At 42.6% G+C, this 115,343-nt stretch carries 71 protein-coding genes (2 of these 71 running past the window's edge); 48 read left to right on the forward strand and 23 right to left on the reverse strand.

The genetic code is table 11. From position 1 onward, the window contains the following. Positions 1–160: the beginning of an ABC transporter permease gene (locus IRJ18_RS04965; protein ID WP_228072557.1), read on the reverse strand. 1,058 nt of this gene lie to the left of the window's left edge; the window shows 160 of its 1,218 coding nt (coding positions 1–160); it begins with the start codon at positions 158–160; the stop codon falls past the left edge of the window. Positions 161–199: 39 nt separating this feature from the next. Continuing rightward, positions 200–1,294 (reverse strand): efflux RND transporter periplasmic adaptor subunit, encoded by a 1,095-nt coding sequence (locus tag IRJ18_RS04970; RefSeq protein ID WP_194105094.1) that lies wholly within the window; start codon positions 1,292–1,294, stop codon positions 200–202. A gap of 157 nt (positions 1,295–1,451) precedes the next feature. On the opposite strand from IRJ18_RS04970, the gene IRJ18_RS04975 reads away from it, so the two are divergent. Next, a complete protein-coding gene (locus tag IRJ18_RS04975) occupies positions 1,452–1,814 on the forward strand; it encodes a response regulator (RefSeq protein ID WP_194105095.1) in 363 nt (120 codons plus the stop codon). Between the two features lie 77 nt (positions 1,815–1,891). Here IRJ18_RS04975 and IRJ18_RS04980 read toward each other — a convergent pair whose 3' ends face one another. Continuing rightward, positions 1,892–3,295 carry an MBL fold metallo-hydrolase RNA specificity domain-containing protein gene (locus IRJ18_RS04980; RefSeq protein WP_194105096.1) on the reverse strand — a complete coding sequence of 468 codons (1,404 nt, stop codon included), beginning with the start codon at positions 3,293–3,295 and terminating at the stop codon, positions 1,892–1,894. 104 nt (positions 3,296–3,399) lie between these two features. After that, complete coding sequence (locus IRJ18_RS04985; RefSeq protein WP_194105097.1) at positions 3,400–3,780, reverse strand: hypothetical protein; 381 nt, start codon at positions 3,778–3,780, stop codon at positions 3,400–3,402. A gap of 117 nt (positions 3,781–3,897) precedes the next feature. Here IRJ18_RS04985 and IRJ18_RS04990 point away from each other — a divergent pair, with 117 nt between their 5' ends. Further along, complete coding sequence (locus tag IRJ18_RS04990; RefSeq protein ID WP_194105098.1) at positions 3,898–5,196, forward strand: L,D-transpeptidase scaffold domain-containing protein; 1,299 nt, start codon at positions 3,898–3,900, stop codon at positions 5,194–5,196. Positions 5,197–5,431: 235 nt separating this feature from the next. Here IRJ18_RS04990 and IRJ18_RS04995 read toward each other — a convergent pair whose 3' ends face one another. The 17 genes from IRJ18_RS04995 to IRJ18_RS05075 form a co-directional block, all read right to left on the reverse strand. Beyond that, complete coding sequence (locus tag IRJ18_RS04995; RefSeq protein WP_194105099.1) at positions 5,432–5,890, reverse strand: pyridoxamine 5'-phosphate oxidase family protein; 459 nt, start codon at positions 5,888–5,890, stop codon at positions 5,432–5,434. A 1,330-nt stretch (positions 5,891–7,220) separates the two neighbouring features. Then, on the reverse strand, positions 7,221–9,524 hold the full coding sequence (gene bglX, locus IRJ18_RS05000; RefSeq protein ID WP_194105100.1) for a beta-glucosidase BglX: 2,304 nt from the start codon (positions 9,522–9,524) through the stop codon (positions 7,221–7,223). A gap of 30 nt (positions 9,525–9,554) precedes the next feature. Further along, the gene (locus IRJ18_RS05005) at positions 9,555–10,916 is read right to left on the reverse strand and encodes a glucoamylase family protein (protein WP_194105101.1); all 1,362 of its coding nucleotides are present in this window, start codon (positions 10,914–10,916) and stop codon (positions 9,555–9,557) included. 5 nt (positions 10,917–10,921) lie between these two features. After that, positions 10,922–12,595 carry a glucoamylase family protein gene (locus IRJ18_RS05010; RefSeq protein ID WP_194105102.1) on the reverse strand — a complete coding sequence of 558 codons (1,674 nt, stop codon included), beginning with the start codon at positions 12,593–12,595 and terminating at the stop codon, positions 10,922–10,924. Positions 12,596–12,663: 68 nt separating this feature from the next. After that, positions 12,664–13,578, reverse strand: coding sequence for a LamG domain-containing protein (locus IRJ18_RS05015; protein WP_194105103.1), 915 nt, complete (start codon positions 13,576–13,578; stop codon positions 12,664–12,666). Between the two features lie 14 nt (positions 13,579–13,592). After that, positions 13,593–15,128, reverse strand: a complete 1,536-nt coding sequence (locus IRJ18_RS05020; RefSeq protein ID WP_194105104.1) for a RagB/SusD family nutrient uptake outer membrane protein — start codon at positions 15,126–15,128, stop codon at positions 13,593–13,595. A gap of 22 nt (positions 15,129–15,150) precedes the next feature. Then, on the reverse strand, positions 15,151–18,189 hold the full coding sequence (locus IRJ18_RS05025) for a SusC/RagA family TonB-linked outer membrane protein (RefSeq protein WP_194105105.1): 3,039 nt from the start codon (positions 18,187–18,189) through the stop codon (positions 15,151–15,153). A 243-nt stretch (positions 18,190–18,432) separates the two neighbouring features. Beyond that, complete coding sequence (locus tag IRJ18_RS05030) at positions 18,433–21,309, reverse strand: ligand-binding sensor domain-containing protein (protein WP_194105106.1); 2,877 nt, start codon at positions 21,307–21,309, stop codon at positions 18,433–18,435. Between the two features lie 416 nt (positions 21,310–21,725). Next, positions 21,726–22,844 carry a hypothetical protein gene (locus IRJ18_RS05035; RefSeq protein ID WP_194105107.1) on the reverse strand — a complete coding sequence of 373 codons (1,119 nt, stop codon included), beginning with the start codon at positions 22,842–22,844 and terminating at the stop codon, positions 21,726–21,728. Positions 22,845–22,848: 4 nt separating this feature from the next. Then, the gene (locus tag IRJ18_RS05040) at positions 22,849–24,009 is read right to left on the reverse strand and encodes a hypothetical protein (RefSeq protein ID WP_194105108.1); all 1,161 of its coding nucleotides are present in this window, start codon (positions 24,007–24,009) and stop codon (positions 22,849–22,851) included. Beyond that, the gene (locus tag IRJ18_RS05045; protein ID WP_194105109.1) at positions 24,009–24,347 is read right to left on the reverse strand and encodes a hypothetical protein; all 339 of its coding nucleotides are present in this window, start codon (positions 24,345–24,347) and stop codon (positions 24,009–24,011) included. Before IRJ18_RS05045 ends, IRJ18_RS05040 begins: the two co-directional genes overlap by 1 nt. A gap of 1,216 nt (positions 24,348–25,563) precedes the next feature. Further along, complete coding sequence (locus IRJ18_RS05050; protein ID WP_194105110.1) at positions 25,564–26,427, reverse strand: glycoside hydrolase family 16 protein; 864 nt, start codon at positions 26,425–26,427, stop codon at positions 25,564–25,566. A gap of 7 nt (positions 26,428–26,434) precedes the next feature. Then, entirely contained in the window at positions 26,435–28,264 is a 1,830-nt protein-coding gene (locus tag IRJ18_RS05055) for a glycoside hydrolase family 35 protein (RefSeq protein ID WP_194105111.1), read from the reverse strand. A gap of 6 nt (positions 28,265–28,270) precedes the next feature. Continuing rightward, positions 28,271–30,118 (reverse strand): glycoside hydrolase family 2 protein, encoded by a 1,848-nt coding sequence (locus IRJ18_RS05060; RefSeq protein WP_194105112.1) that lies wholly within the window; start codon positions 30,116–30,118, stop codon positions 28,271–28,273. Continuing rightward, positions 30,115–31,242: a glycoside hydrolase family 43 protein gene (locus IRJ18_RS05065; protein ID WP_194105113.1), complete on the reverse strand. Its 1,128-nt coding sequence runs from the start codon at positions 31,240–31,242 to the stop codon at positions 30,115–30,117. The genes IRJ18_RS05060 and IRJ18_RS05065 overlap by 4 nt, the downstream gene beginning before the upstream one ends. Positions 31,243–31,252: 10 nt before the next feature. Continuing rightward, complete coding sequence (locus IRJ18_RS05070) at positions 31,253–31,585, reverse strand: DUF2264 domain-containing protein (RefSeq protein ID WP_194105114.1); 333 nt, start codon at positions 31,583–31,585, stop codon at positions 31,253–31,255. 4 nt (positions 31,586–31,589) lie between these two features. After that, the gene (locus IRJ18_RS05075; RefSeq protein WP_194105115.1) at positions 31,590–32,795 is read right to left on the reverse strand and encodes a glycoside hydrolase family 88 protein; all 1,206 of its coding nucleotides are present in this window, start codon (positions 32,793–32,795) and stop codon (positions 31,590–31,592) included. Between the two features lie 555 nt (positions 32,796–33,350). Between IRJ18_RS05075 and IRJ18_RS05080 the strand changes: the two genes are divergently transcribed. The 4 genes from IRJ18_RS05080 (at position 33,351) to IRJ18_RS05095 (ending at position 43,179) form a co-directional block, all read left to right on the forward strand. Next, a complete protein-coding gene (locus tag IRJ18_RS05080; RefSeq protein WP_194105116.1) occupies positions 33,351–36,380 on the forward strand; it encodes a SusC/RagA family TonB-linked outer membrane protein in 3,030 nt (1,009 codons plus the stop codon). Positions 36,381–36,392: 12 nt separating this feature from the next. Further along, the gene (locus IRJ18_RS05085) at positions 36,393–38,132 is read left to right on the forward strand and encodes a RagB/SusD family nutrient uptake outer membrane protein (RefSeq protein ID WP_194105117.1); all 1,740 of its coding nucleotides are present in this window, start codon (positions 36,393–36,395) and stop codon (positions 38,130–38,132) included. A 98-nt stretch (positions 38,133–38,230) separates the two neighbouring features. Next, a complete protein-coding gene (locus IRJ18_RS05090) occupies positions 38,231–41,320 on the forward strand; it encodes a SusC/RagA family TonB-linked outer membrane protein (RefSeq protein WP_194105118.1) in 3,090 nt (1,029 codons plus the stop codon). Between the two features lie 41 nt (positions 41,321–41,361). Continuing rightward, a complete protein-coding gene (locus tag IRJ18_RS05095; protein ID WP_194105119.1) occupies positions 41,362–43,179 on the forward strand; it encodes a RagB/SusD family nutrient uptake outer membrane protein in 1,818 nt (605 codons plus the stop codon). A 69-nt stretch (positions 43,180–43,248) separates the two neighbouring features. On the opposite strand, the gene IRJ18_RS05100 is transcribed toward IRJ18_RS05095, so the two are convergent. Beyond that, the gene (locus IRJ18_RS05100) at positions 43,249–47,247 is read right to left on the reverse strand and encodes a hybrid sensor histidine kinase/response regulator transcription factor (RefSeq protein WP_194105120.1); all 3,999 of its coding nucleotides are present in this window, start codon (positions 47,245–47,247) and stop codon (positions 43,249–43,251) included. Between the two features lie 737 nt (positions 47,248–47,984). Between IRJ18_RS05100 and IRJ18_RS21115 the strand changes: the two genes are divergently transcribed. The 40 genes from IRJ18_RS21115 to IRJ18_RS05290 all read left to right on the forward strand — a co-directional run bounded on the left by IRJ18_RS21115 (position 47,985) and on the right by IRJ18_RS05290 (position 112,436). Then, positions 47,985–48,110: a hypothetical protein gene (locus tag IRJ18_RS21115; protein ID WP_262893258.1), complete on the forward strand. Its 126-nt coding sequence runs from the start codon at positions 47,985–47,987 to the stop codon at positions 48,108–48,110. Between the two features lie 108 nt (positions 48,111–48,218). Next, a complete protein-coding gene (locus IRJ18_RS05105; protein WP_228072559.1) occupies positions 48,219–51,440 on the forward strand; it encodes a SusC/RagA family TonB-linked outer membrane protein in 3,222 nt (1,073 codons plus the stop codon). An 18-nt stretch (positions 51,441–51,458) separates the two neighbouring features. Beyond that, positions 51,459–53,225 (forward strand): RagB/SusD family nutrient uptake outer membrane protein, encoded by a 1,767-nt coding sequence (locus tag IRJ18_RS05110; protein WP_194105122.1) that lies wholly within the window; start codon positions 51,459–51,461, stop codon positions 53,223–53,225. Between the two features lie 85 nt (positions 53,226–53,310). After that, the gene (locus IRJ18_RS05115) at positions 53,311–54,408 is read left to right on the forward strand and encodes an alpha-L-fucosidase (RefSeq protein ID WP_228072561.1); all 1,098 of its coding nucleotides are present in this window, start codon (positions 53,311–53,313) and stop codon (positions 54,406–54,408) included. Positions 54,409–54,411: 3 nt separating this feature from the next. After that, positions 54,412–54,729: a hypothetical protein gene (locus IRJ18_RS20990; RefSeq protein WP_228072563.1), complete on the forward strand. Its 318-nt coding sequence runs from the start codon at positions 54,412–54,414 to the stop codon at positions 54,727–54,729. 238 nt (positions 54,730–54,967) lie between these two features. After that, a complete protein-coding gene (locus tag IRJ18_RS05120) occupies positions 54,968–56,929 on the forward strand; it encodes a glycoside hydrolase family 2 protein (RefSeq protein ID WP_194105123.1) in 1,962 nt (653 codons plus the stop codon). A gap of 28 nt (positions 56,930–56,957) precedes the next feature. After that, positions 56,958–58,424: a right-handed parallel beta-helix repeat-containing protein gene (locus tag IRJ18_RS05125; RefSeq protein WP_194105124.1), complete on the forward strand. Its 1,467-nt coding sequence runs from the start codon at positions 56,958–56,960 to the stop codon at positions 58,422–58,424. A 101-nt stretch (positions 58,425–58,525) separates the two neighbouring features. After that, on the forward strand, positions 58,526–62,608 hold the full coding sequence (locus IRJ18_RS05130; RefSeq protein WP_194105125.1) for a hybrid sensor histidine kinase/response regulator transcription factor: 4,083 nt from the start codon (positions 58,526–58,528) through the stop codon (positions 62,606–62,608). Positions 62,609–62,830: 222 nt separating this feature from the next. Further along, positions 62,831–64,384 (forward strand): right-handed parallel beta-helix repeat-containing protein, encoded by a 1,554-nt coding sequence (locus tag IRJ18_RS05135; RefSeq protein ID WP_194105126.1) that lies wholly within the window; start codon positions 62,831–62,833, stop codon positions 64,382–64,384. A gap of 235 nt (positions 64,385–64,619) precedes the next feature. After that, a complete protein-coding gene (locus tag IRJ18_RS05140; protein ID WP_228072565.1) occupies positions 64,620–66,428 on the forward strand; it encodes a glycoside hydrolase family 35 protein in 1,809 nt (602 codons plus the stop codon). Between the two features lie 167 nt (positions 66,429–66,595). Beyond that, a complete protein-coding gene (locus tag IRJ18_RS05145; RefSeq protein ID WP_194105127.1) occupies positions 66,596–67,945 on the forward strand; it encodes a Gfo/Idh/MocA family protein in 1,350 nt (449 codons plus the stop codon). Between the two features lie 246 nt (positions 67,946–68,191). Then, positions 68,192–69,646 (forward strand): sulfatase family protein, encoded by a 1,455-nt coding sequence (locus tag IRJ18_RS05150; protein WP_194105128.1) that lies wholly within the window; start codon positions 68,192–68,194, stop codon positions 69,644–69,646. Next, entirely contained in the window at positions 69,643–71,229 is a 1,587-nt protein-coding gene (locus IRJ18_RS05155; protein WP_194105129.1) for a beta-N-acetylhexosaminidase, read from the forward strand. The genes IRJ18_RS05150 and IRJ18_RS05155 overlap by 4 nt, the downstream gene beginning before the upstream one ends. 201 nt (positions 71,230–71,430) lie before the next feature. After that, entirely contained in the window at positions 71,431–72,432 is a 1,002-nt protein-coding gene (locus tag IRJ18_RS05160; protein WP_194105130.1) for a LacI family DNA-binding transcriptional regulator, read from the forward strand. A 584-nt stretch (positions 72,433–73,016) separates the two neighbouring features. After that, positions 73,017–76,307, forward strand: a complete 3,291-nt coding sequence (locus IRJ18_RS05165) for a SusC/RagA family TonB-linked outer membrane protein (RefSeq protein ID WP_194105131.1) — start codon at positions 73,017–73,019, stop codon at positions 76,305–76,307. 20 nt (positions 76,308–76,327) lie between these two features. Continuing rightward, positions 76,328–78,157, forward strand: coding sequence for a RagB/SusD family nutrient uptake outer membrane protein (locus tag IRJ18_RS05170; RefSeq protein WP_194105132.1), 1,830 nt, complete (start codon positions 76,328–76,330; stop codon positions 78,155–78,157). A 60-nt stretch (positions 78,158–78,217) separates the two neighbouring features. After that, complete coding sequence (locus IRJ18_RS05175) at positions 78,218–79,426, forward strand: glycoside hydrolase family 172 protein (RefSeq protein WP_228072566.1); 1,209 nt, start codon at positions 78,218–78,220, stop codon at positions 79,424–79,426. Between the two features lie 28 nt (positions 79,427–79,454). Beyond that, positions 79,455–80,678 carry a DUF6786 family protein gene (locus IRJ18_RS05180; RefSeq protein ID WP_194105134.1) on the forward strand — a complete coding sequence of 408 codons (1,224 nt, stop codon included), beginning with the start codon at positions 79,455–79,457 and terminating at the stop codon, positions 80,676–80,678. Between the two features lie 6 nt (positions 80,679–80,684). Then, on the forward strand, positions 80,685–82,460 hold the full coding sequence (locus IRJ18_RS05185; RefSeq protein WP_194105135.1) for an L-fucose isomerase: 1,776 nt from the start codon (positions 80,685–80,687) through the stop codon (positions 82,458–82,460). 6 nt (positions 82,461–82,466) lie between these two features. Next, positions 82,467–83,795, forward strand: a complete 1,329-nt coding sequence (fucP, locus tag IRJ18_RS05190) for an L-fucose:H+ symporter permease (RefSeq protein ID WP_194105136.1) — start codon at positions 82,467–82,469, stop codon at positions 83,793–83,795. Positions 83,796–84,073: 278 nt separating this feature from the next. Next, complete coding sequence (locus IRJ18_RS05195; protein WP_194105137.1) at positions 84,074–85,921, forward strand: sodium:solute symporter family transporter; 1,848 nt, start codon at positions 84,074–84,076, stop codon at positions 85,919–85,921. A gap of 38 nt (positions 85,922–85,959) precedes the next feature. Continuing rightward, complete coding sequence (locus tag IRJ18_RS05200; protein ID WP_194105138.1) at positions 85,960–86,772, forward strand: glutamine amidotransferase; 813 nt, start codon at positions 85,960–85,962, stop codon at positions 86,770–86,772. 4 nt (positions 86,773–86,776) lie between these two features. Further along, complete coding sequence (locus tag IRJ18_RS05205; protein WP_194105139.1) at positions 86,777–88,003, forward strand: hypothetical protein; 1,227 nt, start codon at positions 86,777–86,779, stop codon at positions 88,001–88,003. A gap of 1 nt (position 88,004) precedes the next feature. Continuing rightward, on the forward strand, positions 88,005–90,167 hold the full coding sequence (locus IRJ18_RS05210) for a hypothetical protein (protein WP_228072567.1): 2,163 nt from the start codon (positions 88,005–88,007) through the stop codon (positions 90,165–90,167). 4 nt (positions 90,168–90,171) lie between these two features. Continuing rightward, positions 90,172–91,350, forward strand: a complete 1,179-nt coding sequence (locus tag IRJ18_RS05215; RefSeq protein ID WP_194105140.1) for a glycoside hydrolase family 172 protein — start codon at positions 90,172–90,174, stop codon at positions 91,348–91,350. A 1-nt stretch (position 91,351) separates the two neighbouring features. Then, positions 91,352–92,425, forward strand: a complete 1,074-nt coding sequence (locus tag IRJ18_RS05220) for a glycoside hydrolase family 43 protein (RefSeq protein WP_194105141.1) — start codon at positions 91,352–91,354, stop codon at positions 92,423–92,425. 29 nt (positions 92,426–92,454) lie between these two features. Continuing rightward, the gene (gene hisD / locus IRJ18_RS05225) at positions 92,455–93,732 is read left to right on the forward strand and encodes a histidinol dehydrogenase (RefSeq protein WP_194105142.1); all 1,278 of its coding nucleotides are present in this window, start codon (positions 92,455–92,457) and stop codon (positions 93,730–93,732) included. 191 nt (positions 93,733–93,923) lie between these two features. Then, positions 93,924–96,122, forward strand: coding sequence for a DUF2961 domain-containing protein (locus IRJ18_RS05230; RefSeq protein ID WP_194105143.1), 2,199 nt, complete (start codon positions 93,924–93,926; stop codon positions 96,120–96,122). Between the two features lie 7 nt (positions 96,123–96,129). After that, a complete protein-coding gene (locus tag IRJ18_RS05235; protein WP_228072568.1) occupies positions 96,130–97,590 on the forward strand; it encodes a sialate O-acetylesterase in 1,461 nt (486 codons plus the stop codon). A gap of 55 nt (positions 97,591–97,645) precedes the next feature. Next, a complete protein-coding gene (locus tag IRJ18_RS05240; protein WP_194105144.1) occupies positions 97,646–99,907 on the forward strand; it encodes a glycoside hydrolase family 3 N-terminal domain-containing protein in 2,262 nt (753 codons plus the stop codon). After that, complete coding sequence (locus tag IRJ18_RS05245) at positions 99,907–101,730, forward strand: family 20 glycosylhydrolase (protein WP_194105145.1); 1,824 nt, start codon at positions 99,907–99,909, stop codon at positions 101,728–101,730. Before IRJ18_RS05240 ends, IRJ18_RS05245 begins: the two co-directional genes overlap by 1 nt. Beyond that, a complete protein-coding gene (locus IRJ18_RS05250; protein WP_194105146.1) occupies positions 101,727–102,716 on the forward strand; it encodes a glycoside hydrolase family protein in 990 nt (329 codons plus the stop codon). The genes IRJ18_RS05245 and IRJ18_RS05250 overlap by 4 nt, the downstream gene beginning before the upstream one ends. A gap of 2 nt (positions 102,717–102,718) precedes the next feature. Further along, positions 102,719–102,886 (forward strand): hypothetical protein, encoded by a 168-nt coding sequence (locus tag IRJ18_RS05255; protein WP_194105147.1) that lies wholly within the window; start codon positions 102,719–102,721, stop codon positions 102,884–102,886. An 11-nt stretch (positions 102,887–102,897) separates the two neighbouring features. Continuing rightward, positions 102,898–105,480, forward strand: coding sequence for a GH116 family glycosyl hydrolase (locus IRJ18_RS05260; protein ID WP_194105148.1), 2,583 nt, complete (start codon positions 102,898–102,900; stop codon positions 105,478–105,480). Positions 105,481–105,501: 21 nt separating this feature from the next. Continuing rightward, positions 105,502–106,458, forward strand: coding sequence for a glycoside hydrolase family protein (locus tag IRJ18_RS05265; protein WP_194105149.1), 957 nt, complete (start codon positions 105,502–105,504; stop codon positions 106,456–106,458). Between the two features lie 25 nt (positions 106,459–106,483). Further along, positions 106,484–107,617, forward strand: a complete 1,134-nt coding sequence (locus tag IRJ18_RS05270; RefSeq protein WP_194105150.1) for a cellulase family glycosylhydrolase — start codon at positions 106,484–106,486, stop codon at positions 107,615–107,617. Positions 107,618–107,620: 3 nt separating this feature from the next. After that, the gene (locus tag IRJ18_RS05275) at positions 107,621–108,592 is read left to right on the forward strand and encodes a glycoside hydrolase family 43 protein (RefSeq protein ID WP_194105151.1); all 972 of its coding nucleotides are present in this window, start codon (positions 107,621–107,623) and stop codon (positions 108,590–108,592) included. Then, positions 108,589–110,043, forward strand: coding sequence for a TlpA family protein disulfide reductase (locus IRJ18_RS05280; RefSeq protein WP_194105152.1), 1,455 nt, complete (start codon positions 108,589–108,591; stop codon positions 110,041–110,043). The genes IRJ18_RS05275 and IRJ18_RS05280 overlap by 4 nt, the downstream gene beginning before the upstream one ends. 12 nt (positions 110,044–110,055) lie before the next feature. Next, entirely contained in the window at positions 110,056–111,756 is a 1,701-nt protein-coding gene (locus IRJ18_RS05285; protein WP_194105153.1) for a DUF4091 domain-containing protein, read from the forward strand. 119 nt (positions 111,757–111,875) lie between these two features. Further along, positions 111,876–112,436 (forward strand): dihydrofolate reductase family protein, encoded by a 561-nt coding sequence (locus IRJ18_RS05290; RefSeq protein WP_194105154.1) that lies wholly within the window; start codon positions 111,876–111,878, stop codon positions 112,434–112,436. Positions 112,437–112,491: 55 nt separating this feature from the next. Here the strand turns inward: IRJ18_RS05290 and IRJ18_RS05295 are convergent, their stop codons facing one another. After that, positions 112,492–113,388 carry an AraC family transcriptional regulator gene (locus IRJ18_RS05295; RefSeq protein WP_194105155.1) on the reverse strand — a complete coding sequence of 299 codons (897 nt, stop codon included), beginning with the start codon at positions 113,386–113,388 and terminating at the stop codon, positions 112,492–112,494. Positions 113,389–113,699: 311 nt separating this feature from the next. Between IRJ18_RS05295 and IRJ18_RS05300 the strand changes: the two genes are divergently transcribed. Continuing rightward, on the forward strand, positions 113,700–115,049 hold the full coding sequence (locus tag IRJ18_RS05300) for a sugar porter family MFS transporter (RefSeq protein WP_194105156.1): 1,350 nt from the start codon (positions 113,700–113,702) through the stop codon (positions 115,047–115,049). Between the two features lie 27 nt (positions 115,050–115,076). After that, positions 115,077–115,343, forward strand: the 5' end (the start) of a protein-coding gene (locus tag IRJ18_RS05305; protein ID WP_194105157.1) for a DUF5107 domain-containing protein. 3,051 nt of this gene lie beyond the right edge of the window; 267 of the gene's 3,318 nt are visible here — the first part of the coding sequence; its start codon is at positions 115,077–115,079; its stop codon lies off the right edge, out of view.

Consider the following 115,343-nt stretch of genomic DNA (forward strand, 5'->3'; position numbering starts at 1 on the left):
TTTTAATATCATTGTAAATGTGAATATCCGGTGTAAAAGAGAGCATGGTGCTTTCCATAAACTGATTTACACCTATCATAAAACTGATCATCAGGATAAACATCGCAATACCAAAGGTTACGCCCAGCATGGCCACTAATGTTTGCTTTTTGTTTGCCATCAGATGTCGTTGCGCTATGAGCATATCTACCGACATGGCCTATTTGTTATCGGGATTAACAATTTCGGTATGTTCATCAGCGCCACTCAGTATCTCTACCTCGCTAAGTGTACGTATCCCCGCCTTCACGCGTTTGGTGATCACACGGTTTTGTTGTTTAATCCTGATTGTGTCCCCATTCATCAGCATATTTATGGGGATTGTGAGAGAATGCGATCTACGGTTTACAATAATATTAGCCTCTACCGAACTGTGTATATAAGATTGTGCAGCAGCGTCGATAAAAACAGCATCAACTCTGAAAGTTTGGTCAGCTTCATTCATCACGGGATAAGTGCGTATAACTTGCGCTTTAAAAATGCGCTCGCCGCTGACGTCTGTTTTTAGCAGCACAGTTTGGCCGGGTTTGATCTGATCGATATCCTGCTGGTCAACGGCCAGTTTAATAATCCGCGAGTCGGATCGTCCCATCAGGGCTACAGCTTCACTCATTTTTACAGCCTCTCCATTTTCTTTTAGCGTTTCGTAAACCGTGCCGGGATTTTCTGCCCTGATAAAGTAATTGTCCAGGTCTGACTTTAGACTTTCGGCCTGGCTTTGAGCATTTTTAAGGGCTAGTTGTAGATCATTCCGGGTTGAATAGTATTTTTCCTTCGCTGACCTTTTTTGATTGAACGATATATTATACTGGGTTTCGGCATTGTCAAGGTTTACTCTGGTGCCAATATTTTGTGCCCAAAGGTTTTTATAACGGCTGTATAAAAGTGAGTCATTGCTGAATTTCAGGTCTGCATTTTGCATGGTGATCTTCAGGTCGTTTAATATACTCGAATTTGCAGAGAGGTTTTGCCGAGCGTTAGCATATACGCTGCTGGCAGCTTCCATTTTTGCTGAGGAACCGGTATGACGAAGTACATACAATAATTGTCCTTTTTTTACCTTGTCGCCATCCTTGATAAGTTTTCGTATTACCGTTCCGGTATTTAGTGCATAAACGGTATATTCACTGTCGGCCATAATCTTGCCCGAGGCGTAGACCGTCTGGATGATATCTTTGCGCTGCGGATGGATACTGCCTGGCCTTTTACAAGAAAAGAAAAAAACGACAAAGGTTAGTAATAACAATTTATACATCTCAACAATTTTGTATTTAAAACAAAATTGGGACATACATAGCAAATGGCAGATGACAACGGGTCGTAAAAAAAGTGTGCAATAGCACAATATCATGTAACCAATATCATGGATATTCGTATAAGTTGTATATTGCACTTGTACAATTATTTCAGTAATGGCGTGCCTGATCTTACTAATTGAGGACAACGACGATATTCGTGAAAACACAGTCGAACTTCTGGAATTGGAAGGCTATGATGTACTGGCTGCTGGCGACGGAAGCCGTGCGCTGGAATTGATCGCTGAGCAAATCCCTGATCTGATCGTTTGCGATGTGGTGATGCCCGGACTAAACGGCTATGATGTGTTTGATACCCTTCAAAATAATCCTAATACCCGTTCAATCCCTTTCATTTTTACAACTGCACAATCCGAACGCGCTGATCTAGCAAAAGCTAAGTCCCTCGGCGTGCGACATTACCTGGTCAAACCTTTTGACGATAAGGAATTATTAGCCTGTATCAATAACTGCCTCTAAGATTACAGGCACTAATCACTAATTCGATTTTTTCTTTCTCCCAGTTTATAACGTGTATGGATACATATGATATTTCATTAGACATTAAATAGCAATTCCTTTTGAAACTCTTTCATCAGCACCGCCTTTAAATTCAAGTCGTCATTTATCTTTATCCTTAGCGCGTCCTGTGCGCAGGGCTCACCATGTACAAGATATACCTTGGGGCTTTTGACCTTGAATTGTCCTAACCAATTTAATAATTCTCTTTGGTCAGCATGGGCAGATAAACCTTCAATTTCTTTGATCTGGGCCTTCGCCGGGTAGTATTTCCCATGTATTTTAATTTCATGGGTGCGATTTAATAATGCTCTTCCCCTTGTTCCCTCGGCCTGAAAGCCGATCAATACAATTGTATTCCTGGCGTCTGTCAGGTCATGCTTTAAATACTCCAATACTCTGCCGCCGGTCAGCATACCGCTAGCCGCCAGCACAATCTTGCTTCCCCGTTGTTTAATGATCTGTTTAGTATGCTCGTAATCTTCATTGATGGTTACGCCGCTGAACATACGCGCGCATTCCTTTTCATCTATAATGAACCACTCTGGATAATGCAACAGTACTTTCCCTGCAGAAGCGGCCATTGGACTATCAAGAAATACAGGCACAGGTGCTGGGATAGTTTTTTGTTGTTTTAAACGATAGATCAAATGCATTACCTCCTGTGCACGACCTACGGCAAAGCAGGGTATAAGTATATTTCCTTTATGAAACAATGTGTCGTTGATCACCATGGCCAATTCCTGTGCCGTATCAGCTGAGCTATGTAAGCGATCTCCATAAGTCGATTCCATGATCACAAAATCAGCATCGGCCAAAGGTTCAGGCGCCGGTAACAATTCGGAGTATTCGCGGCCAATATCACCTGAAAAAAGAACAGTTTTACCGTAACAATTAAACTTAGCAGAACAAGCGCCAGCAATATGCCCACATGGGTAAAATTCGAAACTTACATGTTCATTCAGCTTCACTGTAGTTTCGGTATCACAAACTTTAAATAGGGGCAATGCCGCTTCTACATCAGCCACGGTGTAGAGTGGCTGTGCCGGGTGGTGTTTGCTAAAACCATGTCTGTTGGCCCGTACGGCATCCTCTTCCTGTAATTTGGCACAATCTCTCAGAATGATCTCTGCGAGATCCCGTGTCGGCCTGCTCATATAAATTGGTTTATGGTAGCCGTTCTTTACAAATAGCGGGATATAGCCACAGTGGTCCAGATGCGCATGTGTCAGGATCAATGCACCAATTTCTGCAGGATTAACAGGTGGTTTTTCCCAGTTCCTCTCCCTTAGTGCTTTGATGCCCTGGAAAAGTCCGCAATCGACCATTATGGTGATATCAGGTGTAGCCAATAAATGTTTAGAACCTGTAACTGTCCCGGCGGCGCCTAAAGATTGTAGGTAAACTGCATTAGCAGGGTTTGCTTTCTTATCTATGTCCATGTGGCTAAGGTAGTCCTTAACCCGTTTCCCAGCTCTGACTAGGATCATGTTTGAACATGACGGTGGTCATATGCCGAGGGGCATGTAATTTATTAGTTTCGCGATTACATCCATTGGGTGGCAAAACGGTTAAAAAAGCGCCGCATTTCATTAAACATGTTTTCCTCATCCTGGTAATCCGACGCTATCTTATTCGCTTCGGTAACTGTAGTTTCCTGGATAAAATTCTCTGACAATTTAATGTCGGTTGCCAGTTTGTCGAGATTTTCTTTTACCCGATGTTTAAGAATATCGATCTGTTCCTGGTGGATAATTAGTTGATTTTGAAAATGTTCTACCTGTTCAGCTACTTCACGGCTTGTATTACCCGCGGCTATTTCTTCTAATCGTTCCTGCAGAAAACGGATTTCTATTTCGTAAAATTCCAGGCCTCTCAAGCAAGCCTGGTGCGCAAAAGTTAAATGTTTAATACTTGTCTTTTTCATAAATGCAAGGATACGAGGGCCTTGTTCCCGGAAAAATGATCTTCCGCACGTCTATAATTGACTGGGGTCATTCGCGATGCGGTCTAGCAATAGGACTTTTGTATAAAAAGAAATAAGATGAAAGCATTGAGATCAACTGCGCTGACCGTAATTTTATTTATAGCAATCTTTAGCTTTAACCCGGTAAAAGCCGCCATCGCAGACACCAGCCTGGCCGATAACATTAGCACACAACTGCATAACAAAAAACAGTTGCCGCTTTATTTCCCCCTTTCGGTAAAAAGGTTTTATACCGCGCGGGATTTTAAGCCGGTATGGCTGAAAAAGGAAAAAGGGGAGACCGGCCATGCCTGGCAAGCCATGTTATTATTGGATTGTGTTTTACAATATGGACTTGCACATGCAGACTATCATCCTGATGAACTGCGTTACGATCTGTTGCACGATATCTTCGAAAAACCGGGCAGCATTAGTAAAGATAAGCAGGCCCGGTTCGAATTGATGCTCACAGATGCCATGTTTACATTAATGAATCATTTACATTACGGGAAACTAAACCCCGAATACCCAGCGAATCGTATTGACGCAGGCCTGGGCGGCAGCCGGGTGGAAGCTATACTTGGTATTGCCCTGGCACAAGCTGACATTTCGCCAACCCTGTTAGCTGTGCAACCGAAATCAGTAGCCTATCTGGAATTGCAGCAGTGGATGCATAAATGGAAAGGGCAATACGTGGGTGATTGCTACGAAGTCCCTGAAGAAAATGTGCGCAAGGTTGCCATCAATATGGAAAGGTTGCGTTGGGCTGATATCGGCGAGGGGCCCTATATGCAGGTAAATATACCATCCTTTATGTTAAGTGTTTACCTTGCTGATTCTACTTATCAATTTAAAATTGTAACAGGCAGCCCCACAACGCCCACACCGCTGTTAAAAAGCGAAATTTATGCTGTTACGGCGGTGCCACGTCTTGAAATACCCGGGCAATTACGTACAATAGAAGTTACTCCACGGTCGATCGCCAAACAGGCCGGTCTTTCAACGTCGCTCCTGGTTTTCCCGTTTGCCAGCCGCTACAAGATAGATATGATCGAAATGACGGCCCCCGACTGGTTTAAAAGCAGCCACCGGGCATTCAGTCGTGGCAATATTGGCGTGGAAGCGCCTGAAAAGCTGGCCAGCTTATTATTAAAGGCAGATGGGCAAGCCAATCAGTCTGCCATGTTACTTAAAACCAGGCAAGGAGGCAAGGGGCATGTATTTCGTTTGAAGGCACCCATGCCATTAAAGATCACTTATCTGACTTGTTTCATTAAGGATGGGCAACTTGTTAATTATGAGGATGTCTACCAGTTAGACGCTAAATTAGAACAAGCGATCTATCACACGCTTCCTGACCGATTAGCCGGACGTTAAAAATGATGTATAAGCGCGATGATTATTCGTTTAAAAATGATCGAATCAACTTCGCTTTTGAATTCCCTTAGTATATTTATTTACCCCAAATCCGGAATTAACAGCTGGGCTGATTATATCGGCAACAGGCGGCACTTAAAAAAGATGGCATTATAATGAATGTAAAAGTAACTGCCCTGGTATTGCCCCGGGAGCATACCGAAAATATAGGAGTGACTGCTGTTATTATGCCAGGCTAATTTTGGCTTTGCTCAAAACGTCCGGTCATCCGGTCTAACCGAATCTTGTAAATAATAATCTCTACAGTATCACCAATATCGCTGTCGCGTTCGGTGATGCCATGAGAGGGATGGTCGCCGGGGTTGTTAGAAAAAGGCATGATCCGATGAATAAGGCCTTGCATTAACCGTTCCTTTTCTTCCAGATCGGTTACCTCCTCAAATTCTCCCCAAGCCACTACGCTTTTCCAGTGAAAGATATTGTTTATCTCATCTACTTCAAAACAAACCTTAGGGTTCAGGCGCATCATATCGATCTTTTTACCTTTTCCGGCATGACTGTAAATATATGGCGCACTATAAACGTAGTTGATCGGAACAATGTAAGTATCGCCATCAGCATGACATGCGATACGACCGGTAACCTGCTGCTTTAGCAGGTCTTCCATTTGTGCATCTGTGAGTTTGCCTAACATAGTTCATTTACTAAATTATTCAAAGATTGCAAACTTTTAGATCTGTCGGAATGATCAAAGTGGCAGAAAACTGTGATCGGAATCATTTAACATCTTACTGGATCTTTGAACGGGTCCGGGGGATAAAAAATAATAGCCATTTCTTATTCACCACTATCGCAAAAATAGCCCACGCCGAGGTAAAAAGTAAAGGCTGTACAAGCGGGGCGCGAGTTGTCCGCTTTCAGCGGATGCGCCCCGGCCTTGACATTTTACCCGGCTCGCGCTGGTGGTTGCTCAAGTGGTAAATAAGGCATGGTGGGTTCAACATCATAGCGGGTATGTCGTACCTGCAAAACGGCACAGTCCTCGTGCAAACAAAGTGTAGCAATTGTTATTAACTATATTATTTTCTTATATTTGTTAGTGTCATTTGATTTTGAATGCTAACTGTCATTGCTCAAAAATTCGGGAGTATGATAAGGGATAAAACCATCACTTGGGAAATGCTGTCGGTAAACCCAGTAGTCCAAGCCATCACCACGGACCTGTACCGCTTTATCAGTTTGCATAATCAAAAGAGCCTATTGGAATAAGATCGGCGCCCAAGAGATTTGATTTTTGTAAGTATTCCTTTGGTATCCACAATTCCGAAAGTTCGGATTAGTGATTTTGTGGTACAGCTTATTAACTACGTGGACTACTGCGTGAATACCGGGGCTTACCGTTGAACTGTGGCCGAGTAATGACCGGATGTATGCCACGCAAATCTATACTCAAGTCAACCTCGAAAAAGGAAAAAAATCTTCGCGGAAATACCCACGGATGAGTTTTCCATGACTATGCAATAAACCTCGAATGAAGGATAACTGAACGTTATCGACTTTAGGCAGAAAAATGGAATCGATTAGTTATTAAATTCTGATATCTTATTTAATCATTCTTTGAAATTCTTTAAAGGATCTTCGCCAATATTTCCAATTCTTCGTAATTTTTCAACGAAATGTTTCGAAAAAGCGCCAGTGTCGGGAGCTTAAGGAAACGCAAATATCAAGCGTTTCCTTTTTTTATGTCCCTAACTTTTTGACAATAAAGTAGTTGTATCGAAGTCTAAAAAGGTTCGATGTTCCACTGTAAAAATTCTCTTTTAGTTGTTGTTATTTTCGAAAACATCCCCCCCTTGCTGCAAAGGCGCTTTTTTAGGATTCGATGTTTCGTTTAGGATCAATCCACTTTTAACATTGGTAGAATAACTGTAGGCCTTCGCAATTTGATATAAAAAATTTAATATCTAAGCCGCCTCATCGTCATTAACCCTAATGTTGTTTTTGCTAATATATTTACTGGAACATCAACGACCTAATAGCGTGAAGTGACTTTCTTTAACATTGCGTGAATTTGGGCCAACAAATATTTTAAACTCGCCTGGTTCGGCAACATATTTAAGATGAGCATCGTAAAACTTAAGATCATTCCCGGTAATGGTAAAGGTTACCTCTTTATGCTCACCCGGTTTGAGGCTGATCTTTTGGAAGCCTTTTAACTCCTTTACAGGGCGGGTGATACTACCTTCCATGTCGCGCGTGTATAGTTGAACGGTTTCCTTGCCTTCTACGCTGCCGGTGTTAGTAACGGTAACGCTTGCGGTGATACTGCCGCCGGGTCTCAGGTTAGCACTATTTAATTTAATGCCACTATAGGTAAATGTGGTATAGCTTAATCCAAAACCGAATGGATATAATGGCTCGTTACTCACGTCGAGATAATTTGATCGGAATTTGGTAAACCAGTGACCATCAGGCAAAGGTCTGCCGGTATTTTTGTGGCTATAATAAATTGGCACCTGCCCAACGTTTTGCGGGAAGGTAACAGGTAGCTTACCCGATGGGTTTACGTCGCCAAACAAAACATCAGCTATGGCTAAAGCCGCTTGTGTGCCGCCAAACCATACATTAAGTATAGCCGGTACGTTGTCGCTTTCCCATTTAATGGCCAAAGGGCGGCCGGTAAATAAAACCAAGACCACCGGCTTCCCTGTTTTTAGCAACGCGGCCAATAAACGTTGCTGTACAGCAGGGATATCAATACTTGTACGGCTTGAGCTTTCGCCACTCATTTCAGACCCTTCGCCCAGTGCAGCAACCACGACATCAGCTTTTTCGGCAAGCCTTATCGCATCGCCAATCACCTCTTGTTCGGGACGGCTATCTCTATCGATCTCGCGACCAAACATAGTTGCATTTTTTTGCTCCGTCGCATCACTCAACAAATTAGCACCTAAAGCGTAGGTGATATTTGCCTTATCGCCGGCTACGGTTTTTAAACCTTCTAACAACGAGGGCGTAGCCGCTAAGTCGGCATTTACGCTCCAGGTGCCGGGCATGTTTGACCGGGTATTCCCCAGCGGGCCAATCACGGCAATCGTCCCGGCCTTTTTAAGGGGGAGCGTATGGTTTTGATTTTTCAGCAATACAAATGTCTGCGTGGCGGCTTCGCGTGCCAACCTTAAGTGATCGGGTGTTAATATTTCGTTTTTAGCGCGCTCTTCGCTGCAATATTTATAGGGGTCATCAAACAGGCCTAATTTATATTTCGCCTCCAGGATTAACCTGCAGGCCGTATTGATATCAGTTATATTAATTTTACCTTCTGCTAATGATTTTTTAAGCGTTGTCAAAAAACCTTCGCTCACCATATCCATATTCATCCCTGCCTTTAATGCTAGGCCCGATACGTGCTGCAAATTTCCAAGTCCATGCGCGGTCATTTCGCTTACGCCTGTATAATCCGATACTACAAAACCATTAAAGCCCCACTGCTTGCGCAAAACATCGGTAAGCAGCCATTTATTGGCTGTAGCCGGCGTGCCGTTAATGTCGTTAAATGATGCCATGATGCTGCCTGCGCCTGCATCTACAGCTGCCTTGTAAGGTGGTAAATATTCATTATACATTCGGTTCAGGCTCATGTCGGTGGTGTTATAATCACGGCCCGCCTCGGCAGCGCCATATAAGGCAAAGTGTTTAACACAAGCCATAATGGTGTTGTTTTTTTTCAGATCGTCGCCCTGATAGCCTTGTACCATTATTTTAGCTATGGCCGACCCCAGATAAGCGTCTTCACCACTCCCTTCGGCTATACGTCCCCAGCGCGGGTCCCGGGCAATATCAACCATCGGTGAGAAGGTCCAGTTAATTCCATCAGCGCTCGCTTCCGTAGCCGCTACACGGGCCGTACGCTTAATTAACTCCATATCCCAGCTTGCGGCCAGGGCAAGCGGAATAGGGAAAGACGTTTTATAGCCATGTATCACATCCTGGCCAAAAATAAGGGGGATATGCAAGCGGCTGTAATTAACTGCCATCTCCTGTGTTTTGCGCACTTTGGCAGGTGTAGTTAAGCTAAACACACCCCCAACCCGGCCTGCTTTTATTTTGTTCTCCACATCTGTACTAACCGCTGCGCCGGTAGTGGCTTCGCCGCCGGTAACCAGGTTTAGCTGGCCTATTTTTTCATCCACCGTCATTTTCGCCATCAGATGAGCAATAAAAGTATTCATTTTGACCTGTTCGGTCATTACAGGCTTTTTACCTTGCGCATAGGCAGTTGTTGCCAGCAGGGCTGTCAAGTACCAAATCGTTACCGCTCTTTTCATATTCTTTGTCGTACGTTATTTTGCTGGTTTTTATTTTAGATAGGGACTTTTAAAATCCAGTTCTCTTAATCCTGCTTTTATCTCCGGGCTGCTCATAAACAAATGCCATAATAAACCAGTCCGGCCATTTTCTATCATAATTATAATCGGCCCTTCATCAATACCTAGGTAGCGTTTTGGATACCAGTTGTCAGTTTCGCTAAAAGCATCATAAAAACCGTATTCGCCCCAAACCTTATCGCCCAGGTCTTCATATAAATGCCTGATCACTTTCATCGATTCTCCTGGTGTGTAGCAGTAAGAGCCCAAGGCGGCTGTTGGTGATATCACACCCAGATCGTGCCCCGGGCTATGCCCCGCGTAACCCTTTACCGAATAGCTGGCTGTCAGGCCCCAGCAATCTTCGCCGTAGCCTTTGAAATGTTTAGGATTAGCTATACAATAAGCCCGGTTGATGAGCGTGCTATTTTGATTCTCCTGCCAGTAGTCGGCATATCGGTCGGTCAGTCCTTTTGGGCTTAAGCCCAGGTAGGAATACTGCGCCCAAAATAGCGGGCCTACACTGGTTGCAGCGCCATTATGCTTTAATTTAATTGGATAGCCAAAAGGTTTAATGTCTGTGCTGATGCCGCCATTGCGTGCCCAGCCCTCGTGATAAACTGCTGCAGGAATGCCATGGGTTGGTGAGGAGGCCGCCAGGATATACATAATGAGGCATTCGTTGTAACCGGCTACTGCGAAATTCATTTTCCAGCCAACGTTGGGCGACCAGTGCCAGTATAACACATTTTTATCACCGTTGCGGTACCAGTCCCATTCAATACCTTTCCACAAATTATCAATCCGCGTAGCCAGTAATTTTTCGGCTTTATTGCCCTTTTTTAAATATTGGCGCGCACAAAGCATACCTTGTGCCAGGTAAGCAGTCTCTACCAAATCGCCGCCGTCATCAAATTTGCTAAATGGCTTTACCTGGCCTGTATTGAACATCCAATGCGGCCACGCCCCATGGAAACGATCGGCTTTTTCTAAAAAACTAACCTGTTGTTCAAAACGTTTAACACCCGCCTTACGGGTGATAAAATGCCTTTCGATGCCTGTAACTATGGCCATCATACCAAAGCCTGAAGCACCGGTCGCTATCACATCTTTATCGTGCTGAGCATAATCATTATCCGAGTGGTAACGTTCGCGCGCCAGCCCCGAAACAGATTCGGCACCAGCCCAAAAATATTGAAAGGTTTTCTCTTCCACCAGGTTCAATAATTGATTATCGGTCAAACCTTTTTTGATTGTTAGCGCTGCTGCAGGCCTGGCATCCTGCCCCTGTGAACAGGCGCAGCAAAAAACCAATAAAAAGGCCGGCATTATTTTGATGTGTCTGAATTTCATTTGTATTACAAGTTAGGGCTGGTAAAGCCAAAGTTCTTCATGCCGGCTTTAACTTCGGGACAACTCATAAACAGGTTCCATATTAATGAGGTCCGGTAGTTTTCTATCATAACAATGATAGGCCCTTGGTCAATAGCCAGGGTTGATGTGGCAAACCATTGCTGCTGCAACGAAAAAGCGTCGTAAAAGCCATAGGCACCCCAGGTTTTATTCCCTATTTTATAATAGAAGAACTTGAGGGCCTGCATAGCTTCGGTTGGCGTATACGGCATGGATGAAATCGCTGCCGTAGGAGCAATAACACCCACATCATTAGTTGGTGAACTGGCGGTATAACCACCCGATATATCGCTTGCCGTTAAGCCCCAGCAATTTTCGCCATAACCCATATATGCCTTTGGATTGGCTTTGCAATAGTTATAATTAATAAGGGTGTGCGCTTTAGTTTGTGTTTCGTAATTAGCATAAGCATCAGCCAAGCCTTTGGGGTTTATCCCAAGGAACGAATAATGCTCAAGAAACAACGGACCACCATTTGCCGGGCCTAAAGGTAACTGTGCGCCGTAATAAGTATTCCCATTCTTCATAGCGCCATTTTGCGCCCATCCGGCATCATAAACCGATTTTGGAATTGGGTAGGTGGTTGAAGCACCGGCTAACACATAAGTGATCAGACACTCGTTCCAGCCGCGGATAGGCACACTCATGTCCCAGGCATAATTTGGGCTCCAGTGCCAGTAAAGTACATCGCTATTATCCTTACGGTACCAGCTCCATTCAACCGCATTATACAAAGTATTGATATCATTGCGCAGTGTGGTTTCTCCCGCGTCAGCACCTGTGAAATATTGACGGGCGGTTAACAAGCCAGCCATCAGGTACGATGTTTCCACCAAATCGCCGCCATTATCTTTAGTACTAAAAGGGATCACTTTCCCTGTCGCACCGTCCATCCAATGTGGATATGCGCCATGAAAACGATCGGCAGTTTTAAGGAAGGCTATTATTTTCTGCATCCGGGCCAAACCGTCGGCACGAGTGATAAAATTACGGTTAACAGCCGTCACCAGCGCCATGATGCCAAAGCCCGAACCGCCGGTGGTTACGGTATTTCCCGAGGTATTGCGCTCTAAAGCAAGGCCGCTTACCGGGTGCCCCATATCATAAAAATACTTAAAGGTTTGCTTTTGCACCAGCGTGAGCAATTCCTCATCGGTAATGCGGGGGAATTTGTCGGTATCATCCAAAGCAGTGCTTAGCTGGATAGCTACCGGGTTGACCAGGCGACCGCCTGATGCTGTTTTAATGCTATTACTAACGTTAAGCGTATACGTAGTTAAGGACACGAGCGCTTGTTGGGGGGTAACAACCAGCGTTTTATTACCATTTTGCAGTTGCGTGGTCAGGGCTACCGGGCTACCGCTATTGGTAAGTGTAACCCCGGCGGTGATCGTAGCGGCATCAATTGCTTCAGAAAAAGTAATGGTAACAGTTGGATTGGTACCCAGCCCGTTATAAATAAAGGTGCCGTTATACTGGCCATTAACGGTAAATGAAAGTGAGGCATCAAGTGGGCTATTGTCTGCGGGTGCCGAGTTTTTTTTACATCCGGTAAAAAGCAACAGGACAAATGCAACTAAATAAAAAAAAGCCGACCGTTTTATACTGGTAATATACATTTAAAGCTAAGTTTTATTAACCCAACAGGCAAACTGCAACCGCGCAAACGCCTGTTGGGATTTGTGTTTTATTTTCCGGCAAGGCCTAATTTGTATAACGATATGATATAAGCATCAGGCAGCACCGTGTTGTATATCCTCACTTCATCAATACTCCCCGTCATGGCGCCGAAGCTGGTATCGGTGGATACTGTTTTGCCCGGGATAACATTATAATTACCGCCGAAAATTACCTCACTTGGCTCAAACGAATTGAACAGCGTGGTACCTGTGCCGCGGCTTTGGAAAGCGGGGACACCAATTTTTAGCCCATTACCCCATATTTGGAAGATACCGGTGGCAGCATCATAAGTGATAACCATATGCGCCCAAACATTTGCCCCAATTTTGGGCGAAAGAAAGGGAAAAGTTCCGTTGGCGGTGTTTAGGTTATCCTGTGTACCGCCGTTTTGACCAGTAAAGGTTGGGTGTATCGTAATGGCATCGGTAACCGTAGCAGCCCTTGAATTTGTTTCTAACACAAAGTTGATATTACCATTGAAAATACCCGGGCGTGCCAGTTGAAATAACATGGTTTTTTTTGATCCATTATTTAATATCTGTACCCAGGCACTAATCGTGAAGCTTTTTAAAGCCGCCACCTTAAAAGCGTTAAACTGGCTGGCATAATATAAATAACCATTGTTTAAGGCCAAGGCCTGTCCCCTTACGCCGGCGGTAATAAAAGTATTGCCAACCGATGTTGTAGGTGCGGTACTGCTTAACTTTTCGTTAACGGTATTGTCAAAACTCCAGTAGGCCACCAGGTTTGCCGGGTAAATCTCTTCAGAGGTATTAAAGCCATCAACCTTGCCCACATAGGTATCAGTTGATACACCAGGCAATTTGTTGGGATTGCCATCTTTTTTGCATGACGACCAGGTTATTACAGCCAATGCCAGCAATAAAAAAGAGCCGCCTTTATATATTTTTGTGAATTTCATCTTTGTAGTTTTAATTAATAACCAGGATTTTGTGTCAATACGCCTTTACTCAGGTCTATTTGAGTTTGCGGTATAGGTAGTAAATTATCCCTGCTGGCCAGGAAATTTGTTTTGCCGGCACTGCTCATTGCGGATTGTGAAATGCCCCAGCGTACAATATCAAAAAAGCGATCGTGCTCCATAGCCAGCTCAATCCTTCTTTCATGGCGGATAGCTTCTCTCACCACAGCCGGGTCTGTACTGGTAATGTTTGGCAATACAGTCGCGGCAGCGGTGCCCCGCGCCCTTGTCCGGACACTATTTAACGCAGTCACGGCGCCTGCGGTGTTACCACTTTCATTGGCTGCCTCGGCAAACATCAGGACCACATCGGCATAACGTAGAATACGCATGTTCATCCACCAGCCTGAGTTATCACCATATAATGCCCTGAATGATGGGTTAGTATACATTTTGTGGTTATAAGCCGGGTTTATCCACGTGGTGGCTGTATTTTCGCCGTACACTGTTTTATAGGTAGTGGTAGCCGTGCTTCTTAGCAAAAAGGTACGTGCATATCGGGGGTCATTAGGTTCGTAAGCAGCAGCCAGGTTATCGTTTGGCACATTCCAACCAAACCCCAGGTTCCAAACTCCGCCATCCCTAACACCCTGGTATTGCGCATTTTGGATGCCGTTAGCAGTTTTAGTGGCAAAGCTGGCTGTGGCCTGTACTTCAAAAACCGATTCTTTACTATTCTCCCCCGATTCGCCAAATATTTTATCGTAAGGTGTAGATAAATCATATTGCCCGCTGTTCATCACTACGGTTGCGGCAGTAGCGGCCTGTGCCCATTTTTGCTCGGTAAGATAAACTTTGGCTAATAACCCATTAGCAGCACCGGAAGTAATACGGCCAACAAATTTTTTATCCCAGCTTAATGGCAAATTAGCTGCGGCAAAAGTCAGGTCGCTTTCAATAAAGGTGTAGATCTGCGCCGCCGTGCTTTGTGGTAAATTTGAGCCTGAAACGGTTACCGGTTTATCTACCAAAGGCACCCTTCCCCAAAAACGCACCATGTTAAAGTAAGCATAGCCCCGTAAAAACCTTGCTTCGGCTTCGGCTAATATTTTTTGCTGGTCGGTAGCAACAATTGTGGTGGCATTGTGTACCTGGTCTATGGTTATATTGCAATTAGTAATTAATGTAAAATAGCCATTCCACATATCGTTTACAAAACCATTAGTTGGCAGCACCGGAAAGTTATCCATACTGATCGCATCTGCGCCGCCATCACTTGGGGTGCTGCCTTTATCTGCGTCATCACTGCGCACACTGGTAGATAGGAAAAACGCGGCTACGTGTACATTATAGGCACGTAAATTATTATAGGCTGCAAACAGATATTGATCATAGGGGCCTGAACTGCCCGGATAAGGATAATTTTCGGCATAGTACTCGCCTTGCCTTTGCGTATCCAGGAATTTTCTACAGCCGAAGTTTGAAGATATCATCAGCATAGCCAATACCGCCATACCCAGATACTTTTGTTTTTTGTTAAGATTTTTCATTTTCTTTTATCTGATATGATGATTAGAAAGTTACGTTTAAACCAACGGTGTAAATAGCAGGAACCGGATAAGTGCCATTATCGGCCCCACCGCTTAGCAAGCTCCCAATTTGCGGTTCGGGCGAGTAGCCTGTAGCTTTCGTCCAGGTTTTAATATTTTCGCCGCTAACAAATATCCTGATGTTCTGAACACCAATTTTACCGTTTAAAGCTGTTGGCAGATTATAGCCTACCTGTATGTTGCGCAGGCGGAAATAATCGCCCGGCTCTAAGTAATACGAACTGAACAGGTAGTTGTTGCCACGTGAGTTGTCTAATATTGGCTCAACGTTGCTGGTGCCGGGCGCTGTCCAGGCGTTTAACCTGTTGCTTTCGTAGTTTAATACGGCAAAGTTAGCTGTGCGGCGTTGCAGCCATATTTTATTACCTGCTACGCCCTGGCCCGCTAATAATACATCCAAATTTTTGTAGGCAAGTGATACACTTAATCCATAGTTGTACGGCGGGAATGGCGTACCCAGGTAAGTCCTGTCGGCCGTAGTTATTACACCATCACCGTTTATATCCGCGTAAGCAATATCACCGGGAAGGGAATTGGCAAAGTGTGGCTGGTTAGTTAAATCAGCTGTTGATTGGTAAACACCAACTTGTCTGTAACCATAAAAATAGCCTACCGAATTACCCGTTTCGGTAACGTTGATGCCGCCGTTGCCCAAAAGCTGGAAGGCGGTTGTATTCCCCACCGAGTTCACTATATTTTTATTATAGCTAAAGTTGGTATTAACCCTATAGCTAAAATCTTTCCCGATCCTATCGTTCCAACCCAGGTTTACTTCAATACCTTTGTTGGTTAATTTACCCAAATTGGTAAAATATGCCTGCTGTGTGCCTGCTGCACCCGGTAAGGTAAAGGTGGTTAAGAGTCCGTCGGTTGTTTTGTTGTATACGCCAACTTCAAGATTTAAGCGGTTATGCAGCGTGCGTAATTCCACACCGAGGTCTATACCCCTCACAACCTCCCAATGCAGGTTTGAATCGGGCCGGTAAGCGGCAGTAACTGCCGGGTAAACATTATCGCCAAATACCGCTGTAATACCACTGTTGAGCGTTTGCTGATACAAATTTGGCTGTACCGCGTTTTGGTTACCCAATTTACCAAATGCGGCACGGAATTTTAAGAAATCGATACCGGGTGCAAGGTTTCTAAAGAAATCCTCTTCGCTGGCGACCCAACCTAAACCTATACTACCAAAGGTACCCCAACGGTTTTGAGGTGCGAACCTCGAGCTGCCGTCTCTTCTGATGGTGGCATTTACCAGGTATTTACTTTTGTAAGCGTAGCTTGCACGACCAAATATACCGGTTTGACTTTCTAAACTACCACCGCCGCTGTTGCTGATGGGGTTATTGGCGTTAATAATATTTAAATACCAAAGGTTGGAGTTAAAAGGTACATTAAGTGTAGTATCTGTACGTGAACCGCTTAATAAGGTGCTTGATAACTGAACGGTTGTAAAACCCGCTATTATATTTAACCTATGCCCGCCTTTAAGGTCCTTATCATAAGTTAAAATATGGTCCTGCTGGAAGCTACGGTATTCGTTAGCGCTTTGACTAACGCTCGTTTTTACCGTTTTATCAGTAAATGTGGTGGTTGGATTGCTACCTTCACCTAAGTTAACAACAGTAAAAGGCAGTGGATTATAGCTACGGGCGTTATTAAAGCCCAGATCGGTATAAAATGTTGATCTAAAAGTAAAATCTTTTAAGAATTTGATCTCCGCAAAAACATTACCATTTATCCGATAGCCGCCATTAATTGAATTACCGCGCGATCGGTTGATAGCATTTATAGGGTTACCCACCTGTGCCCGCTGAAATGATGGCATGGTATAATAAATATCATCGCCTGGCGCTTGCACAGGCGCGATAGGCGCGGCATAGATACCCGCATTAAGGCCAACCGCCGTTGGGTCTTGCTGCCATTTAAAGCCATTAATGCTGCCCCCTACCTTAATGTTATTATTAATTTTAATCTCCTCGCTTAAACGGACAAGATATTTTTTATAATCGCCATATCTCACAACACCTTGCTGGTCGCTATAACCCAAGTTAAATATAGTAGTGCTTTTATCGTTGTTGTTTGATACGGTTAAGTTATCGGTATTTATAACGGCGTTTCGTAAAATAAGGCTTTGCCAATCGGTATTGGCTATGTAATTTGTAAAGTCAAATGGCGCGGCATTAAGGTTGGCTAACTGCGCACTGTAAAGCTTTTTAAAACCGGCGGCATCTACCACATCAATTTTATTATTAACATGCTGTATACCAAAATTACTTTGGAAATTTACGCTTGTTTTACCCTTAGCTGCACGTTTTGTAGTGATGGCAATAACACCGTTAGCTCCTTTTAAGCCATAAATAGCTGTAGATGACGCATCCTTCAACAAATCGATAGTTTCAATATCATTTGGATTAAGGAAATCGATGTTCGTTTGCAATAAACCATCAACCACATACAACGGGTCAGCATTGTTAGTACTGGCTATACCTCTTATACGTACTATAGGGGCGGCACCAGGCGTGCCCGAATTTACCACCGATAAGCCAGCTACGCTACCTTGCAAGGCGGCAATGGGGTTGGTAACTGTAAATTTAGCAATGTCTTCGCCTTTAACGCTGGTAATGGCACCGGTAAGGTCGCGCTTACGTTGTGTACCATAACCTACCACGACCACCTGGTTTAGTTGTTGTGTTGAGGAAGTTAAGGTGACATTGATCTCGGTTTGGCCATTAACCGACACCTCTTGTTTATCGTAACCAATAGAGGTGAATACCAATATAGCATTGGCCGGCGCGTTAATGGTATACTTTCCATTAACGTCTGTTTGTGTGCCTGTGGTGGTGCCTTTAATAATCACACTTGCGCCGGGTAAACTCATCCTGGCCAATCCATCGGTAACCACACCTTTTATAGTCGTGGTTTGCGCGGAAACTGATGTAATAAATAATAGGCAGCAAAAAGCAATTAAAACAGAAGTTTTAGTAAAAATTCCTTTCATACTTTTTTCAATAAGTGGTTAAAAATTGGTGTGGTGTGCTATGTAATAATGCACCATTGAAGTTGAGCTTGTTTTTTTGCTTGTACAAAAAATAAAACTCTACATTAATACATCCGGTTGTGATGTATATCGCTTGATGTAAGTGAAATAATTATAAATGATTTATTATGAGTTAGTTACAATTAATCATAAATCAATGTGTAGTAGGGCTTATAACAGGCCAGGAGAGGTAATGATGTAGTATTATAGCTCCAACAAGAACTTTGCAAGGTTGGTATCGTGTGGTAGGTCCAGCTTCTTGCGGAGCCTATAACGTCGTATTTCTACGCCCCGCAGTGTTATGTTGAGCAAAGAAGCCAGTTCCTTGCTGCTCATATTCATTCTCAAATAAGCACAAAGTTTTAGATCATTAGGGACAAGGCCAGGATGATGGGCCGATAATTTTTTGAAAAAATTTTCGTGCGCTTCATTAAAACTTTTTTCAAAAAGGTTCCAGTCGCGCTCATTATCCATCCCCTCGTTAATTACTTTCTGAATTTTATTGAGCTGGTGTTCAGGAAGTTTCTGGCCTGTGCGGTCTTTAACTTTTAAGAGTTCTTCACTCAATTTTTGTAATATTTCGTTTTTATAGGTTAATGATAATGCCGTATTGGCCAGTTCCCGGTTTTTCGAATCTAGTTCGGTTTGTAGTTTTTCAGTTTGCAGTTTAGCAATTTGCTTTTCATTGGCCTCAGCTTCTAGTTTTAGTAATTCATCCTGCTTCTTTTTCAGTCTGTCGGCTATTTTCTGATGGTCTTTACGCAGCTTGCGCTCATATATCTTCTTGCCGGCGAGCAACACCGCTATAAACAGTATAAAATAAACCAGGTAAGCCGTTTTAGTGGCATACCATGGGGGCAATACCTCAAAATTGAAAACGGTAATTGTGCTTATTGCATTATTTATGCGTGCCCGTACTTTAAACTCGTAAGTACCCGCTGAAAGATTGGTAAAATCCTTTTGCGTAGCCGTAGTCCAGTCAGACCACTCGCCGGAATAACCGCTTAAATAATATTGAAATTTGATATTGGCTTGTCTGTAATAAGGCAACGCGTAAGCAATGCGGATGTTATTACGCGTGGCTGGGATTTGCAGCGCGCTGTTACTACTTCCGTTTTCACTTAATGTTTTATATTTATCTGTAATATCCTCAATCCGCCTGATCAATACCGTGGGCAAGGTAATGGCGGCCTTAGTGCTTTCATCTTCGCCGGTATTGTATATGACAAAACCATCGTCGACACTTATCAGGTACAAGTTATCACTGATACGACTGATATTCTCATAATATTGTACCATATGCCCATCAAGCACACTAAATACACTGGAGTTGATACTAAGTTTCCCCGGTTGAGAGAAATCGACAAGGGCTACCTTACCATGGTTAATAAACCAATACCGGTGCATGCCGGCGTTAATTATTTTGTTTGATGTAGCAAAAGGGCCAAGTTTTTTATTCAGCACTTCATATTTGCTAAAGCGGTTGCTCAGATCATCATACATATAAAAACCCGAATCGGACGAGAATACAATCTTGCTTTCCAGGTTAAATACATTGATGTTATAATTACCAGGCAGGCCATTTTTCTCATCAAAATATTTGTTAGCAATAACTTTTCTTAGATCGGCACTAAGTGTTAATTTATTTAACCCTTTATAGGCATGACTTACCCATATTTCCCCCTTGCTGTCTTCCTCCACATGGCGCGATGGTTCATTAAAACCGGTTATTTGCCAGGCCAACTCCCAGCCGCCATTAGTGTCTTTTTTATATAAGGCCAGGCCGTTATATGTTCCCTGGATAAGATGAGACGGCGAACTGTTTAAACGTTTAATGGTCCAGCCACCGCTTAACGCCGAAAGCCGCTCTATTTGATCACCTATTACTTTATAGGAACCATTATTATGACCGCATATTAATTGTCCGTCCATTAAGCTCAGGTCCCAAACCTGGCCCTGCGAATTTGGGATTATCTTAAAATCGAAAGTATTGTTTTGCTGTGTCCAGTTACTGGAAAACAGCCCCTGATTGGTTCCCAGGTAAATTTTATGATTAAAAATAATACTGGAATAAACCGTGCCGAACTTGCCTGTTTTATCAAAATAAAAATAAAGCGGCGAATTTAACTCCACCCTGTCTATACCATTATCCAGGCCAGCCCAAAGGTTTTGATCACTATCCGCATACAAGCTTAATACGGTGTTGTTTTGCAGCTCTGTGGTTTTATTGATCTGCTGTATTACATTGCCGTCTTCATCAATAATGATCAGGCCGTTAAGTATGGTGCCGTAGGCGTAGTATTTATTTAATACGCGCGTGCCATTGTTTAATTGAAAGGTTTGCAAAAAAGCATTAGCAGGGCTGTTAAAGGGCGTGAAGGTTTTTCCATCGTAAATAAACAGACCGTCCTTACTGGTGCCAACAATAAAGCGATTGCCTTTGTAAGGTAATATAGAAAGCACGCTTTTTATCTTTTCGCTTCCGGCAACCGGTATTAATTGATTACCGGTTAGTTCAAACAAACCGCGCTTTAAGCCTTCAACAAAGAACCGGGTGCCGGCCTTATGTAAAAAAAGGTAAGGCGCGTTCGTTTTAATTACGGCTATTTTTTGATACTGATAAATGTAAATGGTGGAGAAAGACTGAAAAATTACCCGCTCGCCATCTATATATATCTTCCAAATCTCATCGGCTAACGCATGGGTGCTGGGTATAAGCCCGGCAAGCGAATGGTAAACAAACCTGTTGTTTTTGAAGTTCCAATAGCCAAACTCGCCGTAACTGCCGGTGTAAATACGGCCATTATTATCTGCGGCTACTGATCGAACTATTTGCCTATGGGGCATGGAATACTGTTGCCAATAACGGCCATCGTAAACCAAAAGACCTTCGGCATTGCCAAAATACATGATGCCATTTCTATCCTGCGTAACCGACCAGTTTTGATTGCCGGAAGCATAAGTACTTTTGGAATAATTTTGAATATATGGTACCCCTATGGTTTTAATATCTCCTGCAAACAAGCTAATGCCCGCACATAAAAGGGCGTTGAGAAATAAAACAGAGCATATTTTTTTCATAATTAATTTGCCGTGCAAGCAAAATACTAAAACGTACGCACTTTTCCTCCAAAAATCTGAGTCAGGTCTGCTTACTCAGTGCTTGGTCTGCGGCATTATGTTCGAGAAATAAAGCATTCGTGCATTTGCGTAATATTGCAGGCATTGTCCCCCGCGTCCATATTGTGGCCACGGTCGTATTTAGCGATGCCGGAATGGTAATCCCGTTTTAAATTCGTCAGTTCCATCATCAAGGGATCAGCTTTAAAGAGATATCGCTCACTTCGTCTACCCAGTGCACCTTTATCGGATAAAGCAAGGTTTTATCGAAATTGTGGTATAGCGCTGGTGCACTAAGGTGACCGTGTCCGGTGCCCAGGTGCACAACGGCAGGACGAATAAGAGGTTAATATTTTTTCATGTTGAAAGGTTTGATGTTAGACTTCGGTTGGTTTAGCGGCGACATAACCCAGCGAACTTACGCCCGCCAAAGTGAGCAGTACATCCGGGATCACCGGCATTGTCTTATTATTGATCACAAAAATGATAAAGTAGCCACCCAGTACCAGGTTCCAGGCAAAAATCTGAAAACGCTGCATATTCATACTTTGGCCATCGCCCAGGATATCGTTGAAAAAGCTTTTTGATTTTTTGGCTTTATAAGTAGCACCCAGCTGTTTTTTCTGAAAATAATCGATATATGTCGCCGTGCCATTGGTAGCCAGGCTGATGCCCAGCAGCAGCAGAATAGAAGAATTCAGGGTAGAAGGGATGCCCGTCAGCGCCAGCGAATAAATAAAGCCGCCGATGATCAGCACTGTCCAGTAAGCCAGTTGGGTCTGTGCCATACTATACGCCCCTTTAGGCGCTTCTTTGAGGATGTCGGAATTGACCGCCAATACCAGGATCAGTATAATGAGTCCCAGATAAAGAATGCTCAAAATCACAAAGGTGGACATATGGAAATAAACGATCGTCACCTTCGTATTCGGCAGGTCGTTCCGGTTGACCTTTACCGGGAGCATGCCTTCCCAGGCCATGGTCAGATGGACCTGTAATTTACTTGAGTACCACGAATCCGCCAGTTTGTATAAATTATCCCAGGCCGCTTTGGTGCTCGTATCCTGTTTTAAACGAAAGGTTACCCAGGTCTCCGTATCCGTAGCTTTGAACTCCCCTTTGCGAATATTATTAAAAAGGTCCGAAGTAACCCCTTTCAAGGCAATGCCATCCGCATACAGCACCAGTTTGGCGTTATCGTTCGGGCGGCTATCCAAAAAGTCTTTCGGGTTGGTCAGTTTCAGCAGGATCAGGTCATCCGGGTGGATCACCTTGAACACATTGTCCCGGTTCTCCAGCTTACGCGCCTGCACTTGTAAAATATAAGGTGTTTTGGGGGCTGCCGGGCCTGGCGTGGGCGCAGCCGCAGCGTTCGGCTTGGAAGGCGTGCTCCCCGCAGCGGGTGTGGCGACCGTACAGTTGCAGGGGACAGTCGTTTGGGCGCCCGCCCGATCAACACTAAAAAACAACGCAACTAATAAGGTTAACTTTTTCATATACTTATTTTTTTGACTGGTTACCCAGATCATATTTAAAACCTAAACCGTAAACCGCCTCTTTCTTTTTATCGAACGGCAGCTGTCCATACGAATAACTCACGAAAAAACCATTGCTGGCCGTCAACGCGCAAACAAAATATTCCGAACGGTCAAGATGGGTACTGGTTAATGCCGTAGAAGCATTCAACTGCTGATACCAGCGGTAATCTGCACTGACCCAATAAGACTGCCCGCCCACTGAAGCCGCCAGTGTCTTAAAGGCCGCTTCAAAACGCAACCGGGTAAAAGGGTCCAGTTTCCCAGTCACCGCCTTACGTAAACTATCATTGGTGGGCACCACGTAGTCCAGGCCAAATAAAGCCGATGGAAAAGAAACACCCGATAACTCTATCCCATTCGTCGTATTCGTCAGCGCGCGGATCAGCGCGAAGGGATAGTCCGGAAGATTGAACCAGCGCAGCGGGCTGTATTTACTAAAACCGTTCAGCCCAACATTGATCAGCGCCCCCGGGGCGAATTGCGTTTTCGAAAAATCCTGGTTGCTCTCAAAAGCTGCCGAACCCTTCCAGCTTATGTAATATTGGTCTGTTACCCGCGTCAGCTCATCCGCCCGGGCTTTCAATGAGCGCATTTTTGACGTATCCCGTGCATGGATTGCCGCGCTATAGGCCAGCTTGATCGCGCGCAACGAATCCGCTTGCGCCCGCGTGTTTTTCTTAGAAAAGCCGCCATAAAAATAAGCGCCGCTGTAAACAAACTTCGATTCCAGGAAATTCGCTGGATTATACACTTTCTTAAAAGCCACATTACCATCCAGGTTCAGGTTGACCGAGCGGCTGTAATGATAATGTTTACTCGTGTCTGTATGATTTTTTACCCAGCTATTATGGTATTCATAACCAAAGCCCAGCCCCGGCGGCTGGCCGCCCGCCTGGAAAGTTTTGAATTTTAAATTCAGGTCCCGGATAAAATGAGCTTTGGTGGTGTCCTTTGTTTCCAGCACCGCCATGTACTTCGCCATCGTTTCATTCAGGAAATTCGGACTCGTCAGCGAATCCAGCACGTGTTGCTTGACCTGTTCGAAAGACTTGATCTGCGCCAGCAACATTACCGGGCCGCACATCAGCAGCAGGACCAGGCCGGTTTTTAAACACTTTTTCATCAGAAGATGTAAATAGTGTCCACGACTTCAGCAAGTTGCGCGACCGTTTTCGTGGCAATCTCCAACATGGCGACGATCTTTGTAATCGCCTTGTTCGCATCAACCCCCGTTTTATATTGTCCCGCATAGCTTGCGTTTAGCAGACCTTCGAAAGTCATGGCGATTGCCATTGCGCTCTCCGCATTCAGGTCGCCCGAAGCCAGGCTGATGAAAAATTGAAGTTCCTGCATCGCCATCGGTCCGGATTCTTCAAAAGTTTTTGGCTGTGCGAATTGGTTCATGTCATCCAGCGCACCGTAAACCGATACGCAGGTTTTGGAGGTTGTTACCCAGGCCATGTTAATTGTTTAAAGGTGAATAGGTTAATTCATTAATTGATCTAATTTACAACCTACAGTAGTAATCTGCAACCCGTGTTTTCACGGTATTTGCAAAAGATTATAACCTTGTTGAAGCGTGTGTAATGGAAACCGATTACAGGATGCAGTTTTCCGGCAGTAGTTCTTAGGTAATCCATTACTCTGTCCCGCTTCCCGCAAAACCTCACTACAGGGGCCTATTAACCGTATGAAAGAACTGCATTTTTTTTAATTTATTTGCAGTTCTTTTATAATTTTTTAAAATCTTCACCCCAATTGCCAATTCTTCTTAATTTTTCGACAAAATGTTTCGAAAATAAACCACAGTGGGGAGCCTCAAAATCAATGATTTAACCCAACTCTGGCGAGTTGGGTTTTTTATTTGCAGAAAATTTGCAGAAAATTCACAAAAAGCATTTTTTTCCAGAAAGATAATACGGCTTCATTAAGCGTTTTTAAAGAACATTCGAGTGAATCAGGTATATAAAGAGAACTAAATAGCTGCTAATACAGAATCGTGAAGTTTATTTTAATAAGCCAAATGGCTCGTTTGATTGGGTTCATAACGCTAAGGTCGGCAGTTCGATCCTGCCACCAGCTACTTGAAGATCAACCTATTATGAAATTTCGTAACAGGATTTTTCATTCTTGTTAACGGTTTTCTTAGCTGTTCTTGCTTACTTAAAGATACAAAAAGCGTTTCAGCCATGCAAATAAAGGTGTCATAAATCGTTTGCTATTTCAACCAAAGACGGCCATCAACGTTCAAATTAATCAATGGCGGCGATCGCCGTACATAAGCAATTAAACAATAAGCTAAGATTTATCTGTTCATCAAAGGGGCGCTGGTTCGAGCCCGGCCCTCAGAAGCTTACAAGTCAAAAAGGTTGCTCCACTCCCGCGAGTGGGGCTTTTTATTCGCATAAGATTCGTATAAAACCTAATTCTCTTAAATATCACCTCTCAAATATTGTAATTCACGGTAATTAAGTAATTTTATATTCCACGAGTGGTATCCAAAGGTTAGGAAATATATCGTTTCTTACCATTAGCAACTTAGTTAATAATGCTTAAGCAATGCCAAGCGACTTTTAACAAGATTTGCGCAGTTACCTGTAAGGCCACAAACAGGAAGTAAAAAGCGAACGCTTTTTTCATGTTGATTATAAGTCAGATGATGATGTCAGGATAAACCTTACCTGTCTGCTATTTTTTGGTAAACACGTACATAATCTATCTCATAAAAGCGTGGAAATGCAGTGGGAGATGGGTCGCCGCCGTTATCACCACCGATGGCCAAATTCAGCAAAATATAGTGCGGCTGCATAAAGGGGTTAAAATTGCTGCCATCGCGATTTATCAAGTCGTTTAATTCAACACGGTTTAGTAGTTTATCGTCAACAAATAAGCTGATAGCGGTTTCATCCCAATCCATCCGCCATACATGAAATTTTTTGCTCCATCCCACACCTAACGAATCGAGTGACTTTTTGGTGCTGTACCATTTGGCATTATTGGCTTTTGCCGTACCACAGGCAATATTGGCCAGCAAATTGCCCCGATAGTATTCCATGATATCAATCTCGCCGTTGGATGGCCAGGATTTACTTACGCCTAATGTCCAAAACGCGGGCCAAATACCCGGATCAACGTCAATACGCGCGCGCATTACAAAACGCCCGTATTGCCAACTATGCTGTCCACGCGTATTCATGCTGGACGAGGTATAGTCAATAAACTCACGATTGTTTTTCCAGTTGTTGCTTCCCGCGGTATAAATAGGATTTGGGATATGCTCCTTATTCGCCTTAATGGTCAAGATACCGTTTTTGCAACTTGCATTTTGTGGCTGATACCACTGCGCTTCGTGATTGCGTACAAAGCCCTTTTCAAACTTCCAGTTGGTGGTATCGGGTGCACCGTCTTTGTTAAATTCATCGGCCCAAGCTAATTTATAGCCGCCTGCGGTATCAGTAAATAGCTTTTGCGCCTTTGCTGCCAGCGGGCATACTGTAAATAAAACAAAGCAGACAAAAAGGGTCTTTATCGTAACGTGCATAAGTAGTTTACCGCAATTGATCTAATATAGGTTTATTTAACGAAGATAATTGCGTTTGTTCAGGCTTCAATAATTCCAAAACTTCAATCGAGTTGACGCCTTTTCTCAGCCATTCGGCAGGCAGGTATATGGTTTGTTGCGGACCGATGCTCCAATATCTGCCCAGGTTATGCCCATTTACCCATACTACGCCTTTACCCCAGGTGCGCATATCCAAATAAGTATCAGCAACGGTAGCTAAATTAAAACTCCCTTTTTTTACGGCGGGAGTATTCCCTTTGTTTGATGCCGCGTATTTTATCCCGGTAAGGTTGGCAAATGGCAGGCTATATGTTTTCCAGCCTGTAAGTTCAGTACCGGCAAACAGTACTTTTTCGGTAATGCCTTTTTTATTAGTCAACAAATATTTGCCAAAGTTTACCCGGCCCATGTTTTCAACCAATATATCAAGCGTCACTTTTCCGGCAGGTAGCGTAATAGCTAAACTATCCTGCACACTGCGGCGGTCCATGGTACCTACGGTTTTACCATTAACCATCACAACGGCGTAATCGCGTAGTTCTTTCACTTTTAAAATACCTGCTTTGCCGCCGGTTAAAGTTGTGCGATACAATACATAACCGTATGCCTGATTTAAATCCTCGAAGGTAAGCGGTTTCGCGCTTGACCTGGGGACAGGCAGGTTGCTCAATAACACGCCAGTTTGTGTAAGTTTTATCGCGTTAATGTGCATAGCAGGCTTGGCGGCTGGCACAGGTGGCAGCGTTTTTCCTTTGGGCAGATACTTTTCGATCACGCTTCTAAAAGCCAAAAACTTAGGTGTCGCATTACCTGCTTCATCCAGCGGCGCATCATAATCGTAGCTACTGGTTTGCGGCTCGTAGGGCGACGTGTCCTTATAATTTGCACCATTCATAAAAGCACGGGTAGTGCCGCCATGAAACATGTACATGTTGATGGAGATGCCAGCCGCCAGTACCGTATCTAAATGCACACTGTACCTTGATGCCGGCACGGTATGGTGCTGTGTTCCCCACCAATCAAACCAGGCAGGATACCACTCGGCAACATAATAGGGGCCTTTGCCGCTGTGGTTATCGTTGACGATCTTTCTAACCCTGGCTGGGTTATCAATGCCATTAACCGCGGGCAGCATGCCGGGCAAATGTCCTTTTGCCACATCAGCGGCCGGATCGCAAGTGTAAAGTAAGCCATCAAAGCCTGCTTCTTTAAAAAGCTTCTCGTTAATAGCCAGGTACTCTTTATCGCTGCCGTACGATCCGTATTCGTTCTCTATCTGTACCATCAAAATATTACCACCATGGTTGATTTGCAGCGGCGCCAGTTGCTTGCCAATCTCTTTGATATAGGTTTCATACTCTTTCAGGTATTGCGGGTCTTTACTGCGTACCACCAGGCCTTTCTGGTTTTGCAGCCAGTAAGGGTAACCTCCAAACTCCCACTCGGCACAAACATATGGGCTTGGGCGTAAAATCACCCATAGGCCTTCTTGTTGGGCTATCTTTACAAACTCGGCCACATCGTTATTGCCGCTGAAATCAAACTTGCCTTTTTGCGGCTCATGCAGGTTCCAAAATACATAGGTTCCAATGGTATTTAAGCCCATGGCTTTGGCCATTTTCATGCGGGCGCGCCAGGCCTCGCGTGGTACACGCGGGTAGTGCATTTCGCCGCTGATCATCTGGAAAGGTTTACTATCCAACAAAAAATCGGTATCGCCAAAGGCAAATGTGTGTTTAACCTGCGCTCGGCTTTGCAACTGGACAGTTATTAACGCCGCCAATAACAGCGCTTTAAGGTTTACTTTTAAACTCATATCAAATTAGTGAGAAAATTTATTTTCAATTTCTTTATACCAGGCCTGCATAATGTAAAAGGCTTTCTTTTTAGTCCCCTTATCATCATAAAGACCTTTACGGTTCCAGCCTTCCTGGTAAACAGGGTTGTTGCGTTTGGGCGACCGGAAATCATTCAGTACCCAGGGGGTGATACCGACAAAACTATCAGGCATGCGTTTTAACATAGCCACCTGCTCTTTAAAATACCATTCCTGGTATTCCTCGCTATAACGGGTTAACGAATCGGCATGGAATCCTCCTTTGGCACCGCCGCCAGTTTCGCTGATAAATAGCGGCTTGTTGTATGGTGTACTCCAGTTGGTTTTGCGACACTGATCGGGCAGGCCACCATACCAGCCCAAATACTCGTTAAAAGCAACCAGATCAACAAAGGCACCCAGCGGGTCGTCCACTATATTCATGTCTTTCATCGAGCCATAGTTCACTTCCAGCGCCGCTGATATCATGCGGGTCTGGTCAAGTTCTTTAGCGCGAATGATGAGCTTGTGCATAAAATCGGTACGGGTTGGGCTAATGGGGGTCTCGTTGCCTACCGACCATATAATGATGCTGGCACGGTTATGATCGCGGGTGATCATTTCCTTTAGTTGTGCCTTGGCTTTATCAAGCACGGCCGGACTGGCAAAATTAATGGTCCAGTACACTGGTATTTCCGACCAAACCAATATCCCCAGCGAATCGGCCATACGGGTCATCGCCTCATCATGTGGGTAATGGGCCAGCCGTACCATGTTGCAACCTAATTCATGCGCCTGGTTCAGCAGTTGTTTGGCGTCATCAGGCCCGACAGCCCGGCGTACGTCCAGCGGTATTTCGCCATGAATACAAATGCCCCGCATAAACACCGGCTTACCATTCAGCAAAACCTGTTTTCCAAAAGCTTCAATGGTGCGAAAGCCAATCTTGTCTTCAATCTTATCCACCCCGGCTGATACGCTTACCTGGTAAAGCTTAGGATGTTCAGGCGACCACAATTGCAGTTTAGGCAAATTGAAGCTAACTTTAGTTATTTGGCCGGTAGCGGCAATTTGTTTTTTGAATTTTAACTCAGGTATGCTGATATTAATCAACTCGCCGGCCTTGACATTGTTCAGTTTTACCCAGCCTTCAACTTCCGGACTTGCCGATGGCGCTTTGCCCGGTTCAGGTTTTTTTAGCTGTATCACATAATCCTGTATAAAGGTTGGCGGCACTTCTACCAGTTTAACATCGCGGGTAATGCCACCATAGTTCCACCAGTCGGTATTTAAGGTAGGCACTTCATCGGCACCGCGTTTGTTATCTACCTTCACCACTAAATAGTTGCCTTTCTCTTTCAGTAGCGATGTTGGAATGGCAAAATTGAAAGGCGTAAATCCGCCGATATGCATGCCCAGTTTCTTACCGTTTAAATAAACATCAGCACGATAATTAACCGCACCAAAATAAAGGTAGTATTTGGTGGCACCATCGGCAGGATGGAAATCAAAGGTCTTACGGTACCACACCGTTCCCTCGTAATATAAAAACTCTGGTTTTTGATGGTTCCAGTCGCCGGGAACCTGCAAGCTGTATTTGTCTATATAGCCATGCTCTTTCTTTTCGGTTTTATTTTTAGGGATATCGGTATTCCAATAAGCATCGGGGTTTTTCTCGTCCAGTTCTTTATAACGGTAATCGTAAAAACCAGTTTCATAAGGGTCAACAATATACTGCCACGTGCCATTTAACGATAATGCTTTGCGTGCCCCAATATTAGTGATCAGCCTATCCTGCGCATACATTTTAACGCTTATGAATAGGCAAAGCAACAAGAATATTCTTTTTTTCATCCTATTTTTTTAAATACGTCCAGGCCCCAGGTGTCCAGCCAGTTTATTTCAATATCATCGCCCTTAAAAGTAATTGGCAGCCAAAGATAACGACCGTCAATTGCATCTTTAGGTGTCCATTTATCAGCCATAAATATAAACGCATCTTTTTTACCTGCAACGGGCAGCACATAAGTACTTTGCCCTCCAAAAGTAATTTCAGAACCTTTACCAACACAGGGGTTGCCATGATAGGTCCATGGCCCCATAATTGATTTTGCACTGAACCAGCGCGCTGGGTTAGGCGCCCAGCCGGTTGTGCCCGAACCGATCATATAATAAATACCGTTATGTTTAAATATAGCGGGGGCTTCGGTTTGGTGGCCTACGTATACACGGGCAAATTTGCCCGTGTGCTCGGTAAACTCATCATTCAGCTCGGCTATGTCAAGGGTAAAGTTTTCCTCGGCCGAAAAGATATGATAAGCTTTACCATCATCGTCAACAAACACGTTCATATCGCGGGCCATTTGCCCGCCGGGCAGGTCGCGGCAAAAAAAGCCATCGCTTTTGGTAGCCGGGTGATCGCAATTAACTTTTTCGGTTTCGGACGTACCTTCGGGATAAAAAGGCATAAAACCGGCGTTGGGGCGGTAACTTTTAATAAAGGTATATGGTCCGGTAACGTTATCAGCGGTGGCCAAACCTGCCCGGGCGACTTTATAACCCTGTCCACGCAGTTCAAGGTGAAACCACATTACATATTTTTTACTCTTTTTATTATAAACCACCTTGGGCCTTTCCAGGATACACCCTTTGGCAATGTCGTTGGTCGAATCGGCAGACACTTTTAGCGCGATACCCTCATCCTTCCAGTTATACAGGTCTTTTGATGAGTAACAGTGTACGCCTACCATGGCCCGGTTGCCCGCGCCGCCGGCAATTTTATGTTCACCGAACCAATAGTAGGTGCTTTTTGCATACAATAATCCCCCGCCATGGGCATTAATGTGTATACCGTTGTTATCCGGCCATATCTGCCCGGGCGAAAAGCTTTGCGCTTGCACAGCCTTCTCTGTTTTTTGTGCTGATGCGGTACCTATGGTAAAGCAAATTGCAAGTAAAAGGTATTTGTATGCTTTCATTTAATTGTGTTTAAGATTTATTGGTGTCCATCGCATGGTCGGCTTCGGCTTCGGTATCCGTTCCATTCCATATTTTTACTGATGTCCACGGTAAAGCGGGCGTACCCCAAAACTCATCGGAATAGGGTAAGCCTAAGGGTAGAAAGATATTCATGGGGGTGTATAAACTACCGGTCGTAATATAAAAATCAGCTAAACCGGGCTGTTCCCCATATAAACCGATATTGAGCCAACCCTCATCTAACCAAAATTTCCGGTCTTTACTTAGTGGGGGATTTGGTATTTGTGCGGTAGCGCAATTTGCGATGCCAAGTATAGCGGCCAATAGTATTATCGTTCTCATGCTATCAATTAAATTTTTTGTAGCGGCTTAGTGCTTCTACGTAATAATAATCGGCGTATGTCAACGGCACATCTATTTCTGTTCCCTGTGGTAAGCTCCCTACGCCGTGTTGTAAAATAAAACCTCCATTTGTGCCTTTAGCTGCCAAATAGGGTGGTTTGGATAGATTGCGAATAATGGTTTCGGCAGCATTAAAATAACGCTGCCCGTTAGTTTTATCAGCATACCGGCAAAGTTCAAACAGCGCTGATGCCATAACCGCCGCTGCTGATGCGTCGCGTAAAGCATTCGGGATATTAGGCGCATTATAGTCCCAATACGGTATTTTGTCTTTTGGCAGATTTGGATTGTTCAGAATAAAGGCGGCTATGTGCTCGGCTTGTTGTAAGTATTTTACACCATGGGTTTCACGATACATTACGGTATAGCCATATAAGCCCCAAGCCTGTCCGCGTGCCCAGGCCGATTCATCAGTATAACCTTGCGCTGTCCGTTTTTGTATTACCGCGCCGGTTGCAGGGTTATAGTTAATGACATGGTACGAACTGTAATTCGCCCTGAAATGATTCTTCAGGGTGGTATTGGCATGCGTAACGGCTATCTTATAAAAGCTGGAATCGCTGGTAGCCTTTGTTGCCCAAAACAACAATTCAAGGTTCATCATATTATCAATGATTACCAGGTATTCTGGCTTATTCGAATCCCACGATTTAATGCAGCCCACTTTTGGGTCAAAGCGCGTTGCCAGCGACCTGGCGCTGTTGATGAGAATTTGTTTGTAATCAGGTTTAGGTGCTATTTTTTGCGCGTTGCCAAAGCTGCACTGCATCATAAAGCCAAGGTCGTGTGTGGTTTTATTATACTGTTCTGGGGCAAGTAAATCCAATATCCGGTTTGCCTGGGTTAGCAATGTGGCATCTTTAGTTTGCTGATACAAAAAAAGCAAAGTGCCGGGATAAAAGCCGCTGCACCACCAGCCGGAATTACTCGTTTCTAAACTGTCTTTCGCTGTATAATATGTTTTTGGGAATTTGCTTGAAGGCAGGCGTTTTGCCAAAACTTTATACTGCGCGCCGGCAGTCTTAAATTCCCGGTTAATAATTTGTATAAAATCTTTGTCGGTTTTAAAAGCAGTTTTTTGCTGCGCGTCGACTGTTGTTAACACGCATAGCGATAATAGCGCAGTAATAATATGTTTGATAGATGGCATATTGTATTTACTTGAATTAGGCTTTGGTTACACTGATTACGCCATGTACCAAACGTTATAATTAATGAGGCTAATTTCAGTGTTTCATAATGTTTGTGTAGGGGACAAAATCACCAAAAAAGGGGGTAATACCATCATTCCCCATCCTTAATTGTTGCATAATTAAGCCGTCGGTTTGGGGGCTAACGTTTTTTGTGGCTATAAATTGTCTCCCTGTTTATTCGCGGAAAATAAGACGTAATCGGCTTTATGAAACCTATTAAACGTTAACGCACTGATGTGATGTATATTTGTATTGCTTATTGCATAAAAATAAAGCGGCTATGTGCTTGCCTACCCATACCGTACGCCGGGCGCATTTGGTCAAAGTAATGATTAGGCCCTCTATATTGGCAGATTTGTCCCCTTCTTTTGCCATAACCGCTAATTAGATTTGTCTTGTCCACAAGCGAATGCTAAATTTTTTGATGTTGTTGTCAATAATAAAGCGGTCTTATTCGCCGCGGGCTACCAAGTAAACCACAAGCTTAACCAAATTCTTAACTTATGAACTTAATGCTTAAATCCGCATTATTAAGCCTATTAGTGTATCAATCACTCGGGGCGTTTGCTGCTCCGCCGGGTAAAAATCCAAACGCTTTAAAACGGCGGTCCCATGTTATTGACGCGGTATATACCGGGACACTTCTGGATGATCAGAACAACCCCCTGGATGGCGCCACCGTCAATTTAATTGGAACCCGCGTCGAAACTAAGTCTGACAGATCGGGAAAGTTTGTGTTGACGGCCAACGAGGGCGACAGTATCACGATTAGCCTGAAAGGTTTTAAAACCTTAAAATATGCAATTGGTACCGACAAGTTATTTACCCTAACCCTCGAACCAGATAATAGCAGTTCGCTGATCCCAAGATCAGCGGTGGTGCAGGAGGCTTACAATACCGTACCACAAAATCTCGCTATAGCATCAACCGACGCTGTATATAATAAAGACATCGTCAAATCGCCGGTAACCAGTTTCAGAAACGCTTTATCTGGCAGGTTAGCGGGCTTATACACACTGCAATCATCGGGCCTTGCCGGTTCCGACGGCGCTTCGCTAACCTTACGCGGCCAGTCGCCTATTATTATTATAGATGGAGTTGTTGCCAATATTACCGCTTTCGATCTGGAAGAGATAGAATCGGTGACGGTGCTTAAGGATGCGTTGGCTACAGCTATGTTGGGGGTGCGCGGCTCGCATGGGGCTATATTGGTCACCACCAAAAAAGGCAGTGCCAAAAAGCAGCAGATTTCGTTCACCGCGCAAACAGCAGTGCAGCAACCAATCAGCTGGCCTAAGCCATTAAATGCTTTTAACTACGCGACGCTGCGTAACGAGGCCATGCGCAACGATGGTATCCCGCAAAGTTCAGGGCTGTATTATCCGCAAGCGGCGTTAGATGCCTATAAAAACGGTTCAGACCCGATCAACTTTCCTAACGTAAATTACAGGGATGCTATCTTAAAAAACAGTTCGCTGTTTAATCGATACACTTTAAGCGCCAGCGGCGGTAACCGGTCGGCCAGGTATTTTGTGTCGATGGAGCAAATTAACCAATCTGGTTTTTTTAAAACGGTTGATAGCAACAGCTATAATACCAACAATAATTTTAAAAGTTATATTGTCCGCTCAAATGTCGACCTGAATATCACCAACAAACTTTCGGGTGGTATTTACCTGTTGGGGCGCATCCAAAACTCAAACGAACCGGGGGTCACCACAGGTACCATCATTTCTAATTTATTAAATACACCTGCCAATGCCTATCCTTTACTAAATGCTAACAATTCTTTTGCCGGTACACAACTGTACCAAAACAACCTGCTTGCCCAAACTATTGGGTCGGGGTATCGCCAACGATATTACAGGGACGTTTTAGTGAACGTATACCTGAAGCAAAGTTTGGACGATTTTGTAAAAGGCTTGTGGATGCAGGCCAAAGTGGCCTATAACTCTACCCTGGCCGAAGATATTGTCAGGAACAAAAGTTTCGCGGTTTTCCAGCAGACGGCACCTGCAACGTACGCCCAGTTTGGCACCAACGGAACGCAGGCGAATGGAAATTCAATAGCTTACCAGGGCAGGATGGACTACGAAGAGTTTTCCATCGGTTACGATAAAACCTTTGGCAAAAACGGCCTGAACATCCTGATGATGGGCAATCGGGACAACTCGACCGATGCTAACGATGCGCAGGCATTGCCTTATACCATTACCGGTATTTCGGGCCGGGCTGCTTATAACTACGATGGTAAGTATATGGCCGAAGCGACATTCGGTTTTAATGGATCGAACAGGTATCCGCCGGATGGTAATACCAAACGGGGCTTTTTCCCGGCAGTTGGTTTGGGATGGAATATCGAAAAGGAAGATTTTATGAAATCGGTATCTGCCATCAACCGCTTAAAGCTATACACATCATATGGCCAAAGTGGATGGGATAATCCGGGCTACTTTATTTATTACCCGCGTTTTTTTGACGGGCCTTCACCATACTTTGGCACCGGCGCGGGTACGGTTACATCAATCACGGAAGGAACGCTGCCTAACGGCAACATCACATTTGAGAAAGCGAACAAATTTAACGTTGGCATAAACGGTGCTGTGCTGGATAATAAATTGGCCTTTACTGTTGAATATTTTAACAATAAATACTACGACCTGGTAATGCAGCGTGGCAACAACAGCACTTTAATTGGTAACGATTATCCAAATGAGAACATTGGCCAAAACAAATACTTCGGTTTTGAAGGCCAACTGGCCTGGCAGCAAAACCTGAAGAACAAGTTCCAATACTTTATATCGGTTAACGCGTCGTCGGTAGGTAGTAAGGTGTTATATATCAGCGAGGTTAACCAGCCTTATGCTTATATGTACCGTACCGGGCAGCCGGTTGGTCAGCAATTTGGCTACGTGGCCCAGGGTTTATTCCAAAGCCAGGCCGAGATCAATAGCAGCCCAACTACCGTGGGTTATAAGCCGCAGCCGGGCGATATCAAATATCAAGACTTAAACAACGATGGTGTCATTAACCAAAATGATGTAACGGCTATCGGATCATCTAAACCGTTGTTTTTTTACGGCGCATCATTAGGGGCCGGCTGGCACGGGCTTGATATCAGCGTGCTGTTTCAGGGGGTAAAAAACAGAAATGTTTACCTGAGCGGCGGCAGCTATTGGGCTTTTCAAAATAACGGCACTGGGCCGGCCTACGAACAAAACCTAAACCGCTGGACGCCGCAAACCGCTGCTACAGCAACTTATCCGCGCTTAAGCTACGGGGTAAACTCTAACAACGACGCGGCATCATCGTATTGGGTGCGCAGCGGCGATTACTTCCGCTTAAAAAATGCCGAGATAGGCTACACGCTGCCCACTACCTGGATTAGCAAACTGGGCTTAACCACTGTAAGGCTGTTTGCCAATGGCTACAATTTGTTCACCAGCAGTTCGTCGCAGTTGGATGGCCTTTCGCCCGAAACATACACTGGCGGTTACCCGGTATTACGTCTTTACAACTTTGGTGTCAACGTTAAATTTTAGAACCACACAGATATGAAAAATAGATTTTACTCGATTTTAACAGTTGGATTAGGCTTTATTCTTGTTGTGGGGAGTTCCTGCCGCAAATACGAAGAGCAGCCAAAAGATTGGTTTACAAAAGATCTGACCTTTGATAATCTTGACCAAAACGGTATTGTCGCAGGTTATGCGTTAAACAATATATATACCTATATTCCTGATGGGTTTAACCGCATCAACGGCGATTTTTTAGATGCAGGTACCGATGACGCGGTTCCATCAACCTACAACCGCCCGGCTGAGAACTTTACAAAAGGAACGGTGACCGCGCAAAACAATCCCGAAGAAAACCCCGGTAACGGCTATTCGCTTACGGTTTGGGGCAATTGTTACTATGGCATTCGTAGGGCCAATATATTTTTAGCAAACATTAACCAGGTACCCGTTGCCGCGCAAACCAAACAATACTGGATTACCGAAGCCAGGTTTTTGCGCGCCTATTTTTATTGGGAATTGCTTAAACGTTATGGCGGGGTACCGCTTTTGGGCGATACCGTTTATGGCCTTGATGATAATATACAACTGCCGCGAAACACCTTTGCCGAGACGGTTAACTATATTGTAAGCGAATGCAACGCCATAAAACCCAATATGCGCCCCGATCCGGTGTCCACTTCGGATTGGGGACGGGCATCCAAAGGCGCCGCGGTTGCTTTAAAATGTCGTGTGCTGCTTTATGCGGCCAGCCCTTTATTTAATGGCGGAGGTGTGGAAACAGACCCGGTTAAAAAGGCATTAACGGGTTATCCCACTGCCGATGCTACACGCTGGCAGCAGGTGGCTGATGCCTGTACCGAATTTCAGAGCCTTGGTTATTATGCCTTGGTTGCAACGGGTACCCCTAACGCGTTTACATCGGTATTTACTACGAAAATGTCGGCCGAGATCATCTGGGCCAAGCAAAGTTCAAACAATAATAATTTAGAGAACAGCCAGTCGCCGGTTGGTTTTATCGCCTCCAATACAAAAAGCCAGGGTCTAACCAGCCCTACACAAAATTTGGTAGATGCTTTCCCCATGACCAACGGCCTGGGGATAAACGATGCCGGTTCGGGTTACGTAGCAACTACGCCTTATACCGGCCGCGACCCGCGTTTAGCCGCGACCGTTTTTTACAACGGCCTGACCTGGCTTAACCGTGCTACTCAAACTTACGAGGGTGGTTTAGATAAACCTAATAGCACAGCTGTATCAACGGTGCAAACCCGTACCGGCTATTATCTGCGTAAATTTTTGGGCAACTTTGGTACCAGCACGGCATTCTCGGCCACCAGCCACAATTTCCCCATTTTTAGATACGCCGAAATTATACTTGATAACGCCGAGGCGTTGAATGAATTGGGCCAAACCGAAAACGCGGTTGCCCAGGTGATACTGATCAGGAAAAGGGCGGGGATAACAGCCGGTGCCTCCAACCGCTACGGCATCCCGGCAGGCATCAGCCAGGCCAATATGCGCACGTTGATCATGAACGAACGCCGGATAGAGCTGGCTTTTGAAGAACAGCGTTTTTGGGATATCAGGCGCTGGAAAACCGCGCCGCAGGTAATGACGCAAAACCTTACAGGGGTAAGCATAGCCAACGGGGCAACGCCAACATTTACACCCACAATTGTAACCACCGGTATCTGGAACGACCGACTGTATCACATGCCTATTCCTTATGATGAGGTGACGAAAAACCCAAAACTCATCCAAAACGAAGGCTGGTAATATTTAAACGGACAATTAGCAATCTCAATAAAGATTAAATAATGAAAAAGATTTTTTACCTAATTCTGGCCATATCCTGTTTAACGAGTGTTAGGCTTATGGCGCAGAACAATCAAGTTACGGGAACGGTTAAGGATACTACCGGCGTGATATTGCCGGGCGCTGTAGTTACCGAAAAAGGAACCAGCAACGCAGTTGCGGTAAATACCTCAGGGCGTTATACAATTACCCTGAAGGGAAACGCAAAAATACTGGTGGTCTCTATGGTGGGTTATAAAAGCCAGGAGATAGGTGTTTTGGGCGGGCAAACAGTTAACATAACGCTAAGGGAACTACGGCAAAGTTTATCTGATGTGGTAATTGTAGGCTACGGCACACAGAAGAAAATAACCACTACCGGTGCTATAAGTTCCGTTTCGGGTGCCGAGCTGAGGGCAAACCCTGCTGCCGCTATACAAAATACCATGGCTGGTAAAGTGCCGGGTTTCTTTTCTCAACAATCATCAGGTCGTCCGGGTGCCGATGGCGCGGCCTTTTACATACGCGGGGTAAGTTCGTACAACAGCGGCACTACATCGCCAACCATTTATGTTGATGATATCGAATACACTTACGATCAGTTTTCGCGACTTGATGCTAACGAGATAGAATCGGTAAGTATCCTGAAGGATGCCGCAGCTACTGCCGTATTTGGGGTGCGTGGTGCAAACGGCGTGGTAATAGTAACCACCCGGCGTGGCAAAATTGGCACACCGCAAATTACGTTTCGCGGTGAAACAAGCTTACAGCAGCCCGATATTATGCCAACCTACCTTGATAGTTATGATGCTGCAACCCTTTACAACGCTGGCCGCAAAAATGACTCCCAAACCCCGTTTTTTACCGACGCAGACCTGACCGCCTATCGCGATCATACCGATCCGTACGGCCACCCGGATATTAACTGGAAAAGTGTGTTGTTTAAAAAGTTCGCTAAGCAATACCGCGGCAACTTTGATGTTAGCGGTGGTACCGAAAGCGTAAAGTACTTTGTATCGGCAGGATACCTTAACCAAGGTGGTATGGTAAACGATTTTGGCAGCCAGGTAGGTGTTAATAACAACTATTTTAACGAGCGCTATAACTACCGGTCGAACCTGGATATGAAAGTGACCAAAACTACCGATCTGCGTATCGATCTCTCGGGAAACATCAGTACCATTAATGTTCCGCAGGTGGGCAGCCCTAACGGCTGGAACGATGTATTGGCCGATTACGGCAGCATCTGGACACTTGCGCCCTGGGCCTACCCCATTTACAATCCCGACGGATCATTAGGTTACAGCCAGTGGGCACGCAGCCCGGGTACAGGCGGTACTGTTTATGATGTGAATAATGTTGTAGGCCGCTTAACTTACCTGGGCTATAACCGCACATTTGAAAACAACATGACCCTGCTGACCACCCTTAACCAAAAACTGAACTTTATTACCGAAGGCCTCTCATTAAAAGGCACGCTATCCTACGCATCTAACTATAACAATCCCAACATATCCATGTCGGGTGGCGAGTTTCCATCCTATATTTATGATCCGGTAGCCGGCACCTATCAGCCGCGCAGCGCCAACACTTTCAGGGTGCGCCGGTTGATCAGGGGATCGGGTAATGGCAGCACGATCAGGATCCTGACTACGCAGGCAGCTCTAAACTACGATCGCACTTTTAAAGATCATCACATAACGGCGTTAGCGTTGTTGCTGCAGCAATCGGATACCAGGGCAGGCAGTGCAACCTACAATTTTATCCCAAGCAACTTTAGCAGTTATGTAGGGCGGATAGGGTATGATTACCGGCAAAAATACCTGATCGAGTTTGATGGTGCCTACAATGGTTCCGATCGTTTTTCGGCCGGCCACCGTTTTGGTATCTTCCCGGCCGTTTCTGCAGGCTGGAATGTGAGCGAAGAGGGTTTCTTTAAAAAGCACATCAGCGTAATGGACCGTTTAAAGGTAAGGGGATCTTACGGTATTGTAGGTAACGATAAATTGGGGAGCTTTACTTATTACTATCAGCAAACTTACAACTCTGCAGGTAACCAGGTATATTTTGGTAACCCGAACGCCAATACATCGAGTGCGATTTATGAAGGTACCCTGGGTAATTTGAACGTTAGCTGGGAAAAGGAACGCAAGCTTGACCTTGGCATAGAAATGGGGTTTTTTAATAGTAAGTTAACCGCTACTTTTGATTACTTTGACAACAACAGGTACGATATCCTGACTGACCGCAGCGGTAAAACCGACCCCCGGTTTGGTTCGGTATCACTGGCTTTTGGTCAAACACTCCCTCCTGTTAATTTAGGTAAGGTGAACAACAGGGGTTTTGAAGCTGATGTGACTTACAATGGTAAAGTAGGAAAGGACTTCAGCTACAATATTAAAGGCACCTACTCCATTGCCAAAAATAAAATTGTATTTGCCGACGAACCTTCATATTTATACGATTATCAATCCTACACCGGCCATGCCATTAATACACAAAGGCTTTACACCTGGATTGGTTTTTATAAGGACGCCGCTGATATTGCAGCCAGTGCCAAACCAGCCGGCCTTACCGTACGCCCTGGAGATTTGAAATACGCCGACTTGAACGGTGACGGTATTATTGACGGATTTGACGCCAAAGTACAGGGAAATCCAAATGTTCCCAATACTACAGGTGGTTTAAACCTGGGCATCCGTTACAAAAACTTTAATATCGGCGTATTCTTCCAGGGAGCAATGAATTTTACTGTGCGTGGTATTGCCGAGGCTATCCAGCCGTTTGGCTCTAACTTTATGCCGATCCATCAGCAGGCATGGACGCCGGAACTGGGTGATGCTGCCAAGTTCCCGTTATTATCATTTATCCCGGGCATCAGCGATTCAAGGGCCTATCCCTCAACCTTCTGGGCGATATCAGGGAACTACATCCGCCTGAAAACCGCGGAGATCGGTTATTCGCTGCCCAATAAATGGGTCTCGAAACTCAAGATGAAATCGATAAAAATTTATTCAAACGGGTACAATTTGATCACCTGGACAACGCTCGATAAACTTTATCAGTTGGATCCAGAGATCGGCCAGGGGGCAACCGGTTCCAGTGGGACAGACCGCACCAATTATCCGCCGCAAAGAATATTTAATTTTGGTTTAAGCGCTACATTTTAAAATATGTATAATAAGTATAGTGTACTTTAAAATTTTAGATGATGAAAAAATTATTAATGATATTAGGTGTGTGTGCAGTGTTTGCTGGTTGCACCAAGTCTACCGGGTTTTTGGAAAACAAAACCACCGCACTGGATGAGACACAGGTGTTTACAGACAGTTTGCGCACCATCCAGTTTGTTAACGGCATTTATGCGGAAGGAACTGCCGGAAGCACCGATTATGCCGGTATCGGGTTCTCCTTCAATAAGCGCCGGTGGGAAACCCACGGTAACTGGGAAACTTCGGCCGATGATGCCGAGTATTCACTTAGTTCGGCCACCCGGCCTTCGGTAATGCTTTACCAGGGGACGTTTTCGGCGGCTAATTACGGGGCAAGTCCTAAAGCTACCGACATTTGGGCCACACCTTATAAAAACATCAGGCGTTGTAATTTGCTGTTTGCCAATATCGACCGGGCGCCGCTGTCGGCCGCCACCAAAAACCGCTTGCGCGGCGAGGCCACCTGCCTGCGTGTATGGTACTATATGCAATTGCTGATAGTTTACGGCGGCGTGCCCAATATTGGCGACCAGGTATATGGTATCGATGATTTTATCAACCTGCCGCGCCAAAACTTTGCCGACTTTGTTACTTATTTGTCAAAAGAACTAGACCGCGCCGCCACCCTGTTACCAACGCCGGGTGCCGCTGCTCCGCTTGGTTACCAGGACCTTGATTTTGGCCGTGTTACTAAAGGCACCGCGATGGGACTTAAATCGCGCCTGCTGCTGTATGCTGCCAGTCCGCTGTTTAATGGTGGCGCGCTTGCCACAGCAAGCGATGCGCAAAAGACGGTAGTAAGCTATCCTACGTACAATGTTAGCCATTGGAAAGATGCCGCCGATGCTGCTGAAGCAGTGATCAACAGCGGTTACTATTCGTTAAATGTTGACAATAGCAAACCGGGGCTTGGTTTTTACAACGTGTTTTTAACCAGGGCTAATTCCGAATATATCTTTATGGTATCGCGGCCGAATAACAAAGATTTCGAGTCGTACTATTTGCCGGGAACACGCAGCGGGTCTAATTATTCAAGGCCGACACAAAACATTGTCGACGCGTTCCCGATGCGTAACGGCAAGGCCATTACCGACCCAACGTCAGGCTACAATCCGGCCAATCCTTATTTTAACCGTGATCCGCGATTTAACTTCAGCATCATTTTTAACGGATCCAAGTATCAAAGCAACGCTAATATTCAAGATTTTGTATGGACATTTACCGGTACCGGGTCAAATGGCGACGCTTTTTCGTCAGGCGGTAACACCGGCTATTTTTGCCGTAAGATGTGTGACAGCACCATTACTAATAACGTTGGCGCAAGCCCGGCACGTAACTGGCCGTTGATGCGTTATGCCGAAATATTGTTAAACTATGCCGAAGCCATAAACGAGACGGGCAGGCCAGACCTTGCTTATTCAAAGTTAAGGGATATCCGCGCGAGGGCTGGTATTTTGCCAGGTGCCGATAACAATTACGGTATGAAAGCCGCGATGACCACAGACGAGATGCGCGCCTTTATCCAAAACGAGCGTCGCATTGAACTGGCTTATGAAGACCAGCGCTGGCACGATATCAGGCGATGGAAAATAGCCATGACGCTTTATAACGGCGGGCCCAATGGCTACAACAAAGTAATGCACCCTATCCGTGTAGGCAGCGCCGGATCGCTTACCACCGGCGTAGGCTTAACTTTTACCTACCAAATAGAGAATAACATCCGTCAGCACGTTTTCAGGCCGGAAATGTATCTGCTGCCGATTATGGATGAAGAGATTAGAAAAATGCCGGCTATGGTCCAAAATCCCGGCTGGTAAGTACATTTTAAGGTTTATAAATCCCCAAAAAAAACTGGCCCGCATTATGCGGGCCTTTTTTACGTGCCGTTATCTTTTGACAGCCTCGGGCGCGTTTTGAAAATTATTGCGGTGCTTTTTAATAAATTCGGAAGGGTTTAGGCCAAACTGCCTGTGGAAATTCTCTCTAAAGTATTTCACATCGCCAAAACCTACTCTAAATGCGGCTTCGTTAACATTGCAGTTGGTTTCGATTAATAATTCAGCAGATTTGCGAAGCCTGACAAATCGAATAAACCCGTTGATAGATTGCCCAGTGATACTCTTGATCCGCTTGTAAAGGTTTGAATAACTCATGCCCATTTTATCTGCAATGGTGTTGACATCTAACACTGGGTCTAAAAGCGAGCTTTCGACTATCTCGATGCATTTATATAGGAATTGCTTGTTCTCCTCTGAAATATTTCGGCTATTATTTTTAAGGGTTACCTCGTTAAAAAAGTAGCGTTGCAATTCTTTTTTACTTTTGATGATACCCTTTACGCGGGCGACCAATAGGTCCTTATCAAAAGGTTTACTCAAGAAGTCAATTGCACCTTCTTCAATTCCCTGTAACTTCATCTCGGGTGCTTGTTCGCCTGTCAGTAAGATTATTGGGATATGACTAAGCTGAGAATCTGCTTTCACAATGCGGCACAATTCTAATCCGGAAAGATTAGGCATATTTATATCGCTGATAACTACATCGGGCAGTATTTTTTGGATCAACTCTAAACCTTGCTGGCCATTTTTACCTTCGTAAATAGTGTAATCTCTTTCAAATATACTGCGAATGTACTCTCGGATATCGGCATCATCATCTATAATGACGATAGATTGAGCTGTCGAGATCATCAATTCGATATTATTCGCTATCGGTTCCAAAACGGAAGTTTCCGTAGCCTCGGCATCAATCAATTCTTCTACATACTCGTTTTTTACAGCTGAGGCAGCAATGATTGGATAACCGGCAAGATGGTCTTTACCTTTAGGAAGACGCAATACGAAAGTTGTGCCTTCGCCTGATGTGCTTTGGAAGGTGATTGTCCCTTTATGCAGTTCAATGAAGTTTTTTACTAGGTAAAGGCCAATACCGAAACCTGTTTTTAACGAACTAGCGTCCTTGACCTGATAAAATTTGTCAAACAGCTTTTCGCCTACATCTGCCGAGATGCCAATACCCGAATCGGCTATCTCAAAATACACCGAGCTTTCATCGTGATTTACAGTAATGGCGATATTCCCATTTTCGGGGGTAAATTTGACGGCATTTGAAATCAAGTTAAACAGAGCAATCTCTATCTTCTCGCGGTCAGCAAATATTTCAATCTCAGCATTAGCGAATTCAAAAGTATAGTTTATCTGCTTTATTTTTGCCTGATGGGTAAAACAGCTGTATATCTCCCGGCAAATATCGGTGAAGTTAAGTAAGCTTACTTTTATATCTGCATTCTCACTTTCGGATTTACGAAACATTAACAACTGGTCAACTAATCCAAGTAATCGGCTGGCATTCCGATAAACAATATTAAGTTCGTCTCCCCACGACTTGTGTTGCTTCAGCAAGTCTTTGATAGGATTGATAATTAATGTTAGCGGCGTACGGAACTCATGAGAAACATTGGTAAAAAACGAGAGCTTTCGTTCATTCGCTTGCTTTTCCTGTTCCATTTTTAGGTTAGTAATAGCTACCTCATACTTCAAACGCGTTTGCCTAAGCCGGTATAACCAAAATGCATAAACCAACGAACCAATCGCCGTGATATAAAACAGGTAGGCCCACCATGTGCGATACCAGGGAGGCAGTATGGTTATATGTAAAACTAAAGGGTTTTCGTTCCATATACCTTCAGTATTGGTAGCTTTTATCTTCAATATGTAGTTGCCTTCATTTAAACGGGTATAATAGGCTGATTTTAATTTGCCTACATAATTCCAATTATGGTCCCACTTTTCTAAGTAATAAGCATATGATATTTTCTCGGGGAAAGAGTATTCTAACGCCGTATAATTGATGGATATGGTAGCCTGATCATAAGGGATGGTAATATCTGTAACAGCATGCAGGGGTTTATTAGCGCTATAAGTAGTGTTGCCTTCTATTGATGCGTTGTTGACCTTGAAATCGGTTAATTGTAAGCGGGAGGCATGCACATATGAACCTATACTATCAGGGTAAAACGTATTAAAACCTTTAAGCCCGCCAAACAGCATTTCGCCGGTGTTTAGTTTTACAGCGGCGTTGTAGCTAAACTGGTTACTCTGCAAACCATCCGAGCCATAATAATTAGAAAACTTATTGTCTTTTTGATTGAACTTCGTGAGCCCGTTATAAGTGCTACACCATAAGTTATCATGCCTATCCACCAAAATATTCAGGATAGAATTGCTGGGCAGCCCGTCGGCTTCGGTATAACGTTTAAAAGTGTTATTGGCCGTATTAAATTTAATTAGTCCGCCGCCCTCGGTACCCACCCATAAGTGGTGTTGGCTATCTTCAGTAATGGCGCGTATGGCCTGGCCTATTGTAAAAAAACGATGGCGCTGATGTACCGGGTCTATATTAATAAGGTTGCTATAATCGCCTCCCCAAAGTTTTTTATCATGGTCCTGATAAAGGGTATGGATATTTCTAAGCTTGCTATCGAAAAGGTCAAACTTGTCTGCACCAGCGTTGTATTTGTAAAGCGCACCACCCCATGTGCTTCCGGCCCAAATATTATGCTGGTCATCCTCAAAAAGCTTCCAAAAATTCCGCTCTTCCTTTCCGGTTGGTGTTTCAAAACAACTATAATGTTTGAAGCTTTTGGTCGAGTTTTCATAAGCATCTATTCCACCGCTAAAAGTCGCAACCCATATTCTATTTGTACGATCTTTAAGTATACTAACAACAAAATTGCTACTTAAATGTCCTAAGCCCGGCTGATGGATAAAACCTGTAAATTGGTGAGACTGCCTATTCCAATAACTTAAGCCGCCACCATCTGTACCTATCCAAACATTGTGTTTTTCGTCCTCGCAAAAAGCCTGTATAAAGTTATTGATGACGCTGTTTTTGTTAAAAACATCGTGCGTATAAACATGAAATGGAATGTTCTTGGTGTCAATAATATTAACACCACCACGCAACGTGGTGATCCATTTTCGGCCGTTGTTGTCTTCAAAACCCGCCGTAACAGCGCCACTGCGCAACGAGTGGTCATTTTCGCCCGGCAAAAGGTAGGTTAATTTGTGCAGACTACTGTTCCAGATATTAATGCCGCCACCATTTGTGAAAATCCATAACTCGTGCTGGCGAGTAACACTTAGGTTAAAAATATTGGAATTGCTTAACCTAACAGCGCTGTCGAAACGTTCTGTCTTGCTGGTTGCGACATTGAAAGTGTATATACCGTTATCGGTGCCTAACCAAACTAAACCCCAGGGGTCAGTAGTTAAGCAATTGGCCGAAAATGTTACGTCAGCTTTCAGGGTGATCTTGCCGCCCGTTTGATATTTGCAAAGCCCGGTGCCGTTGACAAACAACCAAATTTTGTCGTCATGATCAGCTACAACGCCCTGAACGCGATAGTTATATCGACGGTTTAATGCAAGCTGGGTTGCAACAGTATCGGCCCCCTTGAAAAGTAACAACCCGACATTATCGGTGGCAACGTAAGTATTGCCTAATTTGTCACTCGTTATTTGATCAATGCCCGAACTTATTTTGATCAATTGTCCGGTGCCTTGTTTCTTATAATACAGGTTATGAAACTGTGCATCATTATAACTGAAATACATTAGGCCTTTTTGAGTACCTACAAATATGTTGTTTCCATTAGCAAGGATACTTTTAACATGATTGTCAACCAACGAGTTTTTTACACCCCATAAATTCCGGAAGATTTTAAATTGGTAACCATCATACCTGTTAAGTCCGTCATACGTACCCATCCACATGAACCCGTATTGGTCCTGAGTGATACAAGTAACCGCATTATTTGAAAGGCCTTGTTCGATACCAAGATATTTGATTTGTTGAAAAGAAAACGCGCCAGGTATGAAACCCAAAAAGGCAGTCAATAAGAAAAAAATGATTTTTGGCAGAAAATAGACTTTCCTCAAAATAGCTTGTTTATTTGGAATGATTGGCACACAAATTTAGCTGAATTTTAGATGATAATCAATGTTTGCTCACTCTTAATCACCGCAATAGCCGACGGTTTTTTTGAGGTTTATCATTAATAATTGAAGGCTATTTCTTCACTTGTTGCAGACGAGGCCCTGATAAATAATTCTTTTGGTAGTATTTTGGTTTCGAACTCAGTAATGGGGTGTTTATCTATGAGATTAGAAAAGCAAATGGCCTATTACTAATCACTACCGAATGAGGTAAGATAGGTGCCTCGTTTAATTTTAGCATCTCGTATGGTATTAACCAAATTATCCATGTGCCTAAATTTCTTAGCTCGTAGATGTGGCCGTATCCGAAAAACTTCATGGATTTTGTTTTTGTGGTAAAATCGCAAAACCAAATAGAAACATATAGAACGGAGCTATGAAATTATGAGCGTCCATAATAATCACAATTGCCTCGGCAAACTTTGCCAAACGCCTATGCGATAGTTTACTCTCTATTTTAATAGTTATAATCTGAACCGTCCAATCTCCCCACAATAAATAATTCCAATGTTGTTCTCCCCTTTAGGATTTTACCCCTAATTACTTAGGATTTTACCCCTCGTTTATAAGGCTTTAACTCCAGTTTTGTTTAAACCAAATAAATCAACTATGAAAACAATTATTTTTTGAGCATTCCCAACAATAAATCCAGCGCCTGCCCCGGTATACTGATCGCTTATCGTTTTGATAAGGCTACAGAAATGGGGCCAATACAGATGGTACCCGGTTATGCTAACATGCACACTTACTAATTAAAAAATTAAAAATTAAGATGAATTAAAATGGAGAAAATTTACTTATGCAAACACTTGAGTCTAAGCGTAAAAAGAATTATTATTAAAAGCCTGGCAATCATATCGATGTTGGTTTTAATCGTATCTGGCGCTTATGCCCAGTCGAGGAAAGTTTCCGGTACCGTAAAAGATGATAAAGGAGAATTATTGCCGGGCGTCACAGTTAAAGTCAAAAGTGGTGGTTCAATTACTACCACAAACACTACAGGCACATATACAATTACTGTTCCTGATAATAATGCCACACTGGTATTTTCTTATGTGGGTTATGTATCTCAGGAAAAAGCAGTAGGCTCTGCCAATACGCTTGATATCGTGCTGGCAGATCAAAACACCAATTTAACGGATGTAGTAGTAGTGGGCTACGGTGTACAAAAAAAGGTAAACGTAATAGGTTCGGTAGCAACAATCAGCTCGAAGGATTTGGAGAACCGTCCTGTGGCTAATGTTTCATCAGCCTTAACCGGGTTAAGCGCGGGCGTAGCGGTAAGGCAAACCTCGGGCATGCCCGGCAGCGACGGGGCTACCATCCGTATCAGGGGCACGGGTACCTTGAATAGCAATACCGCACTTGTTATTGTTGACGGAATACAAGGTGTATTGGATGCCATAAACCCCGATGATATAGAAAGCATTTCGATATTAAAGGATGCGGCCGCAGCCTCTATTTATGGCTCATTAGCCGCCAACGGTGTAATTCTGGTTACCACCAAAAAAGGAGCCAAGAATAAAACTACTATTACCTACAACGGTATTGCTTCTAAAACAGATCCCAGCAACCTGCCATCATTTGTTTCAGATTATGTGCGGCATATGCAACTGGTAAATGAAGGCTATGCTAACCTGGGGCAAACCCCTGTATATACAGCTACAACTATTGCTACCTGGCAAAAAGCCAACGCCGACCCTAATGGTTTAAACAGCATTGGTGTGCCTAATTATATTGCATATCCTAATACCAACTGGGCAAAAGCCATTTTTGAGAAAAATATATTACAGGATCATAACTTATCTGTAAACGGTGGAAATGAAACTACACAGTATTTATTATCGGCGGCTTATTTGCATAACCCCGGTACGATGGAAAACACCGGCTCAGACAGGTATAATTTTAGAGTGAACCTGCAAACAAAAGCAACTAAATTTTTAACGTTGGGCACCCAAACATATGCTTCTGTGCAAACCTATGGACTGGCCAGTACGGGTAACGCATTTAATTTTTTAAGGCAAACCACACCAGGTGTTTATCCCATCTATAACGGCAAATATGGTTTCCCATCAGCGCCTGAAGAATCATCAACGGCAAATAATATTCTCAGCTATTTAAACACTACGGGCGGCAGCGATCAGGAATCGCGCATTAATACCACGCTTTTTGCCAATGTAAATTTGTACAAAGGTTTAGTTTTGGAAACCAAGTTCAATTACCAAACCCGCTTTGAAGAGAACAATTCACATGCCATCCCTTTCGAAAAATGGGATTTCTCAACCAATACATTAAAACAAGGACAAGCGGCAGCAAGTCAGTTAACCACTTACTATGATTTTAATAAGAATGCCCAGTATACGTTTGATGCGGTGTTGAGATACAATACTACTATAGCCAAAAATCATGATATTGGCGCGTTGGTAGGGTTTAATCAATACTATTATAACTATTATTACTTTGACGCCACCAAACTGGGGCTGATAGACCCAACCATTACCACACTTAGCTCGGCCACTACGCCTACGGCCAGCACTGGCGATAAATACGATTATTCTTTACGGTCTATATTCGGCCGTTTGAATTATGCTTTTAAACAACGCTACTTGGTCGAAGCGGTATTCAGGTACGATGGCTCCTCAAAGTTTGCAGCGAATAACCGATGGGGCTTTTTCCCGGCCTTTTCAGCTGGTTGGCGCCTTTCAGAAGAGCCATTTATGAAAGACGTTAACAATTACGTTAGTAATTTAAAATTACGTGCATCGTGGGGGCAAACAGGTAATAACGGGTCGGTTGGTAATTATGACTATCAGGCAAATTACAATACAAATGCCTATTCCTTTAATGGTACTGCGGTAACAGGTTTGGCTTCAGGCAAATTTCCTAACCCTAACTTGAAATGGGAAACCACAACAACCTCTAATATAGGTTTGGACGGTTCTCTGTTTAACGGTAAACTGGATTTCGAATTAGACGTATACCGTAAATACACCAGTGGGATATTATTTACGCCAACTATACCGCTTACAGTAGGTACCGCCTCGGCTGCAACACAAAACATTGCTGAAGTATCTAACAAAGGGGTCGAACTAACGCTTGGATACAAAGGCAGGACCGGAAAAATAAGCTATAATGTTTCAGGTAACTTTGCCTACAACTTTAACAGGGTTGAAAATTATAAGGGTGTGCTGCAGGAAGGCTATACAACCGATGCTACCACCGGTGCAAGTGTCTATTCATCTAATTTAGGCCAGGTTTCAAGCGGGGGCACCTCACGCATTATACAAGGTCATGGTATCAATGAATATTATTTGTACCAGGTTTATAAGGGTGACGGAAATTATTATAATACAGACGGTTCTGTTAATGTAAGCGGCGGTCCTAAAGATGGTATGATCAGAACACCACAGGATCTGGCATGGCTGCAAAGTATGGTTGCTGCCGGTTATAAATTTCAACCCGGCAATGCTATTGGCAAAACTAAGATATATTATGGCGATTTAATTTATGCTGATACCAACGGTGACGGTATTTATGGCAACAGCTTTGATGCACGGCTTACTGGAAAATCATCGACCCCAAGGTACAACGCCGGCCTGCAATTCAATGTAGCCTATAAAGGCTTCGATCTGTTTACCATATGGGCGGGCAGCTTTGGTATGTATTATTATTGGAATGATATAGGCTATAACAATTCCATCGTCTCTTTGGGTAACGCGGTTAGTACATTGGTAGCTAATGATCATTATTATTATAATGATGCCAACCCGGCCGATCCGGCTAATAATATTACAGCGCATTATCCGCGTCTTAAAAATACTTCGGATGTGCAAAATGCTGCTGTGGCGAGTGATTTTTATCTGTATAATGCTTCTTATGTCAAACTTAAAAATGTGCAGTTAGGCTATACACTACCCAAAAGTATAACTGAAAAATGGTCTATGACGAAGATCAGGATTTACTTAAGTTCAGAGAATTTGTTCACCATAACAAAATATCCGGGTTTAGATCCTGAAATAGGGCCCAGCGTAGGTTACCCAACCATGCGTCAGTTTGCTGTTGGTTTAAACGCGACATTTTAATCATAAAATAAAATAACGATGAAAAAGATATTGACAATAATATTAACCTTAGTGATTGTAACAGGTTGTAGAAAAAACCTGCTTGATACCTCTCCTTATTCTTCTGTAGCCAGTTCTACCATGTGGACTACGGACAATTTAACCGACCTTGGAGTGACAGGGGTATATCAGGCATTAAGATTAGGTGAAAACTCGGGTGGCGATTCTGGATTGGAATTATATATGCTGGACCGTTTCGGGTTTACCGGACAAACAAGAAGTCAGGAATCTATGTTATCCGGTACGATCACATCGGGCAACGGTATTTATAGCAGTACCTGGCAAAATTTATATGAAGGGATCCAGCGCTCAAACGATGCAATCAAAAACATCCCATTGAAATCGCCTTCCGATGCAGCTAAAAAGGCGCGTTATATAGCCGAATGTAAATTTTTAAGGGCTTATTTTTACCTGCGTCTTAATCAGCTTTGGAAAGGTGTACCTATTTACCTGGAGCCATTTACACCCGATGAGGCCACTAAGGCCCGGTCATCAGAAACTGATGTTTGGAACCAGGTTGTGGCCGATCTTACAGCAGCTATTAATGAACCTAACCTGCCCGCTATTTATGCAGCTGGTAATGCCAATTATGGCCATGTTACCAAAGGGGCTGCTTATGCTTTGCGCGGTAAGGCTTATATGTATATGCAGAAATGGGATTTAGCCGCTGCCGATTTCGCGCTGGTTAAAGCTGCAGGCTATGCGCTTTATGGCAACTATACGGCGTTATTTAAAACTGCAAATGAACAATGCAGCGAAATGATATTTTCCATACAGAATGTAGGTGTTGCCGGTGGCGGCACACCGGGTTACGGTTCCACCACGCAATGGTTCTGCGGCACGCGGTCATCTTTCGGTTCCTGCTGGAATGATTATATGGTATCTCCAAACCTGGTCGACCTTTATCAAAATCTGGATGGTTCAACCTTTAATTGGGATAGTGTATTGCCAGGATATTCCAGCCTGACACCAGCACAAAGGGAAGTATTCTTTTTACGAAATAACCTTACCCCTGCAGAAATTGCTGCTGCAACAACCCGTGGCGCGCAAATGAGCCTTTATTTACCCACAGGGAACGAGGCCCGGATATTGCAGGCGTATGCTAACCGCGATCCGCGTTTGGCGGCCAACGTAATTACGCCGTATGCTACTTACAATGGGGTTTATAATTCGCTTAACGCTGTGCTTACCTCGCGCTGGCCGTACCGTGCCGAAGGTGCAGTAAACGGCGACTTGCGTACCGATACCCAGAGCCTTTTTTATTATCTATATAGGAAATTTGTTTATGAAGGTAATGCCGAGTTGATCAATAGATCGTACGGTCCAACCGATTTTCCTCTGATCAGGTATGCTGATGTGTTATTGATGTGGGCTGAAGCGTTGAATGAACAAGGGTTAACCTCCGAGGCGATTGCTAAAGTAAATGAGGTGAGGGCACGGGCTGGTGTAGCCTTGCTTAACTCAAACGCGGCAACAACAGTTGCTGGCCAGGCTGATTTGAGGGAACGCATCAGAAATGAGCGTCGTGTGGAATTCCCTAATGAAGGCATTAATTATTTCGATGAGTTACGCTGGAAATCGTGGAAAGATAAAGTGTTTTATACCGGCAATGGTGTAAAACAGGTTTGGGGTGCAAATGTGTATGCCTATTCTTTCCAGGGCGATTATCTCTATACCTGGCCAATACCGCTGGTAGAGATACAAAGAAACCCAAATTTGACACAGAACGCCGGCTGGATTAATTAATTAACGTTATGAGTAATAACCATCCTGCTTATTATAAGCAGATGGTTATTACTTATTTATTAAACTAATCTGCATTAATTTCAATATGCAACTCCACAAACTACTTTTCTTTTTATGGATGATCACCGTATCGGTACAGGCGCAAAACAAAAGTTTTGTAAGTATAAACCCTACCGACACCGAGGCTGATATTGTTTTTAAGGCAGCACATGTTATACCAACAGCCAGGCAGCTTCGCTGGCAACAGCTGGAATTAACCGCATTTTTTCATTTTGGGATCAACACCTTTACAGATAAAGAATGGGGCGATGGTAAAGAAGATATTTTGCAATTTAACCCTACAAAACTTGATGCCAGACAATGGGTGAAAACGGTTAAGGATGCTGGTTTTAAACAGGTAATCCTCACTGCTAAACATCATGATGGATTTTGTTTATGGCCAAGTGCTTATACCGGGCATACAATCAAAAACACGCCTTATCAAAATGGCAAAGGTGATATTGTAAAAGAAGTTGCGGAAGCCTGCGCGCAATATCATATTGGGTTTGGGGTTTACCTATCCCCTTGGGACAGAAATTCATCCTATTATGGCGATTCCATTAAATACAATGCTTATTTCGAGCATCAGCTAACCGAACTATTAAGTAATTATGGTAAAATAGATGAGGTGTGGTTTGATGGCGCGAATGGCGAGGGACCTAACGGTAAAAAACAGGTTTATAATTTTAATAGTTGGTATAAATTAATCCGTAGGTTACAGCCACAAGCTGTTATTGCGATACAGGGCCCCGATGTACGGTGGGTAGGTACCGAAACAGGTAAAGGCAGATTAACTGAATGGAGCGTATTGCCGGTAGATGAGCAGGAGCAAAGAAAAATAGCCGATGCATCTCAAAAAGATGTAATGATAAAACCTACTATTTTTAAAGCAGGTGATGACTTAGGCAGCCGCGAGCGTATAAAAAATGCCAGGGGTTTAGTTTGGTATCCGGCCGAAACGGATGTATCTATCCGCCCAGGCTGGTTTAATCACCCGGCAGAAAAGGAAAAAGCAAAGACAGCCCGCCAATTAATGGATATATATTATACATCAGTCGGTCGGAATAGCGTACTGCTATTGAATATACCGCCTGATAAAAGCGGACTAATCAGCAAAGGCGATATTATTAATTTGAAGGAATAGGTATTGTTACGCAATGCAATATTTAGCCACAATTTAATAAAAGGCGCTATAGTTAGTTGCAGTAACGGTATACGCAATCATATTTTGGTTAATGATCCGTCTGGTAAATGGTGGACAACAAAAGCAAACGATACCACGGCCGCAATTGAATTTACCACGCAGCAGCCTATTGCTTTTAATGTGTTGCAACTACAGGAAAATATCAGTCAGGGACAACGAATAGAAAAATTCCGTTTACAATATCAGGATAAGGGCGCGTGGAAGGATATACAGAGGGGACTACGGTTGGTTATAAACGACTGCTTACCTTTAAAACCGTAACGGCCAACCGGATCAGACTAATGATTGATGCATCCCGGTTTAACCCCGCGCTCACTGCTTTTGGCTTATTTAAAGATGCTGGTATGCTATAAATAGTCTTAATGGTTCGTTTCAATCCGTGGTTTCACATTTAATTTTTATGAACAGATCTTTGTTGAAATATATATATATATCACTTTTTATATTGCTACATCCACTGTCTGCAGTTGCAGATGTAACTAAACCATATTTAAATAATGTGCGAGAGGTTATTAATTTCAATAGCGACTGGAAATTCCATTTGGCTTACGATGTACGTAAAAAGCCAGAAATAATAAACGTTATGCTGCCGCATACATGGAATGCTAAAGCTGCACTTGCGGGTAAAATTAATTATGAAAGAGAAACCGGTATTTATGAAAAATGCTTTTTTGTGAATGCAGCCTGGGGTAATAAACGTTTATTCCTTTACTTTGATGGGGCTAATACAGTGGCTACAGTATTAGTTAACCAACATTTCATTACCGAGCATAAGGGGGGCTACACCGCTTTTTGTGTAGAGATAACCAAATATGTAAAAGCAGGCGAAGTAAATCAGGTAGAAGTTCAGGTAAGTAATGCGTATCGAATGGACGTGTTGCCCTTATCAGGGGATTTTAATGTATATGGAGGCATTCACCGGCCGGTATCGTTGCTGGTTACCTCAAAAGATTGTATATCGCCGTTGGATTATGCTTCGCCGGGTGTGTATCTAACGCCTCAAAATGTTTCAGCGCAATCGGCAACTGTTAATATATTAACCAAATTATCTATAACTGATTCCGCCAGGTTACAAATCAAAACAGAGATCAGGGATGCCAGGCAGCATATGGTTGCCGAAATTATTAACCCGGTAAGCAATTATGTGCAATGCTGGCAAACCATTAAGCTGAAACAACCACATTTATGGAATGGTAAAGCCGATCCGTATTTGTATACAGTGTATGTGAAAATATTGAAAGACGGACAGCTTATAGACGAAGTGGCGCAGCCGCTGGGTTTAAAATACTTTAAGGTAGATGCCAATAAAGGTTTTATGCTGAACGGCAAATACCTGGATTTGCATGGTGTTGGTTTTCATGAAGATGTGGCTGGTAGAGGCTCGGCAATGCTTGTGGCCGATTATCAAAAAGATATGCAATTAATTAATCAGATAGGGGCTACTTCCTTACGTTTAACGCATTATCCGCATGGTAAATATTTTTACAACCTGTGCGACAGGAATGGCTTAGTGGTGTGGTCTGAAATTCCCTTTGTTGGCCCGGGAGGGTATACCGGCGCGGGTTATATTAAAAGCGATGCGTTGGAACTACAGGTAAAACAAGTGTTAACCGAAATGATACGTCAGAATTATAATCATCCATCTGTTTGTTTTTGGGGATTATTTAACGAATTAAAGCTTGACCATGATGACCCTGTCCCGTTTTTAAAAGAGTTGAATGCGCTGGCTAAAAAAGAAGATAGTACACGTTTAACTACCTGCGCGTCCTTTTTAGATAACGATCAGTTTAACCAGGTATCGGATGTAATCGCATGGAATAAATATTATGGTTGGTACGGTGGAGAGTTTAAGCAGATCGGCATCTGGGCTGATAAAATGCATGCCCAATTTCCGCAAAAACCGTTCGCGGTAAGTGAGTATGGTGCCGGCGGGAGCCCGTTTAAACATACCGAACACGTTGAGAGACCGGTAGCTGACGGTACCTTTCACCCGGAAGAATGGCAAACACTCTATCATGAACAAAATTGGCGGGAATTAAATAAAAGGCCATTTGTGTGGGGCAAGTATGTGTGGGCCCTGGCCGATTTCGGCTCGTCAATACGTACAGAGGGCGATGCTGCAGGTATTAATGACAAGGGGCTTGTTACGTATGACCGCAAGATTAAAAAAGATGCTTTTTACTTTTACAAGGCCAACTGGAACCCCGAACCAATGCTTTATATCACCGATCGTAGAAACACGATCAGGCATCATCAAAAATGCACCATTAAGGTTTATAGCAACGTTGCAGGCGTAGAGCTATGGTTGAATGATGTATTTTTGAAAAAACAGGACCCTGATGAGTATCATACCATTAACTGGGAAAACATCAGGTTGATGAAGGGGAAAAACAAAATTGAAATAAAAAGTAAGGTCAGCGGCCGGTTGTTGCGCGATACCTGTTATTGGATATTGAAATAGGGTTGTTTACCCGGGATTAAATTTAGTTATGAAAAAGATATTAATGTTGCTTCTGAGCTGTAATACACTGTATGCTTTAGGTAGTACTTACTATATTGATAACAAAAAGGGCGATGACATATTTGATGGTAAAAGCCCGGCAAAAGCCTGGAAAACATTAACTAAAATAAATAAGCAAACCTTTATGCCCGGCGATAGTGTACTATTTAAAAGGGATGGTATTTGGGAAGGGCAGCTTGCCCCATCCGGTTCTGGAGCTGAAAAGCAGCCTGTGGTTTTTGGCGCATATGGCACAGGAGCTCTACCGGAAATTAAGGCCGGAGGGTATGTCAGGGATGGTATATTATTGAAAAATGTCCAATATCTTGTAATAGAGCATATGGCTGTTTCAAACCTCGACAGCAGTGTGCCATTTCAAAAGAACGGTCCAACAGGGGTACGGCTACTGGCTGATAATGCCGGTACGTTGCATAACATTCGTTTGGCCAATTTATACATCCACGATATAAACGGGGATAACAAAAAAGGGACTAATGAAGGTTGCGGCATTTTTTGGGATTGCCAGGGGCCAATCCCCAGCAATTTTGAGCATCTTACTATTGAAAACTGCAAACTGGTGCGTATAGACCGTAACGGTATTCGCGGCAATGGTACATTTGGCATCCGCAGCAATTGGTTCCCCAACAAACATTTAGTGATTCGTAATTGCACTATGGATGATATTGGTGGCGATGGCATTGTAATTAAGGCTTTTGACAATGCCTTAGTTGAGCATAACCAGCTTTTTCATATTCGTGCCCGGGCTAAAGATAATGCGGTTGCTATATGGCCCCATAGCAGCGATAATACCACTATCCAATATAATGAGGTAGCTTATACCCGTAACGGCAACTGGGCAAACGATGGGCAATCGTTCGATATTGATGGTAATTGTCATAATACAATTATTCAATATAATTATAGCCACGATAACGAGGGTGGCTTTATGTTGGTGATATCGGACGCTATTAATAAGGATAATATGATGACGAAGGGTAACATTATCCGCTATAATCTAAGCGTTAACGATGGCCTTAACCGTAAGCGGTTGTTTAACTTTGCAGGGGTAACCGATAGCACAATTATTAAAGGCAACGTATTTTACAATAATGCGGCAAAGCATTATACTATGGAGATAGCTGATATAGAAAATGGCATTGCTACGAATGTGGTTTTTGAGGATAACTACTTTTCCTATACCGGGGGAACGCCTGCATTATTCACTAAGTCACCAAAGCAGTACGGACAGTTTTTTTTCAATAATAATTATTTCGGCGGCTATGTGTTTGGCTTGGATAATTTACCAAACCGTAAAGATAAGATAGGTGCTTATAATCGTGGAGAAACGAAAAAGCCAAAGGGTTCTTTTCCCTGGCTGTATTTACCTGCAAAGTTACGTAGTCAAACGAACCTATTCCCTGATGATTTATTTAGATCTTATTACGGGAAAAATTGACCTATAAAGTATCTGAGCAGTAATTACTATGCAACTTTAGTCTTAATTGGCATCCCTACAATTAGATATCGCGCCGTAAAATCCTTAGTTTTATACTACTGATGAAGTTAACGGTTAAAATATGTGTGTTGTTTACGCTGATGGCTTTAGGGACCTATGGCCAGCGTATAGCATTTGAAAATTTGACAGTGGATGATGGCCTGTCCCAAAATTCGGTGCTGGCCATTTCACAGGATAACCGCGGCTTTATGTGGTATGGTACTCAGCATGGTTTAAATAAATATGATGCCACTAATTTTAAAACTTACAAAAATAATGGGAGCGACAAATCAAGCCTTTCATCAGATTATGTAACCTGTCTGTTGCTTGATTCCCATCAGCAACTTTGGATAGGTACCCGTAACGGGCTAAATAGATATAAACCCGAAACCGATAATTTTGAACGCATCACTTTTAATAACACGCTTCAAAAAACCGGCAACCTAATTATTAGTTGTATTTATGAGGATAAGGAAAAAAATCTCTGGGTGTGGACTTCAAGGGGGCTTCATAAGCTTATCAACAGGGCAACTGCAAAGTTTGCCCCTTTGGCTATTTCCGATTCCGTTGCAGGTTTAAACGGAACCAACGTACATGTAATTTATCAGGATTATACCGGCAGCTACTGGCTAGGCTCATCGGCAGGCCTCACTAAAATGAAAATACAGCGGGGTCAATTAACCTTCCAAAAATATAGACATCAGGCAACGCAAATAAATAGTTTAAGTGATAACTATGTAACAGCTATAACTGAAGATTTGAACCATCAGTTATGGGTAGGTACTTTGCATGGGGGTATTAATCTTTATAATCGTGCCAATAACAGCTTCACTCGTTTTTTGAGTAACAATGGTAATCGCGGCCCCGTTAATAACAATATCCGCGTGCTGCGACCAGATAACTCAGGTAAAATATGGGTAGGTACGCAGGGTGGCCTTAACATACTCGATCCTTTAAACAAACAATTTATAGCTTATCAGCACAATCCGGAAGATAAAAGCAGCTTAAGTCAAAATTCTATATATGACATTTTTATTAATAAAAACAATATCGTGTGGATTGGCACCTATTGGGGGGGCATTAATATGGTATCCAGTCATAATACAGCTTTTCTGTCCTATCAAACTACCCATTATCATTCTACCATTAACAATAATGTGGTAAGTGCTATTGCAGAAGATATGCAGCATAACTTATGGATTGGTACAGAAGGTGGCGGACTGAATTATTTTGACCGTAAAAAAGATGTGGTTACTACTTATCAAAACAAAGTAAACAGTCCTTCATCATTAGGTTCTGATCTGATTAAAGTTATTTACATAGATAAAAGTAAAAATGTATGGGCGGGTACCCATGGTGGCGGTTTAAATCTTTTTAATCCATTAAGTAAACAGTTTACGCGGTTTTTGTATAAAGAAAATGATCCGGCTACGTTAAGTGCAGAAGTATTGTGTTTGCTGGAAGCCTCACAAGGGAATTTTTGGGTGGGTACTCAATCTGGTTTACGTGCTTACCGGCGAAATGATATTACACTGCAGGCCATCGGTCACCCGATCTTAAGTAAAATAGGCCACAGATCTATCAAAGGCTTATTAGAAGATAAAGATAAAAATATTTGGATAGGCACAAGTGAGGGCGTTTTTTTATTAAATGCAGTCACTGGCAAGGTAAGTATGTTCACTGTTGCCGATGGCCTAAAATCAAACGATATCAATACCATATATCAGGATAGTAAAAGCCGGATATGGACAGGTTCGTATTACGGTGGGTTGGCAGTGTATAATAGTGAACTGAAAAGATTTACCAGTTATGGTGAGAAGGAGGGGTTGGCTAATGATAACGTTTTAGGGATATTGGAAGATGCCGGCAATAATCTTTGGGTAAGTACCGGCAATGGGTTATCAAAATTTAGTATTGCTACACGGGCATTTAAAAACTATACCAAAAGTGATGGCCTGAGCGGCAATACTTTCAATATCAATTCCTGTTTAAAAACCAGCGATGGTGAAATGCTTTTTGGAGGTTTTAATGGTTTAACCAGTTTCTTTCCATCGCAAATTGAAGACAATAATGTGCCGCCGCCGGTGGTTATAACTTCGTTAAAACTGTTTGGCAAGCCAATTGGAATCAATCAGCCTGATAAGTTATTGAGCAAAGATATCAGCCTTACTGACAATATCATTTTTTCACATTCGCAAAATGTTTTTTCTATAGATTTTGCCGCCCTGAATTATATCAAATCTGAAAAAAATAAATACGCTTATAAACTGGAAGGCTTTGATAAAGATTGGGTGCGTACCAATATACCCTCGGCAACTTTTACCAATTTAGTACCCGGTAACTACACCTTTTTTGTAAAGGGGGCCAATAATGATGGGGTTTGGGGGCAGGCTGCAGAGCTGCGTATTAAAGTATTGCCACCTATTTGGGCCACAGGATGGGCTTATGTATTGTATGTGCTTTTTATAGGCGGCATTACATTTCTGTTGGCCCGTTTCTTTATTTTACGGTCATTATTAAGGCGGGATAAAGAACTTACCTATTTAAAATTGAATTTTTTTACTAATATCTCTCATGAGATACGTACGCACCTTTCATTAATATTCGGCCCGCTTGAAAAGTTGATACTTGATGGAAATGCCGAAGGTAATAACACCACTCATTTGCAAATTGTTAAAAAAAATGCCGATAGCTTGCTTCAATTGGTAAATGAATTGATGGATTTTAGAAAAGCTGAGACCGGTAATCTGAAACTTAACATAGCAGCAGGTAATATTGTGACTTTACTGCGGGAGGTGTATAGTTCATTTGATGAGTATGCGGTAACGCGGAATATCAGTACAAGCTTTATCACATCAGGCGATGATATAGAGTTGTACTTTGATATAGCCCAGCTGGAAAAGGTGTTTTTTAATTTGATCCATAACGCATTTAAATTCACAGGGGATAATGGGCAAATTGCTCTGCTTATTGAAGAAAGGAAATATGAAGTAATAATTACAGTAACCGATAACGGAAAAGGGATAGCGCCTGAAAACCTGAAAAGTTTATTTGAGAATTATTTTCAGGAAAATGATCATGGCAAGCAAAATACGGGTTATGGTATAGGCTTGGCCCTTGCCAAAAGTATTATAGAGTTGCACAAGGGCTTTATCGTTGTAGAAAGCAAGTTATCGCCGGAGGGAAATTATACCTCGTTTGCGGTTACGTTATTAAAGGGGGCGGCCCATTTTAAAAATATACAGCCAAATGGCTTGCCCGTGACCGATTTGCAACCAAGCCATAAACCTTTTATAGTTGATTACTCCAAGAATCCTGATACAGCAATTAGCAAATTAATATCGTCTGCTAACAAGAAGAAGCTTGTTTTACTCGTTGAAGATAACCAGGATATTCGTGAATTTATCGGCAAGGCATTGCGTGAAAATTATGAAGTGATAGCAGTTGCCGATGGAATGAAAGGTTGGGAAGCAGCTTGTGAACACATACCAGATGTTATTATCAGCGATGTGATGATGCCGGATATGGATGGCTTCGAACTATGTGATAAAATAAAAAGCGATGAAAGGACTAATCATATTCCGGTTATTCTTTTAACAGCCAAAGCGTCAGGCGTCTATCATGTTGAAGGATTGAAAATGGGTGCGGATGTTTATTTGACCAAGCCCTTTAGTGTTGAAGTATTGTTGTTGCAGGTAACAAATATGCTAAACAACAGCGAAAAACTCAGGTGTTTTATTAATAAACAACTTAAATCTACTCATGATTTAGCCAACGGCTTTTTGGTGGAAAACGTTGGCGAAAAAACTAAAAAAATAGCACATTCAATTGATAATGAGTTTTTAAACAAGGCAATCAAAATTATTGAAGATCATCTTGATAATCCTGGGTTTAACGTATCCGAGTTAGCTAAAGCAGTAGCCATGAGTCAGCCAGTGTTGTATAAAAAACTGAATGCGCTTACCGGATTGTCTGTTAATGATTTTATCAAGTCCATCAAAATGAATAATGCTGTTATATTGCTGCAAAGCAAGCGTTATACCATTAATGAAATAGCTTATATGGTAGGTTTCAGCGACAGGAAATATTTTAGCAAGGAATTTAAAAAACAGTATGGAAAAACACCAAGTGAGTTTACGGCATAATTGTATTTAACTATAATATACCTCACAACTTCCCGCACAAAAGAACTACTAGTTTCCATCTTTTGCAACGGATATTGGAAATCAGCTAAATCCCAGCTGATCAATGCTCCCCGTAATTAATTAGGATTTTACCCCGATATGCTTTGGATTTTACCCCCTATGGCTTACGGGGGTACCTTATTTTTGGTTTACCATCAATCCAATTAATTAACTTAAGTACGTATGAAAATGAGAAACACATTACTAGCATTGCCTGTATTGACGATACTGCTATGCGCCGGATGCAAAAAATCATCAAGCGGCCTGTTAAACGAAAAAGCCGGGGCTGATCCAAACACACTTGGTGTCAGACGAAGTATGACAACGGCAATAAGCGGAACTACTTATTATATCGATCCCACAGGGGATGATAATAATAGCGGAACAAGTTCGGCTACCCCATGGAAAACCATTAATAAAGTAAATGCCCAAACTTTTTTACCTGGCGACCATATCCTGTTTAAGGCCGGCGGCGTCTGGTCGGGGAACATTGTGTTTTTAGGTTCAGGATCGGCTGGGAGCCCTATTGTCGTTGATCAGTATAGCACAGGCAATAAACCTGTTATTAATGGAGGGGGATTAGTAAACGGTTCTATTACACTTTTGGTCAATAACCAGTCATACTGGGAAATTAATAATTTGGAGATTACAAATACTATTACAACAGGTCTGCATTATGCGGTTACAGGTATTAAAATAGGTAACTCCACCAGCAGTGTGGTCAGCCATGTATATGTAAAAAATTGTTACGTGCATGATGTTAATTCTACAGGTGTAGGAAATTCTAATTATAATAAAGGTACGGGCGGTATCATTGTATCAGGTTATTTTAATGATATTTTGGTGGATAGCTGCCATGTAGCCAACTGTCAGATAGAAGGGATCCGCACTACCTCCAGTTCGCCGCTTTCAACAAACGTGACTTTCTCAAATAATCTGATTGAAAATATCTACGGAGACGGCATAGTAATGAGCAGCGTTCAAAGTGGGGGCTTGATAACTGGCAACATTGTACATAATGCCTGTATAACCAATGCGGCGAATTTTGCCGGAATTTGGACTTACAATGAAAGTGGTACAGTTATCTCACATAATGAAGTATACGGGCTCACCGGCGGATTAAATGACGGGCAAGCTTTTGATGCCGATATCAACACAAGCGGCGATATTTTTGAATATAACTACTCACATGATAATTACCGGGGGTTTATGTTATTTATGCCCAGTGCAAAAAACATTACCGTGCGTTATAATATTAGTGCCAACGATGCCAAAGGTGGAACAAAGGTGTTTAATTTTACGGCGACTGACGTTAACAACCAGCTTTATAACAACGTTTTTTATCTTACCAATAATATTACCTATTTCTTTCAAACCAAGTTTATCGGTTCGTTCACCAATAACATCATCAGCAGCACAGGTACGGTAACTAATTTTTCACAAAACACAATGTCATCCGATGCGCGCTTTTTAAACAATTGTATTTATCCAAACGCGGTTATTCTCGCAAGCAACTGGAATGGGTGTTACCATTCCAACAACATATTTTTTGCACCGAAATTTACAAACCCAACGGCGTATGGTATAGGCCGAAATACAGCCACTGCATTTAGCCTGCAAAGCACATCACCATGTATCGCTGCGGGATTAATTATTGCTAACAATGGTGGCTATGATTTCTTTAACACAGCTTTGTCAGCAAGCGGGAACCCTGATGTTGGCGCAATTAAATATTAAAAAACTATCAAGATAGCACATCAACCCCTGACAACTATGTTTAGGGGTTGATTTACCATTTCATAAATAAAGCCACTTTATGCAGGTATCGGTTTACTGATTATACATACTGGATCGCTTTCAATGACAGTACGGAAATATTCCAGGTATAGTACTTAAGCCGGGCTAAGTATTTAAAAGTAAACTATATTTGAATTACTATAATCCTTATAAACTAACCTATCTTAAACAATCGATGAGTAAAGCCCTGTTGTTATTAATAATAATGCTATTCGGTTGCCTTACATCCTTCGGGCAGCAAAAACATATCTTCAGTTTCAGCAAAAACGATTTTTTGCTTGATGGTAAATCGTTACAGATTATTAGCGGCGAGATGCATCCGGCCCGTATCCCATGTGAATACTGGCGCCAGCGCATCCGTATGGCCAAAGCAATGGGCTGTAATACTATTGCCGCTTATGTATTTTGGAATTACCACGAGGCTGCCCCCGGTGTATTTAACTTTAAAACGGGCAACCACAACATTGCCGAATTTATCCGTATTTGTAAAGAGGAAGGCATGTGGGTGATGTTAAGGCCAGGGCCTTATGTTTGCGCCGAGTGGGATTTTGGTGGCCTGCCTACATGGCTGCTTAAAATACCCGATATTAAAATACGCTGTATGGACCCACGTTATATGGCCGCTGTAACCAGCTATATTACCCATTTAGCTTCCGAGGTCCGCCCATTGCTTTGCACTAACGGCGGCCCGATACTAATGACCCAGATTGAAAATGAATATGGCAGTTATGCCAACGATAAAACCTATTTACAAGCTCTCCGAAAACTATGGCTAAAGAACGGCATCCATGTCCCGTTTTACACTGCGGATGGCGCTACACCTTATATGCTGGATGCTGGGAGTATTGCGGGTGCGGCGATTGGTTTAGATAGCGGCACCAGCGATGCTGATTTTGAACAAGCCGCAGCACAAAACCCTAATGTGCCAGCCTTCAGCAGTGAAACTTACCCAGGCTGGCTAACCCATTGGAAAGAGAGATGGGCCCGGCCTGATACCATCGGCTTAAAAAAAGAAGTCACTTATTTGCTGGAACATCACCGGTCATTTAATCTGTATGTAATTCATGGCGGTACCAACTTTGGATTTACGGCCGGCGCTAATGCTTTTTCGCCTACCCAATACCAGCCTGATATCACCAGTTATGATTATGACGCGCCTATTAACGAACAGGGACAGGCAACAGCAAAATACTATATGCTGCGCAGGCTTATCAGCAAATATGTAAAGTATAAAATACCCGAGGTGCCGCAGCCTGTTGAGGCTATAGAAATTCCTTCGATCACCTTAAAACCGCTAACCAGTATATGGCAGCAATTGCCCAGGCCATTTCAGTCGGCACAGCCGGTGCCAATGGAGTATTACGGGCAAAACCAAGGCTTAATGCTGTATCGCACCAAACTAATAGGTCACAAAAAAGGCACACTCGCTATTACCGAACCTCATGATTATGCGTTGGTCTTTTTAAACGGTAAGTTTATTGATACCATCTATCGTGATGGCGGGAAATGGAGTGTTAAGCTGCCTGAAAGCTCAGTTAAAGACCCGGTGCTTGATATTTTGGTGGAGGGTATGGGGCACATTAACTTTGCCCAATACCTAATTGACCGGAAAGGGATAACCGATCGTGTTACCCTAAATGGCATGACTTTGATGAACTGGCAGATTTATCCACTGCCTATGACGGAGCCTTTCATCGCGCAACTAAAAACCGCACTACCTGCCGCAGGTAATCCCAAAGGCATGTTTTTTAAAGGCAACTTTTATTTGGCTAAAACCGGTGATACATATTTTGATATGAGCGGCTACAAGAAAGGTATTGTTTATATAAATGGACATAACCTGGGCCGTTATTGGAATACAGGCCCCCAACAGCGCTTATATTGTCCGGCATCATGGCTTGAAAAAGGTAAAAATGAAATTATTGTATTTGATTTTCATCAGGCGCAGGCTGCGGCAGTTGATGGTAAAACCCACCTGTATTAATGCGTTATGGCATAAAAATTATCAGCGGCCAACCCGATATATTGAATTTTGAGGAATAATGATAAATTACCATAGTACAAACCAAAGGAGATCCGAATTACGTCCGTGCATTCAGCCGTGTGTATGGGTATATGTTTTAAATTAATAATGTAATAACAAACAAACTAATGGAAAGAAGAGAATTTATACATGTAGGTGCGCTTGCTGCCGCAAGCTTTACTATTTTACCTTCGGGTAGCCTTTTCGGGGCTGATAGAGGTAAAGTACGATTGGGTTATATCGGGGTGGGCGCAAGGGGAATGAGCCACATAGCTGAAGGCCTGTTGCGGGATGATGTAGAGATTGTAGCTATTTGCGATACACAGGAAAGATCATTGAAAATTTGCCGCGAACGTATTGCTAAAAGCGGTAAACCAGCCGCTAAAGAATATACCGGCGGCACTGATGCGTATAAAAGCCTACTGGAACGGAAAGACATTGATGCCGTAATCATTGCTACTCCCTGGCAGTTTCATCATCCGCAAGCTATTGATGCCATGAAAGCGGGTAAATATGTAGGCTGCGAAGTGATTGCCGGCCTAACCGTACAGGAGCATTGGGATTTGGTAAACACATCCGAAAAAACGGGGATACCTTACATGACACTGGAGAATGTATGCTATCGCCGTGATGTAATGGCCGCATTAAATATGGTGCGGCAGGGCGTGTTTGGCGAATTGACACATTTGGAAGGTGGCTATCAACATAACCTGCGTAATGTGTTGTTTAATAATGGCAAGCAGTATTACGGCGGTGGTGTAGAGTTTGGCCCAAAAGCGATAAGCGAGGCCCAATGGCGTACGCAATTCAATATCGACCGCGATGGCGATTTGTACCCTACCCATGGCGTAGGCCCGGTTATGCATTATGCTGATATTAATGCCGGTAACCGCTTTACTAACCTGGTATCTTTCAGCTCGAAGGCACGTGGCCTTGCAGCTTATGTAGAAGGGCAGTCACCAGGTCACCCTAATGCTAAGATCAACTATAAAAATGGTGATGTTGTGCAAACCATGCTTAATTGCGCCAATGGCGAAACAGTAATGATAACGCATGATACGCACCTGCCAAGGCCATATTCTTTGGGTTTTCGCGTGCAGGGCACGAAAGGCCTTTGGATGGATGTAAACCAAAGTGTTTATATTGAAGGTAAATCAAAAAAAAATGACGTTTGGGACCCGGCGCAGGAGTGGTTTGATAAATATGATCATCCCTTGTGGAAGAAATATGAAAAAGAAGCCTCAGGTGCCGGCCACGGCGGAATGGACTGGTTTGTGTTTAACGGCTTTATCCAATCGGTAAAAGAAAAAAAGCAAACACCGATTGATGTGTATGATTCGGTTACCATGAGTGTTATCGGGCCATTGTCGCTACAGTCTATTAAAGAGGGGAACAAACCGCAGGAATTCCCTGACTTTACCAAAGGTAAATGGAAAACACGAAAAAATACTTTTGCGTTAGATGACAGCGGCTTCTGATCGTATGGTGCCAAAAATGGTTAAATATAGATTAAGTTAATCACAATCGGCTAACTCATGTGACTAAAAGCCAACTCATGAACACGCTGCTAAATGATCAATCATCCTATAAAATCGTTTATAATTAGGAATGAAATAAAGTGATTTTACTGCGTGCTAAGCCGCTTGCTTTGGTGACCAATACCTGATGCAACAGCAGATACATTAGTGAAAATTGATAAGAAATATTTATTAAAAAACGACGCTGTGAAACTAAAAATAGCCTGGTGCCTTTGGTGCTTGTTTGCCGTAAACTCCGGCATTTTTGCCCAAAACAAAATATCAGGTCGTCCCAATGTTATAATTATTAATATGGATGATATGGGTTATGGCGATACAGAACCTTACGGCATGACGGGTATTCCAACGCCTAACTTTAACAAGGCGGCCAAAGAGGGGATGCGCTTTACCCACTTTAATGTTGCCCAGGCTGTATGCAGCCCATCGAGGGCGGCACTGTTAACAGGTTGTTACCCCAATCGTTTGGGCTTGCATAACGCATTGATGCCATGGTCTGAAATTGCCTTAAATCCGGCCGAAGAAACTATTCCGTCCTTATTGAAGCAATCGGGTTATGTAACCGGCATGTTGGGTAAATGGCACTTAGGTTCCAGGCCGCCTTTTCTGCCTGTTCATTTTGGGTTTGATAGTTTTTACGGTATCCCATACTCGCATGATATTTGGCCGGTGGATTATGATGGTTCGCCAGCTAAGCCTGGCAGTCCGCAAAGTAAATACCCCCCACTGCCTATTTATGATGGCGATAAAATAGTGGGTTATAACCTTACGCTTGATGACCAGGCCAAACTAACAGGCACTTTTACTTCCAAAGCAGTTGAGTTTATAAAAGCCAACCAGGCTAAGCCATTCTTTTTATACCTAGCTCAGCCCATGCCGCACGTACCCCTGGCCACCTCGGCCCGTTTTAAAGGTAAAAGCGAAGTGGGCCTGTTTGGTGATGTAATTATGGAGCTGGATTGGTCGTTAGGTGAAATTATGCGCACATTGGAGAAGTATCGCCTTACAAACAACACGCTGCTAATTATTACCAGTGATAATGGCCCCTGGCTGCGTTTTGGTGATAATGCAGGTTCATCGGGTGGTTTACGTGAGGGTAAAGGTACCGCCTGGGACGGTGGCACGCGCGTACCTTGTATTATCCGCTGGCCAGGCAGGGTAGAAGCTGGAGGTGTTAATAGCCACCTGCTTACTAATATGGACCTGCTACCAACTATTATGCACATTACTAAAAGCCCGATGCCCAAAAACAAGATTGATGGATTAGACTTTGCCGATATGTTATTGGGCAAATCAGACATAGACGTACGAAAGGTATTTTATTATTATTATGATGTAAACAGCTTAAAAGCTGTGAGGTACAAAAACTGGAAGCTAGTATTGCCGCACACTTCACAAACTTATGCGGCCCTCCATGGTAAAGACGGTGCGCCGGGCCCCGCGCCAAGCGTGAATGTAAAAACCGCGCTTTATGATCTGGCACACGATCCGGGCGAAACCTACGATGTGCAAATTCTGCACCCAGATATAGTTCAAAAGATAATGTCCTTTGTGCAGGAGGCCCGGACCGATTTAGGCGATGATTTAACGCACAACGAAGGCAAAAACCGGCGGCAACCCGGCAAACCAATATCCGATAAATGAAAAAAATAACTATCTGTCTCACTTTATTGCTGGGCGCATTATTAGGCAAGGCTCAGCAAAATTGCCCCATTATCCCTAAACCTGTTACAGCCATAAAGCAAACCGGTGAATTTGTAATTAAGCGTAACATGGGTATATTAATATCCGCCAAAGTTTTAGATACGGCAGCAACGTATCTGCAAAAGGAACTACAGCACTTGAACAAGTTAAATTTAGCAATAAGCAGAAAGGCTGCCACCTCAGGTATAAAGTTAATGTTAGATAATACCATCAGGGGAAGTGAGGGCTATCGCTTAAAAATGACTACTACAAGCGTAATGATCAGCGGTAGTACTACACATGGTGTATTTAATGGTGTAATCTCTTTTTTACAATTGGTAACCCTTAGCAAATCAGCCCTGGCCGTAGACTGCTGGGATATTACCGATGCGCCTAATTATGCATGGCGGGGAGTAATGCTCGATGAATCGCGGCATTTTATGGGTAAAGAAAAGGTTAAACAACTGCTGGATTGGATGGCCTTTTATAAGTTGAACCATTTTCACTGGCATCTTACCGATGAGCCGGCCTGGCGGTTGGAAATTAAGCGTTACCCCAAATTAGCTTTGATTGGCGGAATGGGCAGCACTACAAATAAAAACGATCCTGCCAAATATTATACACAGCAGGAAGTTTCCGAAATAATCAATTATGCGGCGGAAAGGCACATTGTCGTAATCCCTGAAATTGATATGCCAGGCCATGCCACAGCGGCTAATAGGGCCTACCCTGAATATAGCGGCGGCGGTTCGCCGGGACATCCTGATTTTACCTTTAATCCGGGCAACATGGCAACTTATACCTACCTGGCAAATATCTTAAAAGAAACTATCGCACTTTTCCCTTCAGGAATGATCCATATGGGTGGCGACGAGGTGAGTATTGGTAATGAAAAATGGAAAACCGATGCAGGGATTGCTTCTTTAATGCAACAGCAGAAACTGAGTACACTGTCAGAGGTGGAACATTATTTTATGAAACGGATGGCAGATTCTGTTTATCGGGCGCACGCCAAACTATTAGTTTGGGACGAAATGGCCAACGCAGGTTTACCCGTAGATAGTACTATTATATTTTGGTGGCGTCATGATAAGCCCGGACAGTTAAGACTGGCCTTAAGCAAAGGGTACCCAACAGTAGTTTGCCCGCGTTTGCCTTTTTATTATGATTTTGTACAGGACAGCACCCATAAAAATGGCCGTAAATGGAATAACAAATTATACAACAGTCTGCAGGATGTATATAGTTTCAGTTTAACTGAAATGAATTTAACACAGTCGGAGCTTAATAACGTTTTAGGTATCCAGGCCAACCTGTGGACAGAAACAGTAGCTACCGCAAAACGCATGGATTATTTATTATTTCCCCGCATTACCGCATTGGCCGAGGCCGCTTGGACTGCCCCAGCCAACAAAGCTTGGCCTGATTTTATGAGCCGTCTTAAATTTAATTTAGGGTTATATGATAAGGCGGGTTTGTATTACTATGATCCTTTTATACCTGTGGCACACCCCGAGCCCATCAAACAAGCGGGAGGCAGGTAACTAAGTTTATCTACCAATATTCATTCGTTGGTCGCTAATTTTGTTTAATCATTCTAATCCACTTGTCCTTAGCTATGGTTGTAATTGAGTGTGAAAAAACCAATCGGCCTAATTATGGAATTATAAAAAAGCTGTTGTTTACTTTTTATTTATATTTGACGATGATTGCGTAGTCAAACAAAAAATAACAAGCAGGAAGTTTTGAAAAAGAATTATACATCACAAGATGTTGCGGAAGTTGCGGGTGTTTCGCAATCAACCGTTTCCAGGGTTTTTGCCGGTAACACAAATGTGTCTGATAAAAAACGCAAAAAGATATTGGAAGTGGCAGAGCAACTGGACTACAAACCTAATGCACAAGCCAGAAGTCTGATTACGCGGAAAACCATGATGGTGGGAATCATTATGCGTAATATGCGCGACCCTTTTTATTCTGCTGTTCTCGAAATATTTCACACCCGTTTATCACCATTAGGCTATCAGCTAATTTTTATCAATTCAGAAAATGAAGAGATCCAGGAATCTGAAATAGCTAAGCTATTGGAATATAATGTTGAAGGGGTAATTGTCACAGATGCGCTGTTATCCCCAGCAGCTGCAAAAAAGCTAAAGCGGTATGATATTGTTTCTATATTATTTAACCGTTACACAGAGAACTTGGACAGTAGCGCAGTTTATTGTGATAACTATCTTGCTGCAAAGCAAATTGCTACTTATTTGGTTGAACAGGGGCACAAATCGTTTGCTTTTATTTCAGGTCCGGCACACACGTCTACCACAATTGACCGGTTGAAGGGATTTAAAGAGGTTTTAAATGAGCGTAACATAACCGACTTGATTATAGAATCGGGTACTTATACTTATGAGAGTGGATTTAAAGCTGCACAGGAACTGGTTATGCGCAATAAAAACATTGATTGCATTTTTTGCGGGAGCGATATTATTGCATTGGGTGTTATGGATGCTGTAAGACTGGTGGGGCTAAAAATACCGGAAGATATATCTGTAGTAGGTTTTGATAATATCAGGATGTTAGGATGGGTGCCTTACCCGCTTACTACGTGGGAGCAACCACTGGAAGATATGGTTACTAGTACAGTTGATTTGCTTATAAAAGAAATTAATGATAAAAACGCTAAACCACAAGTAATAGTTATGAAGGGGCATTTAGTTATCAGAAACACCGTAAAAACTAAATCATAGCTATCCTGTCTGTGGTTATGATATATCATAACCAATATAAATAATACTGCTTTGTTGTTAAGTATCTGATAAGTAGGAGAGTCGGTTATCTTCATCTCTAAAATCACACCACTATATTTAGTGGACTTTGTCAGGCGTTTTTTGAATTAGTTTTAGTTATACCCCTATAGCATATAGTAACTATATCAAGGTGTTGTTTTAAATATTTATATTATTATTATTAAATAATTCCAATAAAATAGCATTTTTTTTAGGAATGTCGCTTTGTGTGTATTTATTTCTTAACAAAAGCGTAAATATTTGATTTTTAACAGTTTTAATTTTTTTTTAACAATTAATATATATATTTGAAATATGATTACGTATTCATTTCAAACCATGGAACCTCGGCGATATCGTTTATTACTAACCGGGCGATTTTTTAGGAAAATTTTTCCACAAGGATATCTTTAAGTTTTTTTAAAAAAGTATTTTGAATACGTAGTCAATTTAAATTAAAAAAATACTAATTAATAAACTATCATATAAACCAATTATGAGAAAAAAAACAAGCGCCCAACCGCCTTGAAACCGTTATCGCAAAAGTGTTAACTATCAGCGCATTTTGTATTTCAAGATCAATTATTAAACCTATACAATCAATGATTATGCAAATTTATACTAACCAAAAGAGCACAAATTATATTCGTTACTTTTTTAAATGGGATACTCAATCCATCTACCGTATCCGAATTTTGTGTATGCTAATATGTTGTGTTGGCATATTGCGTACCGCAAATGCAACAACCTTTGGCACGCCTAAAATAAAAGACAATACCTCATCAATAAATAAATTACCCCCATTTGTATTATCGGGTATAGTAGTTGACGAGAAAGATGAACCATTGCCTGGGGCATCCGTAAAGATAAAAGGTACTACCAAAGGTGTTGTGACAGATGTTTATGGAAAATTCTTAATAGAAGTACCCAGCGAAAATGACTCATTGGTAGTTTCGTTTGTTACTTTCAAAACCAAAACCGTACATATAGGCAATGTTAAAAATATTAAAGTAAGTTTAGATCCGGATATTAAAGGCAGGACTTTAAATGAAACGGTTGTAACAGCCTTTGGCAGTACACAGAAAAAAACATCATTAACTGCCGCAATAACTACGGTTAAAGTTAGTGATCTGCAAAAATCACCTGTTCCCTCATTATCAAATGCACTTGGGGGTAAAGTGACTGGTGTTATTACGAGGCAGGTATCAGGAAGCCCGGGCGCCGATGGTGCAAACATATACATCCGCGGTGTTGCTACATCTTCTTCTACTAACCCGCTTATTTTGATTGATGGGGTTGAACGGGATATCAACACCATCAATGTGGAAGAAATTGAAAGTTTTACCGTATTAAAGGATGCGTCTTCTACAGCTGTTTATGGCATCAGGGGGGCGAATGGGGTAATTCTGATTACGACAAAAAGAGGGGTTGCAGGAACGCCGAAAGTGACTTTAAGAACAGAAACGGCTATAGATCAGTCGCTGCGCTTACCGAACTATATTAATGCTTTTGAATATGCCACATTAGTTAACGAAGCAAGATTTAATAGTGGTTTGGCCCCTCAATATACCGCATCCGACCTGCAAAAATATCAAGATCATTCAGACCCCTATCTCCATCCGGATGTTGATTGGGTGGACGCTACGTTGAAAAAATCAACCATGCAGTCAGTAAATAACCTGAATATCAGGGGAGGGAATGAAACATTTAAATATTATAGCAACGTTGGGTATACTGTTCAACAGGGTATTTTTAAGGAAGATCCTGATGTGTCTTATTCAAGTAATACAAGTTATAAAAGATACAATTTTCGTAACAATGTTGATGTTAGTTTAAGTAAAACCTTTTCTGTAGCACTAAATGTGGGTGGAAATGTAGCTACAGCCAACTATCCAGGATATAATTTGGGTAATTTCCAAAATTTCACTGGCAACCAATACCTTATTTTCGAGTTTTTAAATCTTACACCTAATAATGCTTTCCCTTTAAAAAATCCAAACGGCACCAATCCTGGGATATCGGGTACATTAAATGAAAGCCCATATGTTAAAGTAACACAAAAAGGATACCAGAGAGTATTTAGAAGCAATGTTCAAACATCATTGGAGCCAAAATGGGATTTATCTAAATTAGTTACCCCAGGTTTAACAGCCAGAGGGCTGTTTGCTTATGATTTTAGATCGTCTACCACCAATACCAGAAGTAGAACTGCTGGTACCTTCCAATATACAGGTAAAGATGCCAATGGTGTAGACCAATACAAAACAATCAATACTGAAACAGCTTTAGGCTATGATGCGCCTTCAAGCATTGCAGACCGTAACCTCCAATTGGAATTAACGTTGGATTACAATCGTACGTTTGGTAAACATGCCGTCACCGGTTTAGTTGTGGCCCGCAGAATAGAAAGGGTGGATATGACCGCGGGATCTTCCATTCAAAACTTACCCTTCAGACAGGAAGGATATGCTACACGTTTAACTTATGGCTATGATAACAGGTATTTGATTGAAGGCAATCTGGGCTACACGGGTTCTGAAAACTTTGCCCCCGGAAAAAAATTCGGTTTTTTTCCGGCTGGTTCTGTGGGATGGCTCATATCAAATGAGAAGTTTTGGAATCCGGCGATCATAAATTCTTTCAAAATCAGAGGATCGTACGGTTTATCGGGTAATGATCAAATCGGCGGTGATCGATTCCTGTTTCAGACTACCATCAACAAAGCCGCAGGCAATTATAGCTTTGGGGAAAGTCCAACGACACAAGGTGGGGCATTTTCAGAAGCGAGGATCGGAAATGAAGCCATCACCTGGGAGGTTGCCAGAAAGTTAGACATAGGTACAGATATTAGTATATTAAATGGAAAAATAGACTTAACTATTGACTTATTTAAAGAACACCGCACTAACATTTTATTACAGAGGCAGCAAATTCCTCTTGCTTCAGGTTATCCCAGTTCTATCATTCCATACGCAAATTTGGGTATAATTGATAATAAAGGCTTTGAGGTTAGTCTGGATCTTCGTAACCAAACTAAAAGTGGGTTTTATTACGCGTTTAGCAGTAGGTTTACATTTTCAAGAAATATATGGGTAGAGGATGATAAGCCTTATAAAGCACTCGCATACCAAAATTCAAGAGGGAATTCCCTGAATGAAAGCTATGGTTATATAGCGTTGGGCTTATTCCAAAATCAAAATGAGATCAATAATAGTCCATCCCAAACTGCTTTGAAGCCTAATACCGCACCCGGGGATGTTAAATATCAAGACTTAAACGGCGACGGAAAAATTACAACTGATGATCAAACCTTTATTGGTTACGGCCGGACTCCAGAAATAATGTTTGGTTTTGGCCCTTCATTTGCCTATAAAGGATTTGATTTAAGTGCCTGGTTTACTGGTGCTGCACATACCAATATGGATTTGGGCGCTAGTGATGCTTCTACAAAAAGCCGCGCATTCTGGGCATTTTATGATCAGGGATTTAATGTTTTACGTGGTTATTATGACAATCACTGGGTGCCTGGCGCTGATAATACTAACGCCAAATATCCGGCTGTTACAAGTACCCAACGTCATTCAAATAATTATGTTACCAGCACTTTATGGTTAAGGAATGGCGATTATTTACGCCTATCAACTGCGGAAATTGGTTATACATTACCTAAAAGCATTATTCAGAAATTACATATAAATAAATTACGCTTATTTGTAAACGGTCAAAATTTGGCTATTTGGGATCATATTAAAATTATTAATCCTGAAGATAATAACACCAATGAGAATTATCCGTTAACACGCAACATCAACTTTGGCGCTTTAATAGGCTTTTAACATATTTAAATTATAATATCATGAAATCAATAATAAAACCAATTTTTACTTTACTGCTGATATGCAGTGCGCTAGCATGTAAAAAAGATTATTTGAATAAAGTCCCGGATGATGACCTGACATTGGATCAGGTATTCGCTAATCATGATTATGCCCGGAATTTTTTAAATAACGTTTATACAGCGCTTCCTCAGGAATATCGTATGGTGGACCCCGTAGTCAACTCGAACCCTTTTGTTGGCGCCTCTGATGACATGGAAGAAATGTATCCGCCTGCATTTAGTAATACTATGAATGACGGCTCGTGGAATCCAACTACTAACGTTATGAAATACTGGGAATTGTTATATGTCGGTATTCGTAAAGCAAATTTGTATATCGAAAATGCAGATAAAGTGCCAACTGATGACATTTACACGGCAGCGGATAGGACAAAAGCTAAGGGCGAAGCGATTTTTTTACGTGCTTTTTATCATTTTTTACTGATGAGGATATATGGACCTATTCCTATCGAAGATCATTCTGTGGCGCTTGATTTTGACTTTAGGTCCATTCGCCGTGATCCGATTGATAAATGCGCGGCATTTGTCGTGAGTGAGTGTGATAAAGCAGCTGCTTTATTACCTGACCGTATCACTTCGAGTGTTGATTTTGGCCGTCCGGCTAAATCAGTTTGTTTAGCCTTAAAAGCCCGTGTATTATTATATATGGCCAGCCCGCTTTGGAATGGTAACCCGGATTATGCAAATCTAAAAAATGATAACGGCACCCGCCTGTTCCCCGATTTTGTTGCTTCAAGATGGCAAGATGCGGCAACGGCAGCAAAAGCTTGCATTGATCAGGCTGAATCAGTAGGTCACGGCTTATATACTTCGGCAACAAATGATCCGATTAAGAATTACTATGAAGCCTCTTATTTACCTAACACTAAAGAGATCTTTTTTGCTTACATTGAAGGAGTAAATACCGACCATGATGTATACAGTGAGCCGCGTGGGATGAATGGTGTTGGCTTTACTTTAAATGGCCCAACTCAAGATGTAGTTGATGATTATGAGATGGCAAACGGCACCCAACCCATATTAGGCTATACAGAACCGGGGCATATACCAATTATCAATCCTGCATCTGGTTATACTGAAACAGGATTTACAGCAGCAGCTGATCCCAAAGGTTATTACGCCGCTGGCACCAGTAATATGTACGTGGGGCGCGACCCTCGTTTTTATGCAAGTATTCATTACTCAGGGGAAATATGGAAACCAACGCTGCGCGCTGGTGGAACAGCGCTTGATTTTTCATTTTCGGGTCCTGATGGATATGCCGGACGAAACGGAGGCAATTATACCAAAACAGGGTATTTAGTACGGAAGGCAGCGAATCCAGATTTTATTATGTCTCCACGTAAGGCTGTAGTACACTCCTTCCCGTTTTTTAAATTGGACGAACAATATTTAAATTATGCAGAGGCATTAAATGAAGCACAAGGCCCTGTGGCAGATGTATACAAGTATGTTAACTTGATCAGGACGCGATCTGGTATGCCTAATTTACCAGCAGGGTTGTCAAAAGATGATATGCGCACGCGTATATGGCATGAACGCCGGATAGAGTTATTTTTTGAAGGGTTCCGTTATTTTGATGCCCACCGCTGGAAAATTGCTGAACAAACAGAAGGTAGTAATGTCTATGGTTTAAATATATTGGCTGGTGCAAATCGTATGGATCCTAATTTCTATAAACGTACAGTAATAGAAAAGCGCGTGTTTGAAAAGAAACATTACTTGTGGCCAATTCAGCAAAGTGAAAGAGATAAAAATCCCAACTTGGTTCAAAATTTTGGTTGGTAAACAAATATCTGTTAATTATAAAACCGGGCTTTGGCTCGGTTTTATAATATTAAAATGCTTATGAAAATTAATGGTCTGATTATAAGGGTAGTGGCAATTGTTTTATGTTTTTTTTATGCCAATTTAAAAGCCCAATCACTATATGAATTGCCAACTGATGTTAACACCCGCTGGATAAGTTTTGAAAACCCAACGGGTGGAAAGGGCGCTGGCGCCATGCAAAATAAAGGAGCTAAGGGCAATGCCAGTCAATGGGTTAAAGCAGGCGAATCCAAAGTGTTAATGGATTATAATGGCGCTGGTGTAATTAACCGTATATGGATGACCATTATAGATCGTAACCCTAAAGCGCTAAGGGCAATACATCTGGATATGTATTGGGAGGGCTCAACAAAACCTGCCGTATCTGTGCCTTTAGGCGATTTTTTTGGTATAGGCTTAGGTAGGATGGCTGCTTTCCAAAGTGCTTTATTTACCGATCCGGAAGGGAAATCGTTCAATTGTTATATTCCAATGCCATTTAGAAAGCATGCTAAAATTGTTTTTGTAAATGAATCGCAACAGAACCAATTGTTGTTTTATGATGTGAATATTTCTAAACTCGCAAAACCGACTAATAATATAGCATATTTTCATGCTTATTGGAGTAATAATGATGGCGCAAAGCTAGGCGAAGATTTTGAAATATTACCCCGGGTTAAAGGGAAGGGCCGGTTTTTGGGTACAAACCTAAGTGTGATAGCCGATAAGGTTTATGGTGATACATGGTTTGGCGAAGGTGAAGTAAAAACATATTTGGATGGAGATACGAATTATCCTACACTGGCAGGGTCTGGCACTGAAGATTATATTGGATCGGCCTGGAATTTAGGGGCTTTTAATCAGCTATATCAAGGGGCTCCTATTGTTGATAAACAAAAAAAGCAATATGCTTTTTATCGGTACCATATTCCCGATCCTATTTATTTTCATACAGATTGCCGTGTCACCATTCAGCAAATGGGCGGTGCCGGGCGAGATCTGATCAGGGGGATCATAAAGGCAGGGGGTAAGGCCAAACCAATTAGTGTGATGACTGCCAAAGGGTTGATCAAACTACAGGAATTAAAAGACTACCCCGATCTGTTTGACGATAAGTTCCCGGCAGATGAATGGGTCAATTTCTACCGTATTGATGATTATTCAGCCACAGCCTATTTCTATTTAGATAAACCTGTAAGTAATTTACCTGCACTGGCGCCGCTTGAAAAAAGATTAAAGGGACTTTGAACTTAAACCTTATTGCAATTGAAATTATATGAGAGCAATTCTTTTAACCATTCAATCACTGTTTATTATCGTAAGTATGATGTCATGCAATTCGCCATCAGGCAATGCAAGCGGGGGCAATAACGCTAAAGGTAGCTTTGGTTTTGATTGTGAGTTTATTGCAAAGCATGATATCGGCGCTGTCATACTATCCAGCGGAGATATGAAGATTATTGTATCGCCAAAGTACCAGGCCAAAGTTTTTACATCAACAGCTTCAGGGGATGCTGGCCGAAGTTTTGGTTGGATTCACTATAAAGCTTTTGACGGACCTAAAGATGCCCATATGAATGCGTATGGTGGAGAGAACCGTTTGTGGTTAGGTCCCGAAGGTGGTCGTTTTTCACTTTTTTTTAAACCGGGTGCAAAAATGGAATTTACCAATTGGACAACCCCAGCGGCATTTGATATAGAAAGCTGGGATGTGAGCGAGCATACTACAACTCTGGTGCGGTTACATAAGCAAATGTCGTTAATTAATTATGCCGGCACACAACTTTCGTTACGGATAGATCGCAGCATATTATTATTAAGCAGAAAAGAAATAGATAGCTTATTAGGTATATCCACAGATACTTTGGTAAATACAGTAGGGTATCAAACCGAAAATACATTAACCAATACTGGCACAAACGCATGGGATGAAAAAAGTGGTGTGCCATGTATATGGCTCCTGGATATGTTTCCCCCCTCGGATAAAACAGTAATTGTGGTGCCTTACAAGCAGGACAAACCAGAAACAAAACCCGCCACAACAAATTACTTTGGTGAAATACCGCCAGACCGAGTAAAAATGAATGGTAAAACGCTGTTCTTTAGAGCTGATGGCAAAAACCGAGGTAAATTGGGCATCCATCCAAAAAGAGCGGTAAACATAGCTGGCAGCTATGATGCCCAAAATAAAATACTCACTATTATTAAATTTAGTATAGACAATAATGCGCAATATTTAAACCAAGAATGGAATACCACTAAGCCGCCTTTTAGCGGAGATGCTGTAAATGCTTATAACGACGGTCCGCTTGCCGATGGTAGTCAAATGGGGCCATTTTATGAACTGGAGAGTGTATCACCAGCCGCATTTCTTCAGCCGGGAAAAAAACAGGTACATCAGCATGCCGTATTCCACTTTACTGGTACTGAAGCCGCTTTAAGTAATATCAGCACAAAAACACTGGGCATATCGCTACAAGATATTAAAAAAGCTTTCTGAATTATAATGGCAACTATAACTAATACTTATCCTAAAATTGGCATCAGGCCAATTATTGATGGCCGGCTTGGCGGCGTGCGCGAATCATTGGAAATGACTACCATGCAAATGGCCAAAAACGTAAAAAAACTATATGAGCAAACACTGTTTTACCCTGATGGTAGCCCGGTACAATGTATCATAGCCGATACTTGTATTGGTGGCGTAAGCGAGGCCGCAGCTTGTGCGCACAAGTTTGAGCAAAATAATGTGGGCGTATCCCTATCTGTAACGCCCTGCTGGTGTTATGGCAGCGAAACTATGGACATGCACCCTACGTGGCCCAAAGCTATATGGGGCTTTAATGGGACTGAGAGGCCCGGAGCGGTTTACCTGGCAGCTACACTGGCTGCACATAACCAGTTTGGGTTGCCTGCTTTTGGTATTTATGGACATGATGTGCAGGATATGGGTGATGAGAACATACCTGCCGATGTGAAAGATAGATTACTGGGCTTTGCCCGCGCAGGCTTAGCCGTTGCTATAATGCGTGGTAAATCATACCTGGCTATCGGCTCTGTTTCTATGGGAATTGCCGGATCTATCGTCATGCCCGATTTGTTTCGTGAATATTTTGGCATGCGCAATGAATATGTTGATTCTACAGAAATATTACGCCGCATTGAAAAGGGAATTTACGATGTAGCAGAATTTGATAAAGCCATGGCATGGGTAAAACTAAACTGCAAAGAAGGCGATGATAAAAATCCAACGGAAAAACAGTTCAGTCGCCTGCAAAAAGATGAGCATTGGGCCTTTGTAGTTAAAATGACGCAAATAATTCGGGACTTAATGCAGGGTAATTCTAAACTTAAGGAACTTGGCTTTGGCGAAGAAGCAAATGGCCACGAAGCCATTGTTTCAGGTTTTCAGGGCCAACGGCAATGGACGGATTTTTTACCTAACGGCGATTTTCCCGAGGCTATGCTAAATTCTTCTTTTGATTGGAATGGAATACGTGCCCCTTTTATGGTAGCAACCGAGAATGATTCGCTAAATGGAATGAGTATGTTGCTGGGTAATTTATTGCGCCATACAGCACAGATATTTGCCGATGTGCGGACCTACTGGAGCCCGGATGCCGTTAAACGTGTTACCGGCTGGCAACCGGAAGGTTTGGGCAAGGATGGATTTATTCATTTGATAAATTCAGGTTCGGCCGCATTAGATGGCACAGGGCGGCAACAAAATGAAAACGGCCCGGCCATGAAGCCATTTTGGGAAATTAATGAAACCGAGGCGCGACTGTGCCTGGAGGCCACACAATGGTATCCTGCAAATAATGGTTATTTCCGCGGCGGGGGATATTCATCGCAATTTGTTACCAGTGGAGGGATGCCTGTAACTATGTGCAGGTTAAACTTGGTTAAAGGGCTTGGGCCTGTGTTGCAAATAGCCGAGGGTTATACTATTGACTTGCCTGATCATGTGCACAGCACATTAAATAACCGCACAGACCCAACATGGCCAACAACCTGGTTTGTGCCTGTACTAACGGGCGAAGGAAATTTTACTGACGTATACAATGTAATGGCGGCATGGGGGGCAAACCACGGATCTTTTAGTTATGGACACTACGGCCATGAATTAATAACGCTGGCTGCTATGTTGCGTATACCTGTAAGTATGCACAATGTACCTGGCGAAAAATTATTCAGGCCAGCGGCATGGAAGGCTTTTGGTTCGGATAATGAAGGGGCTGATTACAGGGCATGCGCTACTTATGGGCCTTTATATAAATAAACAATTATGAAAAAAATCTTATTGCTACAGGGCCCGGATGGTAAATCTTACTTAGGACCATTCGCTTTAGTCACCAGTTTATTTCTATTGTGGGGTTTTGCGCATGGCTTGCTTGATGTGCTTGACAAACATTTTCAAACCACGCTGCATATTTCCAAAGCTCAATCGGGTTTTGTGCAGTTTTCCTTATATATCGGCTACTTGATTATGGCCGGGCCTGCAGGCTTGTTCATGAAACGATACGGTTATAAAAATGGAATTATTTTAGGACTGACGCTATTTGCAGCGGGTGCATTTTTATTTTATCCGGCGGCGCATATGGGCGCGTTTATTCCATTCTTATTGGCATTATTTATTATTGCCTGCGGCTTAGCATGCCTTGAAACGGCAGCTAACCCATATACAACCATATTAGGTCCGCCGGACGGGGCAGCAAGGCGTATAAATTTTGCACAATCATTTAACGGGTTAGGCTGGATATTGGGGCCGCTTATTGGAGGGCTTTGTATCTTTGGAGCTACCAAAGTAGCAGGCCCCGAGCAGTTTGATTCACTTACGCGGCCATACCTTTGGATAGGCTGTATAGTAGTTGGTGTAGCTATTGTATTTGCCTTAACTAAACTACCCGAAGTTAAAGAAGAGAATAGCGAACATATTGACGCCAGGGCGCCGTTAAGCGAATTACTGAAACATCGCGGTTTTGTATTGGCTGTTATTGCACAATTTTTATATGTGGCCGCGCAAACCGGAGTTAACTCTTTCTTTATTAACTATGTCACCGAAACCTTAACTGGCTTAAAAGAAACCATTGGTGGTATGATGTCGCATTTAGGGACGTTTGGACATGTTTTTATGCCACAAAATCCCGAACAGGCTGCTTCATTGATCCTGGCTTTGGGCGGAATGGGCGCTTTTTGGATCGGCAGGTTGGTGGGGGCAACCCTAATGAAGTATATTTCACCTAAGCGCATGCTTGCTATTTATGCCATTGTAAATACCGTGTTAATGGGCGTTGTGGTGTCCCGGCTTGGATGGTTTAGTGTTATTGCCCTGTTTTCCAGCTATTTTTTTATGTCGGTAATGTTCCCTACCATTTTTGCACTGGGTTTAAAGGGGCTTGGTCCGCTAACAAAAAGGGCGGCGTCTTTTTTGGTAATGGCCGTTGCCGGTGGTGCTTTTTGCCCGCCGCTTATGGGGCTGATAGCGGATAATTTTGGTATGTCCATTGCGTTCCTTATTCCCTTAGGGTGTTTCGCTTTTATTGCATATTATGGTATTACAGTCCGTTACCAGCACAATGCATCAGATCATCCTAAATTTAGTGTTGTACATTAACAGCAATATATCCAAATAAATCTATCAGATTTATTTGGATATTAATTTAATATAAATAAATTTGAATACGAATTCATTTTGACATGAAATTCTATGAACAGGCATTAAATAAATCAAAAGAGACTTTTTAGCAGTGTGAACATATTTTATTTGTAATAAAATGAATACGTATTCATATGAATAAAAAAAATATTTATCGGTAAGAATAATGTAGATAGCAGGCGATTAGTATACTTAATTTCATAATTATTAAATTAAGCGTACATAAAAACTTATACATGAACTGGAATCAATTAGACATTTGGATCGTTGCAATCTACCTGCTGTTAATGTTAGGCATGTCCTTGTGGCATAAGCGTTTTGCATCAGCTAATTTGGAAAACTTTTTTTTGGGCGGGCGAAAAATTCCCGGATGGTTAAATGGTATCTCCTACACAGCAGCCTTGGTAAGTCCGGATGCAGCTACAGGCTACGGCGGCTTGGCGGTAGTAACAGGTGCATTTATTTCCTGGTGGTATTTAAGCAGGTTTGGATTGGCTTTATTTATTGGCGGTGTGCTTTTCGCTGTATTCTGGCGACGATTAAACTTATTCACATCGCTTGAATTTTATGATCTGCGTTTTCAGTCGCGTGCCGCATCGGCCATGCGGATATGGATAGCAGTACGTACCTCGCTTATTGCAATGCCTGCGTGGACTGGAATAACCCTGCTTGCCGCTTACAAAATAATGGGGCCGGCATTCGGATTAACTAAAACAGAAACGCTTTACCTGGTTGTGCCTGTTTCGTTCTTATTCGTCTTTTTCTCAGGCTATAAAGGTGTGGTAATATCCAACCTGATACAAATGAGTATCTTTTTTGTAGGTACCATTACACTTGCCGGGCTTACCCTGGCACATTTTGGTGGCCCGGTAGCTATGACGGCGACTATAGGCCATGTGTTTAATTCAACGCATCCCGAAATATTACACATGATGCCACCGGCCAATCACGATGTATTTCCGCTGATGGCTGCTATGGCCTGGTTATTTGGTCAAAGCATTGGTTATGGCGGCGATGCTGCCCCAATGGGTGGCGCTATGGAAGGTCAGCGTATACTTTCTACCCGTACCCCAGCCGAAGCCTTGACTATGTACGTGGTAACTGCTGTCAGTATGTTTATATTATTACTATTAGTTACCCTGCCCAGTATATCAGCAACGGTTATGTGGCCTGAGTTGCGTGCTGCAGGTGCCGACCGTGAATTAGTATATGGCCGGTTAATGAAAGAATTGCTGCCGCATGGCGCTATGGGACTGCTTGTTGCCGCTATGATGGCTGCTACAATGTCTGTAGTAGGCGATAATTTAAACTTTGGAAGTCAGGTAATGGTGAGTGATATCTACCGCCGGTGGTTTGTAAAATCGGCCAGCGAAAGACATTACATGATCATAGGTAAAATAGCTATGGGTATTATTGTTTGCCTGGCCATAGCCGTAGTATATAATGTAAGTATTATTACCAATGTAGCCATATTTATGCTACAGCTTAGCGCAGCCGAACTACCTGCAAATTGGGCGCAATGGTGGTGGTGGCGTTTTAATGGTGCTGCCCGTATCGCCGCTTCGTTTGGAGGCGCTGTTCTCTTTTGCATAGTGGTTTTAGGGCCTAAGCTGCTGATGTTTTTAAATATACCGTGGGCGCAGGACCTGATTTTGCCCTGGTGGTGGCAAACCCTGCTGGTTATGGGTTTAACAACTGTACTTTGGGTAACTGTTGCCCTGGTAACCAAACCTGATCCGGATCAATTACTTAATGGTTTTTACCAGCGTGTGCGCCCTTTAGGTTTTTGGAAACCTTACCGCACCAGGTATGCGCCCCTGCCTAAAACACCTGTTAAACCTATCATCAGGGGGGTGGGTATTGCTATTGAAGGCTTTATTGCCGTATCACTACTTATTCAAGGCCTTACACAAATGTGGTTTGGGAAATATTTAATAGGCGTTGCCGAGTTAACAGGTTCGGTAATCTTATTTATTGTATTTAAAAAACTGGCCAATTCTTACCTGCTTTATCTCACATCACGTACAGAAAATGTAATAATACCCGGCGATACCCAACAGGGGTTACCGGCACCTGATAAATAATAATTAAAAGAATAAATCATCATTCAACACAACAATTTATGAGAGCAAAACAACTGTTCAGAACAAAAGAGGAGCATGTACTTTATCTGGGCGACTGGGTATTCCATGTTGGGCCAACGTTTATAGAGACACCTTTTGGAACAGAAACAAAAGATGCAGACCTGCATTTTTATGGCGAGCGGCTTACCGAAGCATTAGAGCATGAGGTGGATGTTACGCCATTATCTAACTGGGAATTATACAGATTGGAGCCGGGAAAATTGGAAAACTATCTGGCGGAATCGAATTGCCTTATTATTAGTGATGTTGAAGCTAAATGTTTTCACTTATATCCAAGCTTTTTTGACCGCGCCCGACGCGAAAATAAAGTTGTAACCTTTCCCGACAGGCTAACTGCTATTAAGCAATGGATTAATGATGGCGGCGGTATGATGATGTTGGGCGGCTGGCTGTCTTTCAGCGGTGTTCAGGCAAAATCGGGCTGGGGTCGCAGCACACTACAGGAAGTTTTGCCGGTAGAATGTTTGCTGGTTGAAGATCTGGTAGAATCATCTGCGGGTTTTACTGCCGAGGTTGTAATGCCCGATCATCCTGTTGTAAAAGGTTTGCCATGGGATAAGTTTCCACCCATATTTGGGTATAACGAAACCACCGAAAAAGTTAACGGCGATGTGCTGGTACGTGTTAAAGAAACCGGCCATCCGCTGGTTGTGGCAGGCGAATATGGCAAAGGCCGGGTATTTACATATATGTCTGATCCGGCTCCGCATTGGGGGATAAATTTTGAATTGTGGGAAGGTTATGATGCTTTTTGGTTGCAAGCATTAAACTGGGTTAAAAAGAGGAAATAACAAAATGGATCAACTACAATTACAGGCCGGCGCCGCAGTGGCAGATATTACACCACCACTGGAAGTTGGTTTATTAACATCATCTGTAAAAGGTTTGTACGAACCTTTTGAATCTATTCGGTTACCTTTAAAAGCCAGGATACTTGTTTTACAATCGGGCGATGAATTAGTTGCTATTGTTGCGCTTGACCTGTTGGCAATAAATGATACATCAGTTGGTGGTTGGACAATTTTTAAACAATCATTGTCGGACACTATTCCTGCCGATAAGATCATCATATGCTGTACACATACGCATAGCGCGCCTGAATCAAGCGCTATGTCTGGGTTATATTTAACCAAATCTTATAAAATATGGCTGGATGATATGAAGCAGCGGATAAAAACGGCTATTAATGAAGCAATAGTCAGATTAAAACCCTCAAGTTTATCAATATCCACTGATACCTTAAACGGCTATTCTATGCAGCGCCGGATAAAAACGCCAACCGGTATAATAATGTCCGATGCTATCCAGCCCATTGCACCCGAATTATTGGATCTGCCTCCTGTCGATCGTCGGGTAAAGACATTGCATTTCAAGGATGATTCAGGGTGTGGCATTGCTACTGTTGTGCAGGCGGTGTGCCATCCGGTGCATGAAATGTGTATACCAAAAATTTCTCCCGAATTTCCTGGTGAAATGTGTATAGCGCTTGAAAAAACAGCACAAAATGGAGTGGCCTTGTTTTTAAATGGAGCAGCGGGCAACACCAATCCGCCAACAGTTTCCTGCGGGGCTGAATATGCCCGCAAACATGGTATAGCTTTAGCAGAAACTGCTCAAAAACAGGAGGGTAGGGTTGAAATAGATATTACGGAATTTAAATTTATACATAACGAGTTGCAGTTACCGGCACGAAAAGAAGCGGGCATTACTAATATGGATGACGCTATTGGCCGGTTAAGTGTAATATGCATAGGCGTGTTGGCAATTGTTTTTTTACCAGGCGAAGTATTTATTGAAACAGCATTTGAAATAGAGGAAAACTCACCGTTTGAACATACAGTTATTGCAGGATTTGGCGAAAACAATATTGGCTATTTACCCACTCAGGCCGCCTTTAATGAGGGAGGATACGAGGTTGGCCCGGGTAAATGGTCATTTCTTAAACCCGGTACCGATCAATTACTGGCTAAGGAAGCCACGAGATTATTGAAAGAATTATATTATACTACTATAAACAGCTGATATGAAAATACAGACTATAATTAAAAGTATATTGCTGGTAACATTGGTAATTATTGCATTTGTCGTACAAGGATCTGCCTTACCCCGGGCTTTGTATTTTTATGGAAGCGAGCAAAATGATCTTTATCAGTTATTAAAGCGCGAGGGTTTTAACCTGAAAAAGTGCGAAACCCCTATGGCGGCTGTTAAAGCTGCTGTAAAAGGTTCGGGGGTATTTATTTTAGCTAAAAATTATCCGCAAACCGATCCCCAAAATCGTATTACTGCACAACTATTAGCGGCAGCTAAGGCAAAAGGACTAAAACTTTATATAGAATATCCTGCCGAATTCCCCGGTTTGGATATTCCTTCTAAACCATTAGAAACACAGCTGGAACGAGGCGTTGTAACCACCGGGCTTTTTGGAGAAAGGTTAAAACCAATGAGCCTGCTGGGCATTAATAATTGTTTTGTGCTACCTGTGCAGGCAACAAATCCTTTAATTGTCCTGGCCAAAGTAGTAGGGGTGGATAAAGCAGAATATGGCTTGGATGATACCCCAACTAATCCAATACTTTTTGAAAAGGATGGGACATTAATAGCTATGACAGGTTTAAGCAACTTTGAAACCGGCAGATACGGCCCTCAAGCTTCAATTAAAACCGTATGGCGGTATATTTTAGAACGTATTATGGGCACAAGGAACATGCAATTGAAACACTGGCGAGAAGATGTTAAACCCATGTTTGGCCAGGACGAACCTTTACCACCAGCAGCCAAAATAAACAGCATAAGAAAAGGGGTAGAATGGTTTAATAATGGTCACTTTTTTGTGCATCCAAGTTGGAAAGCCGAGTGGGAAAAATATGGCAATAATGGTACGAAGCCAATAGGGCCACCACTTGATTTAAACAAGCCTAATGGCGATGGTACCTTAGGTATTATAGAAGGTCATACATCTACTATTTATTATGATGGCAGGCAGCAGTATCGTTATTGGATGCGCGCCGATGTGCAGGGCGAAGCCAGTATGACATTGGCCGCTGCTGGCAGCCTGCTTAATAACAATGAATATAAAACCAAATCGGCAAACCTGATCGATTTCATGTTTAAAACATCAAACCTGCGCGCCGGGCCTAAAAACGATCCAAATAGTCCAGCATTTGGATTACTTGGGTGGGCGACATCTAATGCAGGGACTTTTTACGGCGATGATAACTCGCGGGCTATACTTGGAGCCATTGCCGCAGCAAACTATCTAAAAACAGATAGGTGGGACAAGGAGCTGACCGAAGCAATTATGGGTAATTTCAGGACGACAGGCAAACAGGGTTTTAGGGGCGAGCGCCTGGAGGAGGGCGATATCATCAAACATGGCTGGCCATATTACTATAATCGGGACCTCCAGCATTTTTCGCCGCATTTTGAATCGTGGATGTGGGCTTGTTATTTGTGGTTGTACGCTAAAACAGGGTACGAGCCATTATTAACCAAAACAAAGGAGGCCATAAAAGAAACTATGGCAGTTTATCCTGATAAATGGCGATGGGGCAGTAGCATGCAAACGCAACGCGCCCGCATGATATTGCCTTTAGCATGGCTGGTTCGCATTGAAAACACCGAAGAACATCGCCAATGGCTGGATATGATGGTGACGGAAATGTTAAAAAATCAATCGGAAAGCGGGGCAATCAGGGAAGAACAGGGTGCAAAAGGTAAGGGGATGTTTAAAGAGTTAAAAAAGAACTCGGATTACGGATCGGACGAAGGTTCATTGATATTTAAAAATGGTGAAGAAATATCATGTATGCTGTATACCAATAATTTTGCTTTGTTCAGTTTGCATGAAGCTGAAATGGCCACGGGGAACCCTAAATATAAAGAAGCCACCAATAAATTATCGGATTTTTTAACCCGTGTACAAGTACAAAGTGAAAAGCATAAAGACCTGGATGGCGCATGGTTCAGGGCTTTCGATTATGGTAAGTGGGATTATTGGGCATCTAATTCAGATGCTGGTTGGGGTGCCTGGTGTACATTAACCGGTTGGATACAAAGTTGGATTGTGACAACCCAAATACAAATACAACAAAAACAAAGCTTCTGGGATGTAACTAAAAACTCGGGCATGGCCACATCAGGCAAAGCAGTTATTGAACAAATGATGAGCAAACCTAAAGAATAATAGTATGATAAGGACAAAAGCAACCCTTCTTTTTGCGCTGTGTATATGCTTTATAAGCATGCAAGCGCAGATACTTAATAATGACCTATCAGCGTTATCGCAAATACAACAGGGCATCACATCAAAAAGGATAAGCAGTTATGACCGCAATGGCGGTACTGATGATTTTATTAAGATTGCTAACGGCGAGAAGAAAACCATATTTGACGTAGGGGGCGCAGGTGCGGTTACCCATATCTGGATCACCATGGCACCGGACCCTGGTACACTTAGCCGGAACGATGTAATTATCAGGATGTATTGGGATGGGAAAACCTACCCATCGGTAGCATCTCCAATTGGACCTTTTTTTGGCCAGGGGTGGAATGAAGCATACGACTATAATTCGTTGCCATTATCGGCAAGCCCGGTTCAGGGCCGGGGTATGGTATGCTATTTTAATATGCCTTTTGCAAAAGGTGCGCGTATAGAAATAGAAAATCAATCTGGAAGGGATATAAGTAATTTTTATTATTATGTTGATTACATAGCTGTAGATAAGTTGCCTGCCAATGCCGGGCGTTTCCATAGCTGGTATAATAAACAGTTGATGGGGGCATCAAAAGAAGAAGGAGAGAATGAATGGGGCACTTTAGGTAAAACCGGCAATAATATCACTGGTAAGGATAATTATGTAATAGCCGATATTAAAGGTAAAGGGCATTTTGTTGGGGTTAATTATTATGTTCACTCACCTACACCCATGTGGTATGGTGAGGGCGACGACATGATATATATTGATGGCGCCACAATGCCCACGCTTCATGGTACCGGTACCGAAGATTATTTCAACACTGCGTGGTGTCCTAAAACGCCTTTTTCTAATCCATATTATGGTTATCCAAGGGTTAATAACGACATCGGTTGGCTTGGGCGCACGCATCTTTATCGCTTCAATATTAACGACCCGATTTTTTTTAATAAGGATTTTAAATTCACTATTGAACACGGACATAACAATGTGCTGACGCTTGATTTGGCGAGCGTGGCCTATTGGTATCAAAGTGAAGCCACTGCTGTACCTGCCATTCCTGATAAGGAGGCCAGAAAACCCATGCCATTTATTAATCTGGGCGATATTCATAAATGGCGTAACGAATGGCGCAAGAGCAAAGGTAATGATCCAAAATTATGGGGGAATTAATATGAGAGGACACAAAACAATTAAAGGCGCCCTGCTTATTGGCTTAATAGCCATGGGTTTATCGTGCTCAAAACACACTTCAACACAAGGCGACGATACTACGCCGCCGGTAGTTGTAAAAGACAATACCTTTTACAATCCCTTACTAAGCAGTGGCCCGGATCCCTGGATTTATAAAAAAGACGGTATGTTTTATTTTACAAGCACCAACGCAGTTAATATCACCCTATGGGCAACACCGGCTATTTCAGACCTAAGCAAAGTAACCCCTAAAGTTGTATGGTCGCCACCGACTACAGGCGCCAATTCAAAAAATATCTGGGCACCCGAATTGCATTATTTGCAAGGTAAATGGTACCTGTATTATACCGCGGGCGCGTCATCCGACTTAGCTACCCAACGCTGCTTTGTATTGGAAAATGCCGGAGGGGACCCAACCAGCGGCGCCTGGGTTGATAAAGGGAAAATTGGTGATCCTGCCGCTAACTTCTTTGCTATAGACGGAACCGTTATGGAGTATAAAAGCAAAATGTATTTTATATGGAGCGGTCAAATATCTGCCTCGGATGCTACACAACGCATATATATTGCTGAAATGAGCGACCCCTGGACGTTAAAATCAGCCAGGGTACAAATATCCAAACCCGACTATGATTGGGAGAAGCGCGGATCATCTGTAAATGAAGGCCCCGAAGCTTTGATCAGCCCTTCAGGTACCGCATTTGTAGTTTACTCGGGCAGCAATTGCGCTACCGATGACTACGGCTTGGGAATGTTAAGGTTAAAAGACAATGGCGACCCTTTAAACCCAGCTGATTGGACAAAAAGCGCCACCCCCGTTTTTAGTAAAAGTATCAATAATAACGTATTTGGGCCTGGACATAATGGTTTCTTTAAATCGAAAGATGATAAAGAAGATTGGATAGTATATCATGCCAATTCACAAAGCGGGCTGGGTTGCGGCGGTACCCGCAGTCCGCGCATCCAAAAATTTACCTGGAATACTGATGGAACACCAAATTTTGGTGAACCTTTAGCAGTGTCATCAAAGTTAACTAAACCTTCAGGCGATTAAATAAGATAACAACAAGCATATATACATCAATGGCTAAGTTTTTAAAAAAAGGAAAAAGTGAATCTGAAATAAAAACAGCAGATTCAAAAGTGAAGGGGACTGTAGAAAAAATAATTAAGGATATAGAAGAAAATGGCGATATAGCCGTAAGAAACTATGCAAAATCTTTTGACCAATGGTCGCCTGCATCGTTCCGTTTAACTGATGCTGAAATTAAAGAAATTGTTGACCGTACACCAGAGCAGGTAATTGCCGATATATTATTTGCCCAAAAACAGATCAGGTTTTTTGCCGAACAGCAGCGGGCTTCTATTACCGATATTGAAGTTGAAACTATTCTCGGCGTTTTTCTTGGCCATAAAAATATTCCGGTTAATAGCGTAGGCTGCTATATACCAGGCGGGCGATACCCTATGGTAGCTTCATCGCACATGAGTATACTTACCGCAAAGGTTGCTGGGGTTAAAAGAGTAATTGCCTGCACGCCACCTATAAACGGCAAAATACCCGATGCTACAGTATGCGCCATGTATTTTGCAGGCGCCGATGAGATTTATATTCTTGGCGGTGTGCAAGCAATGTGCGCTATGGCTATAGGTACAGATAGCATATCCCCGGTTGATATGATTGTTGGTCCGGGTAATGCCTATGTGGCTGAGGCAAAACGGCAATTGTACGGAAGGGTAGGGATCGATTTATTTGCCGGCCCGACAGAAATATTAATAATAGCTGATGAAACAGCCGACGCCGAAATGGTAGCCTGTGATTTATTAGGACAGGCAGAACACGGCCCTACATCGCCTGCTGCCCTAATTACCACATCTGAAAAACTTGCATGGGAAACAGTTGTGGAAATTGAGCGACAACTTAAAACATTAGCTACTGCCGATATTGCCGGTGTAGCCTGGAAAGAATGCGGATCAATTATACTGGTTGAAAATGAGGAAGAAGCTGTACGCGAGGCAGACTTACTGGCCTACGAACATGTAGAGGTGCTTACTAAAGACCCGCAATATTTTTTAAATAACATGACCAATTACGGCGGCTTGTTTTTGGGCCCTGAAACCAATGTTGCTTACGGAGATAAAGTAATAGGTACCAATCACACCTTACCTACTATGAAAGCTTCCAGATATACAGGCGGTTTGTGGGTAGGAAAATTCCTTAAAAATTGTACCTATCAGCGCTGTACCCCCGAAGCGAGTGTAGTTATAGGCGAGTATGCCATGCGATTGTGCGAACTGGAAGGTTTTGCTGGTCATAAAGAACAGGCTGCTTTGCGCGTAAGGCGGTATATCAAAAAGTAAGATCGGACAAATACAAATTATAAACCATGTTGCAAACTATCAGATCATATCTAATTCATATCAGACGGACTATTGATTTATTCAGTATACCGCTTATTAGTGTGTGTAGTAATTGCACTATAGCAATCTTATTAATAGCACTAACTACAGGGTTACCTGACAGGTCGTATGCACAATACCAAAAATCAACTATGAAAAGCAGTCCAGTTCCTGTCATACCGATAGGGCTGGATGCTTATCGTAAATGGGGCCAGTTGCCTTTGCAACGCATAGGGGTACGGGCATATATGCGCAGTACCTATGACCGTACTAGCACAGGTCCTGATGCTTCGCATTTTCTTTTTATGAACGATAGTGAAGATGACAACACGACACTTGATGTAAAAGGTAAAGGTATACTATACTTTTTTCGCACCAACCACTGGCATGGCAGTCCATGGCATTTTATAATAGACGGGAAGGATAATATAGTGAAAGAAACGGCCAGCGATGCACCCATAAACGCTACTAAGGTTTTTCATAATACTGAATTTATCCCAGTCACACCTTTCCCAAAACCGATGGCCTTTACATGGTCGACAACCAAAGGTTCCGACTTGATCTGGACACCGATGCCTTTCCGGGATTCTTTAAGAATAGCTTATTCCCGTACCAACTATGGCACGGGCTATTATATCTATCATCTGTATGCCAACCCTGGCAGTCTATCAAAACCGATTACAGCATGGGATATCAACCAGCAACCAGATAAGGATGTTACTGATTTTGTGGATCGTGCGGGAACTGATATAGCACCTAAAAATATTAAAAAGATCAACGGCAAAATAAAGCTTAATAAAGAAATTGTACAGTTGGCCAATATTACTGCCGCTTCATCAGCATTAAGAGCTTTAAAATTGACATTACCGCTTGATAAGGCTATTGATCTGGAGCGGCTGCATTTGCGCCTTACCTGGGATAATGCCAGGTATCCGTCTATAGATGCACCTTTATGTTTGTTTTTTGGTGCAGGTACTTTTTTTAATCGCGAGAAAAAGGAGTATCTGGTTAAAGGGTTACCAATTAACATCAGGTACGATTATCCAAACAATAAAGTTGAGCTGGCGTGCTACTATCCCATGCCGTTTTTTAGGTCGGCTAAGGTTGAACTAACTGGCATCACACCAGGCGATACAGAAATAAATTATGAATTACGCTATGAGCCATCAAAATTAGCGACTAAAGTCAGTAGTTATTTCCATGCTACATACCAGGATATTCCTGAACCAAAATTAGGATTGGATATGACTTGGCTGGATACCCGGGGCATTGAAGGGCACCGTGATTGGACTGGAAGTTTTATGGGTACCTCGTTTATATTTTCGCATAATGCAAACCTGAATACTTTAGAGGGCGATCCGCGTTTCTTTTTTGATGACAGCCAAACCCCACAGGCCCAGGGTACCGGAACGGAAGAATGGGCAGGTGGTGGCGATTATTGGGGCGGTGAAAACATGACATTGCCATTGGCCGGACACCCCTGCGGATCAACCGAAAAGAAAACAGCCGTTAACGATAAAGACCTGATCCAATCTGCCTACCGTTTTCTGGTTGCCGATCTGATGCCTTTTGGTAAAAGGGCGGTAATTAGATTTGAGCATAGTGAGAATGTATCGACTGAACACTACGAAGCTGTTACCTACTGGTATGGTTTACCCACGGCTTCGTTAATTAAAACAGATTCTATTGATATTGGAAAAATAGCTGATGAACAGCGTCATAATTATTATTCACCGCAGGCATCAGCGGTAGCTAATATTAATTCCCGGTATGAATGGGGGCCGGATGCTTATCCATCAGGAGCATGGGGAATGGACTTGAAAAAAATACCAGGTTATAATGATAAGATAGGAAAAGAGATATATCCTGCACACGATGAAGATGGCCGCCATACAACGGGGGTTTCCGAGTTTACTTTAAAACTTAACCCTGCAAATTTAGGCGTGTTGCTACGCCGCACATTAGATTACAGCTATCCTAATCAGACCGCTGAGGTATATATTGCTTCGATTGGAAATGATAAAAGGACGCCCGGAAGTGTATGGAAAAAAGCAGGCGTATGGTATTTGGCCGGTTCGAATACTTGTATAGAATCAAGACCAAATGATGGCGAATTAGGTAAACGGAGGTATCATGTAAAAACTTCCAATCGTCGTTTCCGTGATGATGAATTCCTTATACCTGCGCAGTTGACCAAAGGCCAATCGGCTATAAAAGTGCGAGTGAAATTCATCCCTAATCAACAACAATTATATCCCGGGCATCCATTTCCCAATCAAAGTAGCTGGAGCGAATTGAAATATGATGTTTATAGTTATGTTTTACCCGATTTTAAAGTGAACGATCTGTAAATCTGTTATGATGCATCAAGTTAATACAACATTTGAAAAATATCGCCAGCTTATAAAAACTGCATTTATTGCATTGTTTACCTGTGCAGCTTTAACAAGCTACAGCACTATCCGGGTGCCAAATATTATTGGCAGTAACATGGTTTTGCAACAAAAAAGCGATGTAAAACTTTGGGGTTGGGGCGAGCCGAATGAAAAAGTGGTTATTATAACATCATGGGATAATAAAACCTATCCTACGGTTACCGTTACGGGAAATGCCACCTGGGAGCTTACTATTAAAACGCCGGTTGCTGGCGGCCCGTACATTATCAAATTAAACGGTAGCAATAGTATTGTACTTACTAATGTTTTAATAGGTGAAGTTTGGGTATGCTCGGGGCAAAGTAATATGGAAATGTCGGGTACATGGGGGTTGCAGGATATCAAGGCCGAATTACCCAAAGCTAAAAACAATAATATCCGCTTTTTCCATATGGCAAAGGCATCGGCGCCTTATCCGCAGCAAGACTGTATAGGAGAATGGGTAATTTGCGACAGTGCGAGTCTGCGCACGTTTAGCGCAACCGGTTATTTTTTTGGTAAAAATTTAAACAGCAAATTAAACTTGCCGGTTGGGTTAATACAATCATGCTGGTCTGGCTCATCAGCCGATGTCTGGACACCTGATAGTATTATTAACAACGATCCCATTTTAAAAGAAGCGACAAAGAAGATAGCAGTTAACGGACAGGTGCCTAATATAGCCGGTTATGTTTATAACGCTATGATAGCGCCTATTACTAATTACGCCGTCGCCGGTGTTATCTGGTACCAGGGTGAAAATAATTCCCATGTGGCATCAATTTACCAGCGCTTATTTACATCTATGATTGATGCATGGCGTGGGGCCTTTCATAAAAATTTGCCTTTTTATTTTGTACAGGTTGCACCTTTCAAATATCAGCAAAAAAATTGGGGGGCTTTAATCCGTGAAGCCCAGACCGCAAGTATGAAGCACCCTAACACCGGAATGGTGATCACTACCGACCTTACCAGCGATACCAACAATGTACACCCTGCTGATAAACACGATGTGGGCCTCAGGTTAGCCAACTGGGCCCTGGCCGAAACCTACCATCAGCCTGGTATTGTATATAAAAGTCCGTTATATGCAAGCCTGAGTATAAAAAAGGATAAAGCAATTATAACTGTTGATAATGCCGAACATGGTTTAACCATAAATGGTAAGCAGGCAACCCAATTGTATATAGCAGGAAGTGATAAAATATTTTATCCCGCCAATGCGCGCCTTAAAAACAACCAAATGATTGTTTGGAGCGATAAGGTAAAAGAGCCGGTAGCTGTGCGATATGAATTTAGCAATACCGCTATAGGGAACATTTTCAGTAAAGATGGCCTTCCGCTTGGGCCATTTCGTACAGATAGCTGGCCTGTTGAAAATGAATACAAGTTTAATACAAACTGATACCAATTATAATTCATAAATATCCGCATGGTTATGCCATGCACATGTAAGCTAAATGAAAGTATTAATTAACATTTTATTGCTATTGCTTCCCGCTGCCATTTTTGCGCAAGGTGGCAAGCTAAATACCGTAACTGAAAAAAAGATAGATAAGCTTTTAGCCAGCATGACCATACAAGAGAAGGTTGGACAAATGACCCAGATCGCCGTCGAATCACTTTTGAAAACTACATCAGGCCATTTGGTTGAACCTAACGAACTGGATTTGGAAAAGCTTACCCGTTGTATTAAAACATATAAGGTTGGGTCTATATTAAACATTGGGGATAGGGCCCAAACTATAGAAAATTGGCGTCAGCGTATTGCAACTATCCAGCAAATGGCCTTGAGCGAGCGATTAAAAATACCAGTACTGTATGGTATTGATGCCATCCACGGGAATAATTATACGCTTAATGCAGTGATGTTTCCCCAACAAATTGCCCAGGCTGCCACGTTTAATCGCGAACTTGTAAAAAAAGGGGCTGCAATTACAGCTTATGAAACCAGGGCATCGTTTATCCCCTGGACATTTAGCCCGGTGCTTGACCTTGGCCGCCGTCCGCAATGGCCGCGCATTTACGAAACTTTTGGTGAAGATCCGTATCTGGTTTCTGAATTAGGAAAAGCTATGGTAACCGGGTACCAGGGAAATGATGCAGCTATCGATAAATATCATATTGCGGCTTGTTTAAAACATTATATGGGCTACAGCATGCCGCTTAGCGGGCATGACCGTACCCCGGCCTGGATACCCGAAAGGGAACTGCGTGAATATTTTCTGCCATCGTTTGCGACAGCTGTTAAGGCAGGAGCAAAAACTGTAATGGTTAACAGCGCCGAAATAAATGGCGTACCAGTACATATCAACAAACATATCCTTACAGACATATTAAAAAATGAGCTGCAATTTAAAGGGTTTGCGCTTAGCGACTGGCAGGACATTCAATTTTTGTATCAGCGGCACCATGTGGCAAAAGATGATAAAGAAGCCGTGATGATGGCTATTAATGCTGGTATTGATATGAGTATGGTACCGGTAGATTACACATTTTGCGATGACCTTGTAGCACTGGTGAAAGAGCATAAAGTGACTATGGCCCGCATAGACGACGCTGTTCGGCGGATTTTAAGAGTGAAAATAGAACTGGGGCTTTTTGAAGATCCAATAGTGAGTGCTAATAATTACCCCGAGTTTGGAAGTGTTGTGCATCAAAAAGCCAACGATGAAATAACCGCTGAATGTATTACATTGTTAAAAAACCAAAACAACTTACTACCGTTAACAACAGGAAAAAAAATTTTGGTAACTGGGCCCGCCGCAAATTCAATGCGGGCACTAAACGGGGGCTGGTCGCGTAAGTGGCAGGGCGATAATAGTAATGAAACCGAGCAAGATAAAAATACCATTTATAAAGCTATCCAAAATGTATTTGGTACAGCTAATGTAGATTATGCCGAAGGTTCAAGGTTTACAGAACAGACAGATTTAGGCACCACTATAAGCAAAGCCAAAAACGCCGATGTGATTATATTATGCCTTGGCGAAAATAGTTATGCCGAAACGCCAGGCAATATAAACGATTTGACCTTGCCAACTGCGCAAATTGAACTGGCCACGGCTTTAAAAGCTACCGGTAAACCCATAGTATTGATACTTACAGAAGGCCGCCCCCGCATAGTTTCGGCTATCGAACCATATTGTGAAGCTGTTATTCAGGCCTACCTGCCTGGTAACTCGGGTGGCAATGTATTGGCCGGGGTTTTGGCCGGCAAAATAAACCCAAGCGGGAAACTCCCTTATACCTATCCGCGCTATCCTAACAGCTTGCATAATTACTACCGTAAGTATACCGAAGAATTAAGTATTGATGTTAATGCCGGTTACAACCCACAATGGGAATTTGGTTACGGATTAAGTTATACTTCATTTAAATACAGTAATCTAAAATTAAGCAGAAATAAATTAACCGGGGATAAGCCCATTAATATAACGGTAGATATTACTAATACCGGGAATTATACGGGGAAAGAAGCTGTATTGCTTTTTGTAAGCGATCTGGTAGCATCCATCACCCCTGAAGTTAAACGGCTTCGCGGATTTGAAAAGATCAGCCTGGATCCAGGTGAAACAAAAACCGTAACATTTATAATAGCGGCCAGCCAGCTTTCTTTTATTAATAATAATCTTAAACGTGTTACTGAACCCGGAGATTTTATGCTATCGGTAGGTGGTTTAAAAACGGGATTTACATATCTGCCAATAAATAAAAACTAATGAAATATTATATCCTCATATTGTTATTGGTATGCCCGGCCTATGTTAACGGGCAGGACAATACGCTATCTATTATTCCCGAACCTGCTTCTGTAGTAACTATGCCACAAAGTTTTAAGTTAAATTCCAAAAAATATATAACCTATAATGATGCCACTGCTAAAGGAACTGCCGGCTTGTTAAATGAGTTTCTTTTTACAAATTATGGCTTCCGTTTAAAACGCATTTCTTCAAAAACAACTTCCGGCCAGGGAAGTATCAGCATACGGCATGATCATAAGTCGAAGGCTGAAAGTTATGAGCTGATTGTCAGGCAAAAAGGCATCAGGCTTACTGGCGATGCAGCAGGTATATTTTATGGATTGCAAACATTGCAGCAAATTTTCCCGCTTGAGAAAACTAATACGATAATCTTGCCAGGCGTACAGATCAAAGATGAACCCCGTTTCGCTTATCGTGGGCTGATGCTTGATGTAAGCCGTCATTTTTTTCCGGTTAGCTATATTAAAAAGTTCCTAAATATAATGGCGCAGTATAAGTTCAATAACTTCCACTGGCATTTAACTGATGATCAGGGTTGGCGTATCGAGATAAAAAAATACCCCGAATTGCAGCATATCGGAGCGTGGCGCGAGCCAACATCGCTGGAAGAAGACTCCCCGCAGATAAAAAATGGACGTTACGGTGGTTACTACACTCAGAAACAAATTAAAGAGGTGGTTGCCTATGCATTAGCCAGGCACATCAACATTGTACCCGAAATAGAAATGCCTGGCCATTCTAATGCCGCTTTAGCTTCATATCCCAATTTGGGGTGTATCAACCAGCAATATAAAGTATTGACAGGCGGAACCATTAGTTCAAATGTGTATTGTGTAGGTAATGACGATGTATTTAAATTCCTTCAGGATGTTATTGACGAGGTTGTTGCGCTATTCCCGGGAAAATATATTCATATAGGTGGTGATGAAACCCCGAAAGACCGTTGGAAGCAATGTGCCAAGTGCCAGGCACGGATAAAAGCTGAAGGCTTGAAGGACGAAAACGAGTTGCAAAGCTACTTTGTACAGCGGATAGAGAAATATATTAATAGTAAGGGCCGCCGGATGATAGGCTGGGATGAAATACTTGAAGGAGGGCTTGCCCCCAATGCCACGGTAATGAGCTGGCGTGGGGAAACAGGAGGAATAGAAGCCGCGCGCCTTCATCACGATGTGATAATGACCCCATATACTTTTGTTTATTTTGATTATTACCAAGGGCGTCAGCGCGAGCTTGAACCACACGCTACAGGCGCTTACCTGCCATTATCTAAAGTATATAGCTATGATCCCGTACCTTCATCGCTTACGGAAGACCAAAGGAAATATATTAAAGGCGTGCAGGCGAATACCTGGGCTGAACAGATACCCAATGAAGCCCATGCAGATTATATGGTTTACCCCCGGGCCCTGGCTGTGGCCGAGATTGGCTGGTCGCCAGCGACAAAAAAGAACTATACTAATTTTTTGCAAAAGCTATCTGTGCGTTTGGCGTCATTGGATCAGCAACAAGTAAACTTCCGTATTCCCGAACCTGTGGGTTTAAAAGATTCAGTTGCCCTGAATGATCACATTGAAATTAAACTGCAATCAGCTGTATCAAACGCAACGGTGTATTATACAACGGATGGTACCACACCTACTGTTAATAGTTCTAAAAACAACCAGGGCATTAACCTACTACTGCCAGATAATAAACCGGTAGTTGTAAAAGCTATTACTATACTTCCTTCTGGCAGGCAAAGTACTGTTTACCAGGCTACATATGTTAAGAAACCATGAAGCAAATAGTTGTAAATAAAATATCGGGGATTGTTTTTTTATGCATATGCACAGTAACGGCATTCGCTCAAAAAAGCAAAGTTAGCTATGTGCCTGTAATAGATGGCGATTGGTGGAATATCACCACTAATCCCGATCTGGGAAAATATACATCGCCAAAACAAGAGCCGGTTGATTTTGGCATTTGGCAGGCGGCGGATGGCAGTCTGCAGCTTTGGTCGTGTATCCGCGGTACAAAAGCGGGGGGCTATACCCGGCTGTTTTATAGTTGGGAAGGGAAAAATATTACAGATACCAATTGGGCCCCCAAAGGTATAGCTATGGAAGGTGATACTACAATGGGCGAGGCTAAAAGCGGTTTACAGGCACCTTTTGTATTAAAGGAACGCAATACATACTACATGTTCTACGGCGATTGGAACCGCATTTGCCTGGCTAAAAGCAAAGATGGTAAAAAGTTTGAACGCGTATTAAATAAAGATCATTCACCAGCTTTATTTAGTGGCCCCATGGCCAATACCCGCGACCCAATGGTGCTTAAAGTAGCTGATACATTTTATTGCTATTACAGCGCGCACCTGGCCAAAAATGACCCGGCTATCCCTATTAAATCAGCTGTTTTTTGCAGATGGTCAAAAGATTTGAAAACATGGAGTGACCCGGTAATTGTTTCGGACGGTGGATCGGCTGCCAAGCAGACCAGCTGGTATGGAGGTGCCTCCGAATGCCCTTTTGTAGTGAAAGTCAATGATCAATACGTTCTGTTTCGTAATCAAAACTATGGTCCCAAAGGCTTAAATACGCAATACAGTTCATTAGATCCGTTGAATTTTGGGATAGATAATGACCAATACCAGGTAAGCCAACTTAATGTGGCAGCGCCGGAGATCATTAAAATTAAGGATCAGTACTATATAGTGGCGTTAAAGCCGCATTTGGATGGCATGCGTGTGGCAAAACTAAAGTTCATAAAACAAGAAAACTGAAGATGAAAGCCATAATACTGAGCTTAATTTTAGTTGTATTTGCGTCACAAGTAATAGCGCAAAAATACATCGTGGCGTCACCTGATGGCAAACTAAAATTACAAGTAAGCGTAGGTGAAAATCCAATGGTCGGCTTTATTAACGGGCAACAAGTTATTAAAAGAATATAAAACTGAATTTTATGAAAGAAGAAACCAACCGTCGTTCGTTTATAAAAAAGGTAGCTATTGGCACTGTAGGCGCCACTACTATCCCGTCCTTTTTATTTGCAGAACCGTCCGTTGCAGGGGATGCGGAAAAAGAGGGGGTTAAGCCATCGGCTCAAAAAAAACGACTTTATAATGCACCCTATACCGGTCAATATTTAAACCGCATAGCGTTTCCTATTGGCGGTATTGGCGCAGGTATGTTTTGTTTAGAGGGTACGGGTGCTATCTCACATATGTCAGTACGTAATAATCCTGAAATATTTAACGAGCCTGCCATGTTTGCGGCTATAAATATAAAGGGCCATACCAACGCAATTAAAGTGCTGGAAGGACAGGTGCCTGCATGGAAAAAATTTGGCCAGCATAATGCGGGTTTAGGTGGTACAGCAGGTGCTACCTGGGGATTGCCAAGGTTTGAAAATGCCGAATTTAAAGCCAATTTCCCATTTGCCAATGTTATTTTGACTGATAAGGATATTCCGCTAAATATAAGTATAATAGGTTGGAGCCCATTTATACCAACAGATGCCGATAATGCCAGCTTGCCCGTTGGCGGGTTAGAATATGTTTTAAAAAACAACAGTAAAAACACTGAAGAAGGTATTTTTTCCTACCACAGTCGTAACTTTATGAGTCAGCCGGATACAAAAAACTCCATAAAGGCAATGCCAAATGGGTTTGTGTTATCGGCAGAGGGTACCGCTAACGATCCGCAAAAGCAGGGAGATTTCGCGATTTACACTAATGAGCCTGCAATTATTAATTACTGCTGGTTCCGTGGCGGTTGGTTTGATGGACTTACCATGGCCTGGAATAGTGTAAAAGCAGGAGAGGTAGTTAGTAATAAACCTGTTGAAAAAGATGCGCCCGGCGCCTCGTTGTACATTCCTTTTAAATTAAAACCCGGGGAGCAGAAAACTATCAGGCTGATGATGGCCTGGTATGTGCCTAATACCAAACTGAAGTTGGGTGAAGTGCAGCCTGTTTTTAAAGAAAAGGCCGATAAGGACCCCTTGCTAAAATACCATAAACCATGGTATAGCAGCAAATTTAAAGATATAGAGGCTGTTACCAGCTACTGGACCAGCAATTATGTTGATCTGTTACAAAAAACGGATCTTTTTACCGACTCATTTTATAAAAGTACCCTGCCACCTGAAGTAATTGAAGCCGTAGCAGCTAATCTGACTATTTTAAAGTCGCCAACTGTATTGCGGCAATATGACGGTCGTTTTTGGGCCTTTGAAGGTAGCGGTGATAGCTGGGGGAGTTGTCATGGTTCGTGTACGCATGTATGGAATTATGCGCAGGCCATATCGCATCTGTTTCCATCGCTGGAAAGAAGCTTACGAGATACAGAATTTCATGAAAGCCAGAACGACGATGGGCATCAGATGTTCAGATCTAATTTGCCTATAACACCTGTAGTACACAATTTCCATGCAGCATCTGACGGGCAGTTAGGCGGCATTATGAAAGTATATCGCGAGTGGCGAATCAGTGGTGATAATGAATGGATGGCCAATATATATCCAAAGGTGCAGGCCAGTCTTGATTATTGTATTAAAACCTGGGACCCGCAAGGCAAAGGAGTAGTCGCAGAGCCACATCACAATACCTATGATATTGAATTTTGGGGACCAACCGGTTTTGCCACCAGTTTTTATCTGGGCGCGTTAAAGTCCCTTGCCACTATGGGCAAATTTTTGAAAAAAGATGTACAACGTTATGAAACTTTATATGCCAGGGGCAAACAATTCATGGAGTCGGAATTATACAACGGCGAATACTTTGTGCAAAAAATTCAATGGGAAGGATTGAAAGCACCTAATCCAACCAAAGTACAATCGTTTCATACAGATTATACGCCGGAAGCTATTGCTGTGCTTGAAAAACAAGGCCCCAAATATCAATACGGCGCGGGATGTCTTTCAGATGGAGTGATGGGAGGCTGGCTATCGCGCATGTGTGGTTTAGGCGATCCAATGGATCCTGAAAAAACCAGGAAGCATTTATTAGCAGTGCATAAGTATAATTTAAAGACGAATTTACGGGAACATGCTAATCCACAGCGCTCAACCTATGCCATTGGTAATGAAGGGGGGCTGTTACTTTGTTCGTGGCCCAAAGGAGGGCTGCTGTCACTGCCATTTGTTTATAGTAATGAAGTGTGGACAGGTATTGAATATCAAGTGGCATCGCACCTGATGCTGATGGGCGAAGTTGAAAAAGGACTTGATATTGTGAGGGCTTGTCGTAACAGGTACGATGGTGAAATACGGAACCCATTTAATGAATATGAATGCGGCCACTGGTATGCCCGGGCCATGTCAAGCTATGGTATGTTGGAAGGTTTAACAGGGGTGCGCTATGATGCTGTCGACAAAACTTTGCATATCAATTCTAAAGTAGGCGATTTTACAAGTTTTCTTTCAACCGCTACTGGTTTTGGTACGGTTTCGCTTAAAGCGGGGCAGCCTTCAATTAAAGTGGCATATGGTAAGATACCGGTTGATAAAGTTGTTGTTTCAGGTATAGTAAAAAAACTGGCATAGCCTTTTAATAATTTAAATGCGATGAAAAAGAGTTTGTTTTTATATGTAATGATGCTGATAACTAATGTGGTGTCGGCGCAAAAAGTTAGTTATGAAATACCCGAAATAGCCGGACCATTTGTGCATATCTTTAATCCAAACGATACCCGCTCTAAAGAAGACACGACATGGTATACCAACGATCATTGCTTTATAAAAGGAGATGATGGCACCTGGCATGCTTATGGTATCATTGGTCATCATCCTATCCAGCCTTGGGGTGGCGAAACTAAGTTTTTTCATATAACTGCAGGCTCGCTAAAACAGCAAAAATGGGAAGATCATGATTACGCACTTACTGTAAAACCTGGTGTAGAACGGGTTTTATGGGCGCCTTATGTTTATAAGGATAAGGGTATTTATTACATGTTTTACAACATAGGCAATATGCAGAAAGACGCACCAAATTATGCTTCGTGGGGTGGGTTATGCATGGCTACAAGTACCGATTTAACTACCTGGAACCGGCATCCCCTGAACCCACTTTTTAGCGATGCAGGCCATGCGCGGGATTCGTATATTATGAAATACAAAAACAAATACTACTATTATTACACCCGTACTTATAACGAGGTTGACCACCGTTCGGTTGTGGCATTAAGAACAGGGCCTGATCTGTTTCATTGGAGCGGGCCTAAAGTTGTACATGTGCAGCCTTATGTAGTAAATTGGGGGGGCGATGCAGAGAGTTCGTTTGTAGTTAATCGAAAAGGTATTTTTTACTTGTTTATTTGCCGTGCTATGACCAAATACAACCAAACAGATGTGTACTGGTCAAAGGACCCGGAAAGTTTTCCACGCGAAAACCTGGTTTGTACACTTCCGGTGCATGCTGCGGAAATAATCAACGATAAAAAAGAGGGATGGTTTATTTCTAACACAGGCTGGGACAAGAAAGGTTTATTCCTGGCGCCGTTGCAATGGAAGGCTAACAATTAATATCATCAATAAAAACCTATAAATTATGAGATCAATAATCAAAAGCATTTTTGTTAGTATACTAATAGTTATTGTACTGCAAAATAATATTAAGGCGCAGGCCACAATACATCATCGTGCTGTATGGACTAAGGAGGAAGCTAAACAATGGGGGACCAATCAACCTTGGTTAGTGGGCTGTAATTTTATCCCCAGCACGGCTATCAATCAATTGGAAATGTGGCAGGCCGATACCTTCGATCCTAAAACAATTGATCGTGAATTGGGGTGGGCATCCGGTTTGGGCATGAATACTGTACGTGTTTACCTGCATGACCTGTTATGGCAGCAGGATGCCGCCGGTTTTAGTAACCGTATTAATACCTTTTTAGTTATTGCAGCCAAACATCACATTAAACCCATATTTGTTTTATTCGATTCGTGCTGGGACCCTTTCCCCAAATTAGGAAAGCAACGGGCGCCAAAGCCGGGTGTACATAATTCGGGTTGGGTTCAAAACCCGGGATATGATGCGCTTCAGGACCCAAAACAATACCCTCGGCTTAAAAAATATGTCACAGGTTTGGTGGGCAGGTTTGCCAATGATAAAAGGATATTAGCATGGGATGTATGGAATGAACCTGATAATACCAATAATTCATCGTATGGTAAGACAGAGTTGAAAGATAAAGCAGCTTACATTTTGCCATTATTGAAACAAGCTTTTGTTTGGGCCCGCTCGGTGAATCCTACTCAACCTTTAACATCGGCAGTTTGGAAGGGCGATTGGTCTGCCCCTGATAAACTGTCGCCAATTGAAACGGTGCAGTTAACCCAATCGGATATTATCTCTTTTCATAATTATGATAATGCAGCTGAATTTGAAAAGAGGGTGAACTGGCTTTTGGCTTATGATAAACCAATGATATGTACCGAATATATGGCCCGTGGTAATAATAGCTTTTTTAAAACTACGTTGCCTGTAGCTAAAAAATATCATGTCGGCGCACTTAACTGGGGCTTGGTTGATGGCAAAACCCAAACTAAGTACGCCTGGGATAGCTGGAGCAAACACTACGATGGCGAACCACCTCTATGGTTCCATGAAATATTTCATAAAGACGGTACCCCTTACAGGGCAGATGAGGTGACCTTTATAAAAGAAATTACTAAAAACTAATTGGTGAAAAAAATAGGCTATCAAATTCAGTTTGTTTTATTAGGCATGCTGATCTCTGTCGTTGTAAATGCACAACAAATTGGAAATCCCGTTTTAAACCACGATTTTCCGGACCCTACGGTAATTAATGTAGAAGGGAAGTATTATGGCTATGCTACAAATTCTGTTGTTAATGGAAAGTACGCCCATATTCAGTTAGCTACGTCTGCCGATCTGACCCACTGGGAGGACAAGGGAGACGCTTTGCCAAATGGCGCTACCTGGGCAGGGCGCGATTTTTGGGCGCCGCATGTAATATACAATCAAAAGCAGCGGCAATATGTGATGTTTTTTTCCGCAAGGTCAAAAACTAAAGATATGGATATGTGTATTGGTGTTGCTTTTGCAACAAAACCCGATGGGCCGTTTATTGATATGGGCACGCCGCTGATAGGCGGCAAGGGTTATGTAAATATAGATCCTTGCGCCATTATTGACCCTAAAAGCGGCAAAAAGTTGTTGTACTGGGGGTCGGACCATGTACCTATAAACGTTCAGGAGCTGAGTGACGACTGGAAAAGTTTTAAACCAGGAACCCTGCCGCAGCCGGTGGTTTATCCTGCAAGGGAAAAAGCCTATAGCACACTGGTAGAAGGCCCATGGGTAGATTACAATAAAGGATATTACTACTTATATTATTCAGGCGATAATTGTTGCGGGCCACATGCTAATTATGCGGTAATGGTAGCAAGGGCAAAAAACCCGTTTGGTCCATTTCAGCGCCTGGGCGAAGCAAATGGAACAGGCAGCAGTGTTATCCTTGAAAAAGATGAAAACTGGCTGGCGCCCGGGCATAACTCCATCTTCAGGGATAATAACGGAGATGTCTACATAGCCTATCATGCTATCTCAGCTCAGCATAAAGGCGTGCGGGTATTATTGATAAGTCCTGTTATTTATAAAAAAGGTTGGCCTGTAGTAATTGTAAAATCATGAAATATTTCCTATTCCTTATCACATTATTTGCAATAACTTCATGTGCCAGGGCGCAAAGTCAAGGCATACGTAATGAAAAGAACTTTGCCATCATACGAGGGCATATAAAAAATGATAACGGTTTTGGAATTTTAAAGACCGGATATTTAGGTAGTTCATTTATTTCTGCCCCTATAGATAAAAGCGGTGATTTTTCTTTAAAAATTAATATTGAAGGCTATGCTAATGATTTTTATTTAAACTTTGACGGCATTATGCTGTTCGTCCAAAAAAATGATACAATAACTATCAATTTGGACATGAAAGAAAACATGATTAGCGTTTCGGCAAATGATCCACAAAGAAATCAGGAATTGAATTCTTTAATTGGGCTTAATAGATTGTATGGTGAAAAGTATGTTAATTTAATAAAACAACTTCATACCAGTATAACAGATAGTATTAAATTTTCCCTGCTAAACAATTTATATAATAAGGAGATACAATTTTTACTGGATAAACCTGTAGGTAAGAATACAGAAAAAATGCTAGCGGATATTTATTTTAAATACTGCAGCAGTATGTTGGACAACGGTTTATTAAACAAATATGATCTTATTGCAAACACAGCTCAAAGCAACCATTTCGCATATTTAGCGCACAAAACGGCTTATCGTACCGAGGACGAAACCCTTTTTAAATGCAGTTCGGTCTACAGAGATTTTGTGTTGAAGTATGTTAGTTTTATAAAACCATTTAACAGTTGGCATGTAGGTGGGGTTAAACCGGACTATGAACATAATGGGGTAAAATTCGCTCCGGCTTGGATGGAATATTATGCCGGATTGAGAGCGTTTAATTCAAAAGAAATGCGCGATTGGTTTCTTGCTAATTCTATTATAAAGAGTTCAAAATTCTATGATTATGATGAGGTTCAGGCGGTATACGCAGACTTTGTAACCAGGGTAGAAACATCTTTTTATGCCGATAGCTTAAAAAGATACGCTGCGCAGTTTAGTAAACTGAGGCCCGGGCGCATTGCGCCTGTTTTTCGGTTGAAAAACGAGAAAGGCGAATGGGTCTCCCTATCCATGTTTAAAGGTAAAGTAGTGTTTATTGATTTTTGGGGTACAGGCTGTGGGCCGTGTATTTATGATATTAAAAATTTTGCCCCTGCTTTGCATGCCCACTATAAAAACAAAGCTGTGGTTTTTATAAATATTTGTTTAGATGCTGAAACACCGGAATGGAAGGAAGCTATAAAAAAATTAAACATGCGCCAGCATAGTATAAACCTGCTCGCAATAGACGCCTCACGGATAAGCATTAGGAGGGTTTATGATGTTGGGCCTATACCACGTTATTATTTGATCGATCATTCAGGTCGGATTGCAAATAATGTCAGTCCGGGGCCTGATCATATTAAAGCATTGTATCCTCAAATAGATAAGCTTTTAGGTAATATAAAATAACATCATTAAGCTATGAAAGCATATATTAAATCAAAAGGTTACCTGCCGATCTTTTTGATGTTATGCAGCTACCCGGTATTTGGGAATAAGGTTTACTACGAACCCAATAGCATGAGCGTTTGGCTGGAAACATCCTTAAATAAAGTCTTCCCACAATCGCCGGCTAAGGTAAAAGATGAACTAACCCTACAGGCTGCAAGAAATAGCCGTATTTCGTTTCAGGTTGCTTTTCATAGCGATATGAAGGACCAAACGCAGATAGCCTGCGAGGTATCGGCCGGCGATATTAAATCGCAGGTGCGTTATGTTGGTTTAGTGCCATTTCAACACTTTAATACGGATGTAAGTAAAGATGAAATTGATGGATTAGGTTATTTACCCGGCATGTTGCCCGATCCTTTGTACCCGCTTTCCAAAGTGGATGCAACGCCTTATGCAAGCCGCTCTTTTTGGGTAACCCTTACTATACCTGAGGCAATTAAGTCAGGTATATATAAGTGTAATGTAAAGCTGCAATGGACAGAAGGGAAAGTAAATAAACAGAAAGATCTTTCCGTGCAGGTAAATGTAAGCAAACTGATTGTGCAGCTACGGCACGATTTTCATGTTACGCATTGGTGGCGTGGAGAAGCGACCGCTATGTATTATAAAACGGATTTGTATAGCGAGCGCTGGTGGCAGCTTACCCGTGCACAAATGAAAGATTTGATTGACCATGGTAATGACGTCGCATTTATACAAAACCTGTTTGAATTGAGAGCAGTTTTTAAACAACCTTGTCAAATGCTGATCATTAACGAACCTGCCCTTGGCAAATACACATTCGATTGGGCCAATATTAAGCGTTTTGTAGATATGTGCCGCGAACTGGGTTATACAAAGTTTGAATGGGGGCATTTATGGTTGTATTGGGGTGTACAGGATGCTATGCATGTTTATACCAAAAAGGGAGACACTTACCAATTGCTGTGGGACGAGCATTTAACGGCTACCTCACCGGTGTATATTAACTTTTTGAAACAGTATTTGCCCGAATTGCACCGCTTTTTAAAACAGGAACGCATGCTGAATGATTCATATTTCCATCTTTCGGACGAGCCGTGGTCTGAACATATCGAGAATTATAAAGTAGCCAGAAACATATTACACCAGCTTGCACCATGGATGAAAGTAATGGATGCCCTAAGCGATATCAGGTACGGACGCGAAAAACTGACTGATATCCCCATTCCTGTAATTAGTTCAGCCGGCGATTACCTAAAGGAAAACATCCCGCATTGGGTTTATTATTGCACTGCCCCGCGCGATCAGTGGCTCAATCGTTTTTACGATACGCCGTTGACTAAGATAAGAATGTCAGGGCTCCTGTTTTATCACCTCAAAGCCCAGGGATTTTTGCATTGGGGGTATAATTTCTGGTATAAGCTGGACACCGAAAAAACAATTGATCCTTTTACAGAAGGGGCAGCTACAGCTTATCCAGGAATTGCACAGGGCGACCCATTTGTAGTTTATCCGGGGCCAGACGGGCCATACGATTCCATTAGATGGGAAGTGTTTGCAGAGGCTTTGCAGGATTATGCCATTTTGCAATCTGCAGGTATTAAACCAGACAATAAATTATTAAATGATATTAAAAGTTATAAAGATTTTCCTAAACGGGAACAATGGATCGATCTGACAATGTCAGAGATTCTGAGGCAAGCTAAGTGATATCCCTTGCTGGTTTCTAAAAAGAAGACAAGAGATATGTTTGAATTTGTCGGGTTTTGCCCCGCCATCTGTCTCAATCGGCCCTTGCAGTATGTGATTGCACGCTCTAATTTTGAATCATGAAAAAGTTAATCTTATTCCTGCATGTATCTCTGGATGGTTTTACAGCAAGGCCAGACGGCCAAATGGATTGGGTCAAAATTAATGATGACCTATTTGACCTGGCCCAACAACGTACAGAAGTGTCGGACACAGCACTTTATGGTCGTGGAACATTTGAACTTATGGACGCCTACTGGCCTACGGCTGGGGACAGCCCTAATGCCTCCAAACATGACCTGGAGCATTCGGCATGGTATAATAAAGTGAAGAAAATAGTTGTTTCAACCAGTTTGCCCAATCGCGAGGACATAACGGTATTACGAGAAAATGTTGCCCGGCAGCTGAGGGAAATAAAACAAGGTGAAGGCAAAAATATTGTAATGTTTGGCAGCCCGACATTGGCTGCATACCTGATTGCCGAAGGTTTAGTTGATGATTACTGGTTGTTTCAAAACCCGGTTGTACTTGGCCGGGGAATTCCGTTCTGGCCACAGACTGAGCAGAGCAGCGAGTTGAAGCTGATAAGCAGTACCGCTTTTGCTAATGGTGTAGTATGCCAGCATTATCAGAAAGTTTAACACAACCAGTATTGTTTTCCGAAGGATTACGATATTGATAAAGCTATTATGCAAACTACTTTTTATAACAATTTCTATAATTAACCGGCGATAAGCCCATTAACTTTTTAAACATGCGTGAAAAATAGTAAGGGTCGGCAAAACCTACTTTAAAGCCAATTTCTTTTATAGTAAGATTGGTAAAGTACAAATATTGACAAGACTCCTGAATTTTTAACTGGTTAAAGTAGTGCATTGGCGGTACACCAGTTTTCTTTTTAAACAGATCGGAATAATGCGATACGGAATATTTTAAGCTGGAAGCCAACTCATTTATAGAAAAACACTTATTAAGGTTTTTCTTCATGAAATTTATTGAATGGTTGATCTGGTCTGTTGAATAATAAGCAGGGTACATCTCTTCATGATAAATAAAAGAGGACAGGAACTGGAGCAGTTTTATATTCGTCAATTCCATATTTCGCGAATTATAACTGTTTTCCAGGATAGCATAGATAAGATTAAATAATTCTATCCGCTGCTGATCATAAGGGATGGATTTAACTACCGGTTGCTGGTCAATAAAATACCTGGAGCACAATGCCTCCGAATGCTCTCCTGTAAAATGGATCCAAAAAATACTCCACGGATCTGTATCAGAGGTCATGTAATGGTGGGATACCCCCTTGGGGATAATAAAATAGGTATTAGGGATTAACTCGTGTCTTGCCTTGCCCAATTTAATATACCCTTTTCCATCTATGCAATACAGCAGGATATACTGCTGACTGCCGTTTTTTCGTTCGCGGTTGTGATTAATAGCTCGCGGATAGTATCCAATTGCTGTAAGATATAGACCTTTGATCAGCGTGTTTTTGGCAACCTCTTTTATAACATCAGGTGGCAGAACGATCATCTGTTGCCCCAGGAATCCCTCCTTTATCTTCTTTTTCTCCGCTGTAAGATTATCCATTAAATTGGCCTTTTTTAATTAGTTGACTAAACAAATATATGTTACTAAACAGAAAAATTGTCTTCTTGATTCGTTGTTGGCAGCCAGTTTTACTATTTTTTTCATTATTTGAAAACTAGAAGTTCAATTGTTAAAAAACGGGAAATATCCATCAAAAACCAAATTACATCCATTGATGCTGCGTGTGGCTTTAAGTAAGATTGTAAACAATTATATATGAATTGCTGATCTTTAGAGAAGTAAAGCGATCATGCAACAGTAAAGTGCCCGGTGTCAATAAAGAAGTATACTAAACCAACCAATTATATAAAATGAAACAACTTATACCAGAGAAATTTAATAATACCTATATCGTAGCTATTTCATTTATTTCAGCGTTGGGCGGATACCTTTTTGGTTTCGACTTCGCGGTGATTTCAGGTGCGCTGCCATTTTTACGGACGGCATTTCATTTAACCGCCTGGTGGGAAGGCTTCCTGACCGGCTCGCTGGCGCTGGGGTGCATAGTTGGCTGCCTGATTGCAGGGGAACTGGCCGACCGGTATGGAAGGAAGCCAGGTCTGATGCTGGCGGCTTTAATATTCGCCGTATCTTCCTTAGGGATGGCGATTTCCCATGGGTTAACCATTTTTGTATTAATGCGTTTTGCCGCCGGTATAGGGGTAGGGATGGCCTCAATGCTTAGCCCAATGTATATAGCTGAAATTTCACCTGCCAAAGTGCGTGGCCGCAATGTTGCCATTAACCAGTTAACCATTGTTATCGGGATATTGGTTACCAACCTGGTAAATTATATCCTGGCCGATAAAGGCGACGAGGCCTGGCGGTGGATGTTCGGTATGGGGATAGTGCCCGCCGGCTTATTTTTTCTGGGCGTGCTCTGGCTTCCTGAAAGCCCGCGCTGGCTGCTAAAAGCCGGTAAGGAAATGCAGGCCAGGAAAGTGTTAAATAAAATAGGGAGCACTAATTTTGTAGAAAACACATTCAACGAGATACGGGTGTCTCTTCAGGGCTTAAGTAAACAATCCTATAAAGCGGTTTTTGCAAAAAGTGTCCGTCCTGCGGTTGTTGTGGGGGTTACCCTGGCTGTGTTTCAGCAGCTATGCGGTATTAATGTGGTATTCAATTACACCTCTACCATATTCAAATCGGTCGGTGCAAACCTCGACCGGCAATTATTTGAAACCGTATCAATTGGCTTTGTAAACCTTCTTTTTACCATTGTGGCCATGTGGCAGGTAGATAAGTTGGGGCGCAGGCCGTTAATGCTTATCGGTTCGCTGGGGTTATCTATACTGTATATTATCCTGGCCCTGTTATTACAACGCCAGGCAGCAGCAGGGTTAGTCTCAATATTTGTGCTGCTGGCAATTGCAGTTTACGCCACTTCCCTGGCCCCGGTTACCTGGGTGTTGATCTCGGAAATTTTTCCTAATAAAATACGCGGTGTTGCCTCGTCGGTTGCAATCGTATCCCTTTGGGGGGCTTATTTTATCCTGGTATTTACATTTCCAATCCTCGCTAAGCAACTGGGTACTTATGGCCCTTTTTATCTGTATGCCGGTATTTGCCTGCTGGGTTTTTTCTTTATAAAACGCAAGGTATATGAAACAAAAGGCAAAACACTGGAACAGCTTGAACAGAATTTAATCCAACATTAATTTATAGCAGAATAACCAATTTACTTTATGAGCGAACTCTTTGTGAAGATTTGGCAGGAAAACGTAATTATCCCGACTTATGAAACTGGCAAACCCGATAAAAACCCGATGTTTTTTGAAAAGCGTGTTTACCAGGGGAGCAGCGGGGTAGTATATCCAAATCCTGTTATTGAAAAAATTTACGACGAGAAGAAGGATGTAACCTATACGGGGCTTTTCTTAGAAAATAAATACCTTAAAATAATGATCTTGCCGCAGTTGGGCGGAAGGGTACAAATGGCCTACGATAAAATT

Source organism: Mucilaginibacter boryungensis (assembly GCF_015221995.1).
GTDB lineage: Bacteria > Bacteroidota > Bacteroidia > Sphingobacteriales > Sphingobacteriaceae > Mucilaginibacter > Mucilaginibacter boryungensis.

What these genes read in the sequence shown, in the direction of transcription:
- IRJ18_RS04970 (WP_194105094.1), bottom strand. Translation starts at nt 1,294, where the DNA reads ATGTATAAATTGTTATTACTAACCTTTGTCGTTTTTTTCTTTTCTTGT.
- IRJ18_RS04975 (WP_194105095.1), top strand. Translation starts at nt 1,452, where the DNA reads ATGGCGTGCCTGATCTTACTAATTGAGGACAACGACGATATTCGTGAA.
- IRJ18_RS04980 (WP_194105096.1), bottom strand. Translation starts at nt 3,295, where the DNA reads ATGGACATAGATAAGAAAGCAAACCCTGCTAATGCAGTTTACCTACAA.
- IRJ18_RS04985 (WP_194105097.1), bottom strand. Translation starts at nt 3,780, where the DNA reads ATGAAAAAGACAAGTATTAAACATTTAACTTTTGCGCACCAGGCTTGC.
- IRJ18_RS04990 (WP_194105098.1), top strand. Translation starts at nt 3,898, where the DNA reads ATGAAAGCATTGAGATCAACTGCGCTGACCGTAATTTTATTTATAGCA.
- IRJ18_RS04995 (WP_194105099.1), bottom strand. Translation starts at nt 5,890, where the DNA reads ATGTTAGGCAAACTCACAGATGCACAAATGGAAGACCTGCTAAAGCAG.
- bglX (WP_194105100.1), bottom strand. Translation starts at nt 9,524, where the DNA reads ATGAAAAGAGCGGTAACGATTTGGTACTTGACAGCCCTGCTGGCAACA.
- IRJ18_RS05005 (WP_194105101.1), bottom strand. Translation starts at nt 10,916, where the DNA reads ATGAAATTCAGACACATCAAAATAATGCCGGCCTTTTTATTGGTTTTT.
- IRJ18_RS05010 (WP_194105102.1), bottom strand. Translation starts at nt 12,595, where the DNA reads ATGTATATTACCAGTATAAAACGGTCGGCTTTTTTTTATTTAGTTGCA.
- IRJ18_RS05015 (WP_194105103.1), bottom strand. Translation starts at nt 13,578, where the DNA reads ATGAAATTCACAAAAATATATAAAGGCGGCTCTTTTTTATTGCTGGCA.
- IRJ18_RS05020 (WP_194105104.1), bottom strand. Translation starts at nt 15,128, where the DNA reads ATGAAAAATCTTAACAAAAAACAAAAGTATCTGGGTATGGCGGTATTG.
- IRJ18_RS05025 (WP_194105105.1), bottom strand. Translation starts at nt 18,189, where the DNA reads ATGAAAGGAATTTTTACTAAAACTTCTGTTTTAATTGCTTTTTGCTGC.
- IRJ18_RS05030 (WP_194105106.1), bottom strand. Translation starts at nt 21,309, where the DNA reads ATGAAAAAAATATGCTCTGTTTTATTTCTCAACGCCCTTTTATGTGCG.
- IRJ18_RS05035 (WP_194105107.1), bottom strand. Translation starts at nt 22,844, where the DNA reads ATGAAAAAGTTAACCTTATTAGTTGCGTTGTTTTTTAGTGTTGATCGG.
- IRJ18_RS05040 (WP_194105108.1), bottom strand. Translation starts at nt 24,009, where the DNA reads ATGAAAAAGTGTTTAAAAACCGGCCTGGTCCTGCTGCTGATGTGCGGC.
- IRJ18_RS05045 (WP_194105109.1), bottom strand. Translation starts at nt 24,347, where the DNA reads ATGGCCTGGGTAACAACCTCCAAAACCTGCGTATCGGTTTACGGTGCG.
- IRJ18_RS05050 (WP_194105110.1), bottom strand. Translation starts at nt 26,427, where the DNA reads ATGCACGTTACGATAAAGACCCTTTTTGTCTGCTTTGTTTTATTTACA.
- IRJ18_RS05055 (WP_194105111.1), bottom strand. Translation starts at nt 28,264, where the DNA reads ATGAGTTTAAAAGTAAACCTTAAAGCGCTGTTATTGGCGGCGTTAATA.
- IRJ18_RS05060 (WP_194105112.1), bottom strand. Translation starts at nt 30,118, where the DNA reads ATGAAAAAAAGAATATTCTTGTTGCTTTGCCTATTCATAAGCGTTAAA.
- IRJ18_RS05065 (WP_194105113.1), bottom strand. Translation starts at nt 31,242, where the DNA reads ATGAAAGCATACAAATACCTTTTACTTGCAATTTGCTTTACCATAGGT.
- IRJ18_RS05070 (WP_194105114.1), bottom strand. Translation starts at nt 31,585, where the DNA reads ATGAGAACGATAATACTATTGGCCGCTATACTTGGCATCGCAAATTGC.
- IRJ18_RS05075 (WP_194105115.1), bottom strand. Translation starts at nt 32,795, where the DNA reads ATGCCATCTATCAAACATATTATTACTGCGCTATTATCGCTATGCGTG.
- IRJ18_RS05080 (WP_194105116.1), top strand. Translation starts at nt 33,351, where the DNA reads ATGCTTAAATCCGCATTATTAAGCCTATTAGTGTATCAATCACTCGGG.
- IRJ18_RS05085 (WP_194105117.1), top strand. Translation starts at nt 36,393, where the DNA reads ATGAAAAATAGATTTTACTCGATTTTAACAGTTGGATTAGGCTTTATT.
- IRJ18_RS05090 (WP_194105118.1), top strand. Translation starts at nt 38,231, where the DNA reads ATGGCGCAGAACAATCAAGTTACGGGAACGGTTAAGGATACTACCGGC.
- IRJ18_RS05095 (WP_194105119.1), top strand. Translation starts at nt 41,362, where the DNA reads ATGAAAAAATTATTAATGATATTAGGTGTGTGTGCAGTGTTTGCTGGT.
- IRJ18_RS05105 (WP_228072559.1), top strand. Translation starts at nt 48,219, where the DNA reads ATGTTGGTTTTAATCGTATCTGGCGCTTATGCCCAGTCGAGGAAAGTT.
- IRJ18_RS05110 (WP_194105122.1), top strand. Translation starts at nt 51,459, where the DNA reads ATGAAAAAGATATTGACAATAATATTAACCTTAGTGATTGTAACAGGT.
- IRJ18_RS05115 (WP_228072561.1), top strand. Translation starts at nt 53,311, where the DNA reads ATGCAACTCCACAAACTACTTTTCTTTTTATGGATGATCACCGTATCG.
- IRJ18_RS05125 (WP_194105124.1), top strand. Translation starts at nt 56,958, where the DNA reads ATGAAAAAGATATTAATGTTGCTTCTGAGCTGTAATACACTGTATGCT.
- IRJ18_RS05130 (WP_194105125.1), top strand. Translation starts at nt 58,526, where the DNA reads ATGAAGTTAACGGTTAAAATATGTGTGTTGTTTACGCTGATGGCTTTA.
- IRJ18_RS05135 (WP_194105126.1), top strand. Translation starts at nt 62,831, where the DNA reads ATGAAAATGAGAAACACATTACTAGCATTGCCTGTATTGACGATACTG.
- IRJ18_RS05140 (WP_228072565.1), top strand. Translation starts at nt 64,620, where the DNA reads ATGAGTAAAGCCCTGTTGTTATTAATAATAATGCTATTCGGTTGCCTT.
- IRJ18_RS05145 (WP_194105127.1), top strand. Translation starts at nt 66,596, where the DNA reads ATGGAAAGAAGAGAATTTATACATGTAGGTGCGCTTGCTGCCGCAAGC.
- IRJ18_RS05155 (WP_194105129.1), top strand. Translation starts at nt 69,643, where the DNA reads ATGAAAAAAATAACTATCTGTCTCACTTTATTGCTGGGCGCATTATTA.
- IRJ18_RS05170 (WP_194105132.1), top strand. Translation starts at nt 76,328, where the DNA reads ATGAAATCAATAATAAAACCAATTTTTACTTTACTGCTGATATGCAGT.
- IRJ18_RS05175 (WP_228072566.1), top strand. Translation starts at nt 78,218, where the DNA reads ATGAAAATTAATGGTCTGATTATAAGGGTAGTGGCAATTGTTTTATGT.
- IRJ18_RS05180 (WP_194105134.1), top strand. Translation starts at nt 79,455, where the DNA reads ATGAGAGCAATTCTTTTAACCATTCAATCACTGTTTATTATCGTAAGT.
- IRJ18_RS05185 (WP_194105135.1), top strand. Translation starts at nt 80,685, where the DNA reads ATGGCAACTATAACTAATACTTATCCTAAAATTGGCATCAGGCCAATT.
- fucP (WP_194105136.1), top strand. Translation starts at nt 82,467, where the DNA reads ATGAAAAAAATCTTATTGCTACAGGGCCCGGATGGTAAATCTTACTTA.
- IRJ18_RS05195 (WP_194105137.1), top strand. Translation starts at nt 84,074, where the DNA reads ATGAACTGGAATCAATTAGACATTTGGATCGTTGCAATCTACCTGCTG.
- IRJ18_RS05200 (WP_194105138.1), top strand. Translation starts at nt 85,960, where the DNA reads ATGAGAGCAAAACAACTGTTCAGAACAAAAGAGGAGCATGTACTTTAT.
- IRJ18_RS05205 (WP_194105139.1), top strand. Translation starts at nt 86,777, where the DNA reads ATGGATCAACTACAATTACAGGCCGGCGCCGCAGTGGCAGATATTACA.
- IRJ18_RS05210 (WP_228072567.1), top strand. Translation starts at nt 88,005, where the DNA reads ATGAAAATACAGACTATAATTAAAAGTATATTGCTGGTAACATTGGTA.
- IRJ18_RS05215 (WP_194105140.1), top strand. Translation starts at nt 90,172, where the DNA reads ATGATAAGGACAAAAGCAACCCTTCTTTTTGCGCTGTGTATATGCTTT.
- IRJ18_RS05220 (WP_194105141.1), top strand. Translation starts at nt 91,352, where the DNA reads ATGAGAGGACACAAAACAATTAAAGGCGCCCTGCTTATTGGCTTAATA.
- hisD (WP_194105142.1), top strand. Translation starts at nt 92,455, where the DNA reads ATGGCTAAGTTTTTAAAAAAAGGAAAAAGTGAATCTGAAATAAAAACA.
- IRJ18_RS05230 (WP_194105143.1), top strand. Translation starts at nt 93,924, where the DNA reads ATGAAAAGCAGTCCAGTTCCTGTCATACCGATAGGGCTGGATGCTTAT.
- IRJ18_RS05235 (WP_228072568.1), top strand. Translation starts at nt 96,130, where the DNA reads ATGATGCATCAAGTTAATACAACATTTGAAAAATATCGCCAGCTTATA.
- IRJ18_RS05240 (WP_194105144.1), top strand. Translation starts at nt 97,646, where the DNA reads ATGAAAGTATTAATTAACATTTTATTGCTATTGCTTCCCGCTGCCATT.
- IRJ18_RS05245 (WP_194105145.1), top strand. Translation starts at nt 99,907, where the DNA reads ATGAAATATTATATCCTCATATTGTTATTGGTATGCCCGGCCTATGTT.
- IRJ18_RS05250 (WP_194105146.1), top strand. Translation starts at nt 101,727, where the DNA reads ATGAAGCAAATAGTTGTAAATAAAATATCGGGGATTGTTTTTTTATGC.
- IRJ18_RS05255 (WP_194105147.1), top strand. Translation starts at nt 102,719, where the DNA reads ATGAAAGCCATAATACTGAGCTTAATTTTAGTTGTATTTGCGTCACAA.
- IRJ18_RS05260 (WP_194105148.1), top strand. Translation starts at nt 102,898, where the DNA reads ATGAAAGAAGAAACCAACCGTCGTTCGTTTATAAAAAAGGTAGCTATT.
- IRJ18_RS05265 (WP_194105149.1), top strand. Translation starts at nt 105,502, where the DNA reads ATGAAAAAGAGTTTGTTTTTATATGTAATGATGCTGATAACTAATGTG.
- IRJ18_RS05270 (WP_194105150.1), top strand. Translation starts at nt 106,484, where the DNA reads ATGAGATCAATAATCAAAAGCATTTTTGTTAGTATACTAATAGTTATT.
- IRJ18_RS05280 (WP_194105152.1), top strand. Translation starts at nt 108,589, where the DNA reads ATGAAATATTTCCTATTCCTTATCACATTATTTGCAATAACTTCATGT.
- IRJ18_RS05285 (WP_194105153.1), top strand. Translation starts at nt 110,056, where the DNA reads ATGAAAGCATATATTAAATCAAAAGGTTACCTGCCGATCTTTTTGATG.
- IRJ18_RS05290 (WP_194105154.1), top strand. Translation starts at nt 111,876, where the DNA reads ATGAAAAAGTTAATCTTATTCCTGCATGTATCTCTGGATGGTTTTACA.
- IRJ18_RS05295 (WP_194105155.1), bottom strand. Translation starts at nt 113,388, where the DNA reads ATGGATAATCTTACAGCGGAGAAAAAGAAGATAAAGGAGGGATTCCTG.
- IRJ18_RS05300 (WP_194105156.1), top strand. Translation starts at nt 113,700, where the DNA reads ATGAAACAACTTATACCAGAGAAATTTAATAATACCTATATCGTAGCT.